This is a genomic window from Viridibacillus arvi, from assembly GCF_001274945.1.
GTDB classification, from domain to species: Bacteria; Bacillota; Bacilli; order Bacillales_A; family Planococcaceae; genus Viridibacillus; species Viridibacillus arvi.
Genome location: NZ_LILB01000001.1, coordinates 971,781 through 1,085,201 on the forward strand (window position 1 = coordinate 971,781; position 113,421 = coordinate 1,085,201).

Here is a 113,421-nt window from a genome sequence, read left to right on the forward strand (position 1 = left end):
ATTTAGGTGGTAGGGGTACCCCTACCACCTAAATCAAAATCATCTATTCCAATAAAATTCTTTCAAAAGTACTTGACCTGGAGGTAAGAAAGAGCTGTCTGAACAGCTCAAAGATCTTCTGCTAAAGCGCCAGTTAGTTCAAGAAGAAAGTTAAATATTTTTCTGCAATAATTCTATTAGACCATTGGGATAAAGTATTTTCTTCCCATCACTAATTTCCTCTAAAGAAATCCATTTCGTGAATGTAGTTTTACTCCCTTCTACAACTTTAAAACTTTCTTTTTGGTATAGCGTTTGATCTATAAATTCCACCAAGTACACCTGAGTTATTTCGTGACCTATATTTTCGTCTATTCTAAAGATGTTTTCTAGACAGGCAATATAGCGTTTAATCTCTATGCCCACTGCTATTTCTTCACTGTATTCTCTTATAATAGTTTCACTAGACTTCTCACCAAGTTCAATTGTCCCACCAATTGGTCGATAATATGTACCTGTTCCTTTTGAATGTTTCCCCTCTTGTTCTTCTAAAAGAATTTTATTATTGTTTATTATTATCCCTAAAGTATTTGCCCTTGGATACACATGATCCCCCCTTTTATATTACCTACTTCATATGTATAACATTATTTCTTAATCCAAAAAATTGCCTTCCTTGTTTAATGAAGTACTTCGACACCAATCTAAAAGTAACCTTCTTCCAGCATCTCAAAGTCTAAATTTAACCAAGGGGAATGCCTACAAGTTCATATAGTAAATATAGTATTTGAATGAATAACGAAAACGATTAATCAATAATATTAATCGAACAATTAACATTATTGATTTTACACATCAATAAATTTAATTTCATTATTTATTTTTTTAATTTCTTGTTATATAATCGAATTATCTAAAAGGAAGGGATTGCATTATGGCTTATAAAGTAATCACAAATTGTCCGGTCTGCAGTGAAACATTGAAAATTACAAAATTGCATTGCTCTCATTGTCACACTACGATTGAAAATGAGTTTGAATTATCTAAAATAGCATCCTTATCAAAGGATCAGCTTCATTTTGTGGAAGTATTTTTAATATGCAGAGGGAATATCAAAGAAGTTGAAAAGGAACTTGGGATTTCTTATCCGACGGTTCGAGGCAAGCTAACAGACATCATTTCTTCCCTTGGATATGTGCAGAAGAAGAAAAATGATGTAGATGAAAAAAAAGTTGTCACCATGTTGGAAAATGGCGAAATTACACCAGAAGAAGCCATTAAACTCTTAAAAGAGGAATAGGAGGAATTTATCATGAAAGAGGAAATTACAAGAGTGTTAACAATGGTTCAAGAAGGTAAGATTGATGTAGATAAGGGATCAGAACTGATTCAAGTATTAAAAGATAAAGAAGAAACAGGTAATAAGCTTTTTGAAAAACCTACTAAATATTTAGATAAAACATTAAAAGTTCGTGTTGTATCAACCGAAAATGATAATGTCACGGTCAATTTACCTATAAAACTTGTCAAGGTAGTATTAATGGCTGGACACAGCATTGCAGCGAGTATACCTCAATCGGAAAAATACATTAAAGATATAGACATAAACCTTATTATTGAAGCAATCGAAAACGAATTAGATGGCCAAATTGTTGATATTAAATCGGCAAACGGGGATACCGTTTCGGTCTTCATTGATTAGTGATTTGCTTATGATGCACGTAAAAGTGAAAGCAAAAGGTGTTCGGTTTACCATCCCAATTCCATATGCTATTTTAAACATTGTTATTTCAATTTTGTCTTCAAATTTTTTACAAAAAAATATTAACAAATGGACAAAAGAGCACTTCGAAAGAAAAAAACTGGACTTTACCTTTCCACAAATAGACAAAAAAATGCTAAAGCCTATCGTCAAGGAACTGAAAAATTATAAAGGGATCGTGCTAGTAGATGTCAAAGCTAATGACGGTACTGAGGTTAAGGTTAGACTATAATTTATTATAGAATACACCGACTACTTACTGACCTTTTGAAGTAAAAGCTTAATTTCTCGCTTACAATTCCGAGAGAATTGTAAAAAGACAATAAAGTTATTTGATTTTAATAGCTTAAACAAGTATAACCCCGTTCTAAATTTAGTACGGGGTTAGCAAGTTTAGTTAGATGTCTTTTTATTAAATAAGTTCTGTTTAACTGTATTGTTGATTCCATATTCAAAATAATAAACTTCGAATACGCTGATTTCCAATTAGAGTAAATCAATTATTCCTTTACAAATTCAATAACTATTTTAGAATATGGTAAATATTTTACATTGCACTCGTAAGTACCTTCTTTAACGTAAGGAAAATCATTTACACCTCCCGAAAGCCTTAAACTGTCTATTACTATCTCTAATCCTTCAGAACCTTTTGCTGTAGGCTCTGGCACATATACTTGGCATACCCCTACAGATTCTTTTATATTTCCACTCATAAGTGCAATTAAGTCAAGAGAACTCACAACAATCAAAAATGAACTGATCAAAAACACCAACCAAGCTGTAATTATTACTTTTTTGAAATCTTTATGGTCGCGTTTTTTAGAGAAAATCTGAATTACAGTTAATGCCCCTAATGACCCAATTATTTTAAATAAAAATCCTAAAGAAAATGCAATCATTAAATCCTACCTTACTTATTTTATCGACCAACTTTTTAACTTTATGCTACTTATTATATATCAAAGATTTAAGTAAACAGAGCCCCCCAAAAAACAAACACTTTATTGAACTAAACTGCCTTTTAGTTGAATAACAGTTAAGCCTGTCCCCTTACTTTTTTCAATAAAATAAATGCTTTGATTAATTCATTACTACAAAAGATTTGAAGGGTCAATTAGACGGATTTAGTTTTTACGATGTATGTCGTAATGTGTTTAATCCTTTATTACCTACACAGATAAAATTCGATAAAGACAAACAATGCCTGCTATCTGAAAGTCTTGAATTTTACCGTAGATAAATTTTCCACATTAACTTGTAAGGTGATAATATAGGGATTTAATTTTGATTTGAAAATATAAAAACCTAGCTACATTTTATTTAGTAAGGCTCTTTAACGTTGTTCAAAATGAATAATTTAATGATTGATTAGATGAATGTCACCTCTCCTTTCTATAACAATACATATTATAGGTTTAGAAAGGAGGGGATTTATTATGGGATATCAAAACTATGGTAACGACTATGGCAGACGAAACAATTCATCATTTGCTTTAATCGTTGTCCTATTCATTCTTCTAATTATTGTTGGCGCTAGCTTCATGTATTAAACTACAGCCTCTTTCTTGTAGCTAACCCATAATAATAATTGTAATGTTAAGGTTAAGGAAATTTAGCCTTACACATCCCTTTTCTCTCGACGAGGGTCACTTGCTACCAAGTGACCCTTTTAATAGTTGCTTTCCTCATTTACTGCACATATTATTTCAGATATTCATTCAACATATAAATTTTTACCTTAAATCAAATAAAGAGAGCGAGGAATAGATAACACTCCCTCACTCTCTTTATTTAGCTTTAGAAAAAAGCTTGATTAAAACGGCGTAAATCTTTCTAACTATTAATAGGATATATATAAAAGAGTTCGATTATTTTCATGAGCCTCATTGAACTAAAGCATCCGTTCGTATTAGAACTGTATTACAAAGAGGATTTAGATCCTCAAAAAAAAGCGTGGGATTAAGCATTTAAACCTTCGGCATCTGACAAGGCAACACGAAAATATGACGAAAATTATGGTTCAAACAAAGCTACAATTTCAAGCTTATATCGCTCACTTTTCCATCCCCTTTAACATTAATAAAATCTCTTCTATCACAATATCAGGCTCATCATGATGTATATAATGTCCACTTCGACTAGCAATCCTGAACTTACTTGACGTTGACAGACATTGGAATTCTGCTTGTAGGCTTTGTTCAATTTCTAATATTTCTTGAGAGGGCCATCCCTCTTCACCATTATCGGGTAAACCTCTTGTAATAATTGAGAGAGGGATGTCACTTTGTCTTGAATGATCAACAATTTGCTTATAACTCTGTATTTTATCAATCTTCTCACTATTCAACATAGGATTCTCGAAATATTCCCTATTTCCTGCAAGTAGATTTTCTGGTAGAGCCTTTTCATAGGCAAGTTCTTTATATTCCGGTGCAGCGTCAACCAAAACCAAACCACAGATATCCAGTGGATAGAGACTGGTAAACAATCTGGCGACCAATCCACCAAAGGAATGTCCTACCAATATATAAGGCTTCTCCACGTCAAGCGCTTGCAACAATTCGGAGAGCTCCTCGACAAGATCACAGCAAGTCCGCGGTACTGCTAAGTCTTGACTCCTGCCAATACCCGCCCTATCATAGGACAAGGTTGACATTTCATCCGATATTCGGTCTTGGACCTTTTTCCATGTTTCATGGCTATCGCCTAACCCTGCAATAAAAATTACGCTAGGTGTATTTTTACGTTGATATTTATTGAACAATCTACGACTATCATAGAAATCGATTATCTTTTTGTGTTGAATAGTCACTTTTAATCACCCAATTAAATTATAAGCTTTACATTAGTATTTCCACAATAAAAAAAGAGCCGTCTATGCAGCTCAGTAATCTTTTGGTAAAGCCCCCAAGAGCTTAAGGTCTCTACTCTTGATTAAAATGCAATAACTTATCTAAAGGTATATCTGATTCTTTGAAGCCGTATTTCGTTATCATCATTAGTTCAATCGCTTTTTCAGGGTTCTCTTGATAAATCTTTATAATTACTTCACAATGTGCCAATGCTAAGTGATCTGTAAGCATCCGTGCAAATTCCCCTAGTATTTCTCTATGTTCATCTTTAACAGGTTTATCAGAGAAATATGTAGCAGAGACATAGTTTGCACGCTGGTCATCTTCTTCATAAATTAAATCTGGATTTTCAAAATCATCCAATGTGGCAGATCGAAATTCATCTAAAATGGCTAAAGCATAATGTTGGCCCCCAATTTTAACATCCCACACTTCAAAGTCCCTTAATCTAATTTTACGTTCAAAATAATCAATCAAACTTAAGTCCCCTCTCAATTTATTGAACTGTTGATAATCATTCAAAATTATATTTTCTCATTGAACTACTCTGCCTGTTAGTCGAATAAAAAAATGAAGCTATGTTGAATCAACACTTCTATTCTTACGACTATTATCAATTTCTATAGTTATGGAAGATTTCTTTCCAGTCGCCCATCTTTCATTTTGAACACCACCAAACTTTTAAATTGTTTTAATCTAACTAAATTTTAAAGCTAAACGCAGGAATCTCCTTGAAAAAATTATTAAAAATATTAATGTTTGACTATAATATTTTACTTCTTTAGAATAATATGTAATAAAAGGAGGCGGTTTCTAATGAATTTTTTTACCAAGACCGTTCTAAAATTTTTATCAATTATGTCGCTAATTGCTCAAGTTTTATGTGCGTTTGCTGGATTAATGCTATTATTTGCGTCTGGAGCTTTATTGTTAGTACCAAACGGAGTCAAAAAACAATTGCTACAGTATACAGATTTAAACTCAAACACAAACCTATCAGTATGGTTTTTAGTACTTTCTTGCTTAGTCGCGCTAGCAATCATTGCTTGTTTGTTTGTAATTATGTACGCACTACATAAAATAATTGGTAATATTCACAAACAACACTTCTTTGTTTCTCGAAATCTTACATACCTAAAACTAATCTTAATCTCGATCACTAGCTTTACCGTTTTGAACTTCATTAGTAAGCTGTTATTTGCGCAAGTACATGCATACAATGTCAGTGTTATTTTTCCATATTCTTGGCCAAGTTTAATAGGAAACATTCTTTTGTTATCCATCGTTTATATGCTTTATGTGGTTTTTAAATACGGCATATCTTTACAAGATGATTTTAACAACGTGATTAAGATGGAAACTCCTAATGAAAAAAATTAATCTAGATCGAGCAATGCTAGAAAGAATAATTTCTTCAAAGCGTTAGCAGAAAAAATTGGAATTACCCAAGTTAACTTATCAATACTAAAAACAGGTAAAGCACGTGGTATTCGCTTAGCCACATTAGAAAAAATCTGCCAGACATTAAATTGTCAGCCTGGTAATATAATCGAATACGGAGAAAAAACAGACATACAACAAAACAATTGTTATATGTCTGTTTTTAACTATTCCGCAATATGTTTTATATCCCAACTATCCTCTAAGTACTCTAAACAGCTCAAAGATCTTCTACTAAAGCCCCATTAATTTAAGTACAATTCTTCACATACTATGGTTATAACAATCTATTTTCAATATGGTTTTACCGTTACGCCTAGTACAGTTGCCCGTATCATATCCATATCATTTAATTCAGCTAATTCTTTCGGTGTTCCTGTTACCACAGCACCTATTATCTCAATATTTTCAGCAGCTAGGTTTGCAGATTCACCTTTTAAATTGTTATATATACGATTAAATTCCCCAAAGTATTTTCCATCTTCATAATTTAAGCCCGATTGTACATCATCAATAAAACGCTTCTCACTCATAGAGGAATCGGTAGGGTCTTCACTAAACCCGTAAATTTCAGTAGCTAATTCTGGGAACGTAGGTTTATACTTGGTTATGTGTGTGTTTAATGATTTAATATCTTCACGTGAATAAGTATCTACCCAGTACCATTTAAGTGTTATATTCTCTGGAATTAGTTCACGAACTTCATCCGGTGTATATTTTTGGTTAAATGAAACCCCCAATTCGATAAAAGTATCATCTTTAAAATTATTCAAGGTATTTAGATCATTACGAATTTGGCTGTAGGATACATCTGGATGATAAAAATTCATCATTCTTTGCTTTGTCTCACGGTCATAATTCCTATCAAGTCCATCTTCTTTATCTTTAATCTGTATTTCAGTACGTTTGAAACGACTCATCCCTCCAAACAGACTATACCTAACAACATGATTACTCCAATCTACTGGAATCCCTTCAATCTCTTTGTATCGATTAAACGTTAAAATCCCTTCAAATACACCATTTGATTCGTTTTGACTCTCTAATAACTCAATATTGGGATTAGTAATTCTGCTAAATAATTCGATATCACGCATCGCCTTTTCTTGACTTCCCCTTATAATAAAAAGCCAAGACAAACTTAAAGTAATTAACAAGAAAACTATGACAAATAAAGAGATACCCATATTTCTAAGAATCGTTTTTCTCTTTGCTTTTTTTACAACCTTTGAAATAGTACTTGTTGACTTTCCATCAAAAAAATCATTTAATTCCTGTTCTTTTATATTTTCTGTCATATTTTTCGTTCTCCTTTCGATATATGTCTTTAAAAGATTTTCTTGCACGGAATAAATAGGTTTTCAATGTTCCTAAATTTAAATCCAACATCTCAGAAATCTCTTCGTAACTTAATCCAAGTACATATTTCAATAAGATTAATTGCTTATGTAAGGGAGTGAGTTGATTCAGTATTTCTTCAATTTCTTTTTTCATCTCAATTTGTTGAACATAGTCTTCTGGTAAAAGTGAATCGTCTACAAGCTCAAAGTGGTCAAAAGATATATTCACTTCCCTTTTTTGTTTGCGACACAAATCATAATAATGATTAATTGATACTCGAAATAGCCAACTATACGCTTTGTTTGGATCAACTGATTCAATATTTAAAATAAATTTATAGATGGATTCTTGGATAATATCTTCAGCATCTCGAGGATTTGCGCCATTTTTAATTAAATACTTAAAAATGGTTGCTGTTTTTTCTTGCAAAACTATGTACAGTTCATCATGCCCACTCATTACTCCCCTCCTTTTCAGTTATAAGACCATTAACAACGAAAAAAGTTAACACTTAAAATGAAATTTTTCTAAAAAATTTACAAAATAAAAAGCATGATCCATTAGAATCATACTAAAATATGATAATTCGCTGTTTAACTTAATGTCATTTTTATTAAAACAATCTACTTTCGTCTTCGGAAATTTATAATTTCAAAGTGTGCTACGACAAAAGATGAGCATTGTAGATTACGTTCGTATAAGTGAGCGTATGAAAGAGCTGAGTTATTAATCGTTGCTGCATAATGCAACCCATTTCATCCAACACTTTCCCAAAGTCTTCTCATCAGTCTGAATATGTATATTGATTTACTTCAAACGTACCGCCAACAACTTTCTACGTTAGAGTGTGAAATTGATCAATTGGCGGCACAACTCGAAGAATTTAAATTAATAAAGTCTCTTTCCGATGTAGGTTTTTAAGTCCCACTCTTCACAATTTAAATGAATGTTGTCCCATTACAAAATGGCGTCTTTTTATTCAAGAAGAGCCCCAATTGTTGAAGATCAGATCGATTTTTTCAGGAACACTCCTGTTATTCGATGACTATTTCTGGCTACGCTGTATCTCCTGTTTCTCCATATAACTACGCATCCGTTGCATATATTCGGGGGCGTCCATCGGATTCCCGGCGATCATTTCAATGATACAGAGTCTTTCGGCACGTTCCTTTTCAGCTTGGGTTATAGCCTGATCAAGTTCTCCATAGGTCCGAACCGTAACGGTAAACGCGTTGCCACCAAAGGCTTCAGCTAGCTTGGTGTAAGACCATCGAGGGATTTGGTTGTACTTTTGATTATCTGTTTGGATATTCAAATATTTCTCTATCGTATAACCATCGTTGTTCAAGACAAAGATTATGGGCTTGCAGCCGTAATAAAGCATGGAACTGATTTCTTGGACTGTAAGCTGAAGGGAGCCGTCACCCGTAAACAGTAGCACCCGGCGTTCCGGCGCGGCGATACTGGCACCGAAGGCCGATGGTGTGGCATAACCAATGGACTCCCAGCCACCTTGTCCAATATATGTTACATTGCTTGGCAGTCTCACCTCCGCCATTCCATTGTAGAACGTCCCGGTCTCGGCGATCACAATATCGCTCTCTTTCAGCATGCGCTGAAATCGAGGATAATAGCCTGCCGCCATTAGAGGTTCGTCGTGACTAGCTGTGACATGATCGTAAGGAAATGACAATTTCCCCACCACCCCTTTGCCTTTGTAACCCGCTTTCTGCACTGCTTGAAGCATGTCGGATGCCAGAACATTCGGATATTCCGCCTCAGCGACCTTGACCATATCCGGTTGAATATTGACAGTCACCAGAGGGTTCAGCTTAGCGGTAAAATTTGCGGTGTTGGTGTCAGCCCATACCATGCCGACCGCAATGATACAGTCTGCATTTTCTACTATGCTTTGGACTTCGGAACTTCCGAAAGAGCCTAGATACATTCCTATATAATTTTGATGGGTTTCGTCGAATGCTCCCTTCCCGAACATCATCGTTACAACAGGCACGTTCATGACGTCGGCTAGCTGCCGAACTGCTGTCTGAAGGCCGAAATGCATCGTTTTAACGTCCACCAAAATGACCGGCCGGTGGGCACGCTCCAGCAGCTGACGAACATGATCTGCCGCTGCCTGAAGAGTTTTTAAGTTGGACATTGGAAGCGGTGGTATCGGCTCTTCACGGGACGTGATCTGCTTGGTCACTAAATCATCGGCAACAACCAGGTATACCGGCTTTTTCTTTTCCTTTGAAATGCGAATCGCAGCCGGAATTTCAATCTTGGCGTTTTCCGGTGTGATTACCGCGGTATAAACCGCAATATGCTCATACACTTTGCGGAAGACATCAAAATTTCCATCCATTAGGGTGTGATGCATCAGCTTGTGCTCCTTTTGATCCTTATCAGGGGGCGCACCCACAATGTGAATTATAGGCACATTCTCGCTGTTGGCTCCCGCTATCGCATTGCAGGCGCTGAGCTCCCCGACCCCGAAGGTCGTAATAAGAGCCGAAATGCCTTTAATTCTTGCGTAGCCATCTGCGGCATAACCCGAGTTTAGTTCATTTCGTCCACTTATAAACCGGATGCCGTTATACCTCTCCAAAGTATCAAGCAGTGTAAAATTATAGTCCCCTGCGACGCCGAAAATTTCGGTAATACCCTCAAGCTTCAGGCAATCGAACAAATACTGGCCAACCGTTTTTTGAGGCGTTCCGGTTTGCGTGCTAGAACTGCCCACAGTCATCTTGTTATCCATCGCTCTCTCACTCCTTATTCGTTTTTAAGATTCTCTCTTTTAAAGTACCCTTTTATTGAACAGGCTATTCCGCGTGCGGAGCGATTAGCGGTAAGATGATAATAAAATTATTTAATTCCAAAATCTCAAACAAGCATAACCCCGTTCAAAATTTAGGACGGGGTTATACTTGTTTAATTTTTGATGTAAGATACTTAATTACACTAAAATGTAACAATAAAAATCTAAGTTTTATTCACCAATAGCTCCTTTGAGAAGCGAATTAGCTTATTATCTTCAACTACATACCCGTTGCCTCGTTAGTAAAATATCAATATGTTTATATTTCAATAGAGTTGTCACTTTAATACTAATTTTCTAAGAGATAGAAATAACGCTACTGTCAAATTCAATGGGAAGCATTTGAATCAATCCCCATGGTCGTGTGGAGCCAGTCGAAGATGGTCTGATGAAGCAGACGCATTGCGCCCATATGGCAGTGCTCGCCTGCACCATCAGCGTTCTTCATCACGACATGCTTATACGGAGCTTTTAGCTCGGACGCAAGCTCGCTTGCCTGCCCCTTGAACACAAGGTCGTTCTCTCCCTCAAGAATTAGTGCGGGTGACTTGATATTGTGCATGTCTTCGGTGGTGAGGGCAAACTGCTCGCTCTTACGGATGTATTCCGGTTCATTCGAAGTGCCAAACACCCACACACCATTCTGTAGAGCCCAGCGAGTGTAGGTGTCGTCTTTCTTCATCCATTCGAGTACGGGGATCGCCTGCTCATCGAATCCGGCTTTGATCCAATCAACGAGGAATTTCGGAAGTGGAGGATACGTTGCGAAAAAGCTCGTCATACCATCGTCGAGCACGATCGCTGCCGGACGATGATCAAAGGCTGCTGTCCGAGCGCACAGATATCCGCCCATGCTATACCCAAACAGCACAATTTTGGACTTGTCGACCTCAGGAAGTGTCTCAGCGTAATCCATAACAGGACCGAGCACTGCTTCCCAGTCCGGACGGAAGGGCACTTTCTTCTCTCGGATCATGCGACCCGTACCAGGACCGTCATACAAGATCACGTTGAAACCGCGCCGCAACGCAGCTGCGCCAATGACATAGTAGCCTTCCTCTGTCGTCGAGTCAAATCCATTGGTGTAAATGAGAGTCGGCCGGGGTTTCCCGCTGTCGTCCACTAGGAGCAGGTATCCGGGGAGCTTATCTTTGCCGTAAGGGATAGAGATTTCCTCAAAGGGGCCATCCAGCAGTTTGCCCGCCTTCACAAACGCTTCGCGAGAAAGACCGAACAGCTCGGGAACGTGCGAATCGTATATAGGATCCTTGCGACGGTAAAATTCAGCGCTGCGATAGTAGGCCGAAGCGCGCAAGAACGCCTCCCGTGCACTGATCTTGTCACCATGCTCGAAAGAATATTTGCCTCGTTCATAAATACGGTCTGCGGTAGCTTTCCACTCCTTCATCCATGCTTCTTCATCACCCTCAGGGATTGCAGCAACGGTCAAGAGCACTTCGTTAAGATCAGCACCGTTGTCAACCGCAAATCCAACTGCACGCAACGTTTCGAAATTAAATGATGTATCTTTGAAAAAAAAATTCGTGTCAAAAACTCCCTTTTGACTTGTTGTTGAATGAGCCTGTTGTGTATCAATTCCCTTTTTGTCTGATGGTGCATATATCGGAGCATTTACTGTTGCTGTATACACTGGAGATACTCTGGATAGTGCATACATCTGGGAATTCACTGGTGCTGCATATGTTGGGGATACTCCGGATGGTGCATACATCGAGGCATTCACTGGTGCTGCATACGTTGGGGATACTCCGGATGGTGCATATATTTGAAGTGTTGGTTCCATAAAACTAAATGGGTATTCATAATACCAAAAGTGCTTTAGATATTGTTCGTACATGTTCTCCTCCTACTTTCCAAATAGTTTTCTCAGGTAACTCATTAAACATTAAAGAATAGGTTAATATCATGCACAGTCTACAATATGCGATTTTAGATCGAAAAGTGTTAGGTAGATGCCTATTCTTTAATCATCGAAGGGACTACGAGTATAGCCTGCTAAGAAATCTAAACGTTGGTCTTCAGTTCGCAGGAATCTCCCACTTCTATAAGTGGGGTTAGTTCAAAATATATGCATTTATTGAACTAACCCCCGTTACTTGAATAAAAAAAGGTGTTCTACCCTTGTTGCAGTAAAGCACCAGTTAGTTTAAGTTCAATACTTCACAAATTTCTAATTAACATCAATATCAAATACCAAAGTAGTTTCACCATTTTTCCATTTTCCTACAACTTCATATACATAGTATCCTTCTTCAGCAGGGACTGTTAATACGTTTCCGTTTAATGGGACTTCTTCAACTTTACCGTCTTCATTCAATTGAATCACAGTTATAAAAGTAGCTTTTTTATCCAGTTCAATTTTTATTTCACTATTCTTTTCAACTATTAATGTGCCGAAACTATTTGCTGATTTCATTGGGGAGAAAGGATCTAATTTTTTTGCCTGTTTCATCCGTATATGTATAATATCCATGTATTAAATTATATTCTTTATTATCAACAATGATTTTCCCATCCAAATACATTGAACTCGCTTCTTCTTCGGCACTCTAAGTACAACCTACAAGAATCATAGATGTTAATAATATTAAAAAAAGTCTATTCATTCGATTCATCACCTCCTACAACTACTTTATGCACCGTTTGTTGAATAAGAAAATGTATTAAAGCATGTTACCTTAATCTTTGAGACGGCAGTGAACTACCATAGAAACACTATCTTTATTAAATCTTGTTTTTTTCCACGACCCATAAAGCTCGACTAATTCAAAACCATTAGATTTAAGAAGTCTCTCTAATTCCAAAGGAAATGTATAGCGTAACAATATAGAGTCTTTATTTGTAATAATCAAAGTACCATTTTCAATAATTTCACTTGTAGTTGTACAATGCAAAATTTGTGTATTATGGTCATATACTTCAAGATGTTTTTCATTAACAATTTGTTTATTGTTAATTGTTTTTCGTTCAACCGTTTCTTCAACATTGGCTAGTTCTTTCAAAATTGGATTCCGTGTGTCGAAGATAAAAGATCCTTTTGATTGTAAGTGTTTTTTAACCGAAGTAAACAAATCATCTTGACTCTCATTTGTTAAAAAGTGCTGAAAAGAATTTCCTGTCATATAAATCAGTGGTGAATTGATAGGTAAATTTAATTTTGTGCAATCCTGCTGCATAAACTGAATATTTAAATTTTCTGTTTCAGACTTACGTTTAGCATGATTTAACATACCAGTATGAATATCTATTCCATACATTCTAAATCCTTTTCTTGCCATTGGAATCGTCAAACGACCTGTTCCACAAGCCAATTCAATAATTGGTTGATTACTGTCTTGGGCACACTCTAGAATAATTGCTAAATCTTCCTGATAGTGATTATACAATTCATCATATTTTACAGGATCGGTGTACTTTTCTAAATTTTTTTCGAAAATATCTAAAGTCATATAAATTTCCCCCTTTTCTAAAACCTAATTACACATATAACAAATTCTTCGACTAACTTTCCAAAAACACCTTGTTGTTAAACTAAAATAACCCGTTATTATATATACATTTCTTCTCACTCTTCACAATAATATTAACATAAATATCCAATTCATTTCACAAAACTACACTCTATTAGACACACTCTCTCCTTATATGAATATAATTTTCACTAGTAAATTATTTTTCCGTAAAGTAATTTATGTTCAAATTATGTCACAATAACCGAAATTTCGACTCAATATGACATATATCACTTTCAACTTGTTCCTTACCTGTTGTACATTAACGTTTATAGATGGTTTGTTCCACCTTTTCTTGCGAACGTACACGCCATTACATTACATCTAAAGGGGAAAATATTAAAATGACTAAGAAGATTGCTTGGGTTACTGATACAGCTGCACTGCTAAACGAGACATTTATAGAAAAGTATAAAGTTCATGTTTTGCCTTTAAACATAGTTTTCTCTGAAGGCGCTTTCAGAGAAACAGTTGATATGACACATGATGAATTTTATGACAAACTTCGCACTGCTAAAGTACATCCAAAAACATCACAGCCAGCTATTGGTGAAATGGTCGAGCTTTACAAAAAATTAAAGGCTGAAGGCTATGACTGTGCGGTGGCCGTGCATACTTCAAGTGATCTATCAGGAACATACCAAAGCTCACAAACTGCTTCACAATTGGCGAATTTTAAAGTTTACTCAATTGATTCGAAGATCGGCTCATATCCAATGGGTAAAATGATTAAAGATGGAATTACACTGGTTGATAAGGGGCACGACATAGAGGAAGTTATTGCTCATATTGAAAAAATGACAGAAAATGCTGAGCTATCTTTCATTCCATCTAGCTTAGATCAACTGCATAAAAGTGGACGTGTATCAGGTACTAAAGCATTCTTAAGTAATTTATTAAATATAAAAGTGGTTATTTCATTTGATAACGGGAAAGTGGTTATGAAAGAAAAAGTAAGAGCAGATAAAAGAGCGAAAAAATACGTGACAGATTTACTTAGAAATGATATGAAGAACGCAGATATCAATGAAGTCGCCGTTATCAATTGTAACAATGACAAGGATGCTCAAAGCTGGAGAGATGAACTATTACAAGAATTTCCTGAGCTTAAAGTGTTAGTCTTACCACTTAGTGCATGTGTTGGCGTACATGCTGGTGAAGGTACGACTGGACTTAGCTGGGTGAAATGTTAAAAATAAATGAATGAGATCTTTGTTTAGCATTGCAATTTAGATGCTAACAAAGGTCTTTTTTTACTTTTTACTAGAAAAATAGTCGATGTACTCGATCAGTATACAAACAAGAATTAATTAAAAAACAGGACATGCTCATACGCATGCCCTGCTACCATCTCTGACCGTTAGTTATTTGTTGAATTAAAGCTTTTTAATTCTTCTTTACTTCCTACTTCATCAAGTGATTTATCTTTCTCGATTTTATGCATATCAAGAACATGTTGTGTAGGGGGGATTATGAGACTGATAACGACAATTGTAATCCCAGAAATCACTACTCCAGAGAAACCTGGCATGAACCAAAGCTCATTCAATAAACCAATAAAACCATCCGATTCAATTTTCGGCCCAGGTACATGAGTAAGTGACGTAACAATATAATATACAAGGCCAATAGATATACTCGCCCATACGGCAGGCGTACTCACACGCTTCCAGAATGGTCCTAAAACAATTGGCCAGAATATCGTTACAAACACAATATCCCAAGCTAGATATGCTAAATCAATTACTTTTTGTGCACTAATAGCTAATATTAAACCTAATACAGCACTTACTAGAATCATAATTCTTGAGAAAATTAATAATTTTTTTGGATCAGGATTTTTATTAATGAAATCTAAATATACGTTTTTCGTAATAATACCTGATGTTGCTACGTAACATGCTGCTACTGTTGACATCCCCATTGCTGCCATTGCAGTTAAGAAAATCGCTGATAACAGTGGTGGGAAATAGCCTTGAGCAAATGCTAACATCAGTGTTTCAGGATTTGAGCTGTTTGGATAAATTGTTTTAAACGCTTCTCCTAACATACCAGGAATCCAACTGATAGCAATAATAACAGAACCTGCAATAATCATACTTAGTTGAGCTACACGTGGACTTTTTGCCGCTGCAACTCGTTGCCCTAAGTCTACCGCTGGAATATCACCAAGTGCTAATACTAAATAAAGAGTCCAGAATTCTACTCCGCCTCTATTAAACAATTCATTTACATTCCACCATTCAGGGTTAAATGTAATGTCAGGGTAGTAGAATATGATAAATACAGTTATTCCTATAATCCCAGCAATCGCTAATGCGCCCTGTACGATTTCTGTATAGGCTACAGCCCATAAACCACCAATAACAGAATATAGAGCTGTTAAAGAAACAAACAATAATGCTGCTGGTAAGAAATCGATTTGTAAAAGGGTTTGAATAATATAAGTACCCCCTACAGTTAGAGCGCCCGCATTGAAAACACCAAATGCTATGGCCATTACTATACCAGTGTACGCACCTAATTTTTTACTACCATATCTTAATCCGTAGTAATCTGCTAATGTCCATCCTCTTAATCTTCTAAGAGGTTTAGTCCAGATTAGAGCTCCTAAAATCATACATGTACCTAGACCACCCATAGTTGCTGATCCTTCAAAGCCACCACTTGTATAGCCTGAACCAACCGCTGCAAAGAAGAATGGTGCTGCCAATAATGCAGCTATTAAACTACCTGTTACAACTGATAAGGGCATGCTCCAGCTTGCTACAATTAAATCTTCTGCTGTTTTAACACGTTTGTAGCCTTTAAAACCAATATAATAAATAAACACTAAATATAAACAAAATACGACAATATTCATCAATCCCAATACTCCTCAACTAGTTCATTATCCGTTCATGACGCCTCCGCCATTAGGTCCTAGTATTTGCCCCGTATAAAAATCCGCATTTTCTGAAGCTAAAAATAAGACACTTTTGGCGATTTCTTCTGGTTGTGCTAATCTCTTTAACGGATATTTTGCTGACTCATCTTCGATATAATTGTCACCGAAGGCTAGTAGAATGTCTGTAAGTGTTCCACCTGGAGCTACAGCATTGACAGTAATATTTGGTGCTAATTCTCTTGCTAAAGATTTTGTGAAAGCACTAATACCGCCTTTTGCAGCTGAATAATGTGTAAATTCTTCACAACCTAAGCTTGCTAAATCAGAAGAAATGTTGATAATTTTACCTTTAGCTTTTGCCTTCATTCTTGTGGCTGCTTCACGGCAATTGTAGAAAGTACCGTAAAGGTGTACTTTTATCATCTTGTCCCATTGCTCATCTGTCATCTCTGTAATGGGTGCATTTTGCGCAATCCCCGCATTGTTAACAAGAATATCAATTTCACCTAGTTGAGTATCCATGTATTGAAACATATCTCTTACTTGGCTAGAATCTGATACATCCGCATTGTATTTTAATGCTTTTACACCGTGTTCCGCTGCTAGCAAACGAACTGTCTCTGCCTTTTGATCGTCTCCGACATAGTTAATCAATACATTAGCACCTTGTTCAGCAAAGGCTAGTGCGATTGCTCGCCCTATACCCATGCTTGAACCTGTAACTAGAACATTTTTACCTGAAAGTTTTAAGTCCATCATTTATTTGTCATCCTCTAATTCAAATTTAGTAATAAGTGCTTGCAATTCCTCAGCTGTTTGTCCTAATGAGGCAGATGCTTCTCGTACTTCCTGCATAGCTAATAATTGCTCATCAGTTAACTTGGAAACACTTAAAGAAAATTCAGCCGATTGTTGTGATGATGCTTTCAAATTATTGACTGTCGCTGCCACTTCTTCCGAAGAAGCAGATATTTGTTGTGACGCAGCAGATATTTCCTGAATTTGTTCTGCTACATGTTTTGCAGAATTGAGTATTTCTTTAAATATCGCTCCTGCTTGTGTCGTATAATCCAATCCAACTTTCACATTTTCTTTTCCTTTTTCCATAACCGTTACAGATGCATTCGAATCCACTTGTATCTCATTAATAATCTTATAAATTTCTCCTGCGAAGTGAGACGATTGTTCTGCTAATTTCTTAACCTCATCGGCAACTACCGCAAATCCTTTACCGTGCTCACCTGCTCTAGCAGCTTCAATGGCAGCGTTTAATGCCAATAAGTTTGTTTGATCAGCTATGTCAGTGATGAAGTTTACGATGCCGCTGATTTTAGTAGAGTTACTATTCAAACCTTTAATAGTTTCATCCATTTGATTTACGGATTCATTAATTAAATTCATCTGACCAATTACTTGTTGAATGACTTCATTCCCTTGCTTAGCTGCATTTGAAGTAAGGTTAGATGATTCAGAAACGGTATATGCTGATTCTGCAATTCGTTGTATTCCTTCAGCTGATTCTTCCATCGCTGTGGCTGTTTCTTCAGTCATTATCAACGCCGTTTCTGCATTTCGTGCCATTCGGTCCATCTCGTTAGATACATTAGTAGAGTTCTTATACGATTCTGACGCATTGGCAGTTAATTGTGTGGCAGATGAAGCAACTTGATTTGATGTATTTTTAATATTCAATATGACATGCTGTAAGTTCGTAACCATTGTTTTTATTGACTGAGACAGTTTTCCTACTTCGTCATTAGTAGTCTCAAGCTCTACATCTTTTAAATCACCATTTGCCACTTGATCTGCAACAGTAACTGCTTTGTTTAATGGTTTAAGTAGGCGATCGATAGTGAAATAAAGTACAAATAGTAAAATGACAAGTCCGATGATAGCTGTGATTATTTGTTTTGTTACACTTTTAGTAATAATCGTTTGAATATAATCTGCAGAATAATCTATACCTATTACTGCAATCGTCTTTCCATTTCCGTCTTTCAATGGACTAAAAACAGTTCTCCATGTACCGTATGGATCTTCGAAAATTTCCGTTACCTCTGGTTGATCATTTTTAATTGCAAGCTTTGCAGTTTTCAAATGAATTGGCGCAATATCAGTAAACAATTCGCCAGCATTGTACACTTCTTCTAAATTTTCTGTATAGCCGATAGTAGTAACACCTTCAGGCTCCATCTTCCATATGTAGCTCCAATACATAACACCTTGTTTATCTTTTATATCATCCAAGTTGCTTTGAATTTCTTTAAACTGTGGATCATCATTCCCCTTAACTGTAAGTAAGTTTTCCACATTATTAGGAGCCAGGTTTTTTGATGTCAACAAACCTACACTTTTTAATTCTTGTTCTAGATTTTTTTCTAACTCAGTATGTAATTGCGTAATACTTTGTATCGTTATAACAGTAAAAAGAGTTAAAACAATAATAGAAACTGTTAATAACAACTTGTTCTTTAAAGAAAAATTTTTAAAATAACGCATAATAAGTAATTCCCTCCTTTTTATTTTTATATTTCTATAATAACTAATAAAACTATCCCTTAACGAAATAGACAAAATAAAAAACTAGAATAGAGACTAATCTAGCATTTTTTTAACAACTTGGTTGCCATAACAACCCCACTTTAGGCTCATGACTAGTGCAATACCAATTTTCCAGTTTCCAATTATCCTCAAAAAAATATATCATGAATTGTAATAGTTGGCAATGAAAGATGTTATTAGAATCATAGATTTTTATATCCTTTACGCTAAATTAACTAATTATTAATATTATAAATATGCATATAGTCACACTCTGTTAATAGTAGTAATATTCAATCAATATTATAATTATTTTATCTTCCTGAATGCTACATTTGTATTTTCTTGTTATTCTGAATAATGAATGTATTTATCGTTGTTTAGTAAAATTATATTGATAATCGATAAATTTTCACATATTATATAAATAACAATAAGAAGCGAGGTGCTTTATGAAAAAAAGAACAAAACTTGGTTTAAAGATGACAATTTTTATGATTGGATTAACAATCCTTGTGCTAAGCGTATTTTTGTTACCTAACTTGGCAAGAGATGCAGCAGAGATGAATCCAGAATTTTCATATCTTAGATTGCCTATTCTTTTAGGTTTGTACATCACAGCTATACCTTTTTTTCTTGCTTTGTATCAAGCATTAAAACTTTTAAACTACATTGAAAGTGAAAATGCTTTTTCACATCTAGCTGTTACTTCTTTAGGAAATATTAAAACTTGTGCATTCACAATAATTACCCTATATATAATTGGTTTAATTTCCCTCTTTTCACAAAATGCTTTACACCCAGGAATCGCACTTATAGGATTTGTAATTATTTTTGCTACAATTGTTATTTCACTCTTTACGGCAGTCCTTCAGGAACTTCTTAAAAGTGCAATAGAGATAAAATCAGAGAATGATTTGACAATTTGAGGTGATTAAATGGCGATCATAATCAATATAGATGTGTTATTAGCAAAAAGGAAAATGAGTGTAACTGAACTTTCGGAGAGAGTCGGTATAACGATGGCAAATCTTTCGGTTCTTAAGAATGGCAAGGCAAAAGCAATTAGATTCTCAACTTTAGAAGGTATTTGTAAAGCTTTAGACTGCCAACCCGGGGATATTATAGAATATAGAAATGAAAATTAAATTCTGTGGACAATTAAAAAAGAGTTGATGTAATTTTGATAAATTTTAAAGTTTGAGGGCGATGACATTGAAAAAATATGATTCATATGTAAAGAAAGCTTTTAGATATGAGGTTTTTCGTTTTAGGAAAAAAGCAATTGAAATAATGGAAAAGGCAGTAGAACAACCTTTTTCTAAGTTAGAAATTGGTAGCGGATATATTTATTTAGGGTTACTATATAGAAATTTAAAAGAGTTAAATAGGGCAAATGCTTACTTTGAACAAGCTTTGGAATTATGTATGGATGAAGAGTATCCTTATAGTCCCAACTATAAAATTGTTCTTCAAAGTCTCTTAGAAAATGGTGAGATTGAAAAAGAAGAGCAATGGAGAAGTCATTTAATTAATAGAGCTACCTATGATAAAAAATTTAAAAATCTTAAACATAAAAAGCAGTTATCCTAAAGGTTTTAAGTATTTATCTATCTTTTTTATAAAAAGTTGATGTATTAATAAATAATCCCTCTACTTTTTAATCATTCTTTGTTCAAAATGTAGAGGAATCTTTTATGATGAAATGGATGTTACAAACTACTTTTAATCAAATTGTAAATACTCTAAGACATTCCCAAAAGGATCTCGGAAGCTAATAAATTTCCCTGGAGGGCAATCACTAGGCTCATCTACGATGAAATCTACATTATGTTCTTTTAAAGTTTTAACTGTTTGATGAATGTCCTCTGTTTTTAAAGCTAATACAACTCCTGTATTATTGCTATCAGGACTGTATGTAGACTCTTCTGATTCCTCTAAGACTATCGGTAATTCTCCGTGAACGAGTGTTACAATGTTAGGCCCATATTGTTTGTTTACCTCAAATCCTAAAACAGTAGTATAAAAGCGAATTGCTTCCTTAATACTTGGTACATAAATGCTGATTACACAGACTTGGCTCATGATTCTTCCTCCTTTAATTGCGTTAACTATTACTTCTGGATATTGATGAAAATATCCTTTTTGCATAATGGTGATTTATACAATTTCATTCATCATTCCTTAAAGTTAAACGACATTTAAAGTATTTTTGTATGATAGATTTCATTTCTCAATTTACAACTGGATCTAACTTTTCAAATTGCTTGGTAAACTAGCCTGCTTGTGAACTTTAATTTTCCAAGTAACAATAGTTGTACTATCCCTAACTTGGTGTTGTTTTATTTCTTTTAATAACTGCCATACACCTGCTTCAATTGATATATCTTTAAATTGCTTGTTAATCATTAGTGGATCTTGAAAATCTACGCCTGGGCATTCAGTTAATCCATCAGTTGTAAGAAATAGATGATTGACGCCTTGTCTCAATTCTTTTTTACCTGTGCTGAAACATGGTACATCTAATTCAAACGTATTCACTTGCCCTATCCATTCATAAAAACTACGCTGATTTAACTGACATTCTCCCATTTCAAGAAGTTCTTCATTAAACAAATGTACAATGCAATCACCAACCGAGAACCACCATAGAAATTTGTCTTTTCGAATAACGATGAGACAGGCTGTTTCCCCTTGTACTTTGCGACAATTTGATAAGAATTTAGGTTGCTGAAATATTTCTAAAATAAGTGCATCCATCTTCTTCAAAGCGATACTAACAGATAAATTCAAGACTTTTTGAATTCGTAACTTTTCTTGCTCGAACTGTTTTATTATTAGCTCTGCACTCTCCGCTGAATTATGGGCATCCAAAATCATAACGAATTCCCAATCCATCTCATCACTTACCCAAATTAAGCAACCATCTTCGTTTTTATACTGACCTGCAGATGAATTCCCACCGAATCTTCCAACTACAATATCGTTAATCTTTTCAATATTAGGCTCGTCAACATAGTTTTTTTGGCTACCTACCCAGGTTATTTCTGAATTATCATAGTTAATCATAAGGCGTCACCTCTAAGTATTCTTTAATACGCAAACAAACTTCAGTTATTTCATTACCTATACCTTTTGGAGCCTCTGCCCATTCGTTTAACTCCATTGGACTCCAGTATTTTATAGGTGTATTCGGGTAACGTGGAACGATATGCATATGTAGATGTGATACTGAGTTGCCAGAAACCATCGAATAGATATGTTCTGCTCCTTCAACTTCCATTAAAGCTTTACTAACTCTAGTCATTATTAAACCAAATGCTTTTGCTTCATCAGCAGTCATATCCCCTATTTCAGGTGTATGTCTCTTTAAGTCAATCATAATATGACCAAGATACGTTGGGCTAGATCCTTTATCAATATGCCCTACGTAGATATATTCATCTTCATAAATATTAGTTCCAGCAGTAAGAATCTCTCCTTTATGTTTACTACAAATAAAACAATCTTGATTCATGAAAATCACCCCTATTTAAATTTATTTTATAAATATCCCATTTATAAATATCCCATTTTATTTAGATCATTCAATAATAATGCATTTCCAAAATTATGTATATATTATTATTTTCATTTACTTTTGATAAATTTAAATATTTTTCGTTTAAAAATAAAAAAGTACCGCATTATGGAGTTACATATTCCATAATTCAGTACTTTTTTCTATATTTTTTTTGTACCTTTTTCTGCTTGTTCCCAAAGTCTTAGTGAAGGAAACGGATCAAATGCCCATTCATTTCTTCCGTTGTATTTATACATACCATAATGTAAATGCGGAGGGAATTTACCTGAAGTTCCTTTCTTGCCGTATCCAGAACTACCCACATAACCAACTACTGTTCCTGGCTCAACAATATCTCCCAGTTTTATCCCTTTTTCATAACTGGATAAATGGGCATAATAGTGATATGTGTTATTATTGTCGCGTATGCCTATTCGCCAACCGCCAAATTCATTCCAGCCCATGACCTCAACGAGACCATATGTAGCAGATTTCACTGGAACACCATATGAGGCAAACAAATCTGTACCTTCATGCATCCTACGTCCGCCCCAACCTCTTGAGGCTCCCCAAGTACTGTGATAACTGTAATCATGTTTAATGGAAAGTGGAAAAGCTCGCTTATCTAAATTCAATGTTTTAAATTTCTCATAAATTTTCGCATTTGTAATGATTTGCTTTACTGTATCATCGACCTTATAGTATTCCTTTAAAGCATGTTTAAAACCTTTTTCATCAGTTCCATGTGCACTTAAGTATTCAGCAAGTGCGTACATGACGTCATCATCATTTTGACGATCTGCAACACCATCATTGTTTCCATCAGCACCATTCCCATTAAAGAAACCAATGGATTTTAAGTTTGTATCATCCTTTTTGGGATTCAATATCCCTGTCCAAAAGTCATCAGCAAACTGAATGGCAAGTACACCTTCTCTTTTAGGTATATCATTACGTACTTGTTCAATATTCCTTTCAAATTGGTCAACAGCTGCCAAGTAATACCATGGCAATGTGTCATTTGAATATTTTATATAGAATTCCATGCGTTGTTCTAGAATCTGCTCTCTCGTTGGTTCTTCAGCAGCTGAAACATTGGTTGAAATAACAAAGAAAAATGCGCTTAAGAAAAGCATGAATCGAAGCCGTTGACTCAAGCTAAGATACCTCCTTTTTTGGACTTACGATAGTTTTCCCCATTAAAAATGGATTCATGAATCTAAAATAATTTACTTTAGCGTATTTATCCGAATAAAATTATCAACACAGTGATCTCAGCATTCAGCTCACCCAAATGAGATATTTCCCAAACAAAAAACGACTGTTTAAATACAGTCGCTTTGTACAAATTATTTTATACAGGCACTGATAAATGCCTTCATTATTTCTGCTGAGGTTTCATCATTATTTAACAACATACACTCTGGATGCCATTGTACACCCATGACAAAGTGATGATTTTTGCTTTCAAAAGCTTCAATAACTCCATCACTAGCTACCGCTGATACTACAAATTCACCAGGTATCCTTCGATTTGCTTGATGATGGAAACTATTTACTTTAAACTTTTCCTTTTGAGCAATTGACTTTAGCAGCGTATTGTCCTCTACGTGTACAAAATGTGACGCATGCCAACGTGGTGCTTGTTGTTGATGTTGTAAAAGATTCTCTTCTGTTTGTGTATAAATGTCCTGAAACATGTCACCACCTACAGCTATATTTAGAATTTGCGCACCTCTACAAATCCCTAAAACCGGTTTATTCTGGAGTAACATTTCCTTGACGATAGCAACTTCAAATGCGTCTCGCTCAGGCGTTATAGATCCAAGCTTTTGATGCGGTTCTTCTCCAAAAAGTATTGGATCAATATCTCCTCCACCCGTTAACAGTAAACCATCAATCATCTCTACAATTAAATCGGCTTCAGTTTCCTCATAATTAGGAAGGACAATAGGTAAACCACCAAATTTTGAAATAGCATGAATATTGTCAGTTGGAAGTGTAAGTAATTGTTCGTTTAGGCTTGAAGAAATACCGATAACTGGTTTCACATTGAACCCCATTTCTCCTTTTTATTAAAAGGAATATTTTATTATTATTTTATGTCTGGTACTTAGTTTAATGAATATTTTGCTTACCACCATTAATAGTAGGTATCAAATTAATTTGTGGAAACTTGTTTTGATAATAAGTCATAATAAGCTCCTTGATTATTTAACAGTTCTTTAGGCGTACCAAACTCAACTATTTCCCCATTATCTAAAACTAAAATTTTAGATGCATTTCGTATTGTAGCTAGTCTGTGTGCTACTAGAACGATGGTTTTACCTTTAAATACTTCTTCCATTTGAGATTGTAATAAAAATTCAGTATTTGCATCTAAAGCTGATGTCGGTTCATCTAACAGAATGATGGGTGGATCTTTTAATATAGCTCTGGCAATAGCTAATCGTTGTTTTTCTCCTCCTGAAATACGAACACCACGCTCTCCAACTACTGTTTCAAATCCTTCTGGTAAATTAACAATAAATTCTTCTAATTGTGCTACTTTAATTGCGTGTGATAATTGTTCTTCAGTCGCATTAGGCACTCCATAAATCAGATTTTCTTTTATTGTCCTATTCCAAAGAAATGGATCCTGTGTTACTAATCCTATAGCATTTCTAAAATCAATAAGATTATATTTTGAAATATTAACCCCATCAATACTTACTGCCCCTTCAGTTGGGTCATAAAAACGCATTAATAATTCTAATATTGTTGTTTTACCGCCCCCTGAACCTCCAACAATTCCTATAGTTTCTCCAGGCTGTACTTTAAAAGAGACATTTTGTAAACCAGCGCGATTGTTTTCATATGTAAACGACACATTTTGAAACTCTACTTCACCCTTGACATTTTTCAGAGGAATTGCATGTGGGATTTGAATAATTGGTTCATGGATATCTAAAAATGTATTTAATTGCTTTATGATAGGTCGAACATTAGTAGTACCTATATAAGCAGTTTGTATGTCATTTACTAAAGTGTATAGCTGAGGTACATATACTGTGAAAGCAACAAGCGATCCGATAGATAGCTGATTATTACTAATATCCCAAGCACCCACAGCAAATACTATGCCTAATGCCAATGACTTTACCAATTGATTGAATATATCTGCATATGATCTTCGATATATACTCGTATTTAAATGCATTTCATTATGTTTTTTCAACAAATTCTTTACGTTTTTCATTTCACTTTGTTGTTGGGAGAAGATTTGGACATTTTTTATGCCACTGATTAGTTCCGTAAAAAAAGTCATTTCATTATTTGTATATTCCATATAACTCTTTGTTTTAGTTTCTGATATTCTTCCTAACTTAAATGTGATGAAGAATACAAGCGGAACAACTAAAAATGCGATTAATGTTAGTTTCCAACTTATTGTAAACATAAATATAGTCATTCCTAAAAACATAAATAGGCTGGTAATACCATTCAGTAATTCATTTGCTATATAAACTTCACCTATCATACCCGAAGTGCGCGTTACACGATCTACTATATCTCCAATCTTCAACTGATTTAAGTTAATTGATGACAGTGTAAAGGCTTTTTCAAACGCCATCGTTCTTAACTTTTCGGTGACATTCCCTCCGATTTTAACATTTAGTATCATTCGTACAGTTCTAAAAATCGTTGAAAGAATAGGTAAAATAGTTAAAATTGCGATAAAAATAAACAATGCTTTGAAATTCTTTTCTGGGATTGCTGAATCAATTATTTGCTTCATAACTAATGGCGATAATAAATCAATAAAAGTTGCGATAATCATTAACAAAATTCCTGTCACGATTAAACGCTTTTTTTCAAACATAAGTGAAATAAAAAAATAAAGATTTCTTGTCTTATTATCCGTCATTTGCATACCCCACTTTCTAGATTACAACAATTACCAATACAATTTTTATCCGAACTAATCTAAATTAGACAATTATTCCAAAACACCTTTATTTTGGTTAAAATAATTATTTTCAGAAATTATTTTTCATAGAAGATGATTTATAAAATCTATCATTTTAATCTGTTATCGTTAGACTTCTTTATGTACAAATTGTTCTAACTTTAGTCCATTCTAGCTTTTTCCAAGGGTTATTAGTTGTAGCATTTTTTTAGAGTGCTAGAATGGGGGTGTAACTCAAAGACATCAATTTTACTGGAGGTTAATAGATATGAAAGCTGCAGTATGGTATGGAGAAAAAGATATTCGCATTGAGGAAAGAGAATTAAAAGCTCTTAAAGATAATGAGGTAACAGTACGTGTAGCATGGGCTGGTATTTGTGGTAGTGATTTGCATGAATATCAAGAGGGTCCTGTATTTGTTCCAACTAAAGAAAAAGACGGTTTAACTGGTGAAATTGCTCCTCTAATTATGGGACATGAATTTGCTGGCGTTATTGAAAAAGTTGGCGCTAATGTAACTAAATTTAAAGTTGGTGATCGTGTAGCGATTAACCCAACAATAACTCATGGTAACAAACCTGAAGATGTAGATGCTTACGATGGCTTTAGCTTCATCGGTTTACATGGCGATGGTGGATTTACAACATTCGCAAATGCTCCTGAAAACAATGTTTACTTACTTCCAGAAACAATGACACTTGAAGATGGTGCTCTTGTTGAACCTACTGCTGTAGCAGTACAAGCTGTTAAAGAAGGTAATTTACGTTTCGGTGATACAGTAGCTATTTTCGGTGCTGGCCCAATCGGATTATTAACTGCTATCGCAGCAAAAGCAGCGGGTGCTAGTAAAATTATCGTGCTAGATTTATCTGAAACTCGCCTAGCAAAAGCGAAAGAACTTGGCGCTACTCATGTTATTAACTCTGGTGAAGTAAATGGTGTTGAAGCTATTCAAGCTATCGTTCCAGATGGTGTTGATGTATCATTTGAAGTAGCTGGTGTTGCTCCTACATTTAAACAAGCAATTGATGCAACAAAAGCTCGTGGTACAATGGTAATCGTATCTATCTTTGCTCGCCCTATTGAATGGAATCCAATCCATTTAACAAATACAGGTGTGAAAATCACGTCAAGTATTGCTTACACACCAACATCATTCCAACAAACAGTAGACTTAATGGGTACTGGTCAATTAAAACCACAAGGCATTATCACGGACCGTATCCAATTGGATGACATCGTAGAAAAAGGCTTTGAAGCTTTAACAAACGATAAATCACAAGCTAAAATATTAGTAGAATTAAGCGGTGCAAAATAAGTCTAATATAAATGAAAAGGCACTCGGTATATCGAGTGCCTTTTACTTACTCTTATTATGAACTAATACTTCAACAGCTAAGAGACGAGAGCATTTTCTTAGCTGTTTCTCCTATTCAAATACAGTCACCATAGATTTAAATCCTCATCATTTTGAAGCTTCAAATTATATGGCATTAATATAAAACCAGTAACGATAATAGCAACATACATTAAAACAATTTCCCACCAGTAGAAGTCAAAAAATGCATTGATCAATAAGACTAAGTTGGATAACAAGACTAATTGACTCATACGAATTCTTGATTTCCTTGTCTGATATTGCTCCTTCCCACAACTTGGACAACTCATTGCTCGATTGAGGGTGAACATCTTTTTAATCGAAACTCGCCAACTCCACTCTTCATGACAGTACTCACAAACTGGTAACTCATATGGTTGAAAGAATTTAACCATACTAAAAATAATAACCCCCAGAATGACAAAAGGCAGTAATTCGATTAGCCAATCTAGCTGTAAGCCTGAATCTGCTTCAGCACCTGTAACAACTTTTTCATATCCACCGACATCTTGGAATAGTAGTATCGCAAAAAGAATTAGGACAGATGCACATGCGACGAGTACGACAGGATACTGCCAATTAGAGCGCGACTTTTTATTTGGATTTTTCGCTTGTTCGAGTATTCTTTTTTTCACATCATTCTTTAAGTAAATATGTTCCTTAAGCTCACGATCTAGATCATCCTTCAAACGATTCATGTTGCCACCCCCCCCATTCATAACCTATTAATTGCTTATGTAATAATTTACGTGCCCTCTGCAATCTCGTACGAACCGTTGCCTCTGGGCAGTCTAAAATTCCTGCTATCTTCACTGTATTTAGTTCTTGATAATAATATAAAATGATAACTTCGCGGTACAATATCGGTAGCTGCAATAGCGCCTCAGTCACTCTCATACGGTCAGCTGCCTCTAAAACGAGATATTCTGGTGTTCTTCTATCACCCTTCCCCGTCATTTTATCCATTAAAGTTAGCCGTTTTCGTTTCCAACTTCGTAAATAATCATGACAGCGGTTGACTGTTATTTTCACTAAATATGTTTTTAAAGAAGCTTCACCTTTAAATTGACTTTGCTTTTTATAAAATGTTATAAAAACTTCTTGCACGATATCTTCGGCAGTTGTTAAATCCTTTACGTATAAGTAAGCAACACGTAATAAGTAATCACCATACTCTTCAATGATTTCTTCCAATTCTTTAGCCAATCCGCACCCTCCTTTCAAGCAACCACACTATAGACGTCGGTCGACTCATTTCCGATTCATTATTTTCAACAATATGTATACTTCTTTATTTAACCATAGAAAAAACCTCTGATTATTACAATCAGAGGCTCTTCCATAATAATTTTAAGCTCATTCTCAATCAGTAACGTTTTGTAATTCACTACATAACACGCCATTTTCAACAACAACTCGACCATTTTTAATGACCGTATGTGTATGATTCATACCATAGAAGTACTGCAGTTGCTGATAATTTGCAACATCTAGGATGAGTACATCTGCTTTTTTGCCCTCTTCTAGTGAGCCAATTTCATGCCCTCTATTAATCGCATAAGCTGCATTGATAGTTGTGGCTGTTAATACTTCTTCCATTGTCATGCCCATATTCATACATGCTAAATTCATGATAAATGGCAGAGAGATTGTTGGCGAAGAGCCTGGATTAAAATCAGTTGAAATCGCTACTGGAACTCCTTCATCAATCATTAATCGTCCCCTAGCAGAATCTGCTTTTAAGAAGAATGCAGTCCCAGGCAATAATACCGCAACCGTACCTGCTTCAGCCATATCACGAATACCTTTATCAGATGCTACTAATAAATGCTCTGCTGAAATAGCTCCCACTTCAGCAGCAAGCTCAGCCCCTTCATATGGTTCGATTTCATCGGCGTGGATTTTAGGGATCAAACCATGTTCTTTCCCGGCTAATAAAATTTTGCGTGACTGCTCCGGCGTAAATACACCTTTTTCACAAAAGACATCATTAAACTCAGCAAGATTTCCTTCCGCTACTTTCGGAATCATTTCATTTATTATGATGTCTACAAATGCATCCGGATTGTTTTTATATTCAGCTGGAACTGCATGTGCACCCATAAAGGTACTCACAACATCTACTTCATGATTTTCTTGAAGTTTTTTCGCTACTTGAAGTTGCTTTTCCTCTGTAGACCAATCTAAGCCATAGCCACTTTTTGACTCAACAGTTGTAATGCCATGTTTCAAAAAATCATTGAGATGTTCATATGTTTTTTCATAAAGATGTTCAAATGATGCTTCTCGTGTCTTTTTCGTCGTAGCATGTATTCCTCCACCTGCATTCATAATGTCCATATAGGTTGCACCGTTTAGACGCATTTGGAATTCATTTTCTCGAGTACCACCAAAGACTAGATGTGTATGTGCATCCACTAAACCGGGCATAACCACTTTACCAGAGGCATCAATTATATTCGCTTGCGATACTAAATCTGGATAATGTGCTCTTAAAGATGCTTTTGTACCCGTTGCTATAATAAGATCTCCACTTATTAATACACTACCATTATCGATAATTTGTAGATTGCTCATTTCTTCTTTTGTCCGAGCTTTTTTCATAGTTCCTTGTAAAGTAATTAATTGATTTGCATTTTCAATGAGTAAAATCATCTGTGATCACCCTTCTGTTTTTAACATTGGCATTTGCACATTCTTCTCTTGTGCAGTTTTGATAGCGATGTCATAACCCGCATCCGCATGACGAACAATGCCCATTCCAGGGTCTGATATTAATACACGATTAATCTTTTCTGAAGCCATTTCTGTTCCGTCTGCTACAAGCACTTGCCCAGCATGTTGTGAATAACCCATTCCTACTCCGCCACCGTGGTGGACACTTACCCAACTTGCTCCACCTGCAGTATTAACTAAAGCGTTTAAGATTGGCCAATCTGATACTGCATCTGAACCGTCTTTCATACCCTCTGTTTCACGGTTAGGGGATGCAACTGAACCTGAATCTAAATGATCACGACCGAATACGATTGGTGCCTTTAACTCACCCGATGCAACCATTTCGTTTACTTTCAAAGCAAAACGATGACGGTCTCCATATCCTAACCAACAAATGCGAGCAGGTAAACCTTGCCATTTGACCATTTTCTGTGCCATATCAATCCAGTTCACAAGACCTTCATCATCTGCAAACATTTCTTTTGCAAGGGCATCTGTTTTGTAAATATCTTCAGGATCACCTGAAAGTGCTGCCCATCGGAATGGTCCTTTTCCCACGCAGAATAGTGGTCGAATGTATGCTGGAACAAAGCCTGGGAAATCAAAGGCATTTTCGACACCCATTTCTTGAGCGTATTTACGTATATTATTTCCGTAGTCAAATACTTCTGCTCCCGCAGTTTGGAAATCGAGCATGGCTTGCACATGATCAGCCATCGCTTGTTTTGCTTTTTGTTCATACATTTTCGGATCACTTTTTCGCAACTGAAGTGCTTCTTCAAGTGTCATCTTGTTCGGAATATAGCCATTTAATGGGTCATGAGCACTTGTTTGATCCGTTACAAAATCAGGAACAATCCCACGTTCAAAAATTTCACGATAGACATCTGCACAGTTACCGACAAGGCCGATGGAAGCAGGTTCATTTTTGTCTTGTAGCTGTTTAGCCAATTTCAGTGCTTCATCTAAATCTTCTGCTAGATAGTCACAATACCCTTCCTTGATTTTACGTTCGATACGTTTCTTATCGACTTCGACAACTAATATAACAGCTCCAGCCATTTTACCAGCTAGCGGTTGAGCTCCACTCATACCACCCATGCCACCAGTTAAGATCAATTTTCCCTTTAAATCTGCTGAGCCAAATACTTTTTTACCCGCTTCCACAAAGCTTAAATATGTGCCTTGTAAAATACCTTGTGCACCAATATAGATCCAACTTCCAGCCGTCATTTGTCCATACATCATTAAATCTTTATCTTCTAATTCATAAAAGTGATCCCAATTTGCCCACGCTGGAACGAGGTTTGAATTTGCGATTAATACACGTGGTGAATGCTCATATGTGCGGAATACTGCGACAGGTTTCCCTGATTGCACAAGTAAAGTTTCATCATTTTCTAGCTTTTTCAATGACTCAATAATTTGTGCGTAGCTTTCCCAATTACGAGCAGCTTTCCCGATTCCCCCATAAACAACAAGTTCATCTGGATTTTCAGCAACCTCTGGATCCAAATTATTCATCAACATACGCATAGCCGCCTCTTGCGTCCAACCTTTACAAGTTAATTCACTACCTGTTGGTGCTTTAATATTTTGCATAACGTTTTCCATCATGACACGCTCCTTTTAAAATAGTAAAAATGCGATTGGTGTTACTAAAATTAGTGTTAAAACAACACGTTGGAACCAAATTATAATTAGTTGACGTATCGTTAAAGGAATATCAGTTGAAATGATTACAGGAATTACTGCTGAGAAAAACAAAATAGCGGAAATAGACACAACGGCTACTATAAATTTGGTAATTACCGTTGCTTTCACGACTAATAATGCGGGTAAGAAAATCTCTGCTATTGAAACCGCTAAAGCTTTTGCAGTCAACATAGGCTCTGGTAATTGCAAAATCCATGTGAATGGTACAAAAATATAAGCAACCCAATCAAAAATGGGTGTATACATTGCTAATATAAGACCTAGTAATCCAATTGAAAGAATGGAAGGTAAAACACTCATTGTCATCAACAGACCTTCTTTTAAATGCTGTAAAAGGTTCTTTAAAAATGGTGGATTATGCTTCACTGCTTGCATTGCTTCAGTCCACGCAGTTAATAGTCTTTTTTCAGTTACAATCACTTCTGGATCGCCTTGCTCTACAATATACTCATCTTTTAACTTTCCAAGTGGCCATATTCTAGCTGTAATTGCCGTGACCATAAAAGTAATAATGAGTGATACCCAGAAAAACGAAGTCAAATAGGCCATTAAATCTAGCGTATTCGCTACAACAACCATGAATGTTACCGAAACAGTTGAGAAACCGGTTGCAATAATGGCCGCTTCACGAATCGTATATTTCCCTTGTTTGAATACACGATTGGTTAGTAATAAACCAACAGAATAACTACCAACAAATGATGCCACTGCATCAACTGCAGAACGACCAGGTGTTCTGAAAATCGGACGCATAATCGGTTGCATGAATACCCCAATAAATTCAAGCAATCCATAACTGACTAACAATGCTAAGAAGATAGCTCCAATCGGAATAAGTACTCCTACAGGTTTTATCAACTTCTCCATTAAAAAAGGCCCTACACTTGGGTCAAACAGCCAATCTGGCCCTATCCCAGATATAAGTAATAAACCAATGCCTAAACCAATTACCTTAAAAACTGACATCACAATATTGACGATATCCTTATTCCATGTTTTTGTGATAAATGGATATGCAGCACCACAAACTAGCATTATTATGATATAGACAGTTACAAAAGTTGCTGCATTTGTCGATATCCAGCTAACAATATGATCTAGTAAAATAGAAGATTTTTCGTTGTATGTAAAAGTAACAAAGAAGCTAAAAATACCGATCAAACTGCAGATTACAAATTAAAAAACTGACATAAAATCTGTTTTTGAACTCTTTACAGTCAACTCATTTTCTCGTATGTCCTCCATTTCAACTACCTCCCCTTTTTATAATTTTAAAATTCTGACCATTAAATATATATGGAAAAAAGTTTTAAAAAAGAGGAATTATTTTGGATTACATGGAATTATATTAGATTAAATAGGGAATTATTTTATATTTATCATTAATATCGTGTAATGCATAAAAAATCACACTATATATTAAATAGCAAATACGATCATTAGATGATTAATAAAAAAACATTATGTAAATATCCCGTTAGTTATATGAATTCAACTGTTTTTTAGTTATTAAAATTAAAGAGCGCAAAAAGCTTATTATTTATATAACTTGCTATTTATTAGATATAAAACAAGAAAAAAAGAGTACTCCAAAATGTCAGATATATGACATTAGTATACTCTTTAGAATTATACCTTTATTTGAATGTTCAGAATTTATAAGGTGTTGATTAGTATAGAAGATATAACAACAGAACCGATTGTAACTGTTGTGAATCCTCCGACTAACATTGGAGTTAATACCTCATTGAATATTTGTTCTTGTTCTTCCTCATTTCTTCCGATACTCCGTCCTACTTCTTCGCAGATAATATAATCACCTGGAAAACCAAATGTAGAAGTTAAGGCGACTGGAATGGCTTTATTAGGATCCCATTTGAAAATTTTCGCTCCAATAAATCCACCTACAATTATACCTATCACACCAATTATTAAAATAGCTGCTACTGCTGGCAAGTAATCTACAAACATACTAAACGTAATATCATTGCTCATAGCAATAACCATTACAATTATCCCTGCCATACCAACTGTAAAACTGTTTGAACGCTCCATGATTCGATCTGGGAAAACCTTAACAAGTCTTCCTAGAATACCTATTGATAATGCCCATAAGCTGTAAGGTATTCCTGTCATTTTAGCTAGGGCAACGGCTAATGCTCCACCTACAAACAACATAAATAATAACACTAAATTAGAAAGGTACTTTTTAGGAATGATTAATTTCATTTCATTTTCTTCATCAAATTTTTCAGTATTAGTCGAGATAAAAGTTCCATCTTCAATTTTCCCGCGTATTTTCAAAGCATGTTTTCGTAGTAATAACGAGGCAATTGGCATGCCTATTAATGATTGAAATGCCAATATTAAAGCTGGAATAGTTAAAAGACTAACAAATCCCAATTCTTTTAACCCTTCAGAAGTTATCAATACTGCCATTATGCCTCCATTTAATGGTCCAACTCCTGCAACCGCTGTTTCATAGTCAAATAGAAATGTGACTATACCAAGAATTAATGTAGTCGCAATGATCATTCCAATGATAGCTATAATTACTGCTTGCCACTGTGATTTAATCATTTTCAGCGGTATTAATGTACCCATATGCACTAATATTGGTGCGGTACCCAAAACAGCACCTACAGATAAAAAAGAAGAATTAATAATTAAATCTTTTGGAAAAATCCCTGTCCAAAGCAAGACTAAATAACCAACCATAGCTACAAAAAGCATTGGTACTCTTGCCTTTGTGATAATTGATATTACTTCACCTAAAGCTATTAATCCCAATATAAACATACTAGCGATTACTGGATCAGATAACATTAATGTCCTCCTTTTTATAATTAGGATATTAAAAATTACATATTAAATTTCTTAGCCGTATGAACAAAAACATTAACACCAATCTCTAAGGCATCTTCATTTATTTGAAACTTTGGATGATGGTGTGGGTAATTCAAAGTTTCATCTTCAAAACCTGCTCCAATTCCAAGAAATACACCTGGTGCTTTTGATAAGAAAGCAGAGAAATCCTCTCCCCCCATAATTGGCGACACATGAAGTAAATAATTTGCTCCCATTTCTTTCTTAACCACTTCTTCAATAGTAGCAATAATTTGCTCATCGTTATAAACAGAGTCATATCCATACGTAAATTCCAAATTATAATCTGCTTCATGAGACGCTACGATATTTTTGACATTCACTTCAATCTGTCTTGCTATTTCCTCTCGGACACTTTGAGAGTAAGTTCGAATCCCGCCTCCGATTACAATTCTTTCTGGAATAATATTCTTAGCTGCTCCTCCATTAAATTCCGTTACTGCTAAAACTGCTTGTTCTTTTGCAGCAATCTTTTGAGGGATAATTTGATGCAAACTACTCACAATTTGTGAACCTATTAATATAGGATTAATGGAGTCTTCAGGCTGTGAGGAATGACCTCCTTTACCGATAACATCAATTTCAAATGTATCAGAATTTGCTGTAAAATAACCTGGGCAAAATCCAATTTTCCCAGTTGGTATCATGCTAAAAACGTGTAAGCCTAAAATTTCATCAACACCATCCATTACATTTGCTGCTACCATTTCACTCGCACCACCAGGGAATACTTCCTCAGCATGCTGAAAAATGAAACGAATCTCACCTTTAATTTTATGCTGTTGCTTTGATAGTATTTTTGCTGCTCCGAGTAGAATGGCCGTATGTGCATCATGTCCACAAGCATGCATAACATCAGGAACTTTTGAAGCAAATGGAAGATCCACTTCCTCTTGAATAGGTAGTGCATCTATATCAGCTCTAAATGCGAGCACTTTTCCAGGTTCATTTCCTACTAGGCGCGCGACGATACTTGTTTTAGTAGGTTTAGAAAGTTCAAGATTTGGAAAAGTTGATAAAGTTTTATATATAAAAGCTGATGTTTCATATTCGTTAAAAGATAACTCCGGGTTTTCATGTAAATGCTGTCTCCATGAAATAACATCATTCATTACTTGTTGAATTTCTGCACTTTGTTCTTGTATCTTACTCATTATTCCACCCATTTCTTTTTATTTTTTTTTAAAAGAATAGGATGAGAATATCTCATCCTATCACTCATTAATTAAAATAAATCATTACTTTGAAGTAAAAATTTCGCCAGTGCTTCTGTCTCTTCACTAATTGCTTTGTCTGCAGTAAGTGGTGGACAAATTTCTCTAACTTTCTCTAAGTAAGCTCTTGTTCCTGGAGCTAATTGATCCTCTATTTTCTCTAAATAAATTGCTTGTGAAGCTGCAATTAGCTCTATTGCAATTACCCTTGCTGCATTATGCACAATTTGATGTACTTGTCTTGCAGCTGTTGTTCCCATACTCACGTGATCTTCTTGGTTACCAGAGGTTGGAATAGAATCTACACTCGCTGGATGGGCTAGTACTTTGTTTTCAGAAACTATTGAAGCAGCAACATATTGCAATACCATTAGACCACATTCTAATCCTGGATCAGTAGCCAAGAATGGCGATAACCCACTTAATGCGGGATTAACTAATCGTTCTGTACGTCGCTCTGAAATATTTGCCCATTCAGATACACTAACTTTCAAAAAATCCATTGCTAGAGCAATTGGTTGACCATGGAAATGTCCGCCAGAAATGACTTCTCCATTTTCCAACACGATAGGGTTATCGGTAGTTGCATTCATCTCTGTTAATAGACGTTCTTCTACATAACTAAATGTCTGCCAAGATGCGCCGTGTACTTGTGGAATGCAACGTATAGAATAGGCATCTTGCATTCGAACCTCACCTTGTTTAGTAACTCGTTTACTCCCTTCTAACCAGCCGCGCATTCGACTAGCTACAAATTCAAGTTCTTTATGTGGTCTAACTGCTAGTAATTCTGGATCAAATGCTGAGATAATTCCTTGAAGAGCTTCCATTGTTAAACATGCTGCCATATCTGCTGCATAACCGATTCGCTCTGCTTCATTTAAAGTTATCACACCAATTCCCGTCATTGCCTGTGTTCCATTTATTAATGCCAAGCCTTCTTTTGCTTTTAATCTCACAGGTTGCAAACCTACTTTTGCTAAAGCTTCCCCACCAGTAATAATTTCACCTTCGTATTCAGCCTTACCTTCACCTATTAATACGAGAGCAATATGAGCTAAGGGAGCTAGGTCTCCACTCGCTCCTACAGACCCTTGAGACGGCACTACAGGATGGATTTTATTATTAATTAATTCCACTAATAGTTGCAATGTATCTTCACAAATTCCGGAGAACCCCTTAGCTAGAGCATTTGTACGTAATATCATCATTGCACGAACAATCTCTTTAGATAGTGGCTGACCTACTCCTACCGCATCAGCACGTAGTAAGTTCAATTGTAATAATACAATATCCTCATCCTCTATTTTCACATCACTTAACTTTCCAAACCCTGTATTAACACCATAAATTATCGCACCTTCAGCTAATTTCTTTTCAATACGCTTACGACTTTCACGGACTCTTTTCCAACTATTATCTGAAATAGAAACAGTAGCTTCACCATCCACAATTCGCTGAATATCTTGCCTAGTCAGCGAATTACCATCCAGTTCAATCGTTTTTAATTTAATTGTTGCTTCTCCCATTTCAAAACCACCTTATAAATTGAATATTCAGTTTTTTTATAAAACCATTGCTGCAATAATTCCGAATATAAATAACGGAATGTTGTAATGAATAAACGTAGGTACGCATGTATCCCATATATGATCATGTTGCCCATCTGCATTTAAACCTGATGTTGGACCAAGTGTACTATCTGATGCTGGGGACCCCGCATCTCCTAATGCACCTGCCGTCCCAATAATAGCAGCGGTAGCTAATGGACTAAAGCCTATTGAGATACATAAAGGAACAAATACAACTGCAAGGATCGGTACAGTTCCAAATGATGTACCTATTCCCATTGTTACAAGTAAACCAATAAATAACAATAGAATTGCTGTAATTAATTTACTATCCCCTGTCACACCATTTACTGCATTAACTAGTTCGCTAATAGCATTAGTTTCTTTTAAAATAGTGGCATATCCAGAAGCTATAAGCATGATAAAGGCTATAACCCCCATTAATTTAACCCCACCCTGCACTACATCTTCTCCTTCTTTTATTGTCACAATTCGACCTACAAACATTACAATAATTCCAGATAATGCCCCCAACACTAATGAACTAAATGTTAATTGAATTGCTAATGCAACAATTACAGCAAAAATTGTTATTCCATCTCTAAGCTCAAAATTCCGTCTAGGTTGTTCATCCTTTGCTTCTTTTAAAAATTCAATATCTTCATTTGTTTGTGCATAATTTCGTGGTTTTCGATAAGTAATGAATATTGCTATAAACAAACCAACCCACATGCCAATAGCAGGTATGATCATTGCTACTGGAACACTAGTCTGATTTATGGCCATACCGTTTTTTGTCATTTCCGTTGCAATAATCCCCTGGAATATCAAACCGTAGGCTACTGGGATACACATATAAGGCATTTTCAAACCAAAAGTAAGAGCTGAAGCTAGTGCTCGACGATCAATTTTCAACTTATTAAAGAAGTATAAAAGCGGCGGTACTAATATGGGAATAAAAGCAATATGAACAGGTATTAATGTTCCGGACAAACAGGCAGTTAGAGCTAACCCAAAAATAAAAATGTACTTACTAGGTTTCTTTATAGCTAATAATCTATTAATTAAGACACCTGGTATACCAGAATGAGCAATCATTGCTGCAAATATCCCTAATAAGATATAACTTAATGCTGTCCCAGATTGCGCTCCCATTCCATCTATAAAAATGGTCATTGTTTCACTAAGCGGTAGCCCAGCCACTAACCCCGCTACTATCGCAGCAATTAATAACGCAAAGATTACATGCACCCTTAATAAGCTTAGTACGGTTAGAATGATAACAGATATCAACACCGGATTATCTAACATATTTCCCCTCCAACCCTATTTAAGAAAACGCTTACTTATTCTCAAATAACACTGCAAATTATTTATTATTCTCATACCATTGCTCTATTAACGAAGCTGTTAATCTTCCTGTATTAATTAGATTTTCTATACTAATACATTCTCTATATGAATGAATATTCTGGAACCCGTTACCTAAAGTAATACATGTTAACCCATTCTCATTAAGTACATTAGTATCTGCTCCACCTAATGTATTCGTTAAATACGGCTGAACGTTTATTTGTCGAGATGCATCTGTAACATTTTGAACGAGAATATGTTCTTCAGGAATATCAAAACCACTGTATTTCTTTTCTAGAGTGATTTCTACTACTCCCCCCAGTTCTTTTGCTGCTTCTTTCATCACCTGCTCCATGTGTCGAAGTTGCATATTTAATTTTTCTTTTGAAAAACTTCTTACTTCTCCAGCTAGTGTGACAGTACCCGGAATAATAGATGTTAATTCTCCGCCTTCTATCATACCAATATTCGCCAATGTCTCTTCATCTACTTTACCTAACTTCATTGTTAGTAGACCAGCCGCTGCGATTACAAAAGCACTATTTCCTTCTTCAGCATTTAGAGCAATATGCGCCGCATTTCCTTTTACCTTTAAATAAATGCGACTACTAAAAGGTCCTTTTAAAATGGTTTGACCAACATCTCCACTGCTGTCAAATATATAACCTACTTTACTTTTAATCTTGCTATAGTCCATAAAACGGGCACCTACTAAACCTGGTTGTTCATTTACTGTTAACAGTAATTCAATAGGGCCATGAGGAATCTCACTCTCAATAACAGCTCGGATAGCCTCGATATAAGAAGCGAGCGCTGCGCGATCATCTGCTCCTAAAATAGTTGTGCCATCAGAATATATAACACCATCTTTTATAACTGGTTTCAGGTTTTTCGTTGGTAAAACAGTATCCATATGCGTCGAAAAGAACAATGGTGGAATAGTTGAATCCGTTCCTTCTTTCCAAGCTACTAAGTTCCCAACTTCACCGTTAAAGTTTTTATGAGCTTCATCAAATTCAATAGTAAACCCAAGTTTAGGGAGTTCCTTTGCTAAATAATCTGCGACAAGCTGCTCTTTTGTACTAGGACCATCAATTTTCGCAAGATCTAAAAACAATTCTAGTAAACGTTGTTCATTTACTTTTGAAGCAGCTTTCGAATGCAATTGTACTTTCATTTTTATTCCTCCTCTAAAATTCAACATTCTCTAAAATTTTTGCTCTTTCCTCATAAACTACTTCCCCACGTTTAATCACTGTATCTACTAAATTCGAACCAAGTTCATAGGCAACATGCTTATAATTTGGTACATCCCATATTTGAAGGTCTGCAAGTTGGCCAACAGCTATTGTCCCTCGATCTTCTAAATTTAATGCCTTTGCTCCGCCCCAAGTTGCAGCTTTAATCGCTTCTTCTACAGAGAATTGATAAAGCCTGCATGCCAATTGCATAACAAATTGCATTGAAGTTGTATAACAAGCAGGACACATATCCGTTGCAAGAGCTATGGTCATGCCAGAATCCAACATTCTTCTAGCATTAAAAGGCTTTTGGTGAGCAACTGCAAAATCAAGTGCAGGCATAACGACACCAACGACTTTACTATCTGCTAGCCTTTTCATAACATGATCTGGAGTATAGTTTAAATGATCAATTGATATCATTTTCATATCCGCTGCTAAATCTGAACCTCCAATATAGGAGTACGCATCAGCATGAATCTTAGGAAACATTCCGGCTGCTAATCCAGCTTCTAAAATTTGTCTAGACTCTTCTGCGGTAAAATAGCCATCATCACACCATACATCACAAAATTCAGCTAGGTTCTTTTTTCCAACCTCTGGAATCATATCCTCTAAAATAACTTTTAAGTATTGGTCTTTTGTCATACCTTCCGGGAAACCATGCGCTCCTAAAAATGTATTTATTACATCTATTGGTGTCTCTTCTTGCAATTTACGTCCCACTCCAAGAATTTTCATCTCACTTTCAACCGTTAAACCGTATCCACTTTTACTTTCAACTGTTGTTGTACCATGCTTGAGCATTGAATACATTCTTTTTTTGGATTGGCTTAACAATTCAGTTGCAGCTTGATCACGAGTCAGTTCAATTGTTCGATTAGGACCGGTTTTCATTTCCAATTTCTTTAAATTTTCTTCTGCATTACCATAAAGTTTAGCTGCGTATTCTTCTACACGGTTACCATAAAAAACCAAATGCGTATGTGAATCGACAAAGCCTGGTGCTACAACTTTTCCGGTGGCATCAATAACATTGCGATTATCTCGAATATAGCGATTACTTACTTCATTTTGAGAGCAAACCTCAATAATTACACCATCTTGTATGACAATTGCAACATTAGTTAGCGGACAAATATCCGACATTTTGTCACCTACACAGCTTACTACTTGTGCAGGATTTTCAATAATTAACTGTGGTCTAATCTTAGTCAATTCAATTCCTCCTTTCTACAAAAGCAAATATACAATTGGCGTCACAATAATTAACGTCAACACTGTTCGAATGAACCAAATAACAATCATTTGACCAATGTTAATAGGAATCTCCGTTGATAAAATACATGGTATTAGCGCTGAAAAGAACAAAATAGCCGAAATAGATAATACCGCTATAATAAATCGAGTTTCTAATGGTGCTTCTAATATCACTAATGATGGTAAAAACATATCGATTAAATTAATTACTGCAGCTTTTGCCGCTAACATTGGTTCTGCTATTTGTAATAAATAGGTTAGTGGATAAAAGATATATGCTAGGTAATCAAAAATTGGTGTATTATTCACTAGAAGCAAGCCTATTAACCCAATAGACATAATAGTTGGCAATATTCCCATTGCCATGACTATGCCATCCTTAACGTTCTCTATAATGTTTTTCCAAATACTTTTTGCATTCTCTGCGGTAGTTAACCCTTCATTCCAAGCATGTTTCAGTCGATTTTTTGTAACAATTTGTTCAGGGTCACCTGGCTTATTTTCATAATAGTCATTACTCATGTTTCTTATCGGCCAAATACGCACTGTGATTGCGGTCACAAGAAATGTTACAAAAAATGTCGTCCAAAAATACAAATTCCATATAGACATCAAATCCAGAGTATTAGCTACAACAATCATAAAAGTTGCGGATACCGTTGAAAATCCTGTAGCAATAATAGCTGCTTCCTTAGCCGTATATTTCCCTTCTTTAAAGATACGGTTTGTTATTAATAACCCTATGGAATAACTACCGACGAATGAAGCAACAGCATCTACAGCCGATCGTCCAGGGGTTTTCCAAAATGGTCGCATAATAGGCTGCATTAGAATCCCAATGAATTCTAATAGACCATATCCAACAAGTAGTGCTAAAAAAATTGCACCAATTGGTACAAGTACACCTATTGGAGTAAGTAGCGCATTATACCAATATGGTCCCATATCCTCAGCCATCAACCAATCTGGTCCAATATTAAAAACAACTAGAACTGCTGCAATCGCACCAAATACTTTTAAAAAAGAAATACCTGCTTCAATCAATGAAGAATTCCATGTTTTTTTATAAAATGGATAAAGAGCTCCCAGAATTACTATTACTAAAATGTAGTAAACAATAAGAGAACTAAAAGTAGTTCGAATCCATCCAACTAAGTGATCTAGTGGGATAGAGTTTTTTCCATTAATCGTGAGCGGTAAGAAAAACATAAATATGCCGAGTACACTGCATAAGAAAAACTTTAAAATAGTTGTCGTTGAATACTTTCTGTTTTCAACTTGATCATTTCCTATTTGCCCTATTTTTTGCATTTTTCCACCTCAATTCATTTAAAAAAAGGGTCTAACAATTCTGATTAGACCCCCAAAATCTATTACTTCAGCACACTAGTTTTTTTTATATCTTTCGGTCCAAATGTAGCTGTTGGTTCCCACCATAATGGAACTTGAATACTTTCATTTGTCAATTTACCTTTCCCATTTGCTACTTCTTTAGCAGTTTCATAACCTGCTTGTGCATGGCGTATTACTCCAATACCCGAATCAACTGTCATGGCAACTTCAAGTCGCATATCCGCTTCTTCAGTACCATCAGCAATCATTGTTACACCAGTATGAACAGCTTCACCCATAGAATAATTAGCCTGAAGTGCGATTAAGTCACACATACCAACTGCGTTCAATAAGCCATTTAGTACTGGCCAATCAGAAATTAAATCTCCACCATCTTTCATATTTTCAGACTCAAATGTTGGATTTACAATTGATCCAGAATCTAAATTGTCTCGAGAAAATGCAACTGGCCCGCTCAATTCCCCTCTACGGATCATGTCATTTACTTCTAATGCAAATTTTTTGCGTTGGCCAAATCCCATATAACAAATACGAGCTGGTAATGCTTCAATTGGGATATGCTCTTTTGCCAACTTGATCCAACGTGTGACTAATAAATCATCACTAAATTTCTCTAAAATCATATCATCAATTTTACGTAAATCTTCTGTCTCACCTGACATACAAATCCATCTGAATGGTCCACGTCCTTCACAGAATAATGGACGGATGTATTCAGCAACAAATCCTGGTAAACGTTTTGCTTCTTTTTCATCCATTCCCGCATCAATACATTCTTTACGAATGCTTGTGCCATATTCGAATGAATTTACTCCTAAGTCTAAGAACTTAATAAGCGCATTGAGTTCACGAACCATTGTTTTACGAGCTTCTACTAAGTATTTATCGCGGTCTGATTCACGTAATGCCTCAGCCTCTTCAACTGTATAGTTTGCCGGTAAATATGCAAATGGATCGTGTGCAGGAGTCATAGAAGTAGTAATATCCGGCAAGAAATTCTTCTCTAGAGCTTCTTCAAAAATATCTGCAGCGTTCCCAACTACTGCAATACCTATTGCTTCTCCCTTTTCCGCTTTCTCCTTTGCCAGTGAAACGGCTTTGTCAAACGATTCAACAACTACATCTATAAATCCTTTTTCAATACGGCGATTAATTATTTCAATATTTGAATCACATAAAATTGCAACACCCCCGTGCATCGTCATAGCACGTGTTTGATTTCCACCCATGCCCCCTGCTCCAGCAGTCAGTAAAATTTTCCCTACTAAAGTATCGTTGTAGTGTAAACGAGCAATTGCTGAAAGAGTTTCAAATGTCCCTTGAATAACTCCTTGTGTTCCGATATATTCCCATGGTGCAGCAGTGTAATTAGCATACATCGTCAAGTTTTTATCTTGTAAATCATAAAATGTTGGCCAATCTGCTTTCATGATATTTGTAGTTGCCATTACAACAGTTGGAGCATATTTATGAGTTTTGAAAATAGCAACTGGCATACCTGATTGAACAACTAAAGTTTCATCATCTTCTAAGTTTTTAAGGGAATCAACAATTGCATGGTAGGATTCCCAATTTCGAGCTGCTTTCCCAATCCCTCCATAGATTACTAACTCCTCAGGTTTTTCTGCATTTTCCATATTATTTTCTAGCATTCTTAAAATTACTTCTTGTCTCCACCCTTTACATCGGAGTACATTCCCTCTTTGCGCTTTTACTGAATATAAAATTTCTGGTGTTTTCATAAATATGTTCCCCCTTTTAGGTTATACAAATAATATAAGCAAAAGGTGTGCCAACTCTTTTTTATAAAACTAAATCACTAATGGATAAATAGTGAGCTATAGGTTTTTCAATGAATTTAATTATTTTCATAAGTGTTAATTTATAATCTTTTATTACATTCCTCTTTAAAAATCGCAGATAAATTTTGCACTAAAAAACTATAAATCTATAAAATTCTTATTTTTCAGAAATATCATTGTTTTATGTTACAATCCTATGTAGCAGATAAATTTTGCATATACAAGCATAATAGTTTCAAAGGGGGAATTTTTTCATTGATCGAAGAATTAAAAAGACTAGTGGATAACCTTTGTACAAATGTCATTGTGATGAACGAACAGTTTGAAATTCTATGGTGGAAAACACATCCTAATCTTTCATTACAATTGAGAAAAAACATTTCTATATGTGAAGTACTTCAGGTAAATAAAAATGAGTTGCAGAATAATACAATCATTCCAATTAATGGGTATCATTATAAAATAAAGTTAGAATCTTACCTATTTGAAGATAATTTAATATTTCTAACAATCGAAGATATAGGTGACCTTTCAAATAATCAAACTAATCGCATCATTTGTTTAGAAGAAGTCTTAGAAAAACTTAATGAAGGAGTAATAGTTAGTGACCGTGATGGGAGCATCATCTACTACAATAAAGCCCAGGAAGAAATGGAACAAATGAAAAAAAATGAAGTTTTAAACAATAAACTTTGGGATGTTTATAAGTACAATAGAAGACAATCCGAACATGCGCATATCTTCAAAACGGGTAAGCCCATTTACGCAAAATACAAAGCTCATTCTAAAACAGATAATGGCCCACAATACGTTGGCTATAGTTCATTTCCAATACAAAAAGATGGACAAACAATTGCTGTATTTTCTATAAGCCATACTGAAACAAGTTTAAAAAACAAACTACTTGAAACAATAGAATTAAAACGTAGCCTCGTTACAAAGGATCTTCAAGTGATAGGAAATACAAATGGAACTTTATATACTTTTGAAAATATTAAGGGTGATAGTCATGTCTTAAAAAAGGCAATTGAAGAGGCACAAAACATTTCACTTTACGATACTGATGCTTTAATAGTTGGTGAAACAGGAACAGGAAAAGAGTTATTTGCTCAAAGTATGCACAATTTCAGTCCCCGTGCGAACAACCCATTCGTAGCTGTAAACTGTGCGGCAATTCCTGAAAACTTGCTAGAGAGTACTCTATTTGGTTCAGTTAAAGGAGCTTTTACGGGGGCGATTGACCAAGAAGGATTATTTGAATATGCAAAGGACGGCACTTTATTTTTAGATGAAATAAATTCATTGCCAATAACTCTTCAACCTAAACTTATGCGCGTTTTACAAGAAAGAGCTGTAAGAAGAGTAGGTAGTAATAAGCTTATTCCTATTACTTGTAGTGTTATAAGTGCATCTAATGAAGATCCAGAACTGCTGGCTTCTGAGGGTCGAATGCGATTGGATTTGTTCTATCGAATCGCACATGCAAGTATTTATATTCCCCCTTTAAGAGAAAGAGCTGAAGATATATTATTTTTCATCAATCACTTCCTATCTACTTATCAAAAAAAGTATTTAAAGCAAAATATTATTCTTTCACCTACACTTTATAAAACTTTACTCTCATATGACTGGCCAGGAAACACAAGAGAGCTACAGCACTTAATTGAGAATTTAGTAATTCAAGCTAAGTCTAATGAAACTGTTTTCGAATCCTTTTTACCTTATTATCTAAGAAAAAAACTCTCCATTACAGATCGTGTCGAAGAAATGGCAAGGCCACTTAAGTCCATCCTAGAATCTAATCAAGCTAACTATATAGAAAACATACTTGTCCGCAATAAATGGAATATTACAGTTGCAGCAAAGCAATTAAATATTTCTAGACAATCATTACAATATCACATAAAAAAATTAGGACTGGTTAAATCTGAAGAAGTATTTTAAAGTATGACGTGAAAAATATATGTACTCGATCAATATTAAGATTAAGAAATAAGTTATAGCAACTATGAATAAAAACAAACCTAACTACCAACTTTTATTGGAAATTAGGTTTGTTTTATATTTTGTACTTTTAACAATGTACTAATCCGCTTTACACCATATATATTTCCCTATCTACTATCTATTAAGGTGCTTAACTTCTTGTTTTTCGGCAAAACGAAGACTTTGATAGTTATATGCATATAGAAAGGGGCGCGTATGTCCCCCTCTGTGTTTTCACACTAATTTAATCGTCATTCCTGATTTATAGACTTTAAAGTTTAAAGAATCATCCGTGTTTTTGTCGCCATTTGCCGAAAATATCTCTAACTCAATTTGATCTGTCGGCAAGATTGACCCTGTGTTTAGCCTGATACTTTTCAAATCTTGTTTAACTCCAGCTCTCGGAGTGCTAAACATAATCGCTGTACCATTGACCAGGTATTTTTTTTGTGTGGCGTTCCAGACACTCACCCGTACAAAATCTGCTTTGGTTAAGGAATACGTTATTTCTAAAGACATTGTAAAATCATAAAAATGATTTGGAACTAGTGCTCCAATCGGTATGACAAGCCCCGTCCCAGCCCAAGGAGTTGAAACATGGAAATAGTCTGTCGTATTTTCAATAATAACTGAAGCCTTGTCATTCGCCCTTGCTTTGGCTGTATTAATCGGCTTGATGATGTTTACAACACCCTTAATAGCTTTCATACCCTTGTGAGTTTGAATTCTAAGGAAAGGAGAATTTCCATCCCCTCCCCCTTTCGCTTCGACTAGTTCATAGCAAGCTAGACCTTTATGCGTCATCACCTGTAGAGATTTATCCAGGATAGAAGCATCTCTCATTGAGTACAAAGGAATTTCAAATGTCCCTTTAACTGTATGGATGCGTTGATAGGCAATAGGTGTGCCCATCTACAGATCGCTCCTAATCCACATTTTACCAACCTTAGGGTTCACAGGGTCTGCTGATAATACTTCGATGCTTGCAGGAACACCACCATTACCACTCAATTTCCATGGAGTCCAATCGGTTAAACCGAACTTTGATCTAATATAGAAATTCTCGGTTCCTTGATGTGGAACATAAAATTGCGCTACGTTATCTCCTGTTGTGAAAACGGTCATAATTCCATATTCATAAGCTCCTACAGGCTGATGAAGAGCTGCTGTTAATCCTGATGGCTCAATGATTCGATACGTTCCCATCTTCTGGACCGTATTCCAGTCACGCCCCACCAATTCACCTTCTGAGGTCAATCCACCAACACCGACTCTGTTTGAGTTCTCACCATTGTTGACGTAACGTTCTTCAGGAAAGAACATCATATTTATGTTGTTCATGGAACTCGTGGAGGTAAATTCTGCAATAGGTCCTGTATGTTGAATCAACTGTGTATCCCATAGAACGCCGGTGAACGAATTACCCATACCTGATATTTTTAGAATTTGTTTAGTTGAAGTGCCTGGTTGAATCTGCAGGTTTGAAAATATATTCCCCGAACATTCAAATGGAACAGAAGTATTTGATTCAATCACAATCATTTCATTACACTCTGACAATGTAATTTTGTCGAATCGGTTTGCATTGATCCACGTTTGGCCCTTAGTTGGTTCAGTTGCTTTTAATTTAATTCCGATGTCAAAATTCCATATCACCAGTCGTTCAATGTTTAGAAATTGAATTTGATGCGTGTCTCCACCCGAAAATAAAGATAAACCTATCCCGCTCGTCGTTGACGTCCAGTTCCACATGACTAAATCACGTATAACTGTTTTGGCACTAGTACTATCATACCTATATTTTCCGTCTAAATAGACAACTTCCTTCGCGTAATTATTAATTCCTATACTGATCGTACCACCACAAAAAGAAGCTCCTTGTTCCAACTCAAAACCTCTCAAATTTGCATCTAATGAGTAATGAGTTGCACGTTCTCCGCGTAACTCTACCCCTTCACGAATCTTAATTGTTGCGTTTAGTTGGTATTTACGTTCTTCTGCAATGACGACTTTTTGCTTATTTGCAAACGCAAAATCTAACGCAGCTTGAATTTTGATGGCATCCGTCGCCCCAGTAAAATCACTGACAAACACCTGTGTTTTGGATTCACTCATTCGTAACCTCCACTAATTTAAATTTTAAACCTCTTAATAATTCACCTTACCTATATCAAAATTAAGTTGTAAAATGTACCTCAACAAATAAACGAATCTTAGTAATTAGTTCGTTTATTTAGGTATCCTACTTTTACAATGATTTTTTAGTGGATGGTTTACTTCTACACATATTGTATGATCAGTATTTCTAAAACTTATCGACAATGATTTATGAAATTCCAATTATCACCTCATAATATCCCCAAATTCGTTCAATGACTTCTTCTGAACGTTCAACCATATGGTGGCTTAGGTCTACAGAAATTTTATAGTCTTTTTATATCTCACTAATTTCCATTTCACCGTTTCCAGAAATCATTGTTCCAAAACATCATATGCTATTACAGTTTATCCCACGAATTCATTTGCAGTTGTTTAAATAATTGTCTTTACATCAACTAAACCATTTCAATAAACTGTTGGCGATTTAGGTATTATCCAGGCAGCTATAAATTGGTGTTAAAACAAAAAGAGGAATTATTTTAGATTGTATAGAATTATATAAGATTAGATAGGGACTTATTTTAGATTTTTTATCAATAACATATTAATCAAAAATAATGGAGTGGTGGTGGGAAGGATGAAACTTTTAATAATTGATAGAGATCAAACCGAAAGAACAGGCATTCAATGGTTTATTAAACACTATCAGTTGGATATTACTACTGTTTACGAGGCAGGAACCGTTGAAGATGCTATAAATTGTCTTGAAATGGAGAATCCAGAAATTATTTTGCTGGAACTTGAAATCTTAATGCAAGATAAGACAAAAGGATTAAAGAGGGCTTTATCAATTCAACCTCATCATTTAATCACAATAACTGCAGAACCCTTATTTAAGAATGCCCAAGAAGCTCTTTCTTTACGAGCTTTAACTTTGCTCGTAAAACCAATCGATTTGAATTTATTGAAACAGTATTTAACACATGCATGTCGTCAAGTATTGAATCCTTTTAAAGATACACTTTCTTACGTACAAGAGAACTCAATATATCCTGCATTATTTATAGATGATTCACCTACTCCAATAGAAGACAATGTTTTTTGCTTTATGATAGAAACTGAGTTTTCAGAGCAAAATGAGTTACTCTTTCATTGGCTACAATCACTACCATTCTCACAGCAATTTACCTTTTATCCATTATCAAAAAGAATTATGTGCTTCTCAAGAGACAAAAATTTAGAAGAATTAATTAAAAAGGGAAAATCAATTATGCGAGAATGGACTAAATCCCATAACGCTTATTTAAATATCGCCATCTATGATTTACCTAATAGATCCATAAAAACTATGTATAATGCATTAAAACAAGCATTGAGTTTGCGTTTTCAAAGTGGCTTTTCTCAATTTTTTTATGTTAGCCAAATGCCGGTCTACAAAAAATTCGATCACTTTTTAACAATTGAGCAACAGCGCCTTTGGATTAATGGCTTAGAGCAAAATGATGTCCAAACTATTAAAATATTTTTATATAACATTTCAAATTTGGAGATTTACTATCAACCCGATGCCATTCGCATTCATCTTACAAGCATATTAGCTCAAGTAAGACGTTTTATGCTGAAATACCAAATGGAAAAAATGATTGAAGTCGAAAAAAAATACGACTTATTATTTGATATGATTTTGAATCATCCAGTGCTTTACACTATAATCCAAGAGTTCGTTCTTTTTTGCCAAGATGTAATGAATCAAGCGGTACACCAAAAGGAACATGGCCAGTTTGATTATGTAAATGGAGCACTAGATTATATTGACATTTATTACTCTGATAGCACTTTGAACCTTAAAACACTTGCCGACTTCTTAGGCATTAGCTCAAGCTACTTAAGCATGTTATTTTCAACAACTAAAGGAGTTACTTTTAAACAATACTTAAATGAAAAGCGTCTTACACATGCTATACAACTTCTTAAAGAAACAAGCTTACCAATTAGTGAGATCGCCTCAACGACAGGATTTAACGATTCAAATTACTTTTCAAAAGTATTTAAATCGAAATTCACTATTAGCCCTATAGCTTATCGTCAGCAAATGAAATTGGTGATAGATTGAGTGCTAATTTTTAATACCTTATTTAATTATTGTTGTAAACAAAGAGGAATCCATTTTGAAAAATGCCTATTCAAAATGGATTCACTTCATTTCAATTTAAATTCAAAGGTATTTTTCTCTATACATAATGTTTCATCAGAAGTTTTGATAATAATATCAAAGTGCTGACTATACGGATGCATAAACACTTCGTACTGAATTCGACGTTCATCATGAGACTGCCTTAAATAATTGATATCAGTCTCCCTTTCAGCAATATCACGGCTCGACCTCCTCATTAATTCCGTTACACTATCTGTATAGAAGTAAATTTTTAAATCAAATAAATCCGGATTAATAAACGCTACACTCATTCCTTCTACGATCGTAACTCTATTTTTCGAAGAAATTAACTCGCTTTTCATATAATCTGTATCTATCGTAAATAAATCTAAACCATCTCTAATCATCTGAACATCTCTTTCTAATGAAGGCAAATGATGCGCTGATGGATGGCAAGCAGTCATTTTAAAACGATGACTCTCGTTTTGATATGTATAGTCGATAATTGCATGCTTTCGTATGTTCGAACTAACAATATAAGGATCTGTATTAATATAATTCAATTCACCTTGATCTAGTACCTTTACAAACCTATTGGCGAATGTTGTTTTTCCAGCAGCACCATGTCCTGAAATGCCAATAATAATATGCTTATCAGTCATTCTGACCCAATTAATAATATCTTGTAAAATCTTATCCATCATTCTCCTCCTAGTAGAGCTGTATTGATAAATCAACTGTAATATTCCTTTAAATTTCCATTATCCCACTCTTCCAAAAGATAGTATGAATCGAAATTCAAAGACTCTGATAAACTGGCAACAGCCAATATAACCTCTTTCGCTTCTTTTTCATTAACTGAAAGCAGATGTATTGCTGAGGTATATCTTACATACAAGTTAGGATGTTCTAACAAATGAAATAAAGCTTCTACACCGTTAGGATGCTTTTTAAGGAATTTGAAATTCTTATACTGTTTATCATATAACTTATTTGTTTTTCTAGAATTCACTACAACTTCATATGCTGAAACACCATATTCTATGGCAGATTCAATGCAATTTTTAATTATCTTTTCTAATTCCATGTTTCAACCTCAATTTTAGAATATTGAAATAATTAAGTTCTACATCCTTGTTGAAATTAATCGCCCTTTCTTATTATAAGATAAACAAGTTATTAACTGCCCTTTTTTGTGGGAATAATGAGTACTGCCACTTTTGTTCAAAAAAAAGAAGCTAATCCCCCCTCTTTATTTTTGTTTGTTCCAATTTTTATAGTTTCATTTATTTTTTCTCTTTAATTAGTGCTTTCTGATAAACATTTAGCTATTTTTTATAAATATTGAATATTTATTAGGTTGTCTAAATCCTAATTTTCCAGCTAATTTAATAGATGCATTATTTAATATGTCACAATCCCAGCGAGGCATTATATTATTTTCTAAACAGTGATTTATAAATGCTTTTGCATTAATAGCGGCTAATCCTTGTCCCCTATAATCTTCGTGTGTTTCAATATCCATTTCTGAGAATTGAAGTGAGGAAAAAATCGAAGTACATTCACTAACCACTCTCCCTTTATGTATAATACAATAACCGAAACCCTTTTCAATAAAGTTTGACACAGAACCCCAATACTTTTTATAGTAATTCCCATTATATTCAGAGCTACTATTAATTAACTCTTCATCTATTCTTTTTATAGAATATTCACTGGCAAGAGGACTTTCATCTTGAAACTGTTTCTTATTGTCATACGTAAAAGTATACCAGCCTCTCTGCTTTAACTTGTCTTTAAATAGTACGTTAATTACAGAATCCCAGTTTTCAGATGCAGAAAATAAAGTAAATCGTAGTCCCTTACTTTTTCTATTACAATACAATTCAAAAAGAAAATCATTAAACTGATGATTATCTTCTTCTCCAGCAATGAAATAAATACCGGATTCTGTTCCAATGAGCAATGTCTCAACATTTTTTGAGTCTACATAAACAATTCCATTAATATAATTATTTAATATTGAATAGACAAAAGTCGGAACAGTTTTCAAGTTACTTTCTATTACTTTTATCGCTATATCAAAATCTTTAACACTTAGTGTTATCATCCTATTTAAACCTTCCCCTCGGTACTTAATGAATAGACTACCAGCTTTATATCACTTTATTGCCATTCTAGAAAACACTTCGCATATTTACGAAACAATTATTAGAATCTAATTATCAATATCTGTTCTCAAACTCCCCCCTCCATTGAAAACATTCAGTCACAAACAAAAGGGTTGAATCCTGTGGAATACAGAGTCAAAACTTTATTTTTTGCTATGCAGTTTGATACATGTTTTTGTGCCAATTTCTTATAGTTTCATTAATTATTTCTCTTAATTTTTGGTTTTCTTTAGTATAATCAATTCTAAAATAGATAACTTTTAAAAAGTTTAAGATGTTATTTTTACACTTGTAGAACTTGATTGATCTGCCTTCTTTTTGATAAAACTCAATAAGTTCATTATTCAATTCAATAATCCACTCTTCTAATTTATTGCTATCTATCATTTTATTATTGAGTAGCGCTTCAATGGCAAACATTAATCGTTCATCTTCGTTGCATACATAGTTTGTTTCTTTAAATAAACAAACTTTTATTAGGTTTAAGTACTTGTTTACATTTTCAAATTGAAAATAAGGATGTTCTATTGCTACAACAAGCATATCTGCACCATGGGCGATACTGTGTGCCCATCCTTTTCCGTCTACGTATCCCCTTGTGTCATTTTCTTCTAGTAAATAACTAATACTACTATCAATCGCTTTTACTACAATACTTTTAGGTAATAAGCATGTATCCTGATCTTTTTTTAAGAGTTCAGTAATTACTAATGCTGAGAAAGATCGTTTGAAAACTGAATCCGTATTTTTCTCTCCGATTTGATAAAATAAATAATCCTCGCTTAAACAGTCTTTCAAAATATTTATCATTTGATCTGAAGTCAGCAAACCATTACTAATAAGCATTGCAAAAGTTGAATATATTAACTCATCTCTTAATTCAGAGTCTATGTTTCCAATATTCAGAAGCATTTCTCTCATGATTTCATCAATCTTAAACATTTCAATATTCATTGGTTTATCTAATAACATTTGTAATTCGTGTTTTAACTCCATTTCCCACCAACTCTTTCTATTATTTTAGCAGCTGATTGGCCTGATAATAATCAGCTAGCTCCAATTCTAATCTGTCATACAAATGTTTTTTCAGATAATTAGAGATGAAATGTTCTTTCTCCTTTTCGATTTCCGAAGAATAGAACAGTTTTTTGAATAGCCCAATCTTATTTTGACTTTCAAACTGACTTAATGCTTCAGCTCGTAATTCTGAAACAACCACGTTCTCAATATGGCGTTCTCTTAATTTCACGGCAATATCCTTCACTTTATGAGCCGTAATGTCTTGAATTTGATCTTTTAAAATCTCATTGTCTTTTATTAACTTCTCTGTTTGTGCTTTTATCTCTTCTATCTGTTCATTCGAATCATTTGGAAGATCAACCAATCTTTGCTTGAAGAAATCTTCATTCACTACTATTTGAGTTTCTGAATCATCCTTCTTTTTTTTGAATTCAAATAAGCCAGTTTGAAGTATTTGATTTAATACATTACTATGAATATCTACTTTTTCACCTAAATGATCTGGAATTGAGACTGCTGTTTCTTCTGAAAAATGAGGTCGTGGATTTACACGTCCTACATCATCAATGCCTAAAAGTTCTTTTAAACCTTTGACTCGGTACTCATCTTTTAACAACATAATCATTCTCAGCTTTAATATAGCTAAGAAAGATAAACGTATTACAGCTTGCGTTGAGGGGGTCACTTCTTGGTCGAGAAAAATATATTCCTTAAATGGTTTGATATAGTATCGTAGCTTTGCATCCGAAATGCCAAACCACTCAGCGACTTCCGCAATTGAATAGAACTTCTTTTCAATTATTTTAGCTAAATAAGAATCGCTGTATAATACCTCTTCCATAGGTGTATCACGTACGACCGTAAATAATGGATCATGAATTAATACTGCTTGTATCCTTAGCTTCATCTCTTCCGTTACTTTCAATTCGCTCACCTCTGTCCTATACAGTCCAAATTGATATTTATCTTCTATAATTAATAAAAAAACTATGCTTTTTTAACACATTTTTTCTACTCTCTAACTCTATTCTATTAATTTCTATTCTTTTCCTTCTAAATTCAAAAAATCACTGACAAAAAAACACCATTCGCTAATGGAATGGTGTAAAAAAGTGATTCTAATCTACTTGAAGATACCTATTGCAGTGTCGATTTCTTTCCAGCAACATCCTTAGCACCTCTTATAGCTTTAGCTTAAATATGTATTAATTCTTTTTCTTATCAAGCCCTATAACAAAAGTAGGTATTAACAGGAATATTAATGGACCAGCACTTGATGTTACATAAACAGCGACTGAAGCTGCTGTACCTGTTACTATCCAAATAATTGCATACACTGTAGTTTCTTTCATATTATCACCCCTATATTTAATAATTCATTAATCAACTATAGTTATATTTGGATGAGAGTAGAATTTTCCTATCAGGATGGTAAACATTAAAGTTTAGATTGGGAAAAAACTAAAAAACAAACCTGTATACCATCGTTTTATGGAAACCAGGTTTGTTTATGCTTACTATGCTTTATTTATTATATAAAGGTGCAATCTTATCAATCCGATTTGTCCAAATACCTCCTGAATAATCTTCAGGGAGACGTTTGATATCTGCTGAAGTATCAAAGCCACTTGAAAAGCCTGATCCATTGCCTTCAACTACAATAACTCGTGTATCTGCATTATCCATTCTGTTTAGAAAACGGTTTGGCCATCCCCAAAGCCACGGTGCCACTTTTTCTGGAATATGTAATTGACCGTGCTTAAGGCTTGCGGGTAAATAACCTGTCCATCCTATAGCCGTATATATTAAAAGGTTTTTTTTCAATGTAGCTTTTGACATTGTACGTAAATTTGATAAACGCTCTCTTAGTGCAGCAATTGGTTGATCGCCGCCATACACAGTTAATTGTTCGAGGCGACTCTCTGGTAGTTTTTCTAGATAATTCGCCATTTGTATTCCTTCATTTTGATCTTCACTTTTAATGTGAATCAGGAAAGGAGTTTTTGGAAAATAACCCAATACTTCATCAAGTGTAGGCATTAAATTTACCGCTTTACCACGGAAAGGAAATGTTTTTCCTTCATCTGCTGTATAACCGTAACCGATGTCTAATGCCTGTAATTCACTAGTTGTATAATCTCTTGTCACACCTTGTCCATTTGTCCGACAATCTAGTGTCCAATCATGGAAGATCACAAAATTATGATCTTTCGTAGGTTGCACATCAATCTCCACCAAATCTGCTCCAGCGTTAATTGCCGCTTCAATTGAAGGAATTGTATTTTCCAAAAAAGGATATTCTGGTTCATTAATACGCTCTGCTGTACAAGTGTCATTTTCTATGCCTTCCATTGAAAACGTTTGGCCAAGTCCTCTATGCGCGAGAAGTAGGGGTGCTCCTTCTCCCCTTTTAGCAAACAAAGAACTATTGTTTACATATATAAATAATAAAAGGATAAGAAAGAACCAAGTTGTTTTACTTTTGAATAACCCCTTGATTTTATTCATTTCATTTTTTCCCAAGTCTAAATCCGGAAACAAATACAACTAACATACAAATAAAAGTAAGAATGATAATTGTTGAACCATCTATCATAGTTAATAGTGCTGCAAATTTGCTCGCTAACCAAACAAACGGAAGAATATAGTATTGTGGAATGGCAGCGATGTTTCCAAGTCTGCCTACTTCATCTGTTAGAACAAATTGCCAGATGAATAATACTAATGAAATCAGCCATACACTATTCCCCAAAAGCAAACCTTTCATAGAGCTCTTACTAAATCGCCCGATTATGTAACCAACCCATAACCAATATATTAAAAAAACAATTTGAGCGATTAGAGGGTAAAATGGGATCATTGATTGATGAGCTAAGTATCCATAGATTCCTGGAAAAACGATCAAAATTAAGCCTAGTATATATTTCATTCTGTTCATCTCCTTCTAGATAAAGTTTTAGATTTACCCAACTTGTCTACTGCCTCTTTCCATTAATATTCATAAAATTTCTAGATATTACTGATTGATATAGAAAAACCCAACAACTATGACTTTTTTATATCTAAAATTGATGGTAGATTATAAACAAACAAAAAAAGAACTGCTGCTTCACTTTTGAAGTGGTAGTTCTTTTTTAATGATATTTATCTATTCATGACTTCTATATTTTACTAACCAATAAATTTCTTCTTATTATAATGATGCCGAATTGACATCGAGACAGCTACAATGATGATGAAAAATACTGCACTCATACAGATAATAAAACGAACAGCATAATTTGCTTCATGTTCCACTAAATCATCCATCATATTTATATAGATCGGGAAAAATAAAACGGTTCCAAAAATAGTTTGATACGGAATGATTCTACTAGTCTCATCCGTAAACACAATTCCATCTAATATAAATAAAATGAAAAATACTATACTAATAATAACTGCTATCATGACAAATTCACTTTCCATTTTAAAGCTGCCCATATCTATAACATACGCTAAATAAAATAAGACGAATCCTATAAACGCCGAACTTACAATTTGCTTTACGAAATTCATCTTTTCACCCTTTCCAGAAAATTTATTATTATAATACGGCGCCTTCACAAAAATTGAGCAAACATCTTCTTTGAAATTGTATTTTGCCTCTTTCTTTTACCTTATATATAACAGTGTAAAAAACGGCTAATGCAGAACTATTCCTTTCACAAATGACCAATATTACTTTAATTACTTAGTTGATATTAGAATTGTGAAAAAATTCTGCTAATCCGATTTTTAGTATGTAACATTGGCAATTCATACACGCTTTCTACACCGTACACTAGTCTATGCCTGAGTAGCTTTTTTGTGCCAAATGAGTCATTTACTCTATAATCGCTTTGTAAAATGTTTTTATAAAAAAGGCTGTGTTAAAGGTAAATGTTGATATTTGATGCTTGCCAGAATTCTTGATATAATCAAGATAGGAACAAACATTCGGGATCTAGATTCGGGATGGACACAGCGTTTACTTGTTTAAATGGGGGAACAATCATTTTGAAAAAGTTTCGTGGAAAAAAGCGTTATTTCCGTAACTTATGGAGAGAAACAACGGCAGAGCAATATGATTTAGACTTTGGGAAAGAAGGTTGGTTTGATTTATGGCACACCCATCTTGATTTTTATGGGTTTGGAAATAATAAGTTGAAGATAAGAAAAGAGCATATAAAAGCACATTTAGCCTTGTATAACAGTTTATTAGAAAAATTCGACACACTCGGAAAACCATATCAATCGTGGATTGAATTAGTTGATGAAGACACTGGCTTGGATGCAGTCTATATTCATACTCCTAATCCTAACAATGACAATTTTCCACTTAAAATAGAAAATATCAACTGGAATTGCACTGTCCCAAAATATTTCAAGGGTATAATAAACCTAAACGAATTTAATGTAGGACACTATAAGTGGGAATCAAATAACAGCTATTTAATCCACTCTAAAAATAACGGGGTAAAATTGTAAGATTTATTGCTTAATAAGAATAGGGACAACCACAAAAATTAGGTTTCCGTTAAATTTTATCAAAAAATCAACTTAACGGAGCCATAAAAAAGGAACTCCACATGACAGGAAGTTCCTTTTGCATTCACTTTTATTTAGTTAATTATTTCATTAACAGCATCGATTAGTTTTCTTTTTGTCTCCATTAAAATAATACCTTCTTCTATATAATTATCCTCACCTGTATAGAAAGTGGCGAATGACTGATCTTTGTATCTAGGTACAACGTGCATATGATAATGAGTTAATTCATTGAAAATGCCACCGTTTTGGCAAATGGTAATACCATCAGGGTTAAACAGTCTTTTTATTGCTTTTGATAAAAGCATAGATGCCTTCATTATGGCATTAGCAGTATTTTCATCAAGTTCTTCAACATCATAAATATGTTTTTTAGGCAATATTAAAACGTGGCCTTCGTTGTATGGGTCATGGTCCAAGAAACAACATACGTAATCATCCTCGAAAACAACATGAACTTGATCATTTTTATTAGCTAAACTACATCCTAAACAGTCCATTTTAATCTGCCTCCATTAGTACATTAAAATTGAGAAGTAATTTACATTTAAACTATCTACTATTTTTTATTTCAAATATTCTTCTCTTAACACAGCATAATAATATTCATCCCACCATGTATCTCCATGAGGTATACATTTTTTGAAGTACCCTTCTCTTCTCATACCTATTTTCTCCATCACTCGATAGGATGGAATATTCTCGGGCTGACAAGTGGCAATTATTCTATGTAACTTTAAATCTATAAATCCATAGTCTACAAATGCTTTAGCCGCTTCAGTAGCAAAACCATTATTACAATAGTCCGGATTAAATACCCAACCTATTTCATAAGTATGTTCACCAAAGTATTTAAAAAATTCAATATGACCTATCAGGAGATTTTCTTCTTTTAGTATAATTGCAAATTTCTCAGCTTTATCGTGCAAATTATTATTCACTAACTGCTTTGCTTCATCTTCATTTAACACACCTGATGGCATATACTCCATTACGTTTGGGTTAGATGTATATGCATATAAATTTAACCAATCTTCCTCTTTAAAATTCCTAATTAATAGTCTTTCAGTATTTATCAAGACTTCCATTGTCATCAACCTCCAATTCCGAATATCCCTTTATTGATCAAGAATTCTAGTAAAAAATTAAGAACACCATTGAACTACTTATCGCTGTTTTCTCTTTCTTCTAATTAAAAAATAACTCATTAATATTACGGCAATAATAACGACAGTGCCTAATAAAAGTGACAGATTTGCGTAATTAATACCCCATCCATATTGCTCTTTAGTCATAACATTACCTCACTTAATTTTTTTATAGTATTAATATACAGAAGCATTTGTCATTGGAATTACTTTTCCATTATTAAAAAGAGCACACCATCCACTCCCTTAATTATACATCATGACTCTAATTTGGAAACAACAGTTGTTCTATTCTTTTTAAATTGATCGTTTAAACAAAGTAAAGACGCCCTATTAGTCAGCTCAGCTAACTAATAGGGCGTCCCCTTCTTATAATTTACATCTTTTCTTCAATTGGTTTTTTCCAGAATCCAACGATAGCTGCAGTTACAATTGTACCTACCACTAAAGATACAAAGTACATTAATGGATTTTTCACAGCCCATAATACGAAGATTCCACCGTGTGGAGCTTGTAATGTACAACCAAAGAATAAAGCTAAACCACCGGCGATAGCAGCACCGATAACAGAACTTACAATAACACGTAATGGATCTGCTGCTGCAAACGGAATTGCGCCCTCCGTAATAAATGAAAGACCCATAACATAGTTTGTTTTACCTGCATCACGCTCTGCTAATGTAAATTTATTTTTAAAGAATGTTGTTGCAAGAGCCATACCTAGTGGTGGAACCATACCACCGATCATTACAGCTGCTTGAGGTGCATAATTTCCTGCGTCAATCATGGCAATACCAAATGTAAAAGCAGCTTTGTTAATTGGTCCGCCCATGTCTACAGCCATCATACCTGCAAGAATAATCCCTAATAATACGATGTTTGTTCCTGTTAAACCATTTAACCAAGTAGTTAATCCGTCCATCACAAACTTCACTGGTGTATTAACAACAAAAATCATAATTAAGCCGACAATTGTCATACCAAAGAATGGATATAATAAAACTGGCTTAATCCCTTCAAATGATTGAGGTAAATGTGAGAAGAGTTTCTTCAATCCAATTACTACATAACCTGCTAAAAAACCAGCAACTAAACCACCTAGGAATCCAGCACCGCCTGACGCCGCTAGGAAACCACCGACCATACCTGGTGCTAAACCAGGACGATCTGCAATACCCCTAGCAATAAATCCAGCAAGTACAGGAATGAGTAATGCAAAGGCATTACCACCACCTATTGTATTTAGAGCTTCTGCAAATGTCCCTTCCGCGTTAATACCACCAATTAAAAATGATAAAGCAATTAACAAACCACCACCAACAACAAATGGTAACATATTAGAAATACCATTCATCAATGGTTTATAAAAATATTCTTTAAATCCGCCTTCAGATGTTGCTGCTTCAGTAGTTCCAGTAGATTCAGCCGTTGCTTTATAAATAGGTGCATCTTGCTGTAAAGCACGATCAAGTAACTCATCTGTTTTACGGATACCTGCTGCAACAGGAACTTTAATGACATGCTTACCTGCAAAACGGTCCATTTCAACTTGCTTATCAGCCGCAACGATGATCGCTGTTGCTTTTTCAATTTCTTCCGCCGTTAATGCACCTTTAATACCTGTTGAACCATTCGTTTCAACCTTAAACGCAATTCCTCTTTCTTTCGCTTTCGCCTTCAATGCATCTGCTGCCATATAAGTATGAGCTATACCTGTAGGACATGCTGTTACCGCTAGAATTAATTTTTCATCTTCTTTAACTTCTGCAATTACTTCTTCTTCGCCGTCTTCTTCTTTTTCTTTGGCATTGATAATATTGATAACATCTTCTGGAGTTTGTGCTGCTAATAAATTTTCACGAAACTTAGTATCCATCAATAAGGAAGAAAGACGAGATAATGTTTCAAGATGCTCATTATTAGCACCCGCACTTGCTGCTATCATGAATAACAGGTGTGCTGGTTGTCCATCTAATGATTCATAATCTACACCATTTACTGACTTTGCAAATAATATTGATGGAGTTTTTACCGCATCTGTTTTCGCATGAGGAATTGCAATTCCTTCCCCAATACCTGTAGTACTTTGAGATTCTCTCTTTAAAATTGCTTCTCTATATCCAGCCAAGCTGTTTAAACGACCAGCTTCATCTAATTTCTTAGTCATTTCTTCAATAGCTGCAGGTTTGCTAGTAGCAGCTAAATCGATAATAACGGTATCTTTTTTTAATAAATCCGTAATTTTCATAATTAACCACCTAACCTATATTTTCTTGATAGTTACTTGATCCAATAAAGAATCAATTTTCTCTTTCGTTGCTAAATCTTGGCTAAAAGCAGTTGCACTTCCTGTTGCGACAGCAACTTGAAATGCTTTAATAAAGTCTTGGTCTTTCGAATATGTCCCAATAAACCCTGCTACTAATGAGTCACCAGCTCCTACAGAATTAAGTACTTTCCCTTTTGGAACGGTTGCACTGTATACTTCCCCATTTGTAAATAGCAAAGCCCCATCACCAGCCATAGAAACAATTACATTTTCAGCTCCCATTTCTACTACCTTTTTACCGTAAGGAATTACCTCTTCAACAGTGCGAATTGTTGCTCCGAACAATTCACTTAACTCATGATGATTCGGCTTAACTAAAAAGGGCTTATCTTTTAATACTTCTGCAAGGACTTTACCACCTGCATCAACAACTACTTTCACTCCACGTTTACTATACTTTCTCGTTAAATCTGAATAAAATGTTTTTGGTAGCGAAGGGGGTATGCTACCTGCTAAGACCAGAATATCTCCTTCTTGTAAAGCTTCTAACTTCTCAAATAAATATTGAATGTTTTTTTCTGTCAGAGTAGGTCCTTGACCATTAATCTCAGTTTCTTCCCCTGTCTTCAGCTTTATGTTTATCCGTGAGTCTTCTTCTACTTTTACAAAATCAGTATGAATTCCTTCACTTTCTAACGAATTTTGAATGAATCCTCCTGTGAAGCCTCCTAAAAAACCTAATGCTTTAGATGGTTCGTCAATCGTGTTTAGAACACGTGAGACATTAATTCCTTTTCCACCTGGAAATTTACTCTCACGATCAATTCGATTTAAGTGACCAATTTGAAAATCATCCACCTCAACGATAAAATCAATGGATGGATTCAGTGTAATTGTATAAATCATGATGTCACAACCTTCATGTTTGTTTTTTCTTCGAATTTTTTCATTGCTTCATTATCCAGATTCGTTGTTATAATACTTGCATTTTCAATCTCCGCTACTTTTGCAAAGAAGGTTTCTTTGAACTTACTTTTATCTGCTAAAACAAATGATTCTTCAGCTAACTCTATTGCAAGTTTCTTCAGAACTGCTTCTTCTGGATCAGGAGTTGAAAATCCAAACTTTATATCTATACCGTTCATGCCTAAGAAACACTTATCAAATCTATACTGCTTTAAATTCTCTTGTGCCACAGAACCAACAATCGCTTTAGTGTTAGCTTTTATTCTTCCGCCTATTACATAAGTCGTTATATTTGCTGAAGTTAATGCTTCAACATGCATTAGACCATTGGTTACGACTGCTATTTTTTTATTAATTAAAAACGGAATCATCTCTGAAATAGTCGTTCCTGCATCTAGATAAATACAATCCCCATCACGAATCATACTTGCCGCAGCTTCTGCAATTAGTTGCTTATCGTGAAGGTTTTTGGATGATTTCTCTTGAATATTAGGTTCATCAATCTTTGAATATGGAAGAGTTGCTCCTCCGTGAATTCTCTTTAAAAGTCCTTGTTCTTCTAAAAGTGCTAAATCTCGTCTTATTGTTGAGTCAGATGATTTCGTTCTTTGTACTAGGTTCTGCAAGTCAACTACACCATTACGACTTAATAAATCTAAAATAATATGATGACGTTCCGCTGTTATTATAACCCTACACCCTCTTATTCATGTATTCGCTTTATGTCTTAATTATAATACAAGAAAAAATCAAAATCAATCATTTTCATTCAAAAACAATCATAAAATACCACTCTCAATTTTCTTTATTATGTGTTGATGCTCAAAATAAAAACGCTGTAATACCGCTGTAAAATTTTCACTTAGACTTAAAATTTATCTTCTCTTCAATTGTAAGTCCCTTCAGATTGCAAAAAAGACTGTAGGCAAACTCGAAATTCGTCAAGTTTATCTACAGTCCGATTGGTATTAACATTATTTTAGTCTATTTCAATAAATTCTTTTTCACGTAAGCTTCTACTTCATTCGCAGTCGTTAACGATAAAATTTGTTCAAGATGCACTGCTATTTCCGTTTTCGATAATTTGGCAATTTGTGCACGTGTATTTAAGATAGATGGCCCACTCATTGAAAACTCATCTAATTCTAGCGCCAACAAGATTGGAATGGCTATTTCATCTCCAGCCATTTCACCACACATACCTACCCATTTACCGTTTTGATGAGCAGCCTCAATTACTGTTTTCACAAGTCGTATAATGGCAGGATGATAAGGTTGATATAAATATGACACCTTTTCATTCATGCGATCTGCTGCTAAAGTATATTGAATTAAATCATTCGTTCCTATAGATAAGAAGTCTGCCTCTTGTGCAAATAAATCAGCAATCACTGCAGCAGATGGGATTTCAACCATCATACCTACTTCAATCGTTTCAGATACAGGAATTCCTTCCACTACTAGCTTTTGTTTTTCTTCTAATAACAAAGCTTTTGCTTCTCTGAACTCTTCTACTGTTGCAATCATCGGGAACATTACCTTCAAATTGCCGTAAATGCTGGCTCTTAATAGGGCACGCAATTGCGTACGGAAAATGTCCTGCTTGTCCAAACATAGACGAATAGCACGATAACCTAAAAATGGATTCATCTCATGATCTAGCTTTAAATAAGGGAGGATTTTATCTCCCCCGATATCTAATGTACGAACAACTGTCGGCTTGCCTTGCATTTTTTCAAGAACAGTTTTATAAGCAGTAAATTGTTCTTCTTCATTCGGTAATTCCTGACGATCCATATACAAGAATTCTGTACGGAATAGACCGATTCCATCTCCACCATTTTCAATAATCATTTCAACATCTTCTGGTTTTCCGATGTTTCCAGCGATTTCAACATGATGGCCATCAGCACTTACGCTCTCTAAAAAACGGTACTGCTCAAGTAATTGTCTTTCCTCTTCGCTCTTTTTCTGTTTCTCCATATATTCATTGAGTACTTCTTCAGTAGCATTCATAATAACCTTGCCACTCGTGCCATCAATAATTACTGGAGCCCCTTGCACGATATCTCTCGTAGCCGTTTTAGTACCTACAATAGCAGGAATCTCCATTGTTCTTGCTAAAATAGCAGAGTGCGAAGTTCTACCACCAATATCAGTAATAAAGCCTTTAACATATGTTTTATCCAATTGAGCCGTTAAAGAAGGTGTTAAATCTTCAGCAACGATTATTACGTCTGTTGATATACGGCTATAATCCTGAATCTCAATACCTAATAAGTGTGATAGTAATCGAGTTGAAACATCACGAATATCCGCAGCACGTTCTTGCATATATTCATTATCCATTACTTCAAACATTTCAATATACATATTGGACGTTTCTTGTAAGGCAAATTCTGCATTCCATCCATCTTCGATTTTCGCTTCAATAGCTCCCAGTATTTCTGGATCTCCTAGTATCAATAGGTGCGCTGAAAAAATAGCAGCCTTTTCTTCCCCGAATTTTCTAAGAGCAATTTCACGAATTTCTTCTAATTCTAATTTAGCTTTTTTAAAAGCCTCTTTTAGTCTACTCTTTTCAGCATCTATATCCGTAACTTTAACTTTTTCAAAAGACAAATCAGGCTCTTTTAAGCAATAAGCTTTAGCTACGGCGATGCCATTTGAAACAGCAATCCCGTTTATTTCTAGCATTCTACACCAATCCCATTAGAAATAATTACTTCAGTTACTTTATCTAGTAATTCTTTAGCATCCGGACCTTCCGCAGAAACTTCCATTACAGAACCTGATGCAATCCCAAGAGCCATAACACCCATAATTGATTTTAAATTTACAGTCTTATCTTTGTAAGTCAAAGATACTTCAGATTCAAAAGATGTCACCGCAGTTACTAATAATGTTGTTGGTCTTGCATGTAAACCATCTGGGCTTGTAATTTTGTAAGTTTTTTTCATTTTAAAATCTCCTTATAAATTATTTAACATCAATTCGACTTTTGTATTTTCCAATCATTAAGTAATTATGCTCTGGATTACTTGGTATATTCGTTTCCAAATACTAGCAAACAATTTGAGTAGTAATCCATTTTTTAATAACTTGTTGTAGTAATGCGTTTACAATTGTATGACCACGAGGACTAACTGGTTTTGTATCTATTAAAACAAACTTGCTAATAATGAAGGTTTTTGAATGATTTTTCTTGCTTATTACATTTATCAATCTTTGAATACGAATGAACTTGCTCCTTCATGAATTAGCTTCAATGTTAGCTTCAATGGTATTGCTCTTAAAAGCGATAATTTACCGCTGTTATTATAACCTTACATCCTCTTCTTGTTCATGTATTCGCTTTACGAGTTCATTATAGTACAACAAAAAATCAAAATCAATCATTTTCATTCAAAAACAATCACCAAATTATTTTATATTTAATTTCTTTATTATGCGTTGATTATTAAAATAAAAACGCTAGAATTTTTCCACTTATATAATAAATACTCTTGAATTGAAATTCTCATAAATACACCGATTTTGAACATACTAAAGAAAAATTATTAACAGTTTTGCGATGATAGTTAATCTATTCCTTACAAATGATTTACATATCTCTTACATGGCGATAACACTTCCATAAAACTGTTCCTGTATATTTTAGATATACCAAAGTTTAGGAGGAATAATATTAATGAACAAGAATTTTAAGAAGAAATTACTTGCGTTTGCTGCTGTATCTACTCTGGCGATTAGTAGCCTAGGAGTACCTTTTTCTGAGGCGCAAGCAAAATCCGCAGCACCAAAAGAACCCGAAATTAAAAATATTATCTTCCTTATCGGAGATGGCATGGGTGTTTCATACACTTCAGCCTATCGCTACTTAAAAAACAGCCCGAACTCAAAATTTGTCAGTCCTACAGTATTTGATAAATATCTAGTTGGGCAACAAATGACGTATCCAGAAGACACAAAAGAAAACGTAACAGACTCTGCATCTGCTGCAACGGCAATGTCAGCAGGTATTAAAACATACAACAATGCTATTGCAGTAGATAATGATGAATCAGAAGTGAAGACGGTCTTAGAATCTGCAAAAGAAATGGGCAAAGCAACCGGTCTTGTAGCAACTTCAGAAATTACTCATGCAACACCAGCTGCATTCGGAGCTCATGATCCAAGTCGAAAAAACATGAACGGCATTGCAGATGACTATTACGATGAACTCATTAACGGCAAGCACAAAGTCGATGTTCTGCTTGGTGGCGGTTCATCACTATTTATCCGCGAAGACCGTGATCTTGTAAAAGAATTTAAAAAAGATGGCTTTAACTATGTGACAACGAAAAAAGATTTACAAAAGAATAAAAACAAACAGGTTCTTGGCTTATTCGCAACTGGCGGCATGGATAAAATGATTGACCGTAAAGCTGAGACACCTTCCCTTGCAGATATGACGAACTCTGCCATCTCTAGTTTAAAGCAAAACAAAAAAGGGTTCTTCTTAATGGTGGAAGGTAGCCAAATCGATTGGGCTGGTCATGATAACGACATTGTTGGAGCAATGAGTGAAATGGAAGATTTCGAAAAAGCATTCAAAGCAGCTATCGACTTTGCTAAAAAAGACAAGCATACATTAGTCGTTGCAACAGCTGACCACTCAACTGGTGGCTTCACAATTGGTGCAAATGGTGATTACAACTGGTTCGCCGCTCCAATCAAAGCTGCTAAACGCACACCGGATTTCATGGCAAACAAAATTGCAAATGGTGCTGACGTTGAACAAACTTTAAAACAATATATTAAGCTTGATTTGACAGCTGAAGAAATTCAATCAGTAAAAGATGCAACAGCAAAAAAAGAAATTGATATCGACAATGCCATTGAGAAAATCTTCGATACTCGTTCAAACACTGGTTGGACAACTGGTGGTCATACGGGCGAAGATGTTCCTGTCTACGCATATGGTCCATCATCAAGCAAATTTGCTGGACAAATTGACAACACAGACAACGCTAAAATTATCTTCAAAATTTTAGAGAAAGATAAAAAGAAAAACAAAACAGTTATCAAAGATAAATAAAATAATTTTGAGAAAGGGCTGACACTCCTACCGTTAGCCCTTTCTTCTATTAATTGGAGGTTTGAAAATGAAAAAATCACTCGGCTTTTTACTTTTATCATCCTTATTATTTGGCTGCTCCGACAAAGATTTCAGTACTAGCTCCCCTGCTTTGGCTCAAGAAATAGAAAGCAATTACCTCGATGGGTATGGAGCAAATCCACAAGTACCTGATGACCGCACATTACTTACAGTCGGACAATCCATTAAAGATGCAAAAGGTGAAGCAACATTACAAAAAATCAACCTAGAAGAACAAACAATCAATGTTGGAGATATCAAATTAACAGTGAAAGACACAAAGCTAATCCACCTATTCCCTGATTATAGTCTTACCGACTATTTCCACGCCCTCACTCATGATGAGGAATTTGAATTTGTGAAGCTCTTTGTAGAGATAAAGAACAATTCAAACGATAAAGTAAACTTCGCACCAATTGCTATGATTGAAACAAATACAGGTCAGAAAATTACTTGGGATCAGGACATTTACTTAGAAAACTTAAATGAAGAAATTGAAGGTAGTGCATCTAAGAAAGGCAATTTGGGATTCATCGTTGATACAAAAACAAACTTAGAATGGATTGAAATTACAACGAGTGATGTATTTGATGAAAATGAAGAAAAGGTTGCTGATGCTAAAAAGTTTCGGATTAAGTTTTGATAAAAACTATATAAAAAGACATTTAGATTTAAGTGTTATCAATACTTAGATTTAAGGAAGTTAAACAAATCAAAACTCACCCGTAAGTATATTAACTTCCTTTTTAGTTATATATTAAAGAAGGACCACCCAAGTTTCAGTTTGGGTGGTCCTTTTTTATTTTAAATTATATCAGAAGTTAATATTCCTACATTCCATACTGAGAAATCATAAACTAAACTTCTTGTTGAAGTAGATCTACTTTCACTACATATTTATCTGCAATATCAATTTATTATCGTATATTACTTTGTTAAATTTGATAATTCAAAATCAATAACTTCTTTTAATTCCTCGTTTCCAATTACTCCATTACTGAAAATATTAAAATCAGCCCAATAAACCTCTCTAAAGGTAACTCCGTTCTTAAGTTCAATCTCCATAAATATTGGATTTCCATCCATTTTTCCGTCTTTATTTAAAGTTTGTATATCATTTAGTTTTAATTCTGGCCAAGCATCTAGAAATCTTTTTTTAGAAGCTTGTGAGAATGTGTGTACTCTACTTCCATCTTGAGTGCTTTCAAAATAAATATTTTTCACTAACTCACCCATCGGTTGTAGTTCGCCCGCGGTTTTTACCTTTATATTTGTATCTGCTACAAATACCCTGTCATTTGCCACAACAACAAGTGAAGTCGAATATCCTTTGATTCCATAAATAGGTGTACCTTCTTCTAAAAATGTTGCATCCCCATTTTTCATCTTATGATTACTACATGCACTATCAGCCATCTTATATGTTACTTTACCTAGTTCTTGGCCATTTTCAATTGATATAGTAGTAACCTCATCTGATGGCTCAGTAAAATGATGTTGGTATTTTATATCATTAATCATGACTATATCAATCCATTCAATTACAGCATCAGGACAACCTTTAATTGAACTAAAGTTGTTACAAGCGGATAATAGCATAGTTAACAAAGAAATAATGAACAGATTTTTAAAGCCCCTCATAACTCCCCCCTCCATTTTCACAAATTATTAACTTCCTAATAAAATTGTTTTACTATTATTACATTAGAAATATATATCCTACCTGTTTTGTTTTTCAGTTATTGAAATGGTAGTTACAAACCCAATTTATCGACTTTCTTCATTCAATCCCTCTAATAATGTCCTCCAGCGTTTTCAAATAATGTTCTGCCCAAACGGAAAATGACATATTCATATCCCAAGTAACCGCACCAATAGCCTTTGCGCAGCCCCAATCTAATGTTCTTTGCATAAGCATATGTACTTTTAAACGTTGTATAATTCCCTCTTTTTTATCAGTTTTAGCAATATATATTTTCAAGAAATGCTTTGCCTCATCTAATTCATCATAATCTATGTACATTGTAATAATTTTTATCAAATCAGCTAAAGGGTCACCAAAATAGGCATTAGTAAAATCGAATACTCCACTTATTTTCCAATCCCCTTCTACATCGTGAATCAAAAAATTACCGGGCTTAAAATCACCCATGACAAATGTTGGTGTATTAAATTGATCAAAAGCATTAAGAGCTTGTTGTAAAACATTTTCAACCCATTTCATATCATCTAGTGTTATTTCAGAATACTTTCTGGCATCTTCTACCCAATAAATAATTCTATCGTATAGCCACCTTGTATAACCCTCTTCGAATTCTTTTAAACTATTAGTATTTGGATCAAACTCTCCGCATACATCAACTCTCCAACTATGAAATTGCATTAGCGTGTTCGCCATACTTTCTGCAATCTGTTTTTTATCTTCACTCATCAACTTATCAGCTACTTCTATATCGTTCAAATGCTTCCCTTTTAGTCGTGGCATAATAGCATAACTCCAACCAAAAAGCGAATTAGTAGTACCTATGAAATAAGGTGTGGGAACAGTTACATCAATACATTTCGATATATTATTCACAAAAAATTGTTCCTCTTCAAATTGCCCGGGAAATAGTGGATTACCTTTCAAAACAAACTCACCTTTAGAGGAATGTACAAACATTGTCTGACCCATTGCACCATTATCAGTTTTTATAGCAGAAATAAGTTCACCTAAATTGTGTTGATTGAGCATTTGTTGTAATTGTTCATTCGTAATATCTCCTAATTTATTTGAAGCGAAAAGTATTTTTGTCGTCATAAATTAGCCCCCATAGCATTTAAATTGAAAATAACGATACTTTATTGAAATAACAATTTAATCTCTATACCATGCCTCTTCAAATTCAACTTTAACCGCCTTACCAAATTGTGCTCCCCACTTGATAAAGCCAGAATCCCAAGCTGTTATTACATTGCCATCTTGAACGACTAGATCTTCTACATAGTTCGCATCATGAAATAATCCGCATTGCTCTCTATGTTCTTCCAGTAATCCAACTGTGTATTTTTTCCCTTTTAATAACCCTGCTTTTGCGAGTAACATCGGGGAACTTGAAATGCTGGCAATAATAAAGTTTTCTTGGTTAGCAATTTCTTGAACAAACTCTATATATTTTTCATTTTCAACAACACTTGCTATATCCATACATCCAGTTAGTATCAGACTATCAAATTCTTGATAGTTTACTTGATCTATTGTCTCATCAGCAACACAAGTTAGACCTGCCTCCCCTTTTACACCTTCCTTTGTTAGTGCAATTACAGAAATGGATTTGCCACCTTGCATTAGAATAGATAAAGCTGTCGTCAATTCATACTCGCTAAATTGTGGATATAATAAAACCGCCGTTTTTTTCATAAATAAATCACCTCTTTTTTAAGTTTCTATAAAAGTTCTAAAATTTTGTTTTCCACAAAATGAAATTACTAATATAAAAGGAAAATAACTTAATGTTTATATATAATTTTATCATATTATCTAATTTATAACTTTTTTATAACATTTTACATATAATCAAAAATTCATATATACTCAATAAATACAGGCTTAATAAGAATTTTATTTATGATATATGGAGGTGGAAAAAATGGAAATGCCAACTCATATTGTTGCTGTAGGTGGAATTGTTGAAGATGAACATGGCAATATTCTTTTAGTAAAAACGATTCACGGTGGATGGGTTTTTCCTGGTGGACAAGTAGAAATTGGGGAGAATCTAATGGATGCCTTAATTAGAGAAGTAAAAGAAGAAAGTGGAATTGATATTACTGTATCAAACTTAATCGGTGTTTATTCAAATACAAGCACTCATAAATGGTATGACGGAATCACTGACGTTCCTACAAAATTAATGCTAGATTTTAGGTGCAAACCAGTTGGTGGGGAGTTAGCTATTTCAGAAGAAACATCAGAAAGCTGCTGGGTTGCTAAGGACACAGTAATGGAGTATTTTACGAAAACGGCTTTTCGAACTCGTTATGAAACCTATTTGAATTTCGATGGAAATATTAAATATATGGAGTATGTCACAGATCCTGAGTTTGAAATCAAATTGAACAGAACTGTATAGATCGTTATAAGTATCGAGACACTGGACAAAAAAACCGGTCATAGCTTCTCAGCTACAACCGGTTTCTTTTACATCTCTTGTGCTTTTTCAGTTACTTCTTTTGGTACGGTAATCGGTTTAACACTATTGAAGTTGCTTAGTTTTAAGTCAGTGTCTGTTTTCATCTTCACTTCATTGCCTTCTACTTTCATCGTCATATTCATAATTGTTTTCATATGTTCGATATTGTAGTTGTCTTTGTTAATGTAGATTACATACTCAACATCATCGAACTTCATGTCATCAATTGCTGGTTTTTCAGCACCTTGTGCCATTTGCTCAAGTTGAGCTTCTACTTCAGTTTTGATGAACTTTGTAAATTTCTCACCTTCAGCTTTTAAAGTTAACACGTATTTGTCGCCTTCCGTATCTACTTTAAAGTCCTCCACAAATTCACTAAGCTTTTTCAGTTGCTCTGAAGGATCAGATTGCTCTTTATAAGAACCTAAAACTACATCATATTGCTCTTTCGGCATCTTCATCCATTGATTTAATGTTGATTCTTTCATATAGAAGCCTTTATCTGTCATATAGCCTTCCATTTTAATATCCATTGCTTCTTCCGCACTAACATCTTTCATCTTTGTTGTTGAAGTAAAATATGAACTTAGCGGATCAGCAATGATATCCATTTTCATATCACTTAGTAAATCAATCGACATTTCTTCTTCACCGTTTTTAAACACCATGCTTTGCTTGATATCACCATTTGCAGAATAGCTTTTTAGAGCTTCTTGCTGTTTTAATGTCTTCTCATAAAGTTCCTTCGCAGTGACATCTGAATCGCCAACCTTTTCATTTGCATTACATGCGCCAAGTACGCCCACTACTAGAAGCATAACGATTGGCAAAAACCATTTTTTCATTAAAAAACCCCACCTTTTAACTTTTAAATAGACAATAACATTTTCCCGTAAAGGTAATTTTGTTAAATTTATCTATTAATAGTATAGTACGAATCTAAGTATAAAAAGTTTCAAATTTTACTATTTTATGTATATAAGTATATTTACGTTATAGTGAATCCGCTCATTTTGATTTTTTCTTCATGACAATATCAATATAAAAGAAGACTGTTATACATAACAACGCAATCATTAATCCCGTTTGAATGTATCCTTCGGGTGAACCACCTGTGATGAAAATATAGACTGCGAAAATCATTAAACATATTACTCCACTTACAATGTGAAGCAGGAAACTTATGATTTTCTTTAGATGATATTTGTGACAAAAATTTCCAATTAACATTGAGGTAAGTAATCCAAATGTGAAAATGAATGGAATTGTTACTGAACTGACTACAAATCCAATGAAATAGTCATTTGCATTTTCTTCAACAAAAAATAACGGAAGAATAAAGAAAGTGAACATGGCAGTTAAAGTTGCTACGAATAGCTTTTGTGACAATATCATGATCAAATCCTTTCAGACATATATTCAAATAACTCAATACAATGTCTAATGAAATGGCACATACTCTAGAGTGATTTTGCCTAATTTTCTACATTAGTTAGATTAAGTTTATCATACAGCGAAAGAAATTTTTCTGGAAATTTAGTATTTATTTGCCTAACTTCATTTTTTTACACCAGAGTGTATATACAAAAGGGTATTAAATACAAAACACATTAATCAGCTATAAAAAACACATTTTGCATTATATGTGAATTAGTTAAAAAATGTTCGTTTTAAATTCATCAATACCATTTGATAATTACCCTTTATTCACTTGATAGTAAGCTTCGAGCAGTTCTTCTACTTGGATGTTATCTATTTTCATGCCTGTGATTTCGCTATTCTGTATTTCTACATCTTTGAGATTGCAATGACTCAATTTGCTTCCTTTCAAATCACATCTCTCAAATAATATAGGATTATTTTCTTTTCCAAGATCTGTGTCTTTAAAATGACTCCTCCTAAAGAAGCCAAAAGAATTTCGCTGTTTGCAAGATTTAAATCCGCAATAAGTGAATTTCTAAAATTTATATTATGAAATTTTGAATGGCTAATATTGCAATTGCTAATATTGCTATTCATCAAATTACTATTACTAAATGAACTGCCTTTTAAATTTACTTGATAATATTCGGCATTAGACATATCACAATTGTCGTACTGTATGCTTGAAAGTTCTTTATTTTCAATTATATTTACTTCATCAACAGGTATTTCTATTTGCTTTGTATAATAGTATTCATCTTTCGATTCGAAGGTTTTTTCATAACCCATCTTTTTGTAAAAGTAATGATTATTGATTTGCCGACTAGACGTTTCAAGTCCCCATTTCCTTACATCACAAAACATTTTCTCCACTAAACTTATCGCTCTAGAACCAAATCCTCTACCTTGATAAATAGGGTCTATGAATATACGGTCAATTCTCCCAAAAGATCTCCCCGATACTGTAATAATAATACCTCCAACAATGTTTTCATCTAAAATAACCTTATAATAATTCAACTCTTTAATCATATATTTGTTCACTTCTATAGATGCATATCCTGGAGGTTGAATATTATAATCTGTATAGGCTTCCTCTTCTGACAACCACTTTTTTACTTCTCCGTCAAAAGTTTTCTTCATAATTTCAGTTAAAATCTTTGCATCATTCATTGTTGCTTTTTCTATCGTTAATGTGGACATATAAATGTGCTCCCTTTTGAAAGTAATAATGAATCACCATAATTTCCATTCCAAATATCTTATTCGAAATCTAAAATTCTAATAAATCGAAGCATCATAATCTATTTTTTATATCAATAAGTTTAAATCTCTCACACACAAGAAGCATATCCTCTGTAAATGTTAAACCGTATTTTTGTAATTCTGAACTGAAGAATTTTACATGTATATCTTTCCATTCCTCATATGTACCATCACCTTCTGCTATTGCAAATTCTTCCGTTACCTCATTCATAGGTACTAATGAAACTTCAACTGTTTTGACAATTGCAACAGGATTCTCTTCGCTATTCAAAATAACCCCGTATTCATTAATCATTGGTAATGGCATATTCTTTAACTCATAGAAAACATGGCCAGAACATGTTGCTGTTTTATCTCCGCTAACTACTTGTTCCGCTAGCCTATCTGTCGTATCACCGAACATCCAAGTACTTACTGATGTTGGCTTATTTTGTTCTCCCCAATACTCGTTCCAATAAGTTTGTGCTTCTTTATTCATTTTAGAACCTCCTATACCGTGCTAAATTGATCTGACTTTTATTTATATATAGTGGGAAAACTCTTTACTAATGCTCGAACCAGTAAGATATGGGAATCGTTAATAAAATATTAGATACTCATAAAGTTTCAGTATTTCAACTTCAATTTCGGCCAAATCTTATCCCAGTTCTTAGTTTCAATTCTTTTCACATAAATATTATGCATAGGCATGTCTTTCTTGAATTCAGGAGTTGGTTTTACTACACAAGATAACAAATCCTCTACTCCATATGGTACGCACAACTCAAGTTTGTCCCTGTTTAAACGTACACCAATAGCCGTTGGAATTTCTGTAAAGTGGGCCATTCCATCTTCAGAAGAAATGAAAGGTGCAACTCCATTTTTCATATGCATCCTTGCTTGATTTTTTACCGACCAAGGCACCTCAGGTTTCATACTTAACAATTGCTGCTCGAGTCTTTTTTCTATTTGTTCATCCACCTCTTCAGCATTGAAGTAAATGACGTCAATATCTGGTAACTGCGTTCTTTCTTTATAGTCATGTAGCAGATCCCAGGCTTTACTCCTTACAAAACCTGCACAAACCCAACAGTCTGGCAAACTTAATTGTTCGACAGTTTCTAAAATCTCCATCATCCATGTATCTTTTTTAATCGCTTCTATAAGATCAAGTTCATTTTGTAAAATCAATGAGAATATGCTTCCTCTCTATATTTTAATAATCAGGAATATTCTATTCTAGTAATTACAGTTTTTCAATGAGTTATTGAATGCTTTATTAATTAGAAATACACAGTTAATTATTGCCAATAAAACTCTCCAAAGTCAAATACAGAAATATTATGAGAGATAAAAACATCCATTTATCTAAGGCCGAAACTTTTCATGAAAAAGACCATATCATTTGAAGGTTCTATATCAAACTGCTTTTTGTATGCAACTACCCCCTCTTCTAAACTTGAGCATCTTTTAGCAATAGCATAACTAAGATTTAATTGCTCCCAATAGGATACTATTTCTTCTCTGCTGCATACTGACTCATGTGAACAGACGTAGTATTCAGCGTCATACTCTTCAATTATTTGTATCATCGGAAATAGTAAATTAGCATCGAAATGGTTATTCCCCTGTATTGTTCTTCCATAAATACAATCACCTAAAAATAAAGTCTTCTCCTCAGGAATATATAAAATTGTTGAATCGTCTGTATGCGGACTTACAATTTGATGTATCTCACAGATAACCCCACCTAGGTCAATTTTCATTTCACCATCAAAAGATAGATTCACATTTTCAGGTAAAAAATTCTCTCTATCCGTAATTTCTGCCTTAAGACATTTTATTGAGAAGTCATTAAAAATCCCCTTAGATTTTGCTAATTCTAAAGATTTATCATCATACTTAATGCCTCTATACATATTCAAATAATTGCTTGTTTTGCTATTTGCAATGGAAATCGAATCCCATTCGTTTAAACCAAAAGTATGATCCCAGTGATGATGAGTTAAAACCAAAAACTTCACCGGTGGCAAGCCCATTTTATCTATTTCTATTTTAAATTCATTTGCATGTTTCGGTGAATTTCCTGCATCAACGATTAAACAAAAATCGTCACCTATCACAAGGCCTAACACTGGTCTATCCGTTTCATCACTATTTTTCATATAGTAAATTCTATCAGTAATTTTTTCTAACATTATTATCACTACTCCTCACTTGTTTTTGAAGTCTTTTCGGCACAATGAGATTTATACAATACTAAAAATCATCTCTCATTTTTGAAACTCTGTATTTAACAAACTATATAACCACATGTCTTTACATTCTCCAGTAACACTATGACATTCAAACTTCCTTAAATAACCTTCTTCTTTGAAGTTGAATTTTTTTAATAACACCTTTGAAGCTATATTTTCATTACTAACAAATGCCTGGATTCTTACTAAGTTTAAATGGTTAAATCCTATTGATAAAACCTCATGCACTGCTTCGGACATTATTCCACGACCCCAATATTGCTCTGATAGTTCATAGCCAATTTCAGCCCTTTTCCCTTCAAATTCACTTAAAAATATTGTTCCAATAATTTCATCTATGACTTTGTCTGCAATTGCAAAACGAATAATCCACCCTGCATCATAGCCTTTGTTCCATAGTTTGATAACTTCATAACTTCTTTCTAATGTTTCTGGTCCATTCCAATCAAGATTTCGATATACATTTTCATTTGAATAATATTTTAATAACGCAGGAGCATCTTCCAATCTTAATTTTCTTAAACGAATTTTTTGAGTTTCTATTACTGGAAACTCTTTCAACATTTTTGCAAAATCCATTTTTATTCCCCCATAAAACGCTTAATTGGTTAAAAATTTGTGCTATCTCTTCGAATAGGTTAAATCATCCTCTGAATGAGTTAAATCAAGGGTTGAGTAGATCAAATCATTGCTCCAGTAGGTTAAATGCTTCTTCGAGTAGGTTAAATCACCTTCTGAATGAGTTAAATCAAGGGCTGAGTAGATCAAATCATTACTCCAGTAGGTTAAATGCTTCTTCGAGTAGGTTAAACCACCTTCTGAATGAGTTAAATCAAGGGCTGAGTAGATCAAATCATCTTTTCATGTATGAGATAACATGGGGAACATCAGCTTATTATTTTTAAATAGTTCTTCTTTATCCCCCATTACCATAAGTGTTGAATCCTCTTCTTTAAAAAGAGTTACTTCATAATTTTCGCTGTCGATTGGCATAAATTTCAGTATTGCACTCTTTGTTTGTTCTGTTGCCATGGCATTTAATACATCTTTAATTTCTATTTTTTCTTTTGCCAAAATATCATATAGAATCAATGTATCTTCTTCGTAATCTGCTACCGCAATTGCATGTAAGTCTTGTATATAGAAAAGATTTTCCTTAAAACTGAACAATTCAAAGTAGTTACAATAGAACATGACTAACCCAGCATTATCATGCATTGAAAGTGCAAATTGTGCTTCAGCATTCTTTGCTGTTTCATAAAGTAAATTTAGGTCACTCACATTATCGATGTCCATTTTTCGGATAGAATACGGACTTTCGATTTTAGGGATTTTTGTAGAAGCTTGATATTCATCAACAGGTACAAACCCAAACTTAGGGTAAAAATCAAGGACACTATCATTAGCGAAAAGATAGAACATATCACATTTATCTTTCCACTCCTCTAAAACCGTTTCCATTAGTACTCGGCTTAGCCCTTGGTTGCGATATTGTTCATCTGTCATTACTGTACCAAACTGAACAAATCGTTTTTTCTTTCCTAAAACGATAAAATCAATGACACTAACTGTAATATGAGAAACCATTTTATCGTTGTCTAACAGTGAATACAAAATACAATTCTCTTTCCAAAAGCCACTGTTATACCACTTTTCAAAATCGAAATTATAAATTTGTTGAGTTAGCAAATTAAAACGGTTTCGTAGTTCATTATCATCCTGGTAGTTTGAAATTAATTTATAGTTTTTGCCGTTAATCATTACATTTTTCATTTAAATTCCCTCCTGATTTCTATCTAAATAAAGTATAACTTAACTACATAACTGGAAAATACCTCATCCTTTTTTCATAAAAGAAAATAAGCCAATGTAGTTTATAACCACATTGACTTATTATTTGCTTTCTTTTCTTTTAGTATAATTCTTTGGATACTTTTTGATGATAAATAATATTTTTCCGCTAAAGTAGTTGTATCTATTCCCGATAAGAAATCGTTGTAAATATTTGAATTCCTTAAATCCAATTCTCTCCTTGTAGCAGTACCTGATCCCCAAGACTTTTTATTTTCTTCTCTTTTTGGGATATAAATATATTCACCATCGACATATGTCTGTATTAACTCTAGCAACTCTGCAGGCAGAAGATTATTTGCTTTTTTATAGCTCATTTTTGCACTCCTAAATTTTAATAGTTCTTTTAGGAATAGCAAAGGCTATTATTTTGTTATAATATTTTGCAATAGCCTTTACTATGCAAAATTAATAGTACCTCTTCTCATAAAATGCAGCCCTCCTTACATTGTATTGCATACATTACTGTTTCAAGTATATGCCATATCATACCACATTTTACAGTGAAAAATCATTTCGTCAGACATTATCTTTCCTTTAAATTCCCATTTGATTATTCGGTGTTTTCAAAACGTTATACAATATCCCAAGACTAATCCCCAGTAGAAGGATAGAACCAATAATTACTGTGAATTGAAGCGAGATTAACTGTGCGCCAATCCCAAAAATAATCGTTAACAAGATAATACCAATTGACTCAAAAACACTAAATATGCTGATGAATCTGCCCATTATTTCACTAGGAATCTCTTCTTGAATGAATGTTAGAAATCCTGTGTTTGCAAATGAAAATGCAAAAGTTAATAGAAAAAAACCGATAGCTGCTGCAGTAAATTGATGGGAAGTTGCATAAATGAGATAGCCGACTGCTGTAAAGATAGCTCCACCGCTCATCAAATGCCCTAGTCGTAGATTTTTACTGAATATCGTATTCAAAATGGCTCCAAGTACAATGCCAAGCCCAGCAATACTGACAAGAAACCCATATTCACTATTACTTAATCCTAGAACATTCGTGGCAAAAGCCGCTTCCAATGAATCAATTGCCGTCATTAATAATGTAACACCGCTAAATAACATATAGATGACCGTTAGAAATTTTACTGATTTGGCGAAATGATAAATTCTGGCCCAATCCTTTTTTATAACATGAAAAGATACTTTTTCAATCACTTCACACTGTCTCACCATTGTTGGCAAAAAGAATAGTAATGTTGCTGAACTAAATAATGCGAACGCATTTATTTTAATTGCCATTTCTGGCGTGCCAATCATAAATAGAATTCCCGCTATAGATGGCCCCAATAAAAAACCACAAGATTGCACGAAATTTTTCAGCGCGTTAAAGCGTTGACGGTTTGTTTCTGGTACCATCTTAGTCATATAAGCCATAGATGTTGGTGTGAATACCGCATTTGCCATGTATATGAGAAATGAAACAACATAAATGACTAATAATGATGAGCTAAATGCTAAAAGTAGAACACATCCCCCCCGAAAAATATCGAAGAAAATCATCACTTTCTTTTGATTTAGTCGATCAATCCAACTCCCAGCCCAAAAACTCATTATTACATTGGCAATTGGTGACAAAACATATAAGATACTCACAGCAAATGGTGAATGCGTTAACTCTAAAACAATTAGATTTAAAGCAATGAAATATACCCACTCACCCAAATTTGAAATTGCAATACTACTTAACAGAAGTGCACCATTTTTCCGATTTCCCATACGATTCATTCTCCTTTTTTATAAAATTGCATAAAAAAAATCCCACCCCCAAGACAGCTGTCTTGGGGACGAGATTGAGAATTCATAATCGTGGTGCCACCCCAGTTTGCCATTATGTCACCATAATAGCCTTTTTCAGTACGACAATAATCAAACTATTGTTTATACCGTATCTCTATAACGGGAGCTCCCGTCACATCATCATTCAAAAGAAATCCTATGTGCTACTCCGAGACTTGTTTCAATAATTAGTTCTTGCTCGCTTTCACCTATCCGAGCTCTCTGATAAAGAACAACCTTATTTACTCTTCTCTTCAATGTATTTGGATGATTTTAGCATATTAATCTATTAGAGTCAATAATCTATATTTTCCTTATAAGCCTATTCGAGAAAAATTTGAAAACGATTGTGCATTGAAAATATTTCATATGTTTAGGGCAAGAATGAGATGTATATAATCCTCACCTACCCCTCATTATTTTCTATTATGATAGATTACCATTCTACAAATATTCACAAACATCTTGTTATATGTCCTGCTAGATGACCTGATAGATCACGGGTAAAACCATTTTTCAATCACTTAATCCATCTACATTAAGTGCTTTCGTATAGAAAAATGACTCAATAGCAATACTGAAGAATGAAGTCAAAAAAGCCTATATTGCATCGCATTTAGAAAAGAATAGTCGAGTAGGAGGACATTATATTGACTCAAAGTAATAAAACATTATCTATTTTCGCCTTAGGTGGTATCAATGAAATAGGTAAAAATATGTATGTTATACAATACGCAGATGATATTGTAATCGTCGATTGTGGCGCAAAATTTCCTGATGAAAGCTTATTAGGAATTGATCTTATCGTCCCTGATATCGATTATTTACAAGAAAATAAGGAAAAAATCAGGGCTCTAGTAGTAACACATGGGCATGAGGATCACATTGGGGGAATTCCATTCTTCTTGCAAAAACTAAATGTTCCTATTTATGCAACTCGTTTTACACTAGGATTAATTGAACTAAAATTAAAGGAACATAAACTATTTAGGACTACAGAATTGGTACAAATCAACTCAGATTCAAAGTTAGAGTTTGGTGACATTGCAGTAAGCTTTTTTAGAACAAGCCATAGTATTCCTGATTGTTTAGGCATTGTCTTTGACACACCTGAAGGAAAGGTTGTTCATACAGGGGACTTTAAATTCGATTTAACACCAATGAATGATCAATATTCAGATATTCATAAAATGAGTGAGATTGGTACAGAGGGGGTACTACTCCTCATTTCCGAGAGTACAAATGCAGAACGCCCTGGCTCTACACCTTCTGAACAATTAGTAGGTGAGCATATTGAAGCAGCCTTTATGAAAGCTAAGCGTAAGATTATTATTTCAACCTTTGCTTCAAATGTAAATCGTATTCAGCAAATAGTCCATGCAACTTTAAAAACCAATCGAAAGCTTGCACTGCTTGGTCGTAGTATGGTGAATGTCGTTTCCGTTGCTGTAGAACGCGGTTATTTAGATTTACCAGATGGCTTGCTCATTGAGGCACGAGACGTAAAATATTTGCCACCTGAAGATGTCGTGATTTTATGTACAGGGAGTCAAGGAGAGCCACTTGCGGTCCTTTCTCGCTTATCCACTTCGAATCACCGGGAAGTAAAAGTGTTACCTGATGATACGGTTATTTTTGCAGCATCCCCTATTCCGGGGAATGAAAAAGATGTATCACGGATAGTAGATAGCTTCTTTCAAATGGGAGCCAAAGTTATTTATGGTTCAGCTAGTAAAACGGGAATGCACGTATCGGGGCACGGTTATCAAGAGGACCTAAAACTTATGTTAACATTAATGAAACCTAAATATTTTATTCCCATTCACGGTGAATATAGAATGTTATACCTACATCGCTTGTTAGCTGAATCCGTTGGCATAGAAAAAGACAGTACCTTCATCATTAAAAACGGAGATGTTGTCGATATTGAAAACTCATTAGCTCGTCAAACTAGAAAAGTCCCTGCTGGAGATACTTACGTAGATGGCATCGGCATTGGCGAAGTAGAGGACATCGTATTGCGAGATCGAAAACAGCTATCTGAAGACGGCATGCTCGTCATTGTTGTAACTATTATTAAAACACAAAGCAAACTCGTTTCTGAACCTAACACCATTTCCCGAGGATTTGTATACGCAAAAGATTCCGAAGAGCTTATAAAAAATGTAAATGACATTGTTAAAACAACAGTTAATGAATCATTAGATGGTAGTATTAATAAAATGAAGAAAAAGATTAAAAAATCAGTAGGCCAGTATATAAATGCTGAGACAAAAAGAAAGCCGATGATTTTGCCGGTTATTATTGAGGTTTAGGTGGGAAGTGCTTTTCAATTGCATTTATCTCGACAAGATAGAGTTCACAGAATCATCGCCCATAAATGTTTAGCTACCAACGTTTATGGGCTTTTTATTTTGTACTAGCTTTTTTTGCGAATAAAATGAGAGAACTTTGTATTGATAAAGTTCTCTACTTTTTCAACTAAAGTCTCCCGCTAGTTGAAGAACATTAATTAATTTTAGCAATTATTATCTTCCTATACATTCCATTCATCATAATTGGTGTATCTTCTTCCATTTTTAAATGTTTATTATTTTTTTGAATTAATTTTTCAAAGCTTCGCCCAATATCAGTTCCTAATGCGCTAATAATTGGTCTTAATAGTAATTTTGGTAATGAGAGCTTTTTATTTTTAGGAGCAAATTTATCAAAAATAATTACTTTTCCTTTGTACTTTAAAACTCTCGAGATTTCTTGAAAACATTTATTAGCATCTGGTACAACTGAAAGTATTAAACTTGCTACAACATAGTCGAAAGTTTCTTCCTCAAAAATCATATTTTGAGCATCCATTTCTAAAAATTTTATCCTAGAACCCTTGAATTTTGTTTTTGCCTTTCCAAGCATATCCGGTGAATAATCAATTGCAGTTATATCTAAGTCAGAGTAATTGATTAGCTCTAAATCAGCACCTGTCCCTACACCAACAAACAAGATTTTTTGTTTGCTATCGAATGGTATCGATTGAAATATTTGTTTTCGTGCATTTAAAAAGTTACCTGTATTAAAAAACTTATCATAAATTGGCGATCCGATTTTATAAATAAATTTGTTCCAAGAATTATTCAAACCCCTACACTCCCAGTTCAATCTTAATTCTATCAATCAATAACATACTTAAATCTAAACAACTTCCAAATTTAAAAATGTTGTTAATGAAAACGACTCTTTTGCTTAATTAAGTAAATTAAAGAAACGTGTCTTTAAAATAATTATAACTAATACAATGATTAATACCATTTCAGCAACCGTTACAATATATGTGTTTGGATTCGTTGCATATTTCCATTCCATTACAGACCTTACCGATTCTGATAAGAAAATAAACAATAAAAAAAAATAAACCCACATGTCAAAATACCAATCAATTTTATGTACGTCTGAATAAATCATATAATAAGAAATCGTTATGAATATTAAACTAAATGTAATTCGAATCGACCAATCTATTTTCTTATGTAAGTCATTAACATGATTGTATGAAAACCATTTCTTTCGCTCAACTTTTAATATTTTTCTCATAAAATAGCCGAACATTAAAATGATCCCAGTAAATATTAGTAATAATACTACTATTTTAAGTGTTTCATTATCCATAGTTTCCTCCTGTGTCTAAACTCTTCTCGTTAGTAGAACAAATAGGTATACTTCTTAATACATTTCAACAAACATGTCCAAAATCCTTTTTTATACTAAACTGACAAGTTTTTTACAAGGCAGTCCTTTATTCCCTCCTCCGTTTTTCTTGGACTGAGTTTATATAGTCCTAATATTACATTTTCACTATTATCATGGAAAAAATGTGGAAATCGATAGCGTTTTAGAAGTAAACAGTATAAGCTTAAAACAGCTTGTCATTTTAGAAAAAAATGGATTAGTAAGTAAAATATCTCATAATCTATTATATAGAATACATCCATTTATAAGGAGTCGAGGAAATGCAAATGGTTTTGTTAAGGTCTAAAACAACGATGCCACAAGCCTTAGATTCAGCTATTGAAAGAGAAAGATTATATGATTTACTTCGAAACGACCGTACAAAAAAAATAACATTTGTTCGTTCACCTGCTGGGTATGGAAAAACAACCATTCTAAGTCAATGGTTTAGCCAGTTTGATAAGCCTGTTGCGTGGTTATCTATTGAAGTGGCAGATAATGATCCTATTCGTTTTTGGAAATATGTCATACATTCAGTAACAGAAATAACGAAAAACAACATAGATTTAGAACTAGCCTCCCTTTTTGCATCACAGGAGCCTTCAGCTTTCGAGTTTTTAATAGATTCTTTTTTAAATGAAATGAGCTTAGTAGAGCAAAACATATCTATTGTGATAGATGATTATCATTTAATTGAAAATGCTACGATTCATAAAATGATGATTCAATTTATCGAATATTTGCCTAGTAATGTACAAATTTATATAACTAGCCGATCAGATGTACCGTTTCCAATCGCTAAATGGCGTGCTAAGTCTTGGCTGAGAGAAATAGGCATGGAACAACTACGATTTACATATGAAGAAATACAACAATTTTATGAAAAGAAAAATTGCTTGTATACAGACATTTCAATGTTGCAGCATGTTTTGAAAAAGACAGAAGGCTGGGTCACAGGGATTCAATTAACTGAACTTTCGTTGAATTCTTCCGCGATAAATGATTTCAATATAGATGCTTTGAATGGTGCACATCCATATATAGCCGATTTCTTATTGCAAGATATTCTAGCCGCACTTTCTCCATCTATACAAGATTTTCTTATTCGAACTTCTATCTTAAAATCATTAGATCCCCTTGTTTGCAATGTACTGACAAACCGTTCAGACAGTTTGTCAATTCTATCTGAGCTTGAAAAGAAGGGACTTTTTATTGTACGTTTAAACTCCACTCCTCCTGTCTATCGATATCATCATTTGTTTGCGGAAGCTCTGCAAATTGAACTAAAAAATCGCTATTCAGAAGAATTGGTAGCATCTATTATTACAGAGGCTGCCACTCTATTACATGATAAAGGTGATACTATTTCTGCAATTGAATTGGCAATAAGTAAGCAGGACTATGAGCTTGCAGAATCATGGATAACTACCCATCTTGTTGATATTTTCACATCAGGTCAAACTTCTACTTTTATAGGTTGGGTAAAAACATTACGTATGAATCATTATCCGATTCCTTATGAAATGCTTGTTATGGATGTCATCGCCCTCATTTCTACTCTAAAATTTGAAGAAGCGGTTGAAATAATGACTGCATTAGAGCAAAAACAGGTTACAGAAAAATGGATGGATCTTGAAGAAAATTTAGGAGTAGCCAGTATTTATGAGACAGTAAAAGCTTATGCCATATTTGGAATGGGCGGGGACATTGAACAAGCTACAGAAATTGTTCAAAGACAATTGGAGAAAGGTCGTGTAGGTTCAAGATGGGACAACATCCCTATGCAATACAATACATTCGAACATAAAATTCTACGTACGAGTATTGGTTCAAAAGGGAAATTCTGGCCATTCGAAAAATCCTACCCTTTTATCAAATTATTTCGAGAAACTGAATTTAAAGACGATAATATGACTGCATATAGTTATGGTACATCAGCTGAGTCATTATATGAAAAAGACTTTACCGATGCAGCATCGAGTGAGTTGAAAATTGCAATTCAATATGGTCATAAATTTCGAGATCCTGGTTTGTTCATACCTATGTACTTACTAAAAGCGCAAATATATATAAAGAATAACAATTTAATAGCAGCACATGCTTTTTTAAAAAATTCTATGGAAACAGTAAAGGAAAAACATTGGATTAAAACATTGCGAACCAAAATCGCACATTGTTATTTACTTGAAGGAAATCTATTACAGGCTGAGCAAGAACTAAAAATGTCGAAATCAAGACAACCATTTTGGCTATTAGTAAATGCTCGATTACTAATGGTAAAATCACAGGCATCGGATGCATTATCGTCAATAATGCAAGTCAAAACGAAATCTCTACAGGAGATGCAAATTTCAACTATTATAGAGGCCACTGTACTTGAAGCTATTTGTGAGAAAGCACTGGGTAATGATGATAGTGCAATGTTGGCATTACACGAAGCATTATTTCAAGGAGCACCTTATGAATATGTCCGAACTTTTTTAGATGAAAAAGCGAGTATTCCTTTGTTGAAAGCCTATCTAAAAATGCGTAAAACGAAAAACGACCCTAATTGGAATACAGTACCCCTATCCTATGTAACTAGATTATTACATGACATCCAGAGTGAAGATAGCCCATTGGATTCCCTTACACAACGGGAACAAGAAGTGTTTTCATTACTCGCAGATGGAGCGACTAATCGTGAAATTGCCGATCGCCTTTTTCTTACTGAAGGCACTGTACGAGTTTACTTAACAACCATCTACAGTAAATTGGGCGTTAATTCTAGAGCAAAGGCTATTCTACTTAAACAGTAGTGAAAGCCGATAAAACTATATAGAACTAATTCAAGGCTAGCAAATCACTTGAGATTGCTAGCTTTTTGATGATGAATCGCCCTCTATTTCGCGTTTAATTACCGCTTCATCTAACAAACTTTAGAAGCGTATCTTTCCTAATAATATTGTCTTTAAATCTCCTACTCACTATGTTTCCCATATCTATATTGTTTTTTTCTACAAGGAATGTGACAAACATATTCAAATCTTCTATTTTCCTAATCAATGTTGCTATAAGTAACATTCCTCCAAGTCTTGTAGTTGCTGATTTTCTTACGTAGATATTTTTACAAAGTAACATATTACTAGCAACTTTTTCACAAATAATCCATCCAGCTAAATCTTCTTTGTCATATAAGGCAAAACTATATTCTGGATCTATAAAATTCGAACTATTTAGAGGAGAGAATTTTGGTGGAAACCAAGGGTCATTATTTAAAATAATTTGATTGATATCATCTTCATGTGTGGTAGACCAACGTACAACTTTTAGATTATCTGACCGATTAAAGAGAGATGCCCAATCTTTGTCTTGTATTCTTTGTGTTTTGGCAACATATTTATGGGTAATTGCCGACCTTGTATTCCATGCTCTTTGTAAAAGTATTTTTTGAACCTCTTCTACTGATTGATTAATGGTTAACGTCAAATCAGTTATATAAAATCCCCCTACTTCTAAAAGCTCTTCTACTTTGTCCAGTAACAATTCTATAATATCTACTTCATTATTTTCGGCATTTACAACAAAGTGAAAGATGCTTGCAACTCTTGAGCTAGTTTCTAAATTCACCAATAATAGACCGACTGGTTCAGTATGAGAAATTGCCCCTACACCCAAAATATTGTTTTCGGATTTTTCTAGTTGTTTAAAATGTGCAGGTAGCAAGAGTTTTTTAAAGCTATAAAAATTAGTATGATTCACTTCCAAAACTTCAAACATATATCTTCACCTCTTCTACTAAAAAAAAGTCCAAAATTACATAGACTTTTCACGGATGGATTTCAAACCAATTCATATGAATCTGTGACAGCATTGTACAACAAACTATTTGTGCTATCTGTACGGTAATTCTGACTAGAAGCATGCTTTATATCAGGCACAGTTTTTACCTCAATACTATTCGAAGAAACATTTTGGATACCGTTTGTAGCTTCAATAAAGTAGTAATATATAGGAATAGCGCTTCTTGGAAATACGTTATCAACATATGTTTGAATACCCGCAGAAATGTTTGCGGCAATTATTGTTGCATTAGTCAAGCTATTTACCGTATTACGTTTGACTGAGTATGTTAAGGTGCTATCAGATATACTATCCGTCCATGTAATAGTATTAATAACTCCCTTTCTATAACCGTTTACATCCCGTGAACTCCCCTTCACCTCAATCACAGGATTTATCAATTTTTTGTTAAGAGGTGTTTTTGTTCCATTACCTGTTAAAGTTTGCACACCATTTTCAACTGTGATTATTTGACCAGCTGGTGTATTAATGGTGCCAGTTGCCATTTTCGATCCGTTATACCAATTACCTATAAATTGTATAATTCCTTTATTCAATTTCTCACCATCATATAGATTGCCTTCGAATAAAGATAGACCTGTGTTTAATTCCATACCATCGTATAGTTTATCTTCAAATACGTATAAATCAGTATTTAACACACCATCTACAAATAATTCCCCAGTGGTTTTTCTTATTCCAGTTAACGCTAAACCTTCTTGGTACCATCTCTTATTTGCTCCTAAACCGTACCAACCAGAAGCAATCTTACCTTTTTTGTAGTATTTTCCCGAAATTTTATTTATACCTGTTAGCAGCTTGCCATCTTCATAACATTTTTCACTTTTTTTTGAACTGTACCAGCCAATTACTTTCGCCCAAACTTTATAATAAGTACCTGTATTTAATTCATCTGATACTTTAGCGTCTTTATTAACTTTTCTTCTAAAAGCTGTTTCAAATATTGCTGTAAATTTTAAGATTAAATTACTTTTATCTCTTGGAGTATTTGCATCTTCCATAGCATTATCTGAAATAGCAATCATGCTTGTTAATAAATTTGTTTCAAATGAAGCAAGAGGTTTAACAACATTCAAGTCATTTTTTCTCACTTTGCCACTCCTCTTTTTATTTTCATTGTTCAAATACAATCTGCTATTTCTTATTATAAAGAAATGCATTTTTTACACTATTGAGGAATGTTAATATTAACAAAGGTTTATTTTAGTGAAGGGATCATCCGATTATAGAAAATCATATCGGCTGATGGAGCATTTATAGGGCTTTCGAGGTTTTTCAGAAACAACACTTGATGGAGAGATTTGCAGAAAACATAAAAATAAAGGCGACATGGCTAGAATTGAACGCCATGTCGCCTTTTTGTATGAAATTTTAGGAGCATTAGTTTTTCAGAGTACTAAGCACCTAGTTGGTTTTAAATAAATAATTATTTATTTAAGCTTGTCCATTTTTGTTCAAGCCATGTTTTGAATTCTTTACCTTTATGACCTTCGTATGCATCGTATACATCAAGGCGCATACGTTCAAGTTTTCCAGCGAAGTCTTCAAATGTGTGATCAGCTGGTAAGCTTTTCTTCACACGGATTAGGATTTTATCAGTACCTTTGATAATATCAAATTTTTGTACTTTAGGAGGCTCTACATTTTCACCAAATGCAATTAGTGCTTTGTAAGCAGCCTCTTGTACTTTGTATACTGTATCATTTTCCATACGGTTTTTAAGAAGATCTATTACTTTAGGGTGTTTACAAGTGCTTAACTCATTTACTGCTGAAAGACGATCTCTCCAGCTAGACGTGTAATTCGCTTCTTTTTTTAGTTCTGCATAGTCTTCTGGTAATTCTGTTTCAAACTTTTTACTCAAGTTATGTCAAACTCCTTTAAAATTATAATTGAGATGATTCAAGCTTTCTTCGACAATTGGTCTGTGGAATATCAATTCTTCTCTATCTTACCATTATATACGAAATCGACGGCTAGCTCTTACTTATTAGAACTTTAATTTTAAAAATAGTTATTTTATCACTAAATAAGAATACAATCACGTCCTGAGGGAGTCAAATGCTGACAAAAATTGATCAGATTAAGTTCTTATATGTTCGAATCGGTTAAATTATTGCTCGAGTAGGTTAAATTACTCTCGGAATGAGTTAAATGAAGAGTCGAATAGGTTAAATGTTTCCTCCAGTAGGTTAAATGCTCCTCTCAGTAGGTTAAATGCTCCTCTCAGTAGGTTAAATTACTCTCTGAGTGCATCAAATGAAGAGCTGAGTAGATCAAATCAGAAACATCTTAATAATAGATTCGAGATTCTCTACATTAAAATAGCCATTTTCAAGAAAATACTGCTTTTCTTGATAGTAGCTATTTAATCATCATGTACTATCGTAAACATTCCATCACACAATTCCCAAAACCACGAACATCCTTTAAATAATCATATCCAACTGATGAACCGAAGTTGTTAAAAGCACGTACCGCAACTATCTTATGCTCTGGAATGACTAATAAAGTAACATTTGTATAGCCAAGAATTTGATAAGCATCATTAGATACCTCTTCACCTATTTCTGTTCGATCACATGAGGCTCCTTGGACAAACCAAAAGAAACCATTCCTTGGATAGTCCAAAGGTAAAGTATTTGGGCTTTGAACAGCTGTACAGTATTCAAATATCTCTAGAGGTATCAATTGTTTACCGTCCACTTTTACGTTAGTTAAATGTAGGGCTCCCCATCTAGCTAAATCTCTTACAGAGGCAAACATATTCATTTGGCTTCCATCTACATTGTTACTTGTATACCAATGTGGATCATTTTCTTTTCGAATCACTTCAACATGCCGTGAATCTAGCTCACCATACCAACCGATCTCTGTCAGACCCAATGGAGCTAACACTTCAGTTTCAACAATATTAGCAATCGTTCTACCTGAAGATTTCTTAATGATTTCAGACAATAAATCTACACCAATATTACGATAAGCCCAGCTTGTCCCTGCCGGAAACTCCTTTTCAAGTTCTCCATTTACTAGTCTTAACCCATGCGTATGAGTGATTAAATGGCGAATGCTAACTCCTTCTAATATTCCACTATCCATTTCAGGAAAAATTGGTGCAATCTCTTGCTCAAGTGATTGAATTACCCCCTCTTGGATTAAGTAAGCTGCAGCAAAACCGATAAATGTTTTTCGAACTGAAGCTAGATGAAATAATGTGTCCTTTTGTATAGCTCTTGCTCCAAAAGCATTACTTTGAAAACCAGTGTAAGATTCTGCAACAACTTGGCCTTCTTTCATAATCATTAAGGCAGCACCAGAAGCATCTACTTGATGAAAAGTGTTCAAAACGTTCTCCCAAACTAGTGTAAATTGATTCATTCATGAACTCCTCCCAGACTCTCTTTATGAGCTACTTATATTTAATCAAAGCTTCAAACAATACAATTCCTCACCATCAACAATGCGCCCCGTATTCTTAAAGCCTAATTTCTCATATATTTTCTTCCCACGCTTATTGTTGGGTTCAGTTGATAAGTAGATTTCGTTGCATCCTTCTAGTTTCTTCATCTCTTCTATTACAAGTAAAATTGCTTTAGGACCATAGCCTTTTCCTTGAAACTTTCGATCAATCATTATTCTGCATAATTCAAAAAAGTTCTGCTCTTCAGAGAAACCATACATAGTAAAACCAATTAATTGGTCTTCCACTTCAATTGCCTTTGTAATCCATGTTTTTTCGAATAGTGCTTGCACAATTGATAATGCATTTGATGCGACGAATTCTTCGCATATTGTTGGCATACTTTCTTTATTTGTTGTTAAATAAATAACTTTCAGCCAATTTGATTTATCTATTTCTATTAGTTTCATATTTCCCCCGCCTTTATTTGTAATTTGAATTATTTATAATCTATTCTATAAAATTGTAGATGTATTAATTCTTCAAGTAACACCATTAATTTCAACATACCCCTATTTTTAACTCCACTTTCTAATTATTATATAAATACGTACCCAAGCAAAGTCAATCTATAAAAACACTTCTATTGTGACAAAAATGTAAGTTACAGGAACTACTTGTTTGGAAAATCGATGGAGAAACCTTAAATTTCAACGTATTGTTAAAGTACAAACTAACTCTTGAAAGGAGTTTTAATATGGATGCCATTTTAAAAGGAAATTCGATACATAAAGTTTTTGGAGCAAAAAACAACATATATACAGCTCTACATCATGTAGATGTAACGATTAACAAAGGGGAATTCGTTGGCATTATGGGACCATCCGGAGCTGGTAAAACTACACTGCTGAATATCCTTTCAACAATTGATAAACCAACGTCAGGCAGTATTGTCATTGGGGGTGAATCAGTAGACTCAATGAAGGAAAAGGATTTAGCTAAATTCCGAAGAAAGCATTTGGGTTTTATCTTTCAAGACTATAATTTGCTAGATTCCTTAACGATACAAGAAAATATTCTACTACCACTTTCTCTAGCTAATTGGCCAGCTCAGAAGATGGAAGTTAAAGTTTTAGAAATTGCTAACATACTCGGAATTGAAACTATCTTAAACTCTTACCCCTACCAAGTTTCTGGGGGACAAAAACAACGAGCAGCTGTTGCAAGAGCAATTATTACAAATCCTAGTATAGTGTTAGCAGACGAGCCTACTGGAGCTTTAGACTCTAAATCATCAACAGATCTTCTTAATACATTCGGCGTATTGAACAAAAATTACGGTTCGACTATCTTAATGGTCACACATGATGCTTTTGCTGCTAGTTATTGTAACCGAGTATTATTTATGAAAGATGGACGCCTTTTCACAGAAATTGTACGCGGAGACAAAGACAGAAAAGAATTCCTTAACCTATTATTAAATACGCTTTCTACTATAGGGGGTGGGACCTATGAACATGTTTAGTATTGTGAAGAAGAATATTAAGTACAATTTCTATCAATACTTTCTTTATCTCGCATCTATGACACTAAGTATTACGATTTATTTTACTTTTTTATCACTACAATACAATAACCAAATTATCCTGGCTCTCACAGATACAGATAAACTTCAATCGGCTTTTGGAGCTTCTTCTATTCTTTTACTACTATTTGTATCCATCTTCATCTGGTATTCGAATAATTTCTTTGTTAAAAGACGTAAGAAAGATATTGGTCTATATTCATTACTAGGCGTCGAGAAAAAACAAATTGGTAGAATGTTATTTTATGAGAACTTTATAATGGGTATACTTGCTCTTTTAATTGGGCTGGCAATCGGGGAATTATTCTCTGTTTTCTTCAGTATGATCTTAGTAAAATTAATGGGCTTTTCTATTGCTATTACATTTACTTTTAATTCAAGAGCAATCATACAGACTTTACTTGTATTCAGTGTAATAATTTTTCTTACATCATTACAAGGTTACTTTATTATTTATCGTTTTAAACTAATCGAACTATTTCATGCAACTAAAAAAGGCGAGAAAATAAATAAGCCTTCTTTGTTGTTAGCCCTGCTTGCCATTGCAATGGTTGGAGGTAGCTACTGGTTACTACTACAGTCTCCAGAATCAAGCAATTGGGGTCTGCACTTTAATCGTACTATTATCATCTTAATTATTTCCATGATTATTGGCTCGTTTTTGTTATTTCATTCTTTAAGTGCGTTTTTCTTCGTGCTATTACAGAAGAATAAGTCATTTTATTTTAAGTGGTCTAATCTATTAACTTTTACACAGTTAACTAATCGATTAAAGAGTAATGCCTTTATGTTCACTATTATATCTATACTGAATGCTGGCACACTGATTGCTTTTGGATTTGCTTATAGTATTTATTACAATACACTTGATACAATGAAGAATTTTGTTCCATATAGTTATCAATATGAAAGTACAACTTCTGATATAGATGCAAAAATCCGTGAATTGATTAACAAAGAAGACAATCATTCCTTGGTCTTTGAGTATGACTTGGAGTATACAATGGTAAAAGGCGATGTTTCAGAGCTCTCAAAAGTTCCTGGAGGTTATTTCTACTTTGATGAATCATTTGCTGTTATTTCAAATGAAACTTACAATCAGCTAGCCGAGAAATTAGACTTAGATACAATTGCACCTCTAAAGAAAACGGCAGCTCTAACAATTATCAACAATTTCATTGGTTCACAAGACCAACAGGAAAATATAAACAAATCAATTTCCTTGCATTCATCAACAGATGATTTAAAAATAAAGATTGCTGATAACAAATCGGTATCGTTGTTAAATGACCCTGTTCAACCGTTCATTATCGTTGTTAATGACTCAGTATACAGTCAATTTAGAGATGAGAATCCGCCTACTACTGTACATACTTTGAAAGTAACAAACGAAGTTAAATCTGCTGCACTGACAAAGAAAATCATGAACGTACTTCCTAGTGAAGCACAATTCATCAGTTTTTCAGATAGCTATCAAGAAGCACAATCTGTCTACGGATTACTGATCTTTATTAGTGGATTTTTGGGATTAGTGTTCCTTGCAGCTTCGGGTAGTATGATTTACTTTAAAATGCTGACAGAAGTAACTGACGATAAAGTAAGGTATACAACATTAAAGAAGCTTGGTGTTCAAAAAAGCGAAATAATGCGCGTTATTGCTAAACAATATTCGGTTGTCTTTCTCCTACCTTTAATCGTAGGTATTACTCATAGTTGTATGATTTTAACTGCTATCTCAAATTTAATGGATATCAACTTCATCATACCTGTAATCATTTGCATCGTATCCTATACAATTCTTTATATTTCTTACTATGTATTAACTGTTATTTCTTGTAATAAAATAGTAAATGCTTAAAAAGGGCCCCAATAGCATTTCTATCTCTTAGACTGTAGACAAAATGCGAAGAAATTCGTGTTTCTCAACAGTCTTTTTTCTATAGTCTCTATTAAATGCTAATCCGCTACGTTGGACGCTTTCCGCGGGCGAGCGCCAAGTCGCTTCGTCGCTACGCTCCTGCAGGGCCTTGGACTGTCTCGCTTTCCCGCAGGAGTCGCCACCTTCACTCCAATCAACTACACAGGTAATAAAAACGAATCTTTATGTTAATATTTGAAGAAGGTCTTCAAATAACAAAATGAGAGGCAGGTACAAATAAGGTGGCTGCCTCTCATTTTGTATTATGTTATTGCATAGTAATCATGTAGTTTTGGAAAATGTATAGTAACAACTGTAAAGAGGTTCTTTTCGGAAGTGATAGTGATTGAATGTCCTAATTTATTCGCCAACCTCTTTGCTAGATATAGACCCATGCCTGTTGAATTCCCATGACTTCTTCCATTCATCCCCGTGAAGCCTTTATCAAAAACTCTCTGGATGTCGGCCTGATCTATTCCTATCCCATTGTCCTCAATGATTAATCTTCTTTCTATATCATCTTCTTCTGTAGAAATTTTAACTTCCCCCTGAGGCGAAGTATACTTCAAAGCATTAGATAGAATTTGTGCCAAAATATAGGCTAGCCATTTTTGGTCAGTTAGTACCTCTGTAGACTCTACTTCCAACTTAAGTTTTATCTTTTTTCGAATAAATATCTTGGCATTCTGTTTGATAATTGATCGAATTACTACGCCTAAATCTACAGGAACAATAAAATAATCTTGATTGAAATCATCCGCTCGAACGAAATAAAGTGCCTGCTCAACGTATCCTTCTATCGTATCTACTTCTTCCTCAATACTATTCAATACTGGATTTTTCTTCTCATTCTCAATAATTAACCGGCTAACCGAGATCGGGGTTTTAATTTCATGGAACCATGATGTCATATAATCCATCGTTTCTTTTTTATCGTTTAAAATACTTGTGACTTTTTGCTGATGCTGTTGATCTACTTGTTTTAATATTTGTTGAAACAACTTTTGCTCCAATGTTTTAGGAGTCAGTAGCTCTTCTTGAATTATAAAACCATCTCTACAGCTACTCTTCAATGCATTAAAGTGTTTTTTGATAAAGTAATATTCTATAAATATGTACAAGAAAAAGAAACAAGTTGAGATAAGGTAAAGGTAGAATAAATTATTAATTGGCATAGAGAGTATTGGATTGATATAAATCATTACTGTTATAAACGACATAATCATAATGTAGGTTATGATTAACCGCCTTTTAAATAATAAATGCTGCCAAACACTCATATTAGTATATACCCTTGCCCTTTCTTCGTTTGGATATAATCTTCAACTCCCATTTCCGTTAGCTTACGACGCAAACGATTTATATTAACTGTTAAAGTATTGTCATCAATAAAACTCTCATCTTCCCATAAAGCACGCATTAGCGTATCACGGCTAATTATTTCTTGTTTATTTTCAAATAGAACAGTCAATATTTTAAATTCATTTTTTGTAAGCTCACTTTCCTTCTCACCGAACATAACCGTTGAATTCTTCAAATTTAATGTCAATTCATTATGTTTGAGCACCTCTAAACTAGGAGAAAGATATGTATATGTTCTCCGTACTATCGCATTAATCTTCGTCACAAGTATGTCCATTGAGAATGGCTTCTGAATAAAATCATCCCCACCCATATTAATAGCCATCATAATATCCATTTTCTCATTACGAGAAGACACAAATACAATGGGTACATTAGAATACTTCCTAATTTTCTCACACCAATAAAATCCATCATAATAAGGTAAATTAATATCTAACAACACTAAATGAGGTTTTACTGACAAATATTCTTCTACTTTTTGAAAATCCTTTACTGAAAATACATCATATCCCCATTTGATTAAGTTTTCTTCAATCATTTGAGCAATCTTCTGTTCATCTTCGACAATCATAATGTTAAATTTGTCATCCATCTTTTATTACTCCTACTAATTAATTGATTTTTTTCCACTCTATGCAATTATTATAACCATTCCTCTAGAAGATTTGAACCACGTTAAAGTTTTTAAAGATTATCTTCCAAGATCATCGTTCTAACTACAATCCCTTTACTATTCTGAGATAAAGGATTCGCTACCGGAATTTCAATTAATTAATAAATTGATTTTTTCAAGTATATTCATAGTCATGAATAACAACTCGGAGCATATGTTAATATACTGTCCATAATGGGTTATCCATTTTAACCGAATGTAATGAAAGATTTATTTGCTTTTCAATACAATTAATAGGAAAATATTATTATAAAAGAGCATATTAGACATTTGTAGAATATCGAACTTTCTAAGGAGGAGTTGAGGGTGAAACGCTTTTCACGCTATTTCATTTCATTAATAATTATCGGTATTATGATTTACTTTGGACTTAGTTATAAATTGCATTTAGAAAAGGAAGCTTCCACAAATTATATTATTCTTCCTTTAATACGATTTTCTTTCGCATTCCCTATAATTATTGGCATATTACTTCGTTTACCCAAATTGATTTTTGAAATTAAAGAAAAGAAACAATGGACTTTTGATTGGATAAAGATTGTGGTCATTGCTTTACCAGCATTATTTATAGCTGTGTCTCCTTTCTTGACTTACACATTTATAGGTGAATATTTTTACTTTGCAAATGAATTAATTGTTTCACAAAGTACATTACTGATAACAATTGGTGGACTTATTTTCGGCTATGTATTAATAGATAGTTTAATAAAAGAACGTGAAAATGAAATAGTCATTGATCCATAGATACCTAACAGAACATTCTTTAAGTTGGCCATTGATAGCCCATTCTATTTTATTGAGGGAATGGGCTATCTGTTCTTCAGTATAATAGATGCACTATTACTTTTTTAAAATGTGATTTTAACTAGGTTAATCTTGATTCATAAAATTCAGCCTTATGATTATCTATTAGGTATAATCAATTCTACATTTTCCTGAATTGCTTTATTGGTCAAACCACCCACTGATATTTTTTTAACTGTGCCCTCGAAGTCGATGAATATCGATGTTGGTATAGCATCTATATTATAACTTTTAAAAACAACTATTGAGTGATCTATCAATATCGGAAAACTAATATTTTTAGTGAACTTTTTAACTTCAAAAGTTGTTTGTGCATTATTAATTGCTAGGATTTCCACTCCCTTAGATTTATATTTAATATAGTTTTCTTCTAAATCAGGCATTTCTTCTTTACATGGATCACAATAAGTTGCCCAAAAATTTAGTACAACTCCTTTACCTTTATAGTCTGATAATTTATGCTTCTCCCCATTTAAATCCTCAAGAATAAAATCAGGTGCAATATCGCCTATTTTCACCAATTCATATGTTTCTTTTATGAAGTTACTATAGACGGTGTAAGTAATGGCACTAAAGATAATTACTAAAAATAAAGTTCGCACAATCATTCTTTTTTTCATTTATTGTCCTCCTTTAAATCCAATGATATCCTTAAAAAGGTATTGAAATTCTGTTTAAAATGTTCATTGAATCAAAAGATAAGACTACTCCAACAATCATCGAAACAATACTGCCCATTTCAAAATCATAGGTCTAAAAAAATGGATTGAAATGTTGCCTATGACTCAAAAAAAAGTCACCATTTCATAATTAATACATAAGTAGTGGTAAATACATTATATAAAAATCAAATTAATGGGATGATTGTAATTTATCTATACCTATAAACTCACTGTCTAAATTCTACGATAAACTCATCTTTTCACAATCATTGGTAGTGAAGAAAAATCAGTTTTTAAGAAGTTATCAAAATTAATAATAGATTCTAACCTGCTATTAATGAGATGGGCGTCCATCTTTAATAAATGTTCAAAGGTTTTAAAGTAATTCAAGCCATTGGATAAGTCTTCGGAATATGCTAAAGCGAATTCCTTCATATTTTCCATCTGCATCATTTTCTGACCAATCATTTTTTTTGCTACTCGTTCAATTTCAAATGGGTTCAAACCGCTCCGTCTTACCTCTTGAAGTTTTTCATATAGCTTTTCTATTACCGGGAGTATATTCACCGTTGAACCACTGACAACAGTAAAGTCATAATTTGGACCATTGTAATTAGAATAGCCCCATTGATTATTGATTAAGTTCTCCCTATTCAAATCCATGGTTAATGTAGATCCCAACCCAAAAAGGGCCTCAGTAATTGCGAGTTTTGCTAAATGATTTTCATTATAATTCCCTCCTTGATCTTCATGCCTTAAACCAATCGAAAATAAATCATGGGAGCAATTTTTCATAATTGCTATATTTTTATAGGATTGATTTTTAGCATTGGGATAAAATTGTTCAAATTCATGTCTTTTTGTTTCAGCATAATTTTCATCACGGATTACTGTATGATAAATACTTTCACACAGTTCAATTGGATTAACATCACCTACAACCACCAATTTCATATTGTTAGGTCTATAATAAATGTCATGAGCCTGCACCAATAATCCTTTGTCTATCCTGTTAATACTTTCTATCGTACCGGCCACATCTGTACAAATTGGCAGATCAGGATACATTTGCATTAATAGGTTTCTGTAAACTACCCAGTTTGGTTTATCTTGATACATTAATATTTCTTCTCTAATCACTTTTTTTTCATTTTCAATCTCAAGTGTTGTAAATCCTTGACTTAAAATGGAGGTAAGTAATTTGGAAATAAGTTCTGCTATATTACCAGAACTAGAAACTAAAAAATCCGTATTATTATAGCCAGTTTTGGCAGAAATAGATGCTCCGTTTTCAGTAAATACTTTTTTCATTTCGTGCATATTTCTATGATTGAAAATTAAATGTTCCATAAAGTGAGCTGTCCCATACGGCAATTCCATCTTTTCCTTTGTAGTAGTACTGATAAAAGCTGTATCATTAGCACCAAAATTCACATTTAACACAGCAAATGTTTGCGACATTCCTTTGAGAGGAATCATATGTACTTCCATCCCATTACTAAAGGTTTCACAAAAAACGGTGTGGCCAAATTTTTCATTTTGAAGACATTCCATTTATATTTTCGCCACCTTTTTAACCGATTTAAATACCGTATCTAACGTTATCTTTTTTGCAATATCTACGATATCACGTTTGGAAATATTTTCTAGAACAGAAAAAACCTTCTCTTCATCATCTTGAAAATCCAATAAATCCCCTGTTAAGCTAATATCAATTAAGATAGCTGGAGTTTCTAAGCCAGTTTTCACATAATGTTTCACTGCATTTATACCGGTTTGAATTTCTTCCTCGCTCACTTGCCCATCTTGAATTTTGTTTAGTTCATTTAAGATAATCTCAGTCACTGTTTCATAATTTTCTTCTTGTAAAGCAACATGAACTAATAATATTCCCTTTAAATCATCTATTTCAGAACTTAGATAATAGGCCATTCCTCTATTATGTCTGATTTCAGTTTGTAATTTTGATTCGGGTAAATTTCCGAATATAGTATTGAAGACAAGTAGAGGAATATATTCCAATGATGAGAAGTTGATACCTGTTTTAAATCCTATCAACAATCTTCCTTGATTGGCATGTAAATCTTGCTCGATATACTTAATCTCTTGATGAACTGGAGAAAGCATGTCGCCATGTGGACAAAGGTTATTTTCTTCTTCCTGTTGAAAATAACTACAAGCATCATTTTGTATCTTATCTTCATCAATGTTTGGACCAATTACATGAATGTATTTTTTAGAGGATGATATGAATTCTTGATAATGTTGTACCAATATTTCTTCGTTTAATTCCTCCAGAGTGTCCAAATCACCATAAATCGGAATACTGAATGGTTCCCCTTCCGTCATAGTAGCTAAGCAAATTTCTTGGGCTGCATATTCCACATTTTCATTCATTTCTTTAATGCGATAATAGTGACTGGTAAATTCCTTTTCTATCCGCTCATATTCAAATCCTTTTTCCAGTGGACTATTAATGATTTCTGATAATAGTTTTAAAGATTTTGAAATCATATCCGAATCAAGTTGATTATTTTGCATGATCGACATTTCAAATTCTAAGACATGATAATCCCCTTTTCTCGATACGTTGCTTTTTAAAATTGCCCCATACAAATGATCTAACTTCGTCTGTATATTGACGGGTATTAATAATTCTGAAAAGATAGCAATAGAACATGCCATTTCTTTTCTTAATGGATATAAAAACGTTAATCTAATACTTGTATTCATGTATTTATCATTAGTATGAACAAAAAAATTGATGCCAGAATTTCGCTGAATATCAAATGATAATGCTTCAGTTTCAAGCTCATATAACCGAGCATGATTGGTATCCAGACCTAATATTTGACTACTATTTTGACTTTTTGTTTTCCAATCAATTTGAATTGGCTTCCCATCTTGAATATTTACAGATGGATGCCATTCTACAACTTGTTCATCGTGCCTATACCACAATCTCCATAATTCAGGCTTTTTCATCAGTTCTGATGTGAAAATGGAGAAAGCTTTGTTAACTGCTTCATCTATCTTGTTGGGTTCTACTGCAAAAGGCTTATGAAAGATAATTTGCTTTTTTCCATCTTCGGACAGAGTCGTAAGCAGAATACATATTTTTTTCTTTGCCCTTTCAAGAATCCTAAAGATACCGCTTCTCACTTTTATTTCTGAAGACAAAAAGTTCGTCCGTATATCTGTATTATCTTCATTAAATCCTGCTTGTCCATCCAGAAACAAAAGGAAGGAGTCATTTTCTTTTAAAATATAAAATAATTTGATAGCTATAAGATTTGATTCTGCGACTAATAGCTTTACTCCCGCTTCTTCCCTAATTTTTTCCCATGAATCCAGTTTCCCTTCTGATTCAAAGGATTCTTGGTCTACGACAACATAAAATTTCCGATTCTTATTTTGAAATTTAAATCTTAAAGCTTTAATGATTTGGTCAACATTATGCCGATAATCACCAAAATGCCAGGAGAGAAAAGCGCCTCCTTCATTAAGTGTTTCCATCATGTATTCTTCACCGATGATTTCATCGTAGTTGTCGATTTCAAAATTTGGATTTACCCTTTCTCGATTAATCATTCTGTTATGAGCCAAATACTTCATCCATATTTTCTCGTATGATTCATTTATTTTAAGAGGAGATAGTTCCATAACCATATTCATTAACGGAAAAAACTGGTCCGTTGTTAGGCCATGCTCCTTATAGTAGCTTCTTAGCATTTCTTCTTCCGATATAAATTCCTCGTATTGTTTTGAAAAATTATTCAATCATTTTTCCTCGCTTTCATAAAATAGAAATCTTAAAAAATATACTGCCATCTAAAACGACTATACATTTAGCTAAACAAATTATTAATAACAGTAAAATTAGAAACCGCGGCGCTAAATACTCGTCAAAATACGGTTCAACGATATAAAAAGATTGGTTTTTATCCATTCATTTCAACTGCCCTTTTTATTTCTTTATTCAATTGTGTTTGTTTCAATTGAAAACTATTCCTGATGACAAAATAACTATATAAAATACCGGTAATGGCGAAAACATTCAATAAGCTGATTGTCCAGTAGAATAAACTCTCTTCCTGGTAATGGTTTGTTAAAAACCATCCGATTATAACTATAAAAAAGAAATATAAAAAATTTAAAAAGAACGCCTGAAATCCTTTGCCAATTTGTTCAAGCACCAATAATGATGACATCATGGGTCCCATGATAATATAGGATAAAGCAACAATCTTTAAATAATTTGCTGTATGTACGCTCACTTCCCCGTCAGCAATTAAAAAAGAAGCGATTAGGTCTTTACCTAAAAAAATGGCCGTGCCAATGATAATGTAGATTCCTACTATATTGATCATTCCTTTCTTATAGATTTCAAAGGAACGTTCTAAATTATTGCCCCCCAAATTCTGATTCATAAGAAGACCTAATGTATTACCAGAAGATATCGCGATTAGAAGGACGATTGTTTGTAATCGATATGCCGCTCCAAAACCCGCTACCACCTCATTTCCAAATGGCATTAGGATTTTATTGAAGAAAAATGTACTAATAAAGATTAAAATATAAGAAATAGCCACTGGAATACCAATATTCAAGATTTTACGTTTAGCAATTTCCTCTAATTTAAATTTTTTCAATGAAAAAGGTAAAATTTGAAATTTTACAATTTTATATTTTAATAGGAAAAATAGACTGATGATTATTGAGATACTACTTACAATAAAATTAGCAAGGACAATACTATAAACGCCAAGAAGGTAATATTCTACAAAAATATAAACTAATAAGATATTGGATACTGAGGTTAACGTACTTATTCCTGAAGAAATCTTTACAAGGCCATATCCCCTTATACTGGATAACAGTATGGCATTTACTACTGAGAATATTGTAAGAAAGACCATTAACCGAGTATACTTCCTAAATAAATTGATTGATTCATTACGAACGTTAAAATAATCGGCGAACATCGGTGTTAATAAACTAATGAAAATCGCAATAATTAAACTGGTTAAGATTCCATATAGAAGGTAATTATTAATCAACTTAGGTATTTGCTCGGTATTTTCCCTTCCTTTTTCAAATGCAACGGAAGAGGCATTCGAAATTTGAAAACCTTCAATCAATGCAGTCATAAAAAAAGAAAATGGAATATATAAACCAACAATATACAGAGCTTCCTTATGCTCATGCCCCATAAAAAAAGTATTGGCCAGTTGCGTGACAATCGAAACTGAAGAAGCCAATACCATTGGAATAAAGGTTTTATAAATCAACGGAATAATTCGATCATTTAAATAATCTATATTTCTTGGCAAAATTTCTCCTCCTTACCACTTAAAACTGGAAACTAGAGGCATCCCATTAAACTGAAGAACTGCAAATGAAGTACTCAAATCTCGGTTTGCCGATATTATAAGTATCTTCTCTTCTTTTTTCAATTTTCCTGATAACAGTAATTCGGTAAACGTGTACCAGACATCACTACTTTGATAATTCTGATCAACATTTGTCTTCCGGATAAAAAACAAATCGGATTCCAGGAATTCCATTCGACCAAATAAATTTTGGACAATAACCCACTTCGGTTGATGTTGATGTGACACCAATTCATAGATTTGCTTAATGATATTAGAAAAGTGAATTTTACTATTTTCTATATTTGATTGATATTCAGCTAAGGGATAATTTCCAATTTGAAGAATTTGAATCGATCCGTGTCCTTTAGAAAAATGCAAGCCCATTGCAAAATCTGATAAGGGAAGATAGCCTGTCCTGTACCGGTTTTGCTCAATAAATAATTGTTCTCCTAATAGAAGAATTCCTTCTTCTTCTTCATTTAAACAAAGTTCCAGAATTTCTAGACAATCTATAGAAGCTAATGAGCCTAAATGAGAAACACCAAAATAATTTTTTGGTTTCTTGTCGGACCATTCTAAAATTCTTGGAAGCGGCTGTATTTCCGGCTGGCGATCTGAAAACGAATTTGAAATTAATAAACACTGATAGTTGTTTACTACTGATAATAGTTCCGTATGGCATTTGTGTAACATTTCCGACAAGGTCACTTGCTGATTGTCAATTTTGATAGAATAGGACTCGACCGTTTCTATTGGAATGTTATGATAATATGCATCTATTTCCAAATGTGGTTCTAACCTAAAAAAATCAGAAGGCTCTTTTCCATCTAAATAATAATTTTTTCGATCCATATGTAGAATTGCCAAAGATGATAATGATACATTTAAATCACATATGTTATACATACGAAATCTTTCCATTCATGTAGCTTTGAAAAATATTTAATTTTAATATATTTGAAGTACCTTCCATGTTTTCAAACGCAAATGCATCTCTGAACCATTTGTTTAAATATGGATGTTCAAAAAAGGCTCCTTCACCAAATAAATCTAGCGCATATTGAGTGATCTGCTTCACTAATGAAGTAGCCCTCACTTTTGCAATTGATCCGACATAACCATTCCGCGGATTAATATCCACTTCCAATGCAGCTTGACGAATGAGATTCCTAGTAGTTATTAGTTCATTTTGAAAATGCTCCAGTTTCTGTTGTTGATCTAAGGATAAATTCTTCTTATTGGTAATCATGTAATCATAAGTTGCTTGTGAAACACCCAGTGCCATAGCAGCTACTGTAGGACGCATTTTATTAAAAACAGTAATGGCTCCATGCATTCCTCTTTTTAAAGGGCTTAAATGCCTTCCAATAATCTGTTCTTCATTTATGCGAACATTTTGGAAGGTTAATCTACTAAGTTTCGGAGCGCGGAGACCTAACGTATCAAGTGCTTCGGCAGAAAAACCATCTGAGTCCTTTTCAATCAAGCACATTTCAATTCCTATTGGACCGGTTGTGGTACGCGCAAAGACAACTCCGATTTCCGCCCGAGTACCGTTCCCAATGAAATATTTCTCACCGTTTAATAACCTTTGCCCATCGCATGCATTTACTTTCTTCATATTTGTTTCAATATGCATGGCGTCCGACCCCTTATTAGGCTCAGTTAAGGCAAAAAAAGTCCAACAAGGTTTGGATAGCAATTTGCTGTAATACTGTTCCTTTTGCTGCTCATCGGCAAAATCTTGAATAATGATTCCAGATAATGAAGGCCCCGGACACCCCACAACGACTCCCGCATCCCCATAGGAAAGCCATTCAGTCCCAATGACTCTCTCAATGCAAGTTAAACCATAAAATTTTGTATTATTAATGATAAATGGATGATCATTATATTCAGAGGGAATCATCATTCGTGATAACAATTGAACACTGGCCAAATCCGTAAATTCATGTAGCCGATCAGGCTGTTCATCTATGATTAGTCCAATATCCCGAAATTCTTGATAGTACGATTTAATAGCTTCTTCAAAAGCATTTATTTTTTCTATATTCAAAATATTCACTCCGATTCTACAAACAGGTTTTTGATGACAAAAGATAAATAAATTTTTCTGCTCACTGTTTCCGTCAGGACACCATGACCACCAGTTAGGTTAATCAGAGTATTCATACAATCATCTATTTCATTGTGAATAAATACATTGAAAGACTTATTCTCTAATGTGGTATTTCCATTGATATAGTTGTTAATAATTGAATATATTTTAATAATGGCCTCCGAAAACTGCCCTTTCACCATTTGGTATTGAATAATCGGTAATTTTCCTGAATAACGGTTGCTCAAAAGCTTTTTATCATAAGCAAGGCATTCCAATGCAATCCACGTCCGCATGAATATAGCAAAGTCATTTTTTGTTAAAGGAATATTTTCTATCTGGTTGGACCCCTTCTCAGGTATGTCATCCATTTTAAATAAGCTAATCATTTCATGTTCCATGAAATGATTATTAACCTTATTAAATTTTAGTTCGGTCAATTGATAGAGATTATTACCTCTAAGAATATGCGTATTCGGATTCTCTAGAACAGAGTGAGGAGCAAGAAAATAATTATTGGATGATATAATAATTGGATTTTCAAAGGCTTTGAAAATCCATTCAAAAGCTTCAAAAAGGCTCAAACCACGGGTCTCTTCTAAAAATCGATTTATATAGTTCAATAAATTCTCATTTTTTGATGATAAAAGTGTTGACATTATTTATCTCCTTTTATTATAAATTCTTAATGTTCAATGACAGCAGATCCCACAAAACAACCTAATCCTACACTTACCATTAAAATCTTATCTCCCTTTTTTAATCTATTTTGAGATTGTAAATAATCTAAATTTATAAAGCAATCTGTTGTATACGTATGGCCAATCTCGGGAAGCAAATCCAAAATGATGTTTTCTAAAGGAAAATGGGTAAGTTTTGAAAACTTTCGCCAAGTCATTTTATTCACATTGTAGGGAAGAATATATTGAATTTCATCGAGAACTACATTCGCCTTTGTCAATGTTTCATGTATCGCCTTAATAATAATGGAAACGTATTCTTCGTTAAATAAAGCTGTTTTTTGGGGATTTTCGTAAAACCCTTGATTAAAACGAGTATCCCTATAAACACCGATGGACAGTACTTTATTTGTTTCGTTTTTTTTCTGTAACAGAACTGCCACTGCCGAATCTCCAATAACGGTAGAATTTTCTATATATCTTAATCTAGTAGTCATATTGGATTGGTCTCCCAAGATTAATAGAATCGTATTTACACTTTTTTTCTTTGCAAAATACAAGTCTGCGAGCTCCATTGCATAAAAGGAAGAAGCACATGCCTCTTGAGCAATCCCGAATTTTTTTGTGCTTAATAAATCAAATGGCATTAAGACTTTATTTAACAACCCATAATCATGTGGAACTTGCGCCAGTAACGAATGAGCATACAAGACTAAATCAACTTTTATATCTAAATGAAGGTCTAGTAATGCATAACGAAGGGTCTCTTCCAATCTTTGTCCATTTTCAACAATGGGAACTTGATGGATATTGTGTAATCTTTTCATTAATTTTATTTCTCTTTCATTGCAGCCAGAGTACTCTAATACTTTATCAATCTTTTGCCTTAGGCTCGGGATATATGTGCCAATTTTTGCAATTCCAAAACTCACATTCAACCTCCAAGTATGCTAAATTTCATATAATACAGTTCATTTTCCTTTAAGCTTCCATCTAACAAATAAATAGATGAATCTCCCTGAATCTTGCCCTTTTGTATTAATTTTAATAACTTTGCAAACAAGGACGTGCATAATTGCTTAGAGGAAGCAATAAAGGTGATTTCGGATGGCATTTCTGTATATTTCTCTTCTAGATTGGACGAAATAATATACTGATCATCACTTTGATTTAGATTCATTTTTTTCATCCATTCATGCAGATTAGTATTGGATTCATAACCCCACTCATTCAGTTCAAGACAAGGACCAGTTCCATTTTTTTCAAATAGACAAGCAATTGCTGTATCTTCAATATCTTTAACACCTGGAGCATAATATGATAATGTAGATTGATCGAGCATTAACAAAAGTGCCTTTTTACACTTCTTTGTAAAAAATAACTCTTTGATGATTTTTACTGCTGCAAAAGGAGCATAAGTATCTACTGCTGAAACAGCAAAACCTTTTGCATTTAGATTATATTTTTCAATTAAGTAATTGACAGTTGAAATGGACGGATTGATATCAGGGATACAATAAACTAAAACGACTAAATCTACATCATCGATTTTATTCCCGGTTTTTAATAAATGATCTATTAAGCTAGCTCCCATAAAACTAAATGAATTATTCAACCCCGAATTCAATAGAGATTCATCCACCTTAAGTCCATACATATCTGCTAAATCTGTTTGAAATTGAATTTCCCCAATACTATGAGTATATGACCTCTTTTCCAAGAACCGTTTACATACATACGAATTAATTTTTATCATACTCATTCATTCATGCATTTACTAAAGATTTATCAATATAATCAACAATTGTCTCTACGGATTCAAAATATTCCGGTTCAATGTCTTCGGGATCTATAGATAATCCCTCAATATTGTCTTCCAAAACCATTAAAAGTTCAAAAATCGATGTAGAATCAAGACTTAATGATTCTAATGTTGTTTCTGGTAGTATTTCCTCCATCTCATCAATATCCAACACTTCTCTTAATGCTGCTATAGCCACCTCAAAAGTATTCTTACTCATTATTTATCAATTCCTTTCTATTATTGTATTAAACTAAATGAAATATCTTTTCATTAACTAGTATTTGTTTGCCTATAATATCCTCTGAATTATCACGTCTTCTAACCAGATAGTGTTTCCCACTATGAATCAACACTTCAGCAGGAAAACCATGACTTAAAAACAGACCAGGTGATGCACTTGGACCGTATGCACCTGATTGTAAAATCCCAATAAGATCCCCTCTTTGGACCTTTGAGAGTTCAACATTTTTTCCAACCACATCATTTGGAGTACATAGTGGACCCGTTACATTATAAGTATCAATGTCCGCCTCATCTAAATTCGTTAAATTCTTCATAGGAAAATTTCTTTTAACAAAACTACCTATTCCGACTGCAGCCATATGACAGTTTGTTCCACCATCTGTTATAATGAAATTTTCTTCTCTAGATTTTTTTATATAATTGACTTTGGATACAAACATGCCAGATTTAGCAACGAGATATCTGCCTACTTCCATCGCCAGCTTTGTATTCGGAAAAGAGTCTTTAAAGTCATTAATAATAGGAGATAGTTGTTCACCTAATTTTTGTATATTAAGATCCTCTTCATTACTAAAATAAGGTACGCCTAATCCTCCACCAATATCGACAAATTGTAATGCTAGACCCGTTTGTTCACTAAACCGTACTGCCAACTTTAAAATGTTAATTGTGTTTTGGCAGATCACATTCTCATCTAAAATTCTTGTCCCCATGTATACTTGAATTCCAATAATATCCACATTTTCATATGACTTCAGCAAGGCTAAATTTTGAAATACTATTTCTTCATCTATTCCGAATTGCCGAGGCTTTCCTCCCATTGCGAGCCTAGAACCTTTAATTGAAAATGTTGGATTCACTCTAATTGCCACACGTGCTCTCTTTTTGCGAATAGAAGCAATTTTATTGATTAATTCTAATTCTTGAAAAGATTCGCATACGATTGCATAAATAGAATGATCGATACAACTTGTAATTTCTTCTTCACTTTTCCCCGGCCCTAAAAAAATAATATTTTCTGGATCTGTATTTGCCATTAGGACCGTTTTTAATTCTGTCAATGAAGAAACTTCAGCTTTTGCTCCCAATGATTTTAGCAAGTTATAGACAGAAATATTAGGGTTCGATTTTAAAGAAAAAAATACTTCAAGATGCTTTGTAATATTGCTTTTCAACTCTAAAAATATATTAGAAATTTCTTGCCCGTCATATATATAAAGAGGTGTACCATATTTTTCTGCTAAATCACTTATAGGTATTCCTTGTATTTCATATACCATTTATCTTGTTTCCTCCCCTCATTCTTGAATTTTATTTAATTGAATCTGTATTCTACGATCCAAATCAAACAGTGAACCCGTATTACTTGCCATTAAAACTCCGTACAATCTCCCCTTGAAAAACTTACCTTCTTTACTGAAACCGGAGTTAACAGTCGCAAAATTGTTAATTAAGAAACCTTCTTTTCCATTGGTAGTAATCATAAAGTTTTCAAGTAAAGTAAATATTTCATTAAATGATATTTGACGACTCAACTTTAATTCATAATATTTTGCTAATGCGTGCCCTTGATTTTGTAAAAAATTTTCTTGTATTCTCATTTGGTAGGAGGCCATATTAAATCGTGCATTGATTTCAAGGTTTGGCCAAAGCATATCCTCCTGATCATATATCGCATCGATTCCAACTATTCCGTAATAACCGTCTTGATATAATTGTCCACCTATTTTTTCTCCCGCTTTACGTAGTTCTTCATCCAACTTTCTTGTGATGTAAGTTGGATAAAGATGTCCACGATGAACTCCATCTTCTACAATGCATTCCTTTGCACCGTAATAAATAACTTTGCCGTTTCTTTCAATTAGTATTTGATAATTAATATCAGCTGTTTTCCTAATCCATTTTTCTAAAACAAAGCTCACTTTTCCATTGGTTTTTTTATTAAGCCCTTTTTCGATCATCTTAATTGCTTTATTAAATTTTTCTTCCGAATCAATAATAATTAATCCTTTTCCTGACACACCCAGAGATTCCTTTAAGACTAATCTTTCTCCACTTATTAGATAATGCTTCAAGTTTTGATATGTCTCTAACAAACTATCTACGGAATCACACTCCCCTCCAGGAATCTGCCTGATATTTACTTTTTGATTCAGAACACGACTATATACTTTAGTGTTTACTTTGCTAAAAACATGACTACTTGGCACTGCAAGAGGAATACCTGTTAATTCTGAGAGCTGTTCTTCGTACTCAGAACATCCATAAGGCATGAAGTAAATGTTATTATTCGTATTTTTCAGTTCTTTTAGATGTTGAATTGTTTTTTTGCAATTTAGAATGTCCTTCGTAATATTTAAGTTTGGATTACTGTTCTCAACATAGATAATATCCGGACACTCTAGTAAACTTTGTAAATACTGCAAGAAGTGAGTACTGACAGGTCGTTTTAGAATTACAATATCTGTTGGGCTGGCAAATAATACACCTTGTTCTTCCAATCTATTGACCATCAACCTTGCATTACCAATGGAAACCGAAGGAATACCTACCGTTTCTGGCGGTTTCCAATACTGTTCAACTTCAAAGTTATTAATATATATAAATTTTGCTTTTTCGTCGTCTACTAATGCTTTTTTTAGATGAGCACTTAAATTACAACCTATATTTTCCATCTCATACCTCCATTAAAATTGAAATAGGCTCACAGCAAACGTTGCACCTAAGCCAACTGAAACCATCAAGAAATAATCACCTTTTTTTAACAGGCCATCACTGATTGCGCAATCTAAATTTAAAAATGGATCAGAGCAAAAGCAATGTCCATATTTCTCCACATTTTTTAAATATATTTTTTGGATAGGAAACTCTAAGGATTTAGATATCTGTTTCCAAGAAGATACATTCACATTATGCGGTAAGATTAGAGATATTTTTGACAATTCTAAATCAAGATCATTAACCGTTTCTATTATTAATGCTGACAAGGTTGGTACATAATTTTTTTCGAATTGTTTTTGTTCTTCCTGACTAATGCCGATTCCTTCAGCATATTTCCCTAATATTTTAGTTTTTGTTTTAATAAACTTAATATTTTTATTACTATTTCTAGATAAGATGACTGCTGTTGATGCCTCTCCTAAAATAGTGGTATTATTAATTAATTGCATAATTGGATTGAAAACCTTTTCCCCCATTAACAAGAGCACCTTATCGTTTTTATCTGTACTATTTAATAAGCTGTCTGCAATTTCTAATGCGACTAGACTTGAAGCGCAATTTTGTTGATTTATTGAAAAATTTATCGTATTATGTATATTGCAAATTTCACTTATTTCTTTAAACAAATCCAATGGAAACGGGTGAACATTCTGAATAGTATGACAATAAATAATGTATTTAATTTCCTGTCTAAAACTACTGTTTCGCTCAAATATATTTAATATTGGCGTACTTAATAATTTTGTTAATGAACCTTCTTCTTTCCTGATTTCTTTTAATCCGTGGATTTTTTTAAATACTTTAATTTGATAATTTTTTAAATTTAAGTACTCCTGTAATTCTGATATGTCTATTACTTTTTCAGGAATATAGTTTTCAATATAATCAATGTATATCAATGTATTGGTCACCCTTTTATTTTTAAGTTATAAAAGAAACCCCATCTAGGGAAGGGGTATTTCTTTTATATCCACTTTTAGCATTTACCGCATGCACCGCCGTAACGTGCTACATTTTTAAGGTTCTTGATTTGCATTGGTTTCGCTTTAATTTTCATTTGTTTTCACCTCCTTTTAACATGTCGAAAACTATTCATTAGTTTTCG

At 34.0% G+C, this 113,421-nt stretch carries 108 protein-coding genes, 3 pseudogenes and 1 other annotated feature; of the genes and pseudogenes, 24 read left to right on the plus strand and 87 right to left on the minus strand.

Annotation, left to right across the window (positions count from 1 at the left end):
- Window positions 1–150 precede the first annotated feature (150 nt).
- On the minus strand, window positions 151–585 hold the full coding sequence (locus AMD00_RS04585) for an NUDIX hydrolase (RefSeq protein ID WP_053415888.1): 435 nt from the start codon (window positions 583–585) through the stop codon (window positions 151–153).
- 328 nt (window positions 586–913) lie between these two features.
- Between AMD00_RS04585 and AMD00_RS04590 the strand changes: the two genes are divergently transcribed.
- Genes AMD00_RS04590 through AMD00_RS04600 form a run of 3 tightly spaced genes read left to right on the plus strand, consistent with a single transcriptional unit; the run spans window position 914 to window position 1,973 of the window.
- Window positions 914–1,279: a DUF2089 domain-containing protein gene (locus AMD00_RS04590; protein ID WP_053415889.1), complete on the plus strand. Its 366-nt coding sequence runs from the start codon at window positions 914–916 to the stop codon at window positions 1,277–1,279.
- A gap of 12 nt (window positions 1,280–1,291) precedes the next feature.
- Window positions 1,292–1,681, plus strand: a complete 390-nt coding sequence (locus AMD00_RS04595; protein ID WP_053415890.1) for an SHOCT-like domain-containing protein — start codon at window positions 1,292–1,294, stop codon at window positions 1,679–1,681.
- A 10-nt stretch (window positions 1,682–1,691) separates the two neighbouring features.
- Complete coding sequence (locus AMD00_RS04600) at window positions 1,692–1,973, plus strand: hypothetical protein (RefSeq protein ID WP_053416785.1); 282 nt, start codon at window positions 1,692–1,694, stop codon at window positions 1,971–1,973.
- Window positions 1,974–2,241: 268 nt separating this feature from the next.
- On the opposite strand, the gene AMD00_RS04605 is transcribed toward AMD00_RS04600, so the two are convergent.
- A complete protein-coding gene (locus AMD00_RS04605; RefSeq protein WP_053415891.1) occupies window positions 2,242–2,640 on the minus strand; it encodes a hypothetical protein in 399 nt (132 codons plus the stop codon).
- Window positions 2,641–3,177: 537 nt separating this feature from the next.
- Between AMD00_RS04605 and AMD00_RS22770 the strand changes: the two genes are divergently transcribed.
- Both AMD00_RS22770 and AMD00_RS23125 read left to right on the plus strand, forming a co-directional pair.
- A complete protein-coding gene (locus AMD00_RS22770) occupies window positions 3,178–3,291 on the plus strand; it encodes a YjcZ family sporulation protein (protein WP_083446108.1) in 114 nt (37 codons plus the stop codon).
- Window positions 3,292–3,653: 362 nt separating this feature from the next.
- Window positions 3,654–3,792, plus strand: a pseudogene (locus AMD00_RS23125) (IS110 family transposase); the annotation flags it as partial.
- Window positions 3,793–3,794: 2 nt separating this feature from the next.
- Here the strand turns inward: AMD00_RS23125 and AMD00_RS04610 are convergent.
- Window positions 3,795–4,553 carry an alpha/beta fold hydrolase gene (locus AMD00_RS04610; RefSeq protein ID WP_053415892.1) on the minus strand — a complete coding sequence of 253 codons (759 nt, stop codon included), beginning with the start codon at window positions 4,551–4,553 and terminating at the stop codon, window positions 3,795–3,797.
- A 112-nt stretch (window positions 4,554–4,665) separates the two neighbouring features.
- Complete coding sequence (locus AMD00_RS04615; RefSeq protein WP_053415893.1) at window positions 4,666–5,070, minus strand: hypothetical protein; 405 nt, start codon at window positions 5,068–5,070, stop codon at window positions 4,666–4,668.
- 339 nt (window positions 5,071–5,409) lie between these two features.
- Here AMD00_RS04615 and AMD00_RS04620 point away from each other — a divergent pair, with 339 nt between their 5' ends.
- Window positions 5,410–5,973: a DUF2975 domain-containing protein gene (locus AMD00_RS04620; protein ID WP_053415894.1), complete on the plus strand. Its 564-nt coding sequence runs from the start codon at window positions 5,410–5,412 to the stop codon at window positions 5,971–5,973.
- Between the two features lie 15 nt (window positions 5,974–5,988).
- Window positions 5,989–6,171 (plus strand): annotated as a pseudogene (locus tag AMD00_RS23880) (helix-turn-helix domain-containing protein); the annotation flags it as partial.
- A 155-nt stretch (window positions 6,172–6,326) separates the two neighbouring features.
- On the opposite strand, the gene AMD00_RS04625 reads toward AMD00_RS23880, so the two are convergent.
- From AMD00_RS04625 to AMD00_RS04640, 4 genes are all read right to left on the minus strand, one after another.
- The gene (locus AMD00_RS04625; RefSeq protein WP_053415895.1) at window positions 6,327–7,331 is read right to left on the minus strand and encodes an anti sigma factor C-terminal domain-containing protein; all 1,005 of its coding nucleotides are present in this window, start codon (window positions 7,329–7,331) and stop codon (window positions 6,327–6,329) included.
- Window positions 7,297–7,833, minus strand: a complete 537-nt coding sequence (locus AMD00_RS04630; RefSeq protein WP_053415896.1) for an RNA polymerase sigma factor — start codon at window positions 7,831–7,833, stop codon at window positions 7,297–7,299. The genes AMD00_RS04625 and AMD00_RS04630 overlap by 35 nt, the downstream gene beginning before the upstream one ends.
- 586 nt (window positions 7,834–8,419) lie before the next feature.
- On the minus strand, window positions 8,420–10,138 hold the full coding sequence (locus AMD00_RS04635) for an alpha-keto acid decarboxylase family protein (protein ID WP_053415897.1): 1,719 nt from the start codon (window positions 10,136–10,138) through the stop codon (window positions 8,420–8,422).
- Between the two features lie 388 nt (window positions 10,139–10,526).
- Window positions 10,527–11,702: an alpha/beta hydrolase gene (locus AMD00_RS04640; RefSeq protein ID WP_245639439.1), complete on the minus strand. Its 1,176-nt coding sequence runs from the start codon at window positions 11,700–11,702 to the stop codon at window positions 10,527–10,529.
- Between the two features lie 100 nt (window positions 11,703–11,802).
- Here AMD00_RS04640 and AMD00_RS23885 point away from each other — a divergent pair, with 100 nt between their 5' ends.
- Window positions 11,803–11,988 carry a hypothetical protein gene (locus tag AMD00_RS23885; protein ID WP_169786280.1) on the plus strand — a complete coding sequence of 62 codons (186 nt, stop codon included), beginning with the start codon at window positions 11,803–11,805 and terminating at the stop codon, window positions 11,986–11,988.
- Window positions 11,989–12,389: 401 nt separating this feature from the next.
- Here the strand turns inward: AMD00_RS23885 and AMD00_RS04645 are convergent, their stop codons facing one another.
- Entirely contained in the window at window positions 12,390–12,635 is a 246-nt protein-coding gene (locus AMD00_RS04645; protein ID WP_169786313.1) for a hypothetical protein, read from the minus strand.
- Between the two features lie 262 nt (window positions 12,636–12,897).
- On the minus strand, window positions 12,898–13,668 hold the full coding sequence (locus tag AMD00_RS04650; protein ID WP_053415899.1) for a class I SAM-dependent methyltransferase: 771 nt from the start codon (window positions 13,666–13,668) through the stop codon (window positions 12,898–12,900).
- Window positions 13,669–14,075: 407 nt separating this feature from the next.
- Here AMD00_RS04650 and AMD00_RS04655 point away from each other — a divergent pair, with 407 nt between their 5' ends.
- Window positions 14,076–14,924, plus strand: a complete 849-nt coding sequence (locus AMD00_RS04655; protein WP_053415900.1) for a DegV family protein — start codon at window positions 14,076–14,078, stop codon at window positions 14,922–14,924.
- A 167-nt stretch (window positions 14,925–15,091) separates the two neighbouring features.
- Here the strand turns inward: AMD00_RS04655 and AMD00_RS04660 are convergent, their stop codons facing one another.
- From AMD00_RS04660 to AMD00_RS04670, 3 genes are read right to left on the minus strand one after another with little or no spacing between them, the layout of a single operon-like run.
- Window positions 15,092–16,594, minus strand: a complete 1,503-nt coding sequence (locus tag AMD00_RS04660) for a sodium:solute symporter family protein (protein ID WP_245639479.1) — start codon at window positions 16,592–16,594, stop codon at window positions 15,092–15,094.
- Between the two features lie 27 nt (window positions 16,595–16,621).
- Window positions 16,622–17,377 (minus strand): SDR family NAD(P)-dependent oxidoreductase, encoded by a 756-nt coding sequence (locus AMD00_RS04665; RefSeq protein WP_245639440.1) that lies wholly within the window; start codon window positions 17,375–17,377, stop codon window positions 16,622–16,624.
- The gene (locus AMD00_RS04670) at window positions 17,378–19,117 is read right to left on the minus strand and encodes a methyl-accepting chemotaxis protein (RefSeq protein ID WP_053415902.1); all 1,740 of its coding nucleotides are present in this window, start codon (window positions 19,115–19,117) and stop codon (window positions 17,378–17,380) included. It abuts the gene before it with no gap.
- Window positions 19,118–19,611: 494 nt separating this feature from the next.
- On the opposite strand from AMD00_RS04670, the gene AMD00_RS04675 reads away from it, so the two are divergent.
- The 3 genes from AMD00_RS04675 (at window position 19,612) to AMD00_RS04685 (ending at window position 20,752) form a co-directional block, all read left to right on the plus strand.
- Entirely contained in the window at window positions 19,612–20,088 is a 477-nt protein-coding gene (locus tag AMD00_RS04675; RefSeq protein WP_053415903.1) for a DUF2975 domain-containing protein, read from the plus strand.
- A gap of 9 nt (window positions 20,089–20,097) precedes the next feature.
- Window positions 20,098–20,307 carry a helix-turn-helix domain-containing protein gene (locus tag AMD00_RS04680; RefSeq protein WP_053415904.1) on the plus strand — a complete coding sequence of 70 codons (210 nt, stop codon included), beginning with the start codon at window positions 20,098–20,100 and terminating at the stop codon, window positions 20,305–20,307.
- A 67-nt stretch (window positions 20,308–20,374) separates the two neighbouring features.
- Window positions 20,375–20,752: a hypothetical protein gene (locus tag AMD00_RS04685; RefSeq protein WP_053415905.1), complete on the plus strand. Its 378-nt coding sequence runs from the start codon at window positions 20,375–20,377 to the stop codon at window positions 20,750–20,752.
- A gap of 132 nt (window positions 20,753–20,884) precedes the next feature.
- Here the strand turns inward: AMD00_RS04685 and AMD00_RS04690 are convergent, their stop codons facing one another.
- From AMD00_RS04690 to AMD00_RS04715, 6 genes are all read right to left on the minus strand, one after another.
- The gene (locus tag AMD00_RS04690) at window positions 20,885–21,244 is read right to left on the minus strand and encodes a VOC family protein (protein ID WP_053415906.1); all 360 of its coding nucleotides are present in this window, start codon (window positions 21,242–21,244) and stop codon (window positions 20,885–20,887) included.
- A 165-nt stretch (window positions 21,245–21,409) separates the two neighbouring features.
- Window positions 21,410–22,228, minus strand: coding sequence for a protein phosphatase 2C domain-containing protein (locus AMD00_RS04695; RefSeq protein WP_053415907.1), 819 nt, complete (start codon window positions 22,226–22,228; stop codon window positions 21,410–21,412).
- Window positions 22,221–22,676: an HIT family protein gene (locus AMD00_RS04700; protein ID WP_053415908.1), complete on the minus strand. Its 456-nt coding sequence runs from the start codon at window positions 22,674–22,676 to the stop codon at window positions 22,221–22,223. The genes AMD00_RS04695 and AMD00_RS04700 overlap by 8 nt, the downstream gene beginning before the upstream one ends.
- Before the next feature lie 206 nt (window positions 22,677–22,882).
- Entirely contained in the window at window positions 22,883–23,878 is a 996-nt protein-coding gene (locus AMD00_RS04705; RefSeq protein ID WP_407701111.1) for a M23 family metallopeptidase, read from the minus strand.
- Window positions 23,879–24,070: 192 nt separating this feature from the next.
- Window positions 24,071–24,772: a gamma-glutamyl-gamma-aminobutyrate hydrolase family protein gene (locus tag AMD00_RS04710; RefSeq protein WP_053416789.1), complete on the minus strand. Its 702-nt coding sequence runs from the start codon at window positions 24,770–24,772 to the stop codon at window positions 24,071–24,073.
- 110 nt (window positions 24,773–24,882) lie between these two features.
- Window positions 24,883–26,628, minus strand: a complete 1,746-nt coding sequence (locus AMD00_RS04715) for an ABC transporter ATP-binding protein (RefSeq protein ID WP_053415909.1) — start codon at window positions 26,626–26,628, stop codon at window positions 24,883–24,885.
- 310 nt (window positions 26,629–26,938) lie between these two features.
- On the opposite strand from AMD00_RS04715, the gene AMD00_RS04720 reads away from it, so the two are divergent.
- Window positions 26,939–27,988, plus strand: coding sequence for a 2,3-butanediol dehydrogenase (locus AMD00_RS04720; RefSeq protein WP_053415910.1), 1,050 nt, complete (start codon window positions 26,939–26,941; stop codon window positions 27,986–27,988).
- A gap of 125 nt (window positions 27,989–28,113) precedes the next feature.
- Here the strand turns inward: AMD00_RS04720 and AMD00_RS04725 are convergent, their stop codons facing one another.
- From AMD00_RS04725 to AMD00_RS04785, 13 genes are all read right to left on the minus strand, one after another.
- The gene (locus AMD00_RS04725; RefSeq protein WP_053415911.1) at window positions 28,114–28,746 is read right to left on the minus strand and encodes a TIGR04104 family putative zinc finger protein; all 633 of its coding nucleotides are present in this window, start codon (window positions 28,744–28,746) and stop codon (window positions 28,114–28,116) included.
- Entirely contained in the window at window positions 28,727–29,254 is a 528-nt protein-coding gene (locus AMD00_RS04730) for a sigma-70 family RNA polymerase sigma factor (protein WP_053415912.1), read from the minus strand. Before AMD00_RS04730 ends, AMD00_RS04725 begins: the two co-directional genes overlap by 20 nt.
- A 156-nt stretch (window positions 29,255–29,410) precedes the next feature.
- The gene (gene hutI / locus AMD00_RS04735) at window positions 29,411–30,703 is read right to left on the minus strand and encodes an imidazolonepropionase (protein WP_053415913.1); all 1,293 of its coding nucleotides are present in this window, start codon (window positions 30,701–30,703) and stop codon (window positions 29,411–29,413) included.
- A 6-nt stretch (window positions 30,704–30,709) separates the two neighbouring features.
- Complete coding sequence (gene hutU / locus AMD00_RS04740; RefSeq protein ID WP_053415914.1) at window positions 30,710–32,380, minus strand: urocanate hydratase; 1,671 nt, start codon at window positions 32,378–32,380, stop codon at window positions 30,710–30,712.
- Between the two features lie 15 nt (window positions 32,381–32,395).
- On the minus strand, window positions 32,396–33,517 hold the full coding sequence (locus AMD00_RS04745; protein WP_245639480.1) for a YjiH family protein: 1,122 nt from the start codon (window positions 33,515–33,517) through the stop codon (window positions 32,396–32,398).
- A 621-nt stretch (window positions 33,518–34,138) separates the two neighbouring features.
- The gene (locus AMD00_RS04750) at window positions 34,139–35,308 is read right to left on the minus strand and encodes a hypothetical protein (RefSeq protein ID WP_053415915.1); all 1,170 of its coding nucleotides are present in this window, start codon (window positions 35,306–35,308) and stop codon (window positions 34,139–34,141) included.
- 35 nt (window positions 35,309–35,343) lie between these two features.
- The gene (locus AMD00_RS04755) at window positions 35,344–36,522 is read right to left on the minus strand and encodes an amidohydrolase (RefSeq protein WP_053415916.1); all 1,179 of its coding nucleotides are present in this window, start codon (window positions 36,520–36,522) and stop codon (window positions 35,344–35,346) included.
- A gap of 71 nt (window positions 36,523–36,593) precedes the next feature.
- Entirely contained in the window at window positions 36,594–38,111 is a 1,518-nt protein-coding gene (gene hutH / locus AMD00_RS04760; RefSeq protein ID WP_053415917.1) for a histidine ammonia-lyase, read from the minus strand.
- Between the two features lie 36 nt (window positions 38,112–38,147).
- Window positions 38,148–39,464, minus strand: a complete 1,317-nt coding sequence (locus AMD00_RS04765; RefSeq protein ID WP_053415918.1) for a Na+/H+ antiporter family protein — start codon at window positions 39,462–39,464, stop codon at window positions 38,148–38,150.
- A 58-nt stretch (window positions 39,465–39,522) separates the two neighbouring features.
- A complete protein-coding gene (locus tag AMD00_RS04770; RefSeq protein ID WP_053415919.1) occupies window positions 39,523–40,683 on the minus strand; it encodes a M20/M25/M40 family metallo-hydrolase in 1,161 nt (386 codons plus the stop codon).
- A gap of 13 nt (window positions 40,684–40,696) precedes the next feature.
- A complete protein-coding gene (gene hutI, locus AMD00_RS04775) occupies window positions 40,697–41,965 on the minus strand; it encodes an imidazolonepropionase (RefSeq protein WP_053415920.1) in 1,269 nt (422 codons plus the stop codon).
- Between the two features lie 15 nt (window positions 41,966–41,980).
- Complete coding sequence (locus tag AMD00_RS04780; RefSeq protein WP_053415921.1) at window positions 41,981–43,318, minus strand: YjiH family protein; 1,338 nt, start codon at window positions 43,316–43,318, stop codon at window positions 41,981–41,983.
- A gap of 62 nt (window positions 43,319–43,380) precedes the next feature.
- On the minus strand, window positions 43,381–45,102 hold the full coding sequence (locus AMD00_RS04785; RefSeq protein ID WP_053415922.1) for a urocanate hydratase: 1,722 nt from the start codon (window positions 45,100–45,102) through the stop codon (window positions 43,381–43,383).
- 315 nt (window positions 45,103–45,417) lie between these two features.
- Between AMD00_RS04785 and AMD00_RS04790 the strand changes: the two genes are divergently transcribed.
- On the plus strand, window positions 45,418–47,106 hold the full coding sequence (locus tag AMD00_RS04790; protein ID WP_053415923.1) for a sigma-54 interaction domain-containing protein: 1,689 nt from the start codon (window positions 45,418–45,420) through the stop codon (window positions 47,104–47,106).
- 276 nt (window positions 47,107–47,382) lie between these two features.
- On the opposite strand, the gene AMD00_RS04795 is transcribed toward AMD00_RS04790, so the two are convergent.
- Entirely contained in the window at window positions 47,383–48,060 is a 678-nt protein-coding gene (locus AMD00_RS04795; protein ID WP_053415924.1) for a hypothetical protein, read from the minus strand.
- Complete coding sequence (locus AMD00_RS04800; RefSeq protein ID WP_053415925.1) at window positions 48,061–49,263, minus strand: pyocin knob domain-containing protein; 1,203 nt, start codon at window positions 49,261–49,263, stop codon at window positions 48,061–48,063.
- 622 nt (window positions 49,264–49,885) lie between these two features.
- Here AMD00_RS04800 and AMD00_RS04805 point away from each other — a divergent pair.
- Window positions 49,886–51,361, plus strand: coding sequence for a helix-turn-helix domain-containing protein (locus tag AMD00_RS04805; protein ID WP_053415926.1), 1,476 nt, complete (start codon window positions 49,886–49,888; stop codon window positions 51,359–51,361).
- Between the two features lie 86 nt (window positions 51,362–51,447).
- On the opposite strand, the gene AMD00_RS04810 is transcribed toward AMD00_RS04805, so the two are convergent.
- The 9 genes from AMD00_RS04810 to AMD00_RS04845 form a co-directional block, all read right to left on the minus strand.
- Window positions 51,448–52,104 (minus strand): uridine kinase family protein, encoded by a 657-nt coding sequence (locus AMD00_RS04810; RefSeq protein WP_053415927.1) that lies wholly within the window; start codon window positions 52,102–52,104, stop codon window positions 51,448–51,450.
- Between the two features lie 32 nt (window positions 52,105–52,136).
- The gene (locus AMD00_RS04815; RefSeq protein WP_053415928.1) at window positions 52,137–52,490 is read right to left on the minus strand and encodes a DUF2019 domain-containing protein; all 354 of its coding nucleotides are present in this window, start codon (window positions 52,488–52,490) and stop codon (window positions 52,137–52,139) included.
- Window positions 52,491–52,727: 237 nt separating this feature from the next.
- Window positions 52,728–53,513, minus strand: a complete 786-nt coding sequence (locus tag AMD00_RS04820) for a GNAT family N-acetyltransferase (protein WP_053415929.1) — start codon at window positions 53,511–53,513, stop codon at window positions 52,728–52,730.
- A gap of 214 nt (window positions 53,514–53,727) precedes the next feature.
- Entirely contained in the window at window positions 53,728–54,570 is an 843-nt protein-coding gene (locus AMD00_RS04825; protein ID WP_053415930.1) for a DUF2785 domain-containing protein, read from the minus strand.
- A gap of 19 nt (window positions 54,571–54,589) precedes the next feature.
- Window positions 54,590–55,528 carry a hypothetical protein gene (locus AMD00_RS04830; RefSeq protein WP_211258612.1) on the minus strand — a complete coding sequence of 313 codons (939 nt, stop codon included), beginning with the start codon at window positions 55,526–55,528 and terminating at the stop codon, window positions 54,590–54,592.
- 271 nt (window positions 55,529–55,799) lie between these two features.
- Window positions 55,800–55,946: a hypothetical protein gene (locus tag AMD00_RS23130; protein WP_157059173.1), complete on the minus strand. Its 147-nt coding sequence runs from the start codon at window positions 55,944–55,946 to the stop codon at window positions 55,800–55,802.
- A 172-nt stretch (window positions 55,947–56,118) separates the two neighbouring features.
- Window positions 56,119–57,102, minus strand: coding sequence for a glycerophosphodiester phosphodiesterase family protein (locus AMD00_RS04835; RefSeq protein WP_053415932.1), 984 nt, complete (start codon window positions 57,100–57,102; stop codon window positions 56,119–56,121).
- A 1-nt stretch (window position 57,103) separates the two neighbouring features.
- Window positions 57,104–57,523 carry a hypothetical protein gene (locus AMD00_RS04840; protein ID WP_053415933.1) on the minus strand — a complete coding sequence of 140 codons (420 nt, stop codon included), beginning with the start codon at window positions 57,521–57,523 and terminating at the stop codon, window positions 57,104–57,106.
- Window positions 57,524–57,765: 242 nt separating this feature from the next.
- On the minus strand, window positions 57,766–58,152 hold the full coding sequence (locus tag AMD00_RS04845) for a hypothetical protein (RefSeq protein ID WP_053415934.1): 387 nt from the start codon (window positions 58,150–58,152) through the stop codon (window positions 57,766–57,768).
- A gap of 480 nt (window positions 58,153–58,632) precedes the next feature.
- Here AMD00_RS04845 and AMD00_RS04850 point away from each other — a divergent pair, with 480 nt between their 5' ends.
- Window positions 58,633–59,103: a hypothetical protein gene (locus AMD00_RS04850; protein WP_053415935.1), complete on the plus strand. Its 471-nt coding sequence runs from the start codon at window positions 58,633–58,635 to the stop codon at window positions 59,101–59,103.
- Window positions 59,104–59,237: 134 nt separating this feature from the next.
- On the opposite strand, the gene AMD00_RS04855 is transcribed toward AMD00_RS04850, so the two are convergent.
- The 9 genes from AMD00_RS04855 to AMD00_RS23465 all read right to left on the minus strand — a co-directional run bounded on the left by AMD00_RS04855 (window position 59,238) and on the right by AMD00_RS23465 (window position 66,771).
- The gene (locus tag AMD00_RS04855; RefSeq protein WP_053415936.1) at window positions 59,238–59,663 is read right to left on the minus strand and encodes an HIT family protein; all 426 of its coding nucleotides are present in this window, start codon (window positions 59,661–59,663) and stop codon (window positions 59,238–59,240) included.
- A gap of 66 nt (window positions 59,664–59,729) precedes the next feature.
- Window positions 59,730–60,251, minus strand: a complete 522-nt coding sequence (locus AMD00_RS04860) for a GNAT family N-acetyltransferase (protein WP_053415937.1) — start codon at window positions 60,249–60,251, stop codon at window positions 59,730–59,732.
- 78 nt (window positions 60,252–60,329) lie between these two features.
- A complete protein-coding gene (locus AMD00_RS24105; protein ID WP_281173034.1) occupies window positions 60,330–60,458 on the minus strand; it encodes a hypothetical protein in 129 nt (42 codons plus the stop codon).
- Window positions 60,459–60,687: 229 nt separating this feature from the next.
- Complete coding sequence (locus AMD00_RS04865) at window positions 60,688–62,559, minus strand: PTS fructose transporter subunit IIABC (protein ID WP_053415938.1); 1,872 nt, start codon at window positions 62,557–62,559, stop codon at window positions 60,688–60,690.
- 15 nt (window positions 62,560–62,574) lie between these two features.
- Window positions 62,575–63,486: a 1-phosphofructokinase gene (gene pfkB / locus AMD00_RS04870; protein WP_053415939.1), complete on the minus strand. Its 912-nt coding sequence runs from the start codon at window positions 63,484–63,486 to the stop codon at window positions 62,575–62,577.
- Window positions 63,483–64,235, minus strand: coding sequence for a DeoR/GlpR family DNA-binding transcription regulator (locus tag AMD00_RS04875; RefSeq protein ID WP_053415940.1), 753 nt, complete (start codon window positions 64,233–64,235; stop codon window positions 63,483–63,485). Before AMD00_RS04875 ends, pfkB begins: the two co-directional genes overlap by 4 nt.
- 295 nt (window positions 64,236–64,530) lie before the next feature.
- On the minus strand, window positions 64,531–66,243 hold the full coding sequence (gene ptsP / locus AMD00_RS04880) for a phosphoenolpyruvate--protein phosphotransferase (protein ID WP_053415941.1): 1,713 nt from the start codon (window positions 66,241–66,243) through the stop codon (window positions 64,531–64,533).
- Window positions 66,237–66,506, minus strand: a complete 270-nt coding sequence (locus AMD00_RS04885) for an HPr family phosphocarrier protein (RefSeq protein ID WP_053415942.1) — start codon at window positions 66,504–66,506, stop codon at window positions 66,237–66,239. Before AMD00_RS04885 ends, ptsP begins: the two co-directional genes overlap by 7 nt.
- 103 nt (window positions 66,507–66,609) lie before the next feature.
- Entirely contained in the window at window positions 66,610–66,771 is a 162-nt protein-coding gene (locus tag AMD00_RS23465; protein WP_169786314.1) for a hypothetical protein, read from the minus strand.
- Window positions 66,772–67,237: 466 nt separating this feature from the next.
- Here AMD00_RS23465 and AMD00_RS04890 point away from each other — a divergent pair, with 466 nt between their 5' ends.
- A complete protein-coding gene (locus tag AMD00_RS04890; RefSeq protein WP_053415943.1) occupies window positions 67,238–68,626 on the plus strand; it encodes an alkaline phosphatase in 1,389 nt (462 codons plus the stop codon).
- 67 nt (window positions 68,627–68,693) lie between these two features.
- Window positions 68,694–69,329: a DUF4352 domain-containing protein gene (locus AMD00_RS04895; protein ID WP_053415944.1), complete on the plus strand. Its 636-nt coding sequence runs from the start codon at window positions 68,694–68,696 to the stop codon at window positions 69,327–69,329.
- Between the two features lie 284 nt (window positions 69,330–69,613).
- On the opposite strand, the gene AMD00_RS04900 is transcribed toward AMD00_RS04895, so the two are convergent.
- The 3 genes from AMD00_RS04900 to AMD00_RS04910 form a co-directional block, all read right to left on the minus strand.
- Window positions 69,614–70,327 carry a hypothetical protein gene (locus AMD00_RS04900; RefSeq protein ID WP_053415945.1) on the minus strand — a complete coding sequence of 238 codons (714 nt, stop codon included), beginning with the start codon at window positions 70,325–70,327 and terminating at the stop codon, window positions 69,614–69,616.
- A gap of 139 nt (window positions 70,328–70,466) precedes the next feature.
- On the minus strand, window positions 70,467–71,486 hold the full coding sequence (locus AMD00_RS04905; RefSeq protein WP_053415946.1) for a phosphotransferase family protein: 1,020 nt from the start codon (window positions 71,484–71,486) through the stop codon (window positions 70,467–70,469).
- 57 nt (window positions 71,487–71,543) lie between these two features.
- Window positions 71,544–72,086 (minus strand): DJ-1/PfpI family protein, encoded by a 543-nt coding sequence (locus AMD00_RS04910; RefSeq protein WP_053415947.1) that lies wholly within the window; start codon window positions 72,084–72,086, stop codon window positions 71,544–71,546.
- Window positions 72,087–72,315: 229 nt separating this feature from the next.
- Between AMD00_RS04910 and AMD00_RS04915 the strand changes: the two genes are divergently transcribed.
- Complete coding sequence (locus tag AMD00_RS04915; protein WP_053415948.1) at window positions 72,316–72,798, plus strand: NUDIX hydrolase; 483 nt, start codon at window positions 72,316–72,318, stop codon at window positions 72,796–72,798.
- Window positions 72,799–72,866: 68 nt separating this feature from the next.
- Here the strand turns inward: AMD00_RS04915 and AMD00_RS04920 are convergent, their stop codons facing one another.
- From AMD00_RS04920 to AMD00_RS04965, 10 genes and pseudogenes are all read right to left on the minus strand, one after another.
- Window positions 72,867–73,703 (minus strand): DUF6612 family protein, encoded by an 837-nt coding sequence (locus AMD00_RS04920; RefSeq protein WP_053415949.1) that lies wholly within the window; start codon window positions 73,701–73,703, stop codon window positions 72,867–72,869.
- Window positions 73,704–73,866: 163 nt separating this feature from the next.
- Window positions 73,867–74,253, minus strand: a complete 387-nt coding sequence (locus AMD00_RS04925) for a hypothetical protein (RefSeq protein ID WP_053415950.1) — start codon at window positions 74,251–74,253, stop codon at window positions 73,867–73,869.
- 301 nt (window positions 74,254–74,554) lie between these two features.
- A pseudogene (locus AMD00_RS04930) lies at window positions 74,555–75,483 on the minus strand (GNAT family N-acetyltransferase).
- Window positions 75,484–75,577: 94 nt separating this feature from the next.
- Window positions 75,578–76,024: an ASCH domain-containing protein gene (locus AMD00_RS04935; RefSeq protein WP_053415951.1), complete on the minus strand. Its 447-nt coding sequence runs from the start codon at window positions 76,022–76,024 to the stop codon at window positions 75,578–75,580.
- A gap of 128 nt (window positions 76,025–76,152) precedes the next feature.
- The gene (locus AMD00_RS04940; protein WP_083446182.1) at window positions 76,153–76,662 is read right to left on the minus strand and encodes a nucleotidyltransferase family protein; all 510 of its coding nucleotides are present in this window, start codon (window positions 76,660–76,662) and stop codon (window positions 76,153–76,155) included.
- Window positions 76,663–76,889: 227 nt separating this feature from the next.
- Entirely contained in the window at window positions 76,890–77,723 is an 834-nt protein-coding gene (locus tag AMD00_RS04945) for an MBL fold metallo-hydrolase (RefSeq protein ID WP_053415953.1), read from the minus strand.
- A 75-nt stretch (window positions 77,724–77,798) separates the two neighbouring features.
- On the minus strand, window positions 77,799–78,362 hold the full coding sequence (locus AMD00_RS04950) for a GNAT family N-acetyltransferase (protein WP_083446113.1): 564 nt from the start codon (window positions 78,360–78,362) through the stop codon (window positions 77,799–77,801).
- 282 nt (window positions 78,363–78,644) lie between these two features.
- Window positions 78,645–79,556 (minus strand): GNAT family N-acetyltransferase, encoded by a 912-nt coding sequence (locus tag AMD00_RS04955; protein ID WP_053415954.1) that lies wholly within the window; start codon window positions 79,554–79,556, stop codon window positions 78,645–78,647.
- Window positions 79,557–79,657: 101 nt separating this feature from the next.
- Window positions 79,658–79,951, minus strand: coding sequence for a CD3324 family protein (locus AMD00_RS04960; RefSeq protein ID WP_053415955.1), 294 nt, complete (start codon window positions 79,949–79,951; stop codon window positions 79,658–79,660).
- Window positions 79,952–80,171: 220 nt separating this feature from the next.
- The gene (locus tag AMD00_RS04965; RefSeq protein ID WP_083446114.1) at window positions 80,172–81,368 is read right to left on the minus strand and encodes an MFS transporter; all 1,197 of its coding nucleotides are present in this window, start codon (window positions 81,366–81,368) and stop codon (window positions 80,172–80,174) included.
- Between the two features lie 61 nt (window positions 81,369–81,429).
- Window positions 81,430–81,695: a binding site (T-box leader), on the minus strand.
- A 383-nt stretch (window positions 81,696–82,078) separates the two neighbouring features.
- Here AMD00_RS04965 and AMD00_RS04970 point away from each other — a divergent pair.
- Window positions 82,079–83,743, plus strand: a complete 1,665-nt coding sequence (locus AMD00_RS04970) for a ribonuclease J (protein WP_053415957.1) — start codon at window positions 82,079–82,081, stop codon at window positions 83,741–83,743.
- Window positions 83,744–83,936: 193 nt separating this feature from the next.
- Here the strand turns inward: AMD00_RS04970 and AMD00_RS04975 are convergent, their stop codons facing one another.
- Both AMD00_RS04975 and AMD00_RS04980 read right to left on the minus strand, forming a co-directional pair.
- The gene (locus AMD00_RS04975; protein ID WP_053415958.1) at window positions 83,937–84,557 is read right to left on the minus strand and encodes a class I SAM-dependent methyltransferase; all 621 of its coding nucleotides are present in this window, start codon (window positions 84,555–84,557) and stop codon (window positions 83,937–83,939) included.
- Window positions 84,558–84,662: 105 nt separating this feature from the next.
- Window positions 84,663–85,085, minus strand: coding sequence for a DUF4181 domain-containing protein (locus tag AMD00_RS04980; protein ID WP_053415959.1), 423 nt, complete (start codon window positions 85,083–85,085; stop codon window positions 84,663–84,665).
- Window positions 85,086–85,426: 341 nt separating this feature from the next.
- On the opposite strand from AMD00_RS04980, the gene AMD00_RS04985 reads away from it, so the two are divergent.
- Complete coding sequence (locus AMD00_RS04985) at window positions 85,427–87,943, plus strand: LuxR C-terminal-related transcriptional regulator (RefSeq protein WP_053415960.1); 2,517 nt, start codon at window positions 85,427–85,429, stop codon at window positions 87,941–87,943.
- Between the two features lie 106 nt (window positions 87,944–88,049).
- Here the strand turns inward: AMD00_RS04985 and AMD00_RS04990 are convergent, their stop codons facing one another.
- From AMD00_RS04990 to AMD00_RS05010, 5 genes are all read right to left on the minus strand, one after another.
- On the minus strand, window positions 88,050–88,904 hold the full coding sequence (locus tag AMD00_RS04990; protein ID WP_053415961.1) for a hypothetical protein: 855 nt from the start codon (window positions 88,902–88,904) through the stop codon (window positions 88,050–88,052).
- Between the two features lie 62 nt (window positions 88,905–88,966).
- Window positions 88,967–90,079 carry a hypothetical protein gene (locus AMD00_RS04995; protein WP_053415962.1) on the minus strand — a complete coding sequence of 371 codons (1,113 nt, stop codon included), beginning with the start codon at window positions 90,077–90,079 and terminating at the stop codon, window positions 88,967–88,969.
- A 335-nt stretch (window positions 90,080–90,414) separates the two neighbouring features.
- Window positions 90,415–90,852 (minus strand): HEAT repeat domain-containing protein, encoded by a 438-nt coding sequence (locus AMD00_RS05000; protein WP_053415963.1) that lies wholly within the window; start codon window positions 90,850–90,852, stop codon window positions 90,415–90,417.
- Window positions 90,853–91,370: 518 nt separating this feature from the next.
- Entirely contained in the window at window positions 91,371–92,366 is a 996-nt protein-coding gene (locus tag AMD00_RS05005) for a serine hydrolase domain-containing protein (protein ID WP_053415964.1), read from the minus strand.
- 45 nt (window positions 92,367–92,411) lie between these two features.
- Window positions 92,412–92,858, minus strand: coding sequence for a GNAT family N-acetyltransferase (locus AMD00_RS05010; RefSeq protein WP_053415965.1), 447 nt, complete (start codon window positions 92,856–92,858; stop codon window positions 92,412–92,414).
- A 287-nt stretch (window positions 92,859–93,145) separates the two neighbouring features.
- On the opposite strand from AMD00_RS05010, the gene AMD00_RS05015 reads away from it, so the two are divergent.
- Both AMD00_RS05015 and AMD00_RS05020 read left to right on the plus strand, forming a co-directional pair.
- Window positions 93,146–93,913, plus strand: a complete 768-nt coding sequence (locus AMD00_RS05015; RefSeq protein ID WP_053415966.1) for an ABC transporter ATP-binding protein — start codon at window positions 93,146–93,148, stop codon at window positions 93,911–93,913.
- A complete protein-coding gene (locus AMD00_RS05020) occupies window positions 93,900–95,831 on the plus strand; it encodes an ABC transporter permease (RefSeq protein ID WP_053415967.1) in 1,932 nt (643 codons plus the stop codon). The genes AMD00_RS05015 and AMD00_RS05020 overlap by 14 nt, the downstream gene beginning before the upstream one ends.
- 323 nt (window positions 95,832–96,154) lie before the next feature.
- On the opposite strand, the gene AMD00_RS05025 is transcribed toward AMD00_RS05020, so the two are convergent.
- Together AMD00_RS05025 and AMD00_RS05030 are read right to left on the minus strand one after the other, a co-directional pair.
- Window positions 96,155–96,892 carry a sensor histidine kinase gene (locus AMD00_RS05025; protein ID WP_169786315.1) on the minus strand — a complete coding sequence of 246 codons (738 nt, stop codon included), beginning with the start codon at window positions 96,890–96,892 and terminating at the stop codon, window positions 96,155–96,157.
- Between the two features lie 275 nt (window positions 96,893–97,167).
- Window positions 97,168–97,848 (minus strand): response regulator transcription factor, encoded by a 681-nt coding sequence (locus AMD00_RS05030; RefSeq protein ID WP_053415969.1) that lies wholly within the window; start codon window positions 97,846–97,848, stop codon window positions 97,168–97,170.
- A gap of 387 nt (window positions 97,849–98,235) precedes the next feature.
- Here AMD00_RS05030 and AMD00_RS05035 point away from each other — a divergent pair, with 387 nt between their 5' ends.
- On the plus strand, window positions 98,236–98,673 hold the full coding sequence (locus tag AMD00_RS05035) for a hypothetical protein (protein WP_053415970.1): 438 nt from the start codon (window positions 98,236–98,238) through the stop codon (window positions 98,671–98,673).
- A gap of 158 nt (window positions 98,674–98,831) precedes the next feature.
- Here AMD00_RS05035 and resA read toward each other — a convergent pair whose 3' ends face one another.
- The 13 genes from resA to AMD00_RS05100 all read right to left on the minus strand — a co-directional run bounded on the left by resA (window position 98,832) and on the right by AMD00_RS05100 (window position 113,215).
- A complete protein-coding gene (gene resA / locus AMD00_RS05040) occupies window positions 98,832–99,353 on the minus strand; it encodes a thiol-disulfide oxidoreductase ResA (RefSeq protein ID WP_053415971.1) in 522 nt (173 codons plus the stop codon).
- Window positions 99,354–99,647: 294 nt separating this feature from the next.
- Window positions 99,648–100,949: an EF-P 5-aminopentanol modification-associated protein YfmH gene (gene yfmH / locus AMD00_RS05045; RefSeq protein ID WP_053415972.1), complete on the minus strand. Its 1,302-nt coding sequence runs from the start codon at window positions 100,947–100,949 to the stop codon at window positions 99,648–99,650.
- A complete protein-coding gene (locus AMD00_RS05050; protein WP_053415973.1) occupies window positions 100,950–103,175 on the minus strand; it encodes a M16 family metallopeptidase in 2,226 nt (741 codons plus the stop codon).
- A 161-nt stretch (window positions 103,176–103,336) separates the two neighbouring features.
- The gene (locus AMD00_RS05055) at window positions 103,337–104,728 is read right to left on the minus strand and encodes an MATE family efflux transporter (protein ID WP_053415974.1); all 1,392 of its coding nucleotides are present in this window, start codon (window positions 104,726–104,728) and stop codon (window positions 103,337–103,339) included.
- A gap of 12 nt (window positions 104,729–104,740) precedes the next feature.
- Window positions 104,741–105,622: a hypothetical protein gene (locus tag AMD00_RS05060; protein WP_211258613.1), complete on the minus strand. Its 882-nt coding sequence runs from the start codon at window positions 105,620–105,622 to the stop codon at window positions 104,741–104,743.
- Window positions 105,623–105,668: 46 nt separating this feature from the next.
- Entirely contained in the window at window positions 105,669–106,826 is a 1,158-nt protein-coding gene (locus AMD00_RS05065; protein WP_053415976.1) for an acyl-CoA dehydrogenase family protein, read from the minus strand.
- Window positions 106,827–106,831: 5 nt separating this feature from the next.
- Window positions 106,832–107,527, minus strand: a complete 696-nt coding sequence (locus tag AMD00_RS05070) for a hypothetical protein (RefSeq protein WP_053415977.1) — start codon at window positions 107,525–107,527, stop codon at window positions 106,832–106,834.
- Between the two features lie 26 nt (window positions 107,528–107,553).
- Window positions 107,554–108,480, minus strand: a complete 927-nt coding sequence (locus AMD00_RS05075) for a 3-oxoacyl-[acyl-carrier-protein] synthase III C-terminal domain-containing protein (RefSeq protein ID WP_053415978.1) — start codon at window positions 108,478–108,480, stop codon at window positions 107,554–107,556.
- A 2-nt stretch (window positions 108,481–108,482) separates the two neighbouring features.
- Window positions 108,483–109,310 (minus strand): hypothetical protein, encoded by an 828-nt coding sequence (locus tag AMD00_RS05080; protein ID WP_211258614.1) that lies wholly within the window; start codon window positions 109,308–109,310, stop codon window positions 108,483–108,485.
- A 4-nt stretch (window positions 109,311–109,314) separates the two neighbouring features.
- Entirely contained in the window at window positions 109,315–109,569 is a 255-nt protein-coding gene (locus tag AMD00_RS05085; RefSeq protein WP_038182926.1) for a phosphopantetheine-binding protein, read from the minus strand.
- Between the two features lie 28 nt (window positions 109,570–109,597).
- A complete protein-coding gene (lysA, locus tag AMD00_RS05090; RefSeq protein ID WP_038182929.1) occupies window positions 109,598–110,875 on the minus strand; it encodes a diaminopimelate decarboxylase in 1,278 nt (425 codons plus the stop codon).
- An 18-nt stretch (window positions 110,876–110,893) separates the two neighbouring features.
- A complete protein-coding gene (locus AMD00_RS05095) occupies window positions 110,894–112,270 on the minus strand; it encodes a preATP grasp domain-containing protein (protein ID WP_053415980.1) in 1,377 nt (458 codons plus the stop codon).
- A 12-nt stretch (window positions 112,271–112,282) separates the two neighbouring features.
- Complete coding sequence (locus tag AMD00_RS05100) at window positions 112,283–113,215, minus strand: 3-oxoacyl-[acyl-carrier-protein] synthase III C-terminal domain-containing protein (RefSeq protein WP_053415981.1); 933 nt, start codon at window positions 113,213–113,215, stop codon at window positions 112,283–112,285.
- Window positions 113,216–113,421 lie beyond the last annotated feature (206 nt).

Bases quoted from the DNA above. Each gene is read 5' to 3' on its own strand.
- AMD00_RS04715 (WP_053415909.1), bottom strand. From the start codon at position 26,628: ATGACGGATAATAAGACAAGAAATCTTTATTTTTTTATTTCACTTATG.
- AMD00_RS05030 (WP_053415969.1), bottom strand. From the start codon at position 97,848: ATGGATGACAAATTTAACATTATGATTGTCGAAGATGAACAGAAGATT.
- AMD00_RS04935 (WP_053415951.1), bottom strand. From the start codon at position 76,024: ATGAATAAAGAAGCACAAACTTATTGGAACGAGTATTGGGGAGAACAA.
- AMD00_RS04625 (WP_053415895.1), bottom strand. From the start codon at position 7,331: ATGACAGAAAATATAAAAGAACAGGAATTAAATGATTTTTTTGATGGA.
- AMD00_RS04675 (WP_053415903.1), top strand. From the start codon at position 19,612: ATGAAAAAAAGAACAAAACTTGGTTTAAAGATGACAATTTTTATGATT.
- AMD00_RS04755 (WP_053415916.1), bottom strand. From the start codon at position 36,522: ATGAGTAAGATACAAGAACAAAGTGCAGAAATTCAACAAGTAATGAAT.
- AMD00_RS22770 (WP_083446108.1), top strand. From the start codon at position 3,178: ATGGGATATCAAAACTATGGTAACGACTATGGCAGACGAAACAATTCA.
- AMD00_RS04750 (WP_053415915.1), bottom strand. From the start codon at position 35,308: ATGTTATCTGATCCAGTAATCGCTAGTATGTTTATATTGGGATTAATA.
- AMD00_RS04825 (WP_053415930.1), bottom strand. From the start codon at position 54,570: ATGGAGTTAAAACACGAATTACAAATGTTATTAGATAAACCAATGAAT.
- AMD00_RS04670 (WP_053415902.1), bottom strand. From the start codon at position 19,117: ATGCGTTATTTTAAAAATTTTTCTTTAAAGAACAAGTTGTTATTAACA.
- AMD00_RS04605 (WP_053415891.1), bottom strand. From the start codon at position 2,640: ATGATTGCATTTTCTTTAGGATTTTTATTTAAAATAATTGGGTCATTA.
- AMD00_RS04910 (WP_053415947.1), bottom strand. From the start codon at position 72,086: ATGAAAAAAACGGCGGTTTTATTATATCCACAATTTAGCGAGTATGAA.
- AMD00_RS05070 (WP_053415977.1), bottom strand. From the start codon at position 107,527: ATGTCAACACTTTTATCATCAAAAAATGAGAATTTATTGAACTATATA.
- AMD00_RS04645 (WP_169786313.1), bottom strand. From the start codon at position 12,635: ATGAAATCAGCAAATAGTTTCGGCACATTAATAGTTGAAAAGAATAGT.
- AMD00_RS04835 (WP_053415932.1), bottom strand. From the start codon at position 57,102: ATGAATAAAATCAAGGGGTTATTCAAAAGTAAAACAACTTGGTTCTTT.
- AMD00_RS04600 (WP_053416785.1), top strand. From the start codon at position 1,692: ATGATGCACGTAAAAGTGAAAGCAAAAGGTGTTCGGTTTACCATCCCA.
- AMD00_RS04985 (WP_053415960.1), top strand. From the start codon at position 85,427: ATGCAAATGGTTTTGTTAAGGTCTAAAACAACGATGCCACAAGCCTTA.
- AMD00_RS04785 (WP_053415922.1), bottom strand. From the start codon at position 45,102: ATGAAAACACCAGAAATTTTATATTCAGTAAAAGCGCAAAGAGGGAAT.
- AMD00_RS04590 (WP_053415889.1), top strand. From the start codon at position 914: ATGGCTTATAAAGTAATCACAAATTGTCCGGTCTGCAGTGAAACATTG.
- AMD00_RS04795 (WP_053415924.1), bottom strand. From the start codon at position 48,060: ATGGGCACACCTATTGCCTATCAACGCATCCATACAGTTAAAGGGACA.
- AMD00_RS04925 (WP_053415950.1), bottom strand. From the start codon at position 74,253: ATGATATTGTCACAAAAGCTATTCGTAGCAACTTTAACTGCCATGTTC.
- hutI (WP_053415913.1), bottom strand. From the start codon at position 30,703: ATGATTTTACTCATTGAAAATGCAAATCAATTAATTACTTTACAAGGA.
- AMD00_RS04650 (WP_053415899.1), bottom strand. From the start codon at position 13,668: ATGACTTTAGATATTTTCGAAAAAAATTTAGAAAAGTACACCGATCCT.
- AMD00_RS23130 (WP_157059173.1), bottom strand. From the start codon at position 55,946: ATGAAAGAAACTACAGTGTATGCAATTATTTGGATAGTAACAGGTACA.
- AMD00_RS04915 (WP_053415948.1), top strand. From the start codon at position 72,316: ATGGAAATGCCAACTCATATTGTTGCTGTAGGTGGAATTGTTGAAGAT.
- AMD00_RS04725 (WP_053415911.1), bottom strand. From the start codon at position 28,746: ATGAATCGTTTGAAGGATGATCTAGATCGTGAGCTTAAGGAACATATT.
- AMD00_RS04635 (WP_053415897.1), bottom strand. From the start codon at position 10,138: ATGGATAACAAGATGACTGTGGGCAGTTCTAGCACGCAAACCGGAACG.
- AMD00_RS04595 (WP_053415890.1), top strand. From the start codon at position 1,292: ATGAAAGAGGAAATTACAAGAGTGTTAACAATGGTTCAAGAAGGTAAG.
- ptsP (WP_053415941.1), bottom strand. From the start codon at position 66,243: ATGCTAGAAATAAACGGGATTGCTGTTTCAAATGGCATCGCCGTAGCT.
- AMD00_RS04895 (WP_053415944.1), top strand. From the start codon at position 68,694: ATGAAAAAATCACTCGGCTTTTTACTTTTATCATCCTTATTATTTGGC.
- resA (WP_053415971.1), bottom strand. From the start codon at position 99,353: ATGAAAAAAAGAATGATTGTGCGAACTTTATTTTTAGTAATTATCTTT.
- AMD00_RS04905 (WP_053415946.1), bottom strand. From the start codon at position 71,486: ATGACGACAAAAATACTTTTCGCTTCAAATAAATTAGGAGATATTACG.
- AMD00_RS05020 (WP_053415967.1), top strand. From the start codon at position 93,900: ATGAACATGTTTAGTATTGTGAAGAAGAATATTAAGTACAATTTCTAT.
- AMD00_RS04810 (WP_053415927.1), bottom strand. From the start codon at position 52,104: ATGGATAAGATTTTACAAGATATTATTAATTGGGTCAGAATGACTGAT.
- AMD00_RS04780 (WP_053415921.1), bottom strand. From the start codon at position 43,318: ATGCAAAAAATAGGGCAAATAGGAAATGATCAAGTTGAAAACAGAAAG.
- AMD00_RS04855 (WP_053415936.1), bottom strand. From the start codon at position 59,663: ATGGACTGTTTAGGATGTAGTTTAGCTAATAAAAATGATCAAGTTCAT.
- AMD00_RS04620 (WP_053415894.1), top strand. From the start codon at position 5,410: ATGAATTTTTTTACCAAGACCGTTCTAAAATTTTTATCAATTATGTCG.
- AMD00_RS04890 (WP_053415943.1), top strand. From the start codon at position 67,238: ATGAACAAGAATTTTAAGAAGAAATTACTTGCGTTTGCTGCTGTATCT.
- AMD00_RS04655 (WP_053415900.1), top strand. From the start codon at position 14,076: ATGACTAAGAAGATTGCTTGGGTTACTGATACAGCTGCACTGCTAAAC.
- yfmH (WP_053415972.1), bottom strand. From the start codon at position 100,949: ATGGAATGTCTTCAAAATGAAAAATTTGGCCACACCGTTTTTTGTGAA.
- hutH (WP_053415917.1), bottom strand. From the start codon at position 38,111: ATGGGAGAAGCAACAATTAAATTAAAAACGATTGAACTGGATGGTAAT.
- AMD00_RS05095 (WP_053415980.1), bottom strand. From the start codon at position 112,270: ATGGAAAATATAGGTTGTAATTTAAGTGCTCATCTAAAAAAAGCATTA.
- AMD00_RS04665 (WP_245639440.1), bottom strand. From the start codon at position 17,377: ATGATGGACTTAAAACTTTCAGGTAAAAATGTTCTAGTTACAGGTTCA.
- AMD00_RS04860 (WP_053415937.1), bottom strand. From the start codon at position 60,251: ATGGAAGTCTTGATAAATACTGAAAGACTATTAATTAGGAATTTTAAA.
- AMD00_RS04765 (WP_053415918.1), bottom strand. From the start codon at position 39,464: ATGTTAGATAATCCGGTGTTGATATCTGTTATCATTCTAACCGTACTA.
- AMD00_RS04695 (WP_053415907.1), bottom strand. From the start codon at position 22,228: ATGATTAACTATGATAATTCAGAAATAACCTGGGTAGGTAGCCAAAAA.
- AMD00_RS05080 (WP_211258614.1), bottom strand. From the start codon at position 109,310: ATGAGTATGATAAAAATTAATTCGTATGTATGTAAACGGTTCTTGGAA.
- pfkB (WP_053415939.1), bottom strand. From the start codon at position 63,486: ATGATTTATACAATTACACTGAATCCATCCATTGATTTTATCGTTGAG.
- AMD00_RS24105 (WP_281173034.1), bottom strand. From the start codon at position 60,458: ATGACTAAAGAGCAATATGGATGGGGTATTAATTACGCAAATCTGTCA.
- AMD00_RS04690 (WP_053415906.1), bottom strand. From the start codon at position 21,244: ATGAGCCAAGTCTGTGTAATCAGCATTTATGTACCAAGTATTAAGGAA.
- AMD00_RS04815 (WP_053415928.1), bottom strand. From the start codon at position 52,490: ATGGAATTAGAAAAGATAATTAAAAATTGCATTGAATCTGCCATAGAA.
- AMD00_RS04745 (WP_245639480.1), bottom strand. From the start codon at position 33,517: ATGCTAGTTTGTGGTGCTGCATATCCATTTATCACAAAAACATGGAAT.
- AMD00_RS04885 (WP_053415942.1), bottom strand. From the start codon at position 66,506: ATGAAAAAAACTTACAAAATTACAAGCCCAGATGGTTTACATGCAAGA.
- AMD00_RS05085 (WP_038182926.1), bottom strand. From the start codon at position 109,569: ATGAGTAAGAATACTTTTGAGGTGGCTATAGCAGCATTAAGAGAAGTG.
- AMD00_RS04965 (WP_083446114.1), bottom strand. From the start codon at position 81,368: ATGGGAAATCGGAAAAATGGTGCACTTCTGTTAAGTAGTATTGCAATT.
- AMD00_RS04920 (WP_053415949.1), bottom strand. From the start codon at position 73,703: ATGAAAAAATGGTTTTTGCCAATCGTTATGCTTCTAGTAGTGGGCGTA.
- AMD00_RS04955 (WP_053415954.1), bottom strand. From the start codon at position 79,556: ATGAAAAATGTAATGATTAACGGCAAAAACTATAAATTAATTTCAAAC.
- AMD00_RS04660 (WP_245639479.1), bottom strand. From the start codon at position 16,594: ATGAATATTGTCGTATTTTGTTTATATTTAGTGTTTATTTATTATATT.
- AMD00_RS04840 (WP_053415933.1), bottom strand. From the start codon at position 57,523: ATGAAATATATACTAGGCTTAATTTTGATCGTTTTTCCAGGAATCTAT.
- AMD00_RS04800 (WP_053415925.1), bottom strand. From the start codon at position 49,263: ATGAGTGAATCCAAAACACAGGTGTTTGTCAGTGATTTTACTGGGGCG.
- AMD00_RS04865 (WP_053415938.1), bottom strand. From the start codon at position 62,559: ATGAAAATTACGGATTTATTAAAAAAAGATACCGTTATTATCGATTTA.
- AMD00_RS04845 (WP_053415934.1), bottom strand. From the start codon at position 58,152: ATGAATTTCGTAAAGCAAATTGTAAGTTCGGCGTTTATAGGATTCGTC.
- AMD00_RS05015 (WP_053415966.1), top strand. From the start codon at position 93,146: ATGGATGCCATTTTAAAAGGAAATTCGATACATAAAGTTTTTGGAGCA.
- AMD00_RS05005 (WP_053415964.1), bottom strand. From the start codon at position 92,366: ATGAATCAATTTACACTAGTTTGGGAGAACGTTTTGAACACTTTTCAT.
- AMD00_RS04680 (WP_053415904.1), top strand. From the start codon at position 20,098: ATGGCGATCATAATCAATATAGATGTGTTATTAGCAAAAAGGAAAATG.
- AMD00_RS04770 (WP_053415919.1), bottom strand. From the start codon at position 40,683: ATGAAAGTACAATTGCATTCGAAAGCTGCTTCAAAAGTAAATGAACAA.
- AMD00_RS04900 (WP_053415945.1), bottom strand. From the start codon at position 70,327: ATGAGGGGCTTTAAAAATCTGTTCATTATTTCTTTGTTAACTATGCTA.
- AMD00_RS04720 (WP_053415910.1), top strand. From the start codon at position 26,939: ATGAAAGCTGCAGTATGGTATGGAGAAAAAGATATTCGCATTGAGGAA.
- AMD00_RS04980 (WP_053415959.1), bottom strand. From the start codon at position 85,085: ATGGATAATGAAACACTTAAAATAGTAGTATTATTACTAATATTTACT.
- AMD00_RS04805 (WP_053415926.1), top strand. From the start codon at position 49,886: ATGAAACTTTTAATAATTGATAGAGATCAAACCGAAAGAACAGGCATT.
- AMD00_RS04940 (WP_083446182.1), bottom strand. From the start codon at position 76,662: ATGATGGAGATTTTAGAAACTGTCGAACAATTAAGTTTGCCAGACTGT.
- AMD00_RS05010 (WP_053415965.1), bottom strand. From the start codon at position 92,858: ATGAAACTAATAGAAATAGATAAATCAAATTGGCTGAAAGTTATTTAT.
- AMD00_RS04630 (WP_053415896.1), bottom strand. From the start codon at position 7,833: ATGAGTGGGCATGATGAACTGTACATAGTTTTGCAAGAAAAAACAGCA.
- AMD00_RS04950 (WP_083446113.1), bottom strand. From the start codon at position 78,362: ATGGATTTTGCAAAAATGTTGAAAGAGTTTCCAGTAATAGAAACTCAA.
- AMD00_RS04945 (WP_053415953.1), bottom strand. From the start codon at position 77,723: ATGTTAGAAAAAATTACTGATAGAATTTACTATATGAAAAATAGTGAT.
- AMD00_RS04990 (WP_053415961.1), bottom strand. From the start codon at position 88,904: ATGTTTGAAGTTTTGGAAGTGAATCATACTAATTTTTATAGCTTTAAA.
- AMD00_RS04960 (WP_053415955.1), bottom strand. From the start codon at position 79,951: ATGAGCTATAAAAAAGCAAATAATCTTCTGCCTGCAGAGTTGCTAGAG.
- AMD00_RS04820 (WP_053415929.1), bottom strand. From the start codon at position 53,513: ATGATAACACTAAGTGTTAAAGATTTTGATATAGCGATAAAAGTAATA.
- AMD00_RS04700 (WP_053415908.1), bottom strand. From the start codon at position 22,676: ATGAATCAAGATTGTTTTATTTGTAGTAAACATAAAGGAGAGATTCTT.
- hutU (WP_053415914.1), bottom strand. From the start codon at position 32,380: ATGGAAAACGTTATGCAAAATATTAAAGCACCAACAGGTAGTGAATTA.
- lysA (WP_038182929.1), bottom strand. From the start codon at position 110,875: ATGGTATATGAAATACAAGGAATACCTATAAGTGATTTAGCAGAAAAA.
- AMD00_RS05060 (WP_211258613.1), bottom strand. From the start codon at position 105,622: ATGGATCGAAAAAATTATTATTTAGATGGAAAAGAGCCTTCTGATTTT.